95 protein-coding genes, 1 pseudogene and 1 riboswitch (2 of these 97 only partly in view) are annotated in these 115,343 nt (G+C 48.2%); of the genes and pseudogenes, 47 read left to right on the top strand and 49 right to left on the bottom strand.

All coding sequences use genetic code 11. The features are described from left to right. Positions 1 to 2,157, top strand: partial view of a P-loop domain-containing protein gene (locus tag AC3CIC_RS01820; RefSeq protein ID WP_488515211.1) — the 3' portion only. Its footprint begins 783 nt before the window's first position; only the last 2,157 of its 2,940 coding nucleotides appear in the window; its start codon lies off the left edge, out of view; its stop codon occupies positions 2,155 to 2,157. 6 nt (positions 2,158 to 2,163) lie between these two features. Here the strand turns inward: AC3CIC_RS01820 and AC3CIC_RS01815 are convergent, their stop codons facing one another. Further along, positions 2,164 to 3,399, bottom strand: a complete 1,236-nt coding sequence (locus tag AC3CIC_RS01815; RefSeq protein WP_488515210.1) for a site-specific integrase — start codon at positions 3,397 to 3,399, stop codon at positions 2,164 to 2,166. Positions 3,400 to 3,954: 555 nt separating this feature from the next. Between AC3CIC_RS01815 and AC3CIC_RS01810 the strand changes: the two genes are divergently transcribed. Next, the gene (locus tag AC3CIC_RS01810) at positions 3,955 to 5,664 is read left to right on the top strand and encodes a glycoside hydrolase family 30 protein (protein ID WP_488515209.1); all 1,710 of its coding nucleotides are present in this window, start codon (positions 3,955 to 3,957) and stop codon (positions 5,662 to 5,664) included. Positions 5,665 to 5,741: 77 nt separating this feature from the next. Here the strand turns inward: AC3CIC_RS01810 and AC3CIC_RS01805 are convergent, their stop codons facing one another. Both AC3CIC_RS01805 and AC3CIC_RS01800 read right to left on the bottom strand, forming a co-directional pair. Continuing rightward, positions 5,742 to 6,458, bottom strand: a complete 717-nt coding sequence (locus tag AC3CIC_RS01805) for a hypothetical protein (protein WP_488515208.1) — start codon at positions 6,456 to 6,458, stop codon at positions 5,742 to 5,744. Then, positions 6,455 to 6,895 carry a twin-arginine translocation signal domain-containing protein gene (locus AC3CIC_RS01800; protein ID WP_488515207.1) on the bottom strand — a complete coding sequence of 147 codons (441 nt, stop codon included), beginning with the start codon at positions 6,893 to 6,895 and terminating at the stop codon, positions 6,455 to 6,457. Before AC3CIC_RS01800 ends, AC3CIC_RS01805 begins: the two co-directional genes overlap by 4 nt. An 83-nt stretch (positions 6,896 to 6,978) precedes the next feature. Between AC3CIC_RS01800 and AC3CIC_RS01795 the strand changes: the two genes are divergently transcribed. Next, on the top strand, positions 6,979 to 7,443 hold the full coding sequence (locus AC3CIC_RS01795; RefSeq protein WP_488515206.1) for a MarR family winged helix-turn-helix transcriptional regulator: 465 nt from the start codon (positions 6,979 to 6,981) through the stop codon (positions 7,441 to 7,443). 158 nt (positions 7,444 to 7,601) lie between these two features. Next, on the top strand, positions 7,602 to 8,237 hold the full coding sequence (locus tag AC3CIC_RS01790; protein ID WP_016958989.1) for a 3'-5' exonuclease: 636 nt from the start codon (positions 7,602 to 7,604) through the stop codon (positions 8,235 to 8,237). A gap of 127 nt (positions 8,238 to 8,364) precedes the next feature. On the opposite strand, the gene AC3CIC_RS01785 is transcribed toward AC3CIC_RS01790, so the two are convergent. Both AC3CIC_RS01785 and cspE read right to left on the bottom strand, forming a co-directional pair. After that, on the bottom strand, positions 8,365 to 8,574 hold the full coding sequence (locus AC3CIC_RS01785; protein ID WP_016958990.1) for a hypothetical protein: 210 nt from the start codon (positions 8,572 to 8,574) through the stop codon (positions 8,365 to 8,367). A 242-nt stretch (positions 8,575 to 8,816) separates the two neighbouring features. Then, positions 8,817 to 9,029 carry a transcription antiterminator/RNA stability regulator CspE gene (gene cspE, locus AC3CIC_RS01780; protein WP_016958991.1) on the bottom strand — a complete coding sequence of 71 codons (213 nt, stop codon included), beginning with the start codon at positions 9,027 to 9,029 and terminating at the stop codon, positions 8,817 to 8,819. A 519-nt stretch (positions 9,030 to 9,548) separates the two neighbouring features. Here cspE and AC3CIC_RS01775 point away from each other — a divergent pair. Further along, positions 9,549 to 10,457, top strand: coding sequence for a sensor domain-containing diguanylate cyclase (locus AC3CIC_RS01775; protein ID WP_394212272.1), 909 nt, complete (start codon positions 9,549 to 9,551; stop codon positions 10,455 to 10,457). Between the two features lie 42 nt (positions 10,458 to 10,499). On the opposite strand, the gene AC3CIC_RS01770 is transcribed toward AC3CIC_RS01775, so the two are convergent. Beyond that, the gene (locus AC3CIC_RS01770) at positions 10,500 to 11,939 is read right to left on the bottom strand and encodes a sensor domain-containing diguanylate cyclase (RefSeq protein WP_488515205.1); all 1,440 of its coding nucleotides are present in this window, start codon (positions 11,937 to 11,939) and stop codon (positions 10,500 to 10,502) included. A gap of 644 nt (positions 11,940 to 12,583) precedes the next feature. Here AC3CIC_RS01770 and pykF point away from each other — a divergent pair. Then, positions 12,584 to 13,996, top strand: a complete 1,413-nt coding sequence (gene pykF / locus AC3CIC_RS01765; RefSeq protein ID WP_016958994.1) for a pyruvate kinase PykF — start codon at positions 12,584 to 12,586, stop codon at positions 13,994 to 13,996. Positions 13,997 to 14,180: 184 nt separating this feature from the next. Here the strand turns inward: pykF and ilvN are convergent, their stop codons facing one another. The 8 genes from ilvN to AC3CIC_RS01725 all read right to left on the bottom strand — a co-directional run bounded on the left by ilvN (position 14,181) and on the right by AC3CIC_RS01725 (position 26,709). After that, positions 14,181 to 14,678, bottom strand: coding sequence for an acetolactate synthase small subunit (ilvN, locus tag AC3CIC_RS01760; protein WP_016958995.1), 498 nt, complete (start codon positions 14,676 to 14,678; stop codon positions 14,181 to 14,183). After that, positions 14,678 to 16,396, bottom strand: coding sequence for an acetolactate synthase 3 large subunit (locus AC3CIC_RS01755; RefSeq protein ID WP_488515204.1), 1,719 nt, complete (start codon positions 16,394 to 16,396; stop codon positions 14,678 to 14,680). The genes ilvN and AC3CIC_RS01755 overlap by 1 nt, the downstream gene beginning before the upstream one ends. A gap of 538 nt (positions 16,397 to 16,934) precedes the next feature. Beyond that, complete coding sequence (locus tag AC3CIC_RS01750; RefSeq protein ID WP_488515203.1) at positions 16,935 to 18,731, bottom strand: AMP-dependent synthetase/ligase; 1,797 nt, start codon at positions 18,729 to 18,731, stop codon at positions 16,935 to 16,937. 319 nt (positions 18,732 to 19,050) lie between these two features. Next, positions 19,051 to 19,998, bottom strand: coding sequence for a transcriptional regulator LeuO (gene leuO / locus AC3CIC_RS01745; RefSeq protein WP_488515202.1), 948 nt, complete (start codon positions 19,996 to 19,998; stop codon positions 19,051 to 19,053). 378 nt (positions 19,999 to 20,376) lie between these two features. After that, positions 20,377 to 21,516: an MJ1255/VC2487 family glycosyltransferase gene (locus AC3CIC_RS01740; RefSeq protein WP_488515201.1), complete on the bottom strand. Its 1,140-nt coding sequence runs from the start codon at positions 21,514 to 21,516 to the stop codon at positions 20,377 to 20,379. A gap of 24 nt (positions 21,517 to 21,540) precedes the next feature. Continuing rightward, a complete protein-coding gene (locus AC3CIC_RS01735) occupies positions 21,541 to 22,071 on the bottom strand; it encodes a phosphatase PAP2 family protein (RefSeq protein WP_016959000.1) in 531 nt (176 codons plus the stop codon). 133 nt (positions 22,072 to 22,204) lie between these two features. Continuing rightward, positions 22,205 to 25,324, bottom strand: coding sequence for an efflux RND transporter permease subunit (locus AC3CIC_RS01730; protein WP_488515200.1), 3,120 nt, complete (start codon positions 25,322 to 25,324; stop codon positions 22,205 to 22,207). Further along, positions 25,321 to 26,709: an efflux RND transporter periplasmic adaptor subunit gene (locus tag AC3CIC_RS01725; protein ID WP_394212262.1), complete on the bottom strand. Its 1,389-nt coding sequence runs from the start codon at positions 26,707 to 26,709 to the stop codon at positions 25,321 to 25,323. Before AC3CIC_RS01725 ends, AC3CIC_RS01730 begins: the two co-directional genes overlap by 4 nt. A 639-nt stretch (positions 26,710 to 27,348) precedes the next feature. Here AC3CIC_RS01725 and leuA point away from each other — a divergent pair. The 10 genes from leuA (at position 27,349) to AC3CIC_RS01675 (ending at position 39,356) form a co-directional block, all read left to right on the top strand. Beyond that, positions 27,349 to 28,905 carry a 2-isopropylmalate synthase gene (leuA, locus tag AC3CIC_RS01720; RefSeq protein ID WP_016959003.1) on the top strand — a complete coding sequence of 519 codons (1,557 nt, stop codon included), beginning with the start codon at positions 27,349 to 27,351 and terminating at the stop codon, positions 28,903 to 28,905. 2 nt (positions 28,906 to 28,907) lie between these two features. Then, a complete protein-coding gene (leuB, locus tag AC3CIC_RS01715) occupies positions 28,908 to 29,996 on the top strand; it encodes a 3-isopropylmalate dehydrogenase (RefSeq protein ID WP_488515199.1) in 1,089 nt (362 codons plus the stop codon). 89 nt (positions 29,997 to 30,085) lie between these two features. Continuing rightward, positions 30,086 to 31,501, top strand: coding sequence for a 3-isopropylmalate dehydratase large subunit (leuC, locus tag AC3CIC_RS01710; protein ID WP_488515198.1), 1,416 nt, complete (start codon positions 30,086 to 30,088; stop codon positions 31,499 to 31,501). 9 nt (positions 31,502 to 31,510) lie between these two features. Continuing rightward, positions 31,511 to 32,113, top strand: coding sequence for a 3-isopropylmalate dehydratase small subunit (leuD, locus tag AC3CIC_RS01705; protein WP_016959006.1), 603 nt, complete (start codon positions 31,511 to 31,513; stop codon positions 32,111 to 32,113). A 256-nt stretch (positions 32,114 to 32,369) separates the two neighbouring features. Further along, positions 32,370 to 33,176, top strand: coding sequence for a DUF547 domain-containing protein (locus tag AC3CIC_RS01700; protein ID WP_488515197.1), 807 nt, complete (start codon positions 32,370 to 32,372; stop codon positions 33,174 to 33,176). 38 nt (positions 33,177 to 33,214) lie between these two features. After that, positions 33,215 to 33,319, top strand: a riboswitch (TPP riboswitch). Between the two features lie 50 nt (positions 33,320 to 33,369). After that, on the top strand, positions 33,370 to 34,365 hold the full coding sequence (gene thiB / locus AC3CIC_RS01695; RefSeq protein WP_488515196.1) for a thiamine ABC transporter substrate binding subunit: 996 nt from the start codon (positions 33,370 to 33,372) through the stop codon (positions 34,363 to 34,365). Between the two features lie 4 nt (positions 34,366 to 34,369). Beyond that, positions 34,370 to 35,971, top strand: coding sequence for a thiamine/thiamine pyrophosphate ABC transporter permease (thiP, locus tag AC3CIC_RS01690; RefSeq protein WP_488515195.1), 1,602 nt, complete (start codon positions 34,370 to 34,372; stop codon positions 35,969 to 35,971). Continuing rightward, positions 35,955 to 36,644, top strand: a complete 690-nt coding sequence (gene thiQ, locus AC3CIC_RS01685; protein ID WP_488515194.1) for a thiamine ABC transporter ATP-binding protein — start codon at positions 35,955 to 35,957, stop codon at positions 36,642 to 36,644. The genes thiP and thiQ overlap by 17 nt, the downstream gene beginning before the upstream one ends. Before the next feature lie 92 nt (positions 36,645 to 36,736). Then, on the top strand, positions 36,737 to 37,735 hold the full coding sequence (locus AC3CIC_RS01680; protein WP_488515193.1) for a GGDEF domain-containing protein: 999 nt from the start codon (positions 36,737 to 36,739) through the stop codon (positions 37,733 to 37,735). A 181-nt stretch (positions 37,736 to 37,916) separates the two neighbouring features. Next, positions 37,917 to 39,356 (top strand): transporter substrate-binding domain-containing diguanylate cyclase, encoded by a 1,440-nt coding sequence (locus AC3CIC_RS01675; RefSeq protein WP_488515192.1) that lies wholly within the window; start codon positions 37,917 to 37,919, stop codon positions 39,354 to 39,356. Positions 39,357 to 39,489: 133 nt separating this feature from the next. On the opposite strand, the gene AC3CIC_RS01670 is transcribed toward AC3CIC_RS01675, so the two are convergent. Continuing rightward, complete coding sequence (locus tag AC3CIC_RS01670; protein WP_394212246.1) at positions 39,490 to 40,863, bottom strand: PhoH family protein; 1,374 nt, start codon at positions 40,861 to 40,863, stop codon at positions 39,490 to 39,492. A gap of 323 nt (positions 40,864 to 41,186) precedes the next feature. Here AC3CIC_RS01670 and rapA point away from each other — a divergent pair, with 323 nt between their 5' ends. The 3 genes from rapA (at position 41,187) to AC3CIC_RS01655 (ending at position 45,952) form a co-directional block, all read left to right on the top strand. After that, positions 41,187 to 44,105, top strand: a complete 2,919-nt coding sequence (gene rapA, locus AC3CIC_RS01665) for an RNA polymerase-associated protein RapA (RefSeq protein WP_016959014.1) — start codon at positions 41,187 to 41,189, stop codon at positions 44,103 to 44,105. Between the two features lie 129 nt (positions 44,106 to 44,234). Continuing rightward, positions 44,235 to 44,957 (top strand): bifunctional tRNA pseudouridine(32) synthase/23S rRNA pseudouridine(746) synthase RluA, encoded by a 723-nt coding sequence (gene rluA / locus AC3CIC_RS01660; RefSeq protein ID WP_016959015.1) that lies wholly within the window; start codon positions 44,235 to 44,237, stop codon positions 44,955 to 44,957. A gap of 41 nt (positions 44,958 to 44,998) precedes the next feature. Further along, positions 44,999 to 45,952: a D-2-hydroxyacid dehydrogenase gene (locus AC3CIC_RS01655; protein ID WP_488515191.1), complete on the top strand. Its 954-nt coding sequence runs from the start codon at positions 44,999 to 45,001 to the stop codon at positions 45,950 to 45,952. Positions 45,953 to 45,980: 28 nt separating this feature from the next. Here AC3CIC_RS01655 and djlA read toward each other — a convergent pair whose 3' ends face one another. Then, positions 45,981 to 46,808: a co-chaperone DjlA gene (gene djlA, locus AC3CIC_RS01650; RefSeq protein WP_488515190.1), complete on the bottom strand. Its 828-nt coding sequence runs from the start codon at positions 46,806 to 46,808 to the stop codon at positions 45,981 to 45,983. Positions 46,809 to 47,016: 208 nt separating this feature from the next. Here djlA and lptD point away from each other — a divergent pair. The 6 genes and pseudogenes from lptD to AC3CIC_RS01620 all read left to right on the top strand — a co-directional run bounded on the left by lptD (position 47,017) and on the right by AC3CIC_RS01620 (position 53,726). Beyond that, positions 47,017 to 49,366, top strand: a pseudogene (gene lptD / locus AC3CIC_RS01645) (LPS assembly protein LptD). Between the two features lie 22 nt (positions 49,367 to 49,388). Next, on the top strand, positions 49,389 to 50,684 hold the full coding sequence (gene surA, locus AC3CIC_RS01640) for a peptidylprolyl isomerase SurA (protein WP_394212238.1): 1,296 nt from the start codon (positions 49,389 to 49,391) through the stop codon (positions 50,682 to 50,684). Continuing rightward, positions 50,674 to 51,666: a 4-hydroxythreonine-4-phosphate dehydrogenase PdxA gene (pdxA, locus tag AC3CIC_RS01635; RefSeq protein ID WP_488515189.1), complete on the top strand. Its 993-nt coding sequence runs from the start codon at positions 50,674 to 50,676 to the stop codon at positions 51,664 to 51,666. Before surA ends, pdxA begins: the two co-directional genes overlap by 11 nt. Continuing rightward, positions 51,663 to 52,475, top strand: a complete 813-nt coding sequence (rsmA, locus tag AC3CIC_RS01630) for a 16S rRNA (adenine(1518)-N(6)/adenine(1519)-N(6))-dimethyltransferase RsmA (RefSeq protein WP_016959021.1) — start codon at positions 51,663 to 51,665, stop codon at positions 52,473 to 52,475. The genes pdxA and rsmA overlap by 4 nt, the downstream gene beginning before the upstream one ends. A gap of 24 nt (positions 52,476 to 52,499) precedes the next feature. After that, positions 52,500 to 52,874, top strand: a complete 375-nt coding sequence (apaG, locus tag AC3CIC_RS01625) for a Co2+/Mg2+ efflux protein ApaG (protein WP_016959022.1) — start codon at positions 52,500 to 52,502, stop codon at positions 52,872 to 52,874. Between the two features lie 15 nt (positions 52,875 to 52,889). Beyond that, positions 52,890 to 53,726: a symmetrical bis(5'-nucleosyl)-tetraphosphatase gene (locus AC3CIC_RS01620; RefSeq protein ID WP_488515188.1), complete on the top strand. Its 837-nt coding sequence runs from the start codon at positions 52,890 to 52,892 to the stop codon at positions 53,724 to 53,726. Here AC3CIC_RS01620 and folA read toward each other — a convergent pair. From folA to rplU, 6 genes are all read right to left on the bottom strand, one after another. Then, the gene (gene folA, locus AC3CIC_RS01615) at positions 53,723 to 54,202 is read right to left on the bottom strand and encodes a type 3 dihydrofolate reductase (RefSeq protein WP_017005218.1); all 480 of its coding nucleotides are present in this window, start codon (positions 54,200 to 54,202) and stop codon (positions 53,723 to 53,725) included. The genes AC3CIC_RS01620 and folA overlap by 4 nt on opposite strands. 36 nt (positions 54,203 to 54,238) lie before the next feature. Then, positions 54,239 to 54,715 carry a threonine/serine exporter family protein gene (locus tag AC3CIC_RS01610; protein WP_198928374.1) on the bottom strand — a complete coding sequence of 159 codons (477 nt, stop codon included), beginning with the start codon at positions 54,713 to 54,715 and terminating at the stop codon, positions 54,239 to 54,241. Then, positions 54,700 to 55,467 (bottom strand): threonine/serine exporter family protein, encoded by a 768-nt coding sequence (locus tag AC3CIC_RS01605; RefSeq protein ID WP_488515862.1) that lies wholly within the window; start codon positions 55,465 to 55,467, stop codon positions 54,700 to 54,702. Before AC3CIC_RS01605 ends, AC3CIC_RS01610 begins: the two co-directional genes overlap by 16 nt. Positions 55,468 to 55,604: 137 nt before the next feature. Next, positions 55,605 to 56,789 (bottom strand): Obg family GTPase CgtA, encoded by a 1,185-nt coding sequence (cgtA, locus tag AC3CIC_RS01600; protein WP_016959027.1) that lies wholly within the window; start codon positions 56,787 to 56,789, stop codon positions 55,605 to 55,607. A gap of 383 nt (positions 56,790 to 57,172) precedes the next feature. After that, positions 57,173 to 57,430, bottom strand: coding sequence for a 50S ribosomal protein L27 (gene rpmA / locus AC3CIC_RS01595; protein ID WP_016959028.1), 258 nt, complete (start codon positions 57,428 to 57,430; stop codon positions 57,173 to 57,175). 17 nt (positions 57,431 to 57,447) lie between these two features. Then, complete coding sequence (gene rplU / locus AC3CIC_RS01590; RefSeq protein ID WP_016959029.1) at positions 57,448 to 57,759, bottom strand: 50S ribosomal protein L21; 312 nt, start codon at positions 57,757 to 57,759, stop codon at positions 57,448 to 57,450. Positions 57,760 to 58,028: 269 nt separating this feature from the next. On the opposite strand from rplU, the gene ispB reads away from it, so the two are divergent. Further along, entirely contained in the window at positions 58,029 to 59,000 is a 972-nt protein-coding gene (gene ispB / locus AC3CIC_RS01585; RefSeq protein ID WP_488515187.1) for an octaprenyl diphosphate synthase, read from the top strand. Positions 59,001 to 59,085: 85 nt separating this feature from the next. Here ispB and mdh read toward each other — a convergent pair whose 3' ends face one another. Further along, positions 59,086 to 60,021 (bottom strand): malate dehydrogenase, encoded by a 936-nt coding sequence (gene mdh, locus AC3CIC_RS01580; RefSeq protein ID WP_394212228.1) that lies wholly within the window; start codon positions 60,019 to 60,021, stop codon positions 59,086 to 59,088. A 301-nt stretch (positions 60,022 to 60,322) separates the two neighbouring features. Between mdh and argR the strand changes: the two genes are divergently transcribed. The 3 genes from argR (at position 60,323) to AC3CIC_RS01565 (ending at position 64,258) form a co-directional block, all read left to right on the top strand. Then, the gene (argR, locus tag AC3CIC_RS01575; protein ID WP_016959032.1) at positions 60,323 to 60,793 is read left to right on the top strand and encodes a transcriptional regulator ArgR; all 471 of its coding nucleotides are present in this window, start codon (positions 60,323 to 60,325) and stop codon (positions 60,791 to 60,793) included. 396 nt (positions 60,794 to 61,189) lie between these two features. Continuing rightward, positions 61,190 to 63,763 (top strand): TRAP transporter permease, encoded by a 2,574-nt coding sequence (locus tag AC3CIC_RS01570; protein ID WP_488515186.1) that lies wholly within the window; start codon positions 61,190 to 61,192, stop codon positions 63,761 to 63,763. Positions 63,764 to 63,820: 57 nt separating this feature from the next. Then, positions 63,821 to 64,258: a universal stress protein gene (locus AC3CIC_RS01565; RefSeq protein WP_016959034.1), complete on the top strand. Its 438-nt coding sequence runs from the start codon at positions 63,821 to 63,823 to the stop codon at positions 64,256 to 64,258. Between the two features lie 100 nt (positions 64,259 to 64,358). Here the strand turns inward: AC3CIC_RS01565 and AC3CIC_RS01560 are convergent, their stop codons facing one another. After that, positions 64,359 to 64,994: a flavin prenyltransferase UbiX gene (locus AC3CIC_RS01560; RefSeq protein ID WP_488515185.1), complete on the bottom strand. Its 636-nt coding sequence runs from the start codon at positions 64,992 to 64,994 to the stop codon at positions 64,359 to 64,361. Between the two features lie 98 nt (positions 64,995 to 65,092). Further along, positions 65,093 to 66,451: a UDP-N-acetylmuramate:L-alanyl-gamma-D-glutamyl-meso-diaminopimelate ligase gene (gene mpl, locus AC3CIC_RS01555; RefSeq protein WP_488515184.1), complete on the bottom strand. Its 1,359-nt coding sequence runs from the start codon at positions 66,449 to 66,451 to the stop codon at positions 65,093 to 65,095. A 305-nt stretch (positions 66,452 to 66,756) separates the two neighbouring features. Here mpl and fbp point away from each other — a divergent pair, with 305 nt between their 5' ends. Then, positions 66,757 to 67,773: a class 1 fructose-bisphosphatase gene (gene fbp / locus AC3CIC_RS01550; RefSeq protein WP_016959037.1), complete on the top strand. Its 1,017-nt coding sequence runs from the start codon at positions 66,757 to 66,759 to the stop codon at positions 67,771 to 67,773. Positions 67,774 to 67,875: 102 nt separating this feature from the next. Here the strand turns inward: fbp and tamB are convergent, their stop codons facing one another. Together tamB and tamA are read right to left on the bottom strand one after the other, a co-directional pair. Beyond that, entirely contained in the window at positions 67,876 to 71,628 is a 3,753-nt protein-coding gene (tamB, locus tag AC3CIC_RS01545) for an autotransporter assembly complex protein TamB (protein WP_488515183.1), read from the bottom strand. Beyond that, a complete protein-coding gene (gene tamA, locus AC3CIC_RS01540) occupies positions 71,628 to 73,352 on the bottom strand; it encodes an autotransporter assembly complex protein TamA (protein ID WP_488515182.1) in 1,725 nt (574 codons plus the stop codon). Before tamA ends, tamB begins: the two co-directional genes overlap by 1 nt. Positions 73,353 to 73,501: 149 nt before the next feature. Between tamA and msrA the strand changes: the two genes are divergently transcribed. Then, on the top strand, positions 73,502 to 74,143 hold the full coding sequence (gene msrA / locus AC3CIC_RS01535) for a peptide-methionine (S)-S-oxide reductase MsrA (protein WP_488515181.1): 642 nt from the start codon (positions 73,502 to 73,504) through the stop codon (positions 74,141 to 74,143). A 115-nt stretch (positions 74,144 to 74,258) separates the two neighbouring features. Here the strand turns inward: msrA and AC3CIC_RS01530 are convergent, their stop codons facing one another. Beyond that, positions 74,259 to 74,468 carry a DUF1107 domain-containing protein gene (locus AC3CIC_RS01530; RefSeq protein ID WP_016959041.1) on the bottom strand — a complete coding sequence of 70 codons (210 nt, stop codon included), beginning with the start codon at positions 74,466 to 74,468 and terminating at the stop codon, positions 74,259 to 74,261. Positions 74,469 to 74,862: 394 nt separating this feature from the next. Between AC3CIC_RS01530 and AC3CIC_RS01525 the strand changes: the two genes are divergently transcribed. Both AC3CIC_RS01525 and AC3CIC_RS01520 read left to right on the top strand, forming a co-directional pair. Continuing rightward, positions 74,863 to 75,417, top strand: a complete 555-nt coding sequence (locus AC3CIC_RS01525; RefSeq protein WP_488515180.1) for a YtfJ family protein — start codon at positions 74,863 to 74,865, stop codon at positions 75,415 to 75,417. A 293-nt stretch (positions 75,418 to 75,710) separates the two neighbouring features. Beyond that, entirely contained in the window at positions 75,711 to 76,628 is a 918-nt protein-coding gene (locus tag AC3CIC_RS01520; protein WP_488515179.1) for a TIGR03899 family protein, read from the top strand. A 30-nt stretch (positions 76,629 to 76,658) separates the two neighbouring features. Here AC3CIC_RS01520 and cysC read toward each other — a convergent pair whose 3' ends face one another. From cysC to cysG, 5 genes are read right to left on the bottom strand one after another with little or no spacing between them, the layout of a single operon-like run. Then, entirely contained in the window at positions 76,659 to 77,279 is a 621-nt protein-coding gene (gene cysC / locus AC3CIC_RS01515) for an adenylyl-sulfate kinase (RefSeq protein ID WP_371732899.1), read from the bottom strand. Between the two features lie 17 nt (positions 77,280 to 77,296). Continuing rightward, on the bottom strand, positions 77,297 to 79,024 hold the full coding sequence (locus tag AC3CIC_RS01510; RefSeq protein ID WP_488515178.1) for an SLC13 family permease: 1,728 nt from the start codon (positions 79,022 to 79,024) through the stop codon (positions 77,297 to 77,299). Positions 79,025 to 79,030: 6 nt separating this feature from the next. Further along, positions 79,031 to 80,464 (bottom strand): sulfate adenylyltransferase subunit CysN, encoded by a 1,434-nt coding sequence (gene cysN / locus AC3CIC_RS01505; protein WP_017006125.1) that lies wholly within the window; start codon positions 80,462 to 80,464, stop codon positions 79,031 to 79,033. Positions 80,465 to 80,474: 10 nt separating this feature from the next. Next, on the bottom strand, positions 80,475 to 81,383 hold the full coding sequence (cysD, locus tag AC3CIC_RS01500) for a sulfate adenylyltransferase subunit CysD (RefSeq protein ID WP_016959047.1): 909 nt from the start codon (positions 81,381 to 81,383) through the stop codon (positions 80,475 to 80,477). 14 nt (positions 81,384 to 81,397) lie between these two features. Beyond that, complete coding sequence (cysG, locus tag AC3CIC_RS01495; RefSeq protein WP_488515177.1) at positions 81,398 to 82,819, bottom strand: siroheme synthase CysG; 1,422 nt, start codon at positions 82,817 to 82,819, stop codon at positions 81,398 to 81,400. Positions 82,820 to 83,108: 289 nt separating this feature from the next. Between cysG and cpdB the strand changes: the two genes are divergently transcribed. After that, positions 83,109 to 85,061 (top strand): 2',3'-cyclic-nucleotide 2'-phosphodiesterase, encoded by a 1,953-nt coding sequence (cpdB, locus tag AC3CIC_RS01490; RefSeq protein WP_488515176.1) that lies wholly within the window; start codon positions 83,109 to 83,111, stop codon positions 85,059 to 85,061. A gap of 176 nt (positions 85,062 to 85,237) precedes the next feature. After that, positions 85,238 to 85,702 carry a GNAT family N-acetyltransferase gene (locus AC3CIC_RS01485; RefSeq protein WP_017005241.1) on the top strand — a complete coding sequence of 155 codons (465 nt, stop codon included), beginning with the start codon at positions 85,238 to 85,240 and terminating at the stop codon, positions 85,700 to 85,702. A 68-nt stretch (positions 85,703 to 85,770) separates the two neighbouring features. Here AC3CIC_RS01485 and AC3CIC_RS01480 read toward each other — a convergent pair whose 3' ends face one another. Continuing rightward, positions 85,771 to 86,418, bottom strand: a complete 648-nt coding sequence (locus tag AC3CIC_RS01480) for a LysM-like peptidoglycan-binding domain-containing protein (RefSeq protein ID WP_488515861.1) — start codon at positions 86,416 to 86,418, stop codon at positions 85,771 to 85,773. Between the two features lie 327 nt (positions 86,419 to 86,745). Here AC3CIC_RS01480 and bamJ point away from each other — a divergent pair, with 327 nt between their 5' ends. Then, positions 86,746 to 87,366: a BamJ family beta-barrel-assembly machinery protein gene (gene bamJ, locus AC3CIC_RS01475; RefSeq protein WP_016959052.1), complete on the top strand. Its 621-nt coding sequence runs from the start codon at positions 86,746 to 86,748 to the stop codon at positions 87,364 to 87,366. A 122-nt stretch (positions 87,367 to 87,488) separates the two neighbouring features. On the opposite strand, the gene AC3CIC_RS01470 is transcribed toward bamJ, so the two are convergent. After that, a complete protein-coding gene (locus tag AC3CIC_RS01470) occupies positions 87,489 to 88,436 on the bottom strand; it encodes a LysR family transcriptional regulator (RefSeq protein ID WP_488515175.1) in 948 nt (315 codons plus the stop codon). A 148-nt stretch (positions 88,437 to 88,584) separates the two neighbouring features. On the opposite strand from AC3CIC_RS01470, the gene AC3CIC_RS01465 reads away from it, so the two are divergent. From AC3CIC_RS01465 to AC3CIC_RS01430, 8 genes are all read left to right on the top strand, one after another. Next, positions 88,585 to 89,145, top strand: a complete 561-nt coding sequence (locus AC3CIC_RS01465) for a rhodanese-like domain-containing protein (RefSeq protein ID WP_488515174.1) — start codon at positions 88,585 to 88,587, stop codon at positions 89,143 to 89,145. Further along, positions 89,142 to 90,059, top strand: coding sequence for a quinoprotein relay system zinc metallohydrolase 2 (locus AC3CIC_RS01460; RefSeq protein WP_488515173.1), 918 nt, complete (start codon positions 89,142 to 89,144; stop codon positions 90,057 to 90,059). The genes AC3CIC_RS01465 and AC3CIC_RS01460 overlap by 4 nt, the downstream gene beginning before the upstream one ends. Positions 90,060 to 90,074: 15 nt before the next feature. Next, complete coding sequence (locus tag AC3CIC_RS01455; protein ID WP_488515172.1) at positions 90,075 to 90,857, top strand: quinoprotein dehydrogenase-associated SoxYZ-like carrier; 783 nt, start codon at positions 90,075 to 90,077, stop codon at positions 90,855 to 90,857. Between the two features lie 540 nt (positions 90,858 to 91,397). Beyond that, a complete protein-coding gene (locus AC3CIC_RS01450; RefSeq protein WP_488515171.1) occupies positions 91,398 to 93,200 on the top strand; it encodes a methanol/ethanol family PQQ-dependent dehydrogenase in 1,803 nt (600 codons plus the stop codon). A 118-nt stretch (positions 93,201 to 93,318) separates the two neighbouring features. Beyond that, the gene (locus tag AC3CIC_RS01445) at positions 93,319 to 93,768 is read left to right on the top strand and encodes a plastocyanin/azurin family copper-binding protein (RefSeq protein WP_016959058.1); all 450 of its coding nucleotides are present in this window, start codon (positions 93,319 to 93,321) and stop codon (positions 93,766 to 93,768) included. Between the two features lie 35 nt (positions 93,769 to 93,803). Beyond that, positions 93,804 to 94,184: a hypothetical protein gene (locus AC3CIC_RS01440; RefSeq protein ID WP_016959059.1), complete on the top strand. Its 381-nt coding sequence runs from the start codon at positions 93,804 to 93,806 to the stop codon at positions 94,182 to 94,184. Between the two features lie 9 nt (positions 94,185 to 94,193). Further along, entirely contained in the window at positions 94,194 to 95,072 is an 879-nt protein-coding gene (locus tag AC3CIC_RS01435; protein ID WP_394212201.1) for a quinoprotein dehydrogenase-associated putative ABC transporter substrate-binding protein, read from the top strand. Between the two features lie 2 nt (positions 95,073 to 95,074). After that, positions 95,075 to 95,728: a DUF2380 domain-containing protein gene (locus AC3CIC_RS01430; protein WP_488515170.1), complete on the top strand. Its 654-nt coding sequence runs from the start codon at positions 95,075 to 95,077 to the stop codon at positions 95,726 to 95,728. A gap of 87 nt (positions 95,729 to 95,815) precedes the next feature. Here AC3CIC_RS01430 and AC3CIC_RS01425 read toward each other — a convergent pair whose 3' ends face one another. After that, positions 95,816 to 96,622, bottom strand: a complete 807-nt coding sequence (locus AC3CIC_RS01425) for a hypothetical protein (RefSeq protein ID WP_488515169.1) — start codon at positions 96,620 to 96,622, stop codon at positions 95,816 to 95,818. Between the two features lie 129 nt (positions 96,623 to 96,751). On the opposite strand from AC3CIC_RS01425, the gene AC3CIC_RS01420 reads away from it, so the two are divergent. After that, a complete protein-coding gene (locus AC3CIC_RS01420) occupies positions 96,752 to 97,648 on the top strand; it encodes a LysR family transcriptional regulator (protein ID WP_488515168.1) in 897 nt (298 codons plus the stop codon). Positions 97,649 to 97,736: 88 nt separating this feature from the next. Next, positions 97,737 to 97,895 carry a hypothetical protein gene (locus AC3CIC_RS01415; RefSeq protein ID WP_488515167.1) on the top strand — a complete coding sequence of 53 codons (159 nt, stop codon included), beginning with the start codon at positions 97,737 to 97,739 and terminating at the stop codon, positions 97,893 to 97,895. 83 nt (positions 97,896 to 97,978) lie between these two features. Here AC3CIC_RS01415 and AC3CIC_RS01410 read toward each other — a convergent pair whose 3' ends face one another. The 6 genes from AC3CIC_RS01410 to nosP form a co-directional block, all read right to left on the bottom strand. Further along, positions 97,979 to 98,740: a phosphoadenylyl-sulfate reductase gene (locus tag AC3CIC_RS01410; protein ID WP_394212191.1), complete on the bottom strand. Its 762-nt coding sequence runs from the start codon at positions 98,738 to 98,740 to the stop codon at positions 97,979 to 97,981. Next, positions 98,733 to 100,451 (bottom strand): assimilatory sulfite reductase (NADPH) hemoprotein subunit, encoded by a 1,719-nt coding sequence (gene cysI / locus AC3CIC_RS01405; protein ID WP_488515166.1) that lies wholly within the window; start codon positions 100,449 to 100,451, stop codon positions 98,733 to 98,735. The genes AC3CIC_RS01410 and cysI overlap by 8 nt, the downstream gene beginning before the upstream one ends. Continuing rightward, positions 100,451 to 102,274 (bottom strand): assimilatory sulfite reductase (NADPH) flavoprotein subunit, encoded by a 1,824-nt coding sequence (locus tag AC3CIC_RS01400; RefSeq protein ID WP_488515165.1) that lies wholly within the window; start codon positions 102,272 to 102,274, stop codon positions 100,451 to 100,453. The genes cysI and AC3CIC_RS01400 overlap by 1 nt, the downstream gene beginning before the upstream one ends. A 251-nt stretch (positions 102,275 to 102,525) precedes the next feature. Further along, positions 102,526 to 102,756, bottom strand: a complete 231-nt coding sequence (locus tag AC3CIC_RS01395; protein ID WP_016959069.1) for a hypothetical protein — start codon at positions 102,754 to 102,756, stop codon at positions 102,526 to 102,528. A gap of 82 nt (positions 102,757 to 102,838) precedes the next feature. Further along, positions 102,839 to 105,478: a hybrid sensor histidine kinase/response regulator gene (locus tag AC3CIC_RS01390; protein ID WP_488515164.1), complete on the bottom strand. Its 2,640-nt coding sequence runs from the start codon at positions 105,476 to 105,478 to the stop codon at positions 102,839 to 102,841. Between the two features lies 1 nt (position 105,479). Continuing rightward, complete coding sequence (gene nosP, locus AC3CIC_RS01385; protein WP_488515163.1) at positions 105,480 to 106,697, bottom strand: nitric oxide-sensing protein NosP; 1,218 nt, start codon at positions 106,695 to 106,697, stop codon at positions 105,480 to 105,482. Positions 106,698 to 107,067: 370 nt separating this feature from the next. On the opposite strand from nosP, the gene AC3CIC_RS01380 reads away from it, so the two are divergent. Beyond that, complete coding sequence (locus AC3CIC_RS01380; protein ID WP_488515162.1) at positions 107,068 to 107,736, top strand: response regulator; 669 nt, start codon at positions 107,068 to 107,070, stop codon at positions 107,734 to 107,736. Between the two features lie 39 nt (positions 107,737 to 107,775). Here AC3CIC_RS01380 and AC3CIC_RS01375 read toward each other — a convergent pair whose 3' ends face one another. The 7 genes from AC3CIC_RS01375 to AC3CIC_RS01345 all read right to left on the bottom strand — a co-directional run. Next, on the bottom strand, positions 107,776 to 109,818 hold the full coding sequence (locus tag AC3CIC_RS01375; protein WP_488515161.1) for an insulinase family protein: 2,043 nt from the start codon (positions 109,816 to 109,818) through the stop codon (positions 107,776 to 107,778). Positions 109,819 to 109,839: 21 nt separating this feature from the next. Further along, complete coding sequence (gene pqqE / locus AC3CIC_RS01370) at positions 109,840 to 110,970, bottom strand: pyrroloquinoline quinone biosynthesis protein PqqE (protein WP_488515160.1); 1,131 nt, start codon at positions 110,968 to 110,970, stop codon at positions 109,840 to 109,842. Continuing rightward, complete coding sequence (gene pqqD, locus AC3CIC_RS01365) at positions 110,942 to 111,208, bottom strand: pyrroloquinoline quinone biosynthesis peptide chaperone PqqD (RefSeq protein WP_488515159.1); 267 nt, start codon at positions 111,206 to 111,208, stop codon at positions 110,942 to 110,944. Before pqqD ends, pqqE begins: the two co-directional genes overlap by 29 nt. A gap of 107 nt (positions 111,209 to 111,315) precedes the next feature. Continuing rightward, positions 111,316 to 112,092, bottom strand: coding sequence for a pyrroloquinoline-quinone synthase PqqC (pqqC, locus tag AC3CIC_RS01360; protein WP_488515860.1), 777 nt, complete (start codon positions 112,090 to 112,092; stop codon positions 111,316 to 111,318). 52 nt (positions 112,093 to 112,144) lie between these two features. Next, a complete protein-coding gene (gene pqqB, locus AC3CIC_RS01355; RefSeq protein ID WP_488515158.1) occupies positions 112,145 to 113,065 on the bottom strand; it encodes a pyrroloquinoline quinone biosynthesis protein PqqB in 921 nt (306 codons plus the stop codon). A 120-nt stretch (positions 113,066 to 113,185) separates the two neighbouring features. Next, on the bottom strand, positions 113,186 to 113,257 hold the full coding sequence (gene pqqA / locus AC3CIC_RS01350) for a pyrroloquinoline quinone precursor peptide PqqA (RefSeq protein WP_081796241.1): 72 nt from the start codon (positions 113,255 to 113,257) through the stop codon (positions 113,186 to 113,188). A gap of 171 nt (positions 113,258 to 113,428) precedes the next feature. Beyond that, on the bottom strand, positions 113,429 to 115,343 hold the 3' portion of the coding sequence (locus AC3CIC_RS01345; protein ID WP_488515157.1) for a 4Fe-4S binding protein. 209 nt of this gene lie beyond the right edge of the window; only the last 1,915 of its 2,124 coding nucleotides appear in the window; its start codon lies beyond the right edge, outside the window; its stop codon occupies positions 113,429 to 113,431.

Genomic DNA, 115,343 nt, shown 5'->3' with positions numbered 1-115,343 from the left:
ACCTTTGGCGAAATAAAACAAAGAGAAATAATATCAAATATGGCCGAATCTATTGTATTAATCGATAGACCAAAATCAACAGACTCGGCCAGAAGAAAAGCCAATATTTCGAAGCTATTTAATACAGACTTTGTTTTCTTTATTGATGAGTTTGGATATCAACATCTTTATAAAGATTGTATCCCTCCGTATGAAAAGTTTAATCTTCCTGTATATGTCGATGGGCTATATGATGGGGAAGATGAAAAGGACTTACAAGCGTTAAACCGATTAAATACTTGGTTCACCACCGAAAACGAACCCATCTTTGTAGTTAGTGGTCATGGTGGTATAGGTAAAACAACTTTAGCAAAACAGTTCTTAGACCATGTTAGCACTATTACAGATGAACCTGGAGTGCTATTTATAGATTCAAAAGAAATCATCAGTGATTTATCTAGAAACTTCTCAAAAGACAATAAGGTAAATGATGTTTTTGATTTTTATATCGCACAAATGAACACTGATAACACTGAGGATTCAAGATTCGATAAAGAGCTGCTAAAACTCTCAATAGATAACGGAAGTCTAATTGTTGTACTTGATGGTATTGATGAAGTAATAGCAAAGCTTGGTGAGAAATTTGATGTTGAGACATTCATAAAGTCTATTTTTGATGAGTATTCCTCAGGACTACACAAAACCAAAGTATTAATAACATGTCGAGACCACTTCTGGAGTGAGGTAGGAAAAAAAGTACTTCTCCCCGAAATAAAATTAAAAGCATTCAATGAAGAGCTAACAAAAGACTTTTTTAAGCAGAAACTAAACGATGAACGAAAATTAGAAAAAGCTATGGAAATGGCTGATGCATTAGCTATCGAACCAATAGAAAATGGGAAAATAGAAACAGGAAAGACATATATACCATTTCTGCTTGATATGATTGGGTACATAATAATAACAAATGGTACAAATGTAGCTAATCACAACAGCTTTGATAGTCGCTACCTGATGCCAGATGTCCATACAGATCAGTTAGTTGGTCAAATATGCAAACGAGAGATTAAGAAACTAGAAAGCCTTGGTGTTGATGAGCAAATTAAGCTCTTCATTAGAATGTCATCAAGTAAGAATAATGGAATAAGTATCTATGATATTAAAGATGAATTAAGGAAAATAACATCTAATGTGGATGACACTCTGATAGAGAAGATAAAAGGGCACCCTTTAATTCAATACGAAAATAAAAATATTTACTTTAGATATGATGTTTTTGACACTTATTTCAAATCATTGATGGTTTTTGATTTCTTCAATAGAAAGGACATTACCACCTTAAATGAAGAACTAGCGAGAATTATAAGTGGATACGTAAAATATGATAGCAGCTTCACAGATTCAATAGCAAAAAAAATCAACATAGATGATGAACTTATATTGTTTTGCATCGATATAATTGAAAAGACACAGAATATCAACAATGTAAATCGAGAGACTTTAATATCCTCAATTGTTTCCTTATTATTAATATCCCTTGAGAAAAGTTGTTCAACCCAATCTAATGTTGGCACTAGAACAGATCTGATAGAGAAATTATTTGAAAACAACGGTAAAATTGACGGTCTTTGTTTAGTGGATATTTTTGGCATACGAACAAACAAACCAACATTTGATTTCAAAGCAAAAGACCTCGACAACTGCTACTTCTACAACTATGAATATTTCTGGGAGTGTCGAATAGACGAGAATACTAAATTTTATAACTCTTTCTTTAAGGACATAGACCCTAGAGCTGGAGTGAATTACTCTATACCAAATAACATGTTCTCGAGTAATTGTGACTTATCTTTAATACAACATCTTTTGACCGAGAAAAAAGAAGAGAAAAAAGACTCAAGAGAATACGTTCTACATGAACTAATTAAAGTGTTTAAGTTATTTTATCAGCGCGGAAACTTTTACCCAAGAAAACAAGAGGAGGTTAGAAAAAAACTATCAGTGGTTAACTTCCTTCCAATGCTTATTAATAAGGGTGTAATTATAAATTATAAAGACCCTAAAAAACCAACCATGAAGCAATACAAAATTGACAACAAGTACAAAAGTGTTATTGAGTATATAGAGCAAGACACACCATCAGCCGAACTTCAATTGTTGGCTGATGAGCTAATTTAAATACAATTATCCAATTAAGCTAACGGCCGCCGCCTTATGCTCTGGCGCTAAGTGTGCATACCTTAGCGTCATCTTAAGGTCAGCATGGCCTAGCAGTTCACGTACCGTGTTCAAATCTACCCCCGCCATTACCAACTTACTCGCGAAGTGGTGGCGGAGGTCGTGAAAGTTGAAGCCTTGAATCTGCGCCAAATCCAACACCGTCGCCCATGGCTTTTTCACTTCTTTCAGTGGTACGCCATTTTTCCCTTCAAACACATACCGCGATGTTTGGTTTTGCTCTCGCCAGCTTGTTAGCGCGTTGTAAGCTTCGTTGTTCAGCGGAACAATTCTCCCCTTCTTTGATTTGGCATTGCCGCCGCGTACTTGCACATACCTTTCACTAAACGATATGTCTGACCATTCAAGGCTTAGCATTTCACCACGGCGAAAACCTGTGTTCATGGCAAGCAGGATTAACGGCTCAACGTAATCGACGAACGTGACATCATCCAAGCTTGGGTACTTTTCATAGTTGCGGGTTTCTCTGTGTGCATTGGCAGAACGGCGAGCAAGGCGGATATTCCAATCTCGCTCTTTAATGGCATGGCGTAACCGCTTTTCTTCGTTGTCGTTGAGGTAACGAACGCGGGTATTGTCGGCTTTGATGGTTTTTACTTTGCTCAGTTCGTGGGAATCAATCAGCCCCCACTCCACCGCGCGCGATAACGCGCCCTTGAGTGTGTTCACGGAATCGTTAATCGTGGCGGCGGCTTTTCCCTTTTGGCGGCGTTCGCTTCGCCACTTCTCAATCTCCCACGCAGTGATTTGATCGAGTTCTTTGTCCATCAAGAAAGCAAAGTGGCTTTTTAGGTGTTTAATGATGCGATGCGCGGTTTTGGGGTTTCTTGTCAGCAGAAACGGCAAATAGCGTTCATCAAGGTAGGTCGGCAATTTGATGTGTTTTCGGCGTTGGGCTTCTTGGCGCACTTTCTTCTTAATGTCTTGAACGTCGTTACCTTGTGCCACTTCACCCACTTTCGCTTTGGCGAGGTCTCGCGCTTGTGTTGGAGTGATGTCGTTCGCGTTCCCCAATTTATAATTGACCTGCTTCCCCTCGAAGCGATAAAACAGGTAATAGAAGATACGACCCGTTGAAGAAATCCGCGCATGAAAGCCGAGAATTTCGGTATCATTGATCCGCTTATCTTCGACTTTGAATTGCTTGATACTGGTCGTGGTGATCTTCTTTTTTATGGGCATATTAATCTGCTTCCTTGCACTTGGCCGCTCGCTCTGTGTAGCACATATGTAGCAGATTCATCATATTCCCATGAATTCCAGTGAACAACTAGATACACTGACTTTCTTTCAATTTATTGATATTAAACGGTTATTTTGTACTTTCTTGTTCATTGCGGTACATGCTAATACACCCCTAAAACCGTCTCATAATCGCATGGTCTTTAATTCAAAAATGTACCCTATATTCTGATAGCGGCATCTAAACAAAAGCGACAACTGACCTGTCTTTTCTATAAATGGCGTCTCTCATCACTTCTTCCATGGCTCACTACTGTCAGCGCCACATCTCCAACGTCCACTTGTATTGAATCCAAGAAAACAGAAAGAGTTCATCGGCGGTATTAGTTACAAATTGGAGTGAACAAGGTATATGTATGGGTTGAATTTAGTGTTGAGAGCCAGCCTTGCCAATCAAAAAGAAAGCGCTTTCATTGGCTCGCTAGTAGGTAAGGTTTCTCTTTTATAATTACTGAAATTCTGAGTAGGCACTTTTACGGAACACGGAGTAACGACATGGAAGTGAGAACGCTCTCTGCAGTTTTTATCGCATTGTCCTCAGCGATGATGTTTTCCTGCACATCTGAATATGACAAGGACAAACCATTGATTCAGAACAACAGTAAACATTTCGGATTATCCTCTACGACTGAAATCCTGCTTACCAGCGAAGCTGGTGACAAGATGTCGTTGATGGCGAACCAAGCCTTTACCACAGAGACTGCGAACGGCACGCAGATCGTGATCCAACCTGATGTTATTAAGCAGACCATTTCAGGTATTGGCACGTCGTTCACTGAGTCTTCAGCTTTTGTTCTGGCTCACCTTCCTGTCGATAAACGACAGGAAGTGATGGAAAAACTTTACGCTGACACCGGCGCTAACTTTTCTTTGACTCGAACCCCTATCGGTTCGACGGATTTTTCAGTGGAAGGAAAGCTTGGATATGCGGAAGTTGAAGGTGATAGCGAGCTAAAGCACTTCACTATCGCGCCGGACGGCGATGGTTTTTCTAAGGCGAAGTATCCCGGTATTCAAGATGAGTCGTTTGATGTACTGCCTATGATCCACGAGGCTATGGCCATCAAAGCAAAACAAGATGACAGCACATTAAGCATCATTGCTTCCGCATGGACTGCGCCGCCATGGATGAAAGACATCGAGACATGGTTTATTCCGGGATCGAAAGAGAACGACTGGCAAGGCACAGGCGGCTCGCTAAAGCCGGAATATGTGTCAACCTACGCCGATTATCTGTTGAAGTACCTTGAGCATTATAAAGAAGCAGGGGTTGATATCTGGGGCTTAACACCGGTGAATGAACCCCACGGTAACAGCGGCAACTGGGAAAGTATGCACTTCACCGCGGAAACCCAGAATACTTTCATTAAAGAGTTCCTTGGTCCGAAGTTAAAAGAAAGCGCTTTTGCTGATACTCGCGTTTTGATTTACGATCAAAACCGCGATCACTTAGAGCATTGGGCTGACGTTATCTTGGGTGATCCTGAAACCGCGCCTTTTGTTTACGGTTCTGCGGTTCACTGGTATTCAAGCACAGTGGATGTTTATGAAGGTGCGTTAGAGCGTGTTCATAGCAAATACCCGGGCTTTTCTATTATCCACACGGAAGGCACCATCGATGATCTTGGCAAACCCGCGCCAAAGGGCATTTTAGATCCAGAGAAGTTTCAGGAATCTGGCTGGTTAGATAATGATGAATTCTGGTGGAATGAAAACGCGACCGATTGGGCATATACGGCAACGTGGGCACCGAACCCAGAGAACCACCCTATCTATACGCCAGTTCATCGCTATGCGAGAAATATCATTGTCAGTCTTAACCACTGGATGGACGGTTGGATAGATTGGAATGCGGTGCTTGATCACAATGGTGGCCCGAATCACGCGGGTAACTTCTGCGGTGCGCCAATCATGATCGACGTAGAAAATGATTATGTTTACTACACGCCGATTTATGACGTACTGGCGCAATTTAGCCGAACGATTCGCCCTGGCGATAAAGCCGTACAGGCCGATAAGTTTTTGGACGGCCTAGAGCATGATGCCTTGCATGCGAGTGCGACGATTAACAGCGATAACCTGCTAAGTGTGCAATTGCTGAATACCACCAAGCAGCCCATCGAGTTTGATTTGGTCATTGGTGCGCAGAACGCGCAAATCAATATCCCAGCCAATTCCCTGCAAACCGTTCGCGTGCAACTGTAAGTAGACGCCGAACTGTCCCATCAAGCATTAGTAATAAAATGCTTGATGGGATTTAAAAGCAATACATCATGCCTTAATTAGGCATTGATGATCAGATCGTTAACTTCTCGCCTCGGCGATTCCGTGTTTTGTTTCGCTTTGCCAAGCCTGAATACCATCTGCACCGTTTCCGCTTCGGGCACACCAAAATACTGCTTAAATTCCACCTGCAATGGCAGCATGTCTTTGTATTCTTGCAAAATTTGGCTCATCGGGTGTTGGGCAATCCCCATCGCTGCTGTCAGCAGGTTAATGCGATTGTATAAGCGTCCGACTTCGACCTGCGTTTTACGCGTATTGTTTTTGCTAACGAGCAGTGCGAAGTGGTGTGTGCTGTTGGTAACGGCTTCCGTTAACTTGATACCTTCTTTACCAAAGCTGGCCGGATCGCTCTCCGCGGCGCTTCTGGTGACAAAAAATGTTTCTGCCATCCAACGTTTTACGCCTGTCACGCCACTTTGTGGAAGCCCAAAACCATCTCGATATTGGGCGTATTCTTTATCATTGAAACGGAACATGCCAATCGTCTCCATGCTTCTGTCTGCGTTCTGCTCTTCAATGAACATGGCTTGATTTAAGAAACCGCGCATTGCATCTTTAGCGTTGTCGTCTTGCACCAATTCGATACGGTAATCTCCATCTGTCGCGATGTTGACTATCTTGTTCAGCTCTACATCATTCAACATTTCATTGGTGTATTCGGTCTTGGTCGATTGCCGTGTGATCAAGTATGGGAACAGCGGATCTGGCGTCACGCTTTCATCGAGTTGAAGTGTGATTGCCGCAACGGGTTTGTTTTCGAGTTCTTCGTTGCTGTATTCACCAAGAGGAAAATATTGAACGTTCGCTCGAATACCAAAATGGCTGGCGGCAATGGCGAGGCTTTCAATAAATGTGCCTGGCCAATGTGAATTTGACGATGAATAGGATCAGTTTCAGGGAGAAGCCTGTCGCTATCGACGAAAAGTAATATCGTGTTCTTACCTTCAAAGGCAACTTTCCATGGCTGAATGTTGTGTGGATTAGGACATAACATCGCATAGCTGATCAGGGTTTTCCGAATATCTGAATAGGTATGAGTGGGTCTAAATGATGTAGACGTTGCACCCGACACTTGGCTTACAACAACAGGTCCTGCTGCTAGAACAACTGCCCCTGCCCCCATCACTTTAATGAATTTCCGTCTATTCACCGCTATCCCCTTTTTTTATGCTCTGTTAAACTACATTCCATGGAATAAATATACATTCCATGGAATATTTATCAAGAGGTTTGATGCATATGTTGACAGAAAAGCAGGGGTTATCCTTTAAGATAATGATTTCATTAGGGATCATAAATCAACTTTCCGATGCGTGGCTGAGTAAGGCTCTTGAGCCTTGCGGGTTAAACCAATCACAGTTCAATTTACTGAATCACTTTTCGCACCAGCCAGAGCGAGAGCAGACCATTAGTCAGCTTACTCAGGTGATGCAAATGAACCAGCCAGGGCTAACCAAAGTCGTCAATAAGCTCGCAGAGCAAGGGCTCGTTGATATTCGAAAAGATGATGCGGACGGCAGGAAGAAGTGGATCAAAATCAATGCGGATGGTCTTGCTCGTGTGCAATCTGCTTTCGCCAGTTTTCTTCCCGTGATTAATCAATGTTTTGACCAGTGGGAAAACGATGAAATGCGCCAAATGCTTCAACACACAGATAAACTAAAAGCGTGGCTGGACAATAACAGAGACGCATCATAATGCTCACTGCGACAACGCGATTCTTAACGTAGCGTGAGAGTACTTTCAAAACAGTGCTGCACTTGGCCGCCAAAAAATTCTCGCTGAACAAGCATCTTGAGCTTGCTTGGGTATATACTCCCACTGTTTTCCTTTCATGTATTAACAAGGTCATTTTCATGTCATCAACACTTGCACATACACCCGCGCACAGCGTTATCGTGCTCGATTTCGAGACCACTGGCTTATCACCCAATATGGGCGACAGAGCGATCGAGATTGGTGCGGTGAAGTTGGTTGACGGTGAAGTTGTTGATACGTTTCAGGCGCTCATGAACCCAGGCTTTCGGGTCAGTAGCTTTATTGAAGGGTATACCGGCATCACCAATAACATGCTGCGTACGGCACAGCCTTGCGCTGAAGTCATGGCACAGTTTGGGGAGTTTATTGCGGGAAGTAATCTTGTTGCACACAACGCGTCATTCGATAAACGCTTTTTGGATGCAGAGCTAGAGCCGCTTAATGTCGGCTATTCCGGCCAGTTCGCCTGTTCGATGCTGATTGCACGGCGTCTTATTCAGGATGCGCCCAGTCATAAACTTGGCGAGCTGGTTCGGTTTAAACGTATTGATCATGATGGCGTCTTTCACCGCGCATTAGCGGATGCTCAAATGACCGCAAAGCTATGGATGCTTATGCTCGACGAGTTGGATCAGCAGCACATTCGCAACCCTGAGTTTAGGTTGATGCAGACGATCAGTAAGACGAGTAAACAGGCGCTTGACGGTGTGTTTCGAAAAGTACGGGGAAGTTAGAGCGATACTTGGTGATTATCGATGGGTGTCAGTCTGACGACAAGATCGAATTTCTGTATAAGTCTCGCTCTCTATGCGTTTTTAGCGGGGCGTTTATTACGCGGTTATCGCTGAAATGCTTAAAGCATTAATGTACGGTAAAATCACCGACAACATTGCCACTCGGCTCAATGATTTTTCCTGAACATGTTTTGTCACAGTATTCGAAATCAATATTACGATTAGTCGATGTTATCTTTGGCAATATGTGCCTTTTTAAAACGTCACTGTTTAGCTGATGTATTTCTGCGTTCCAAGATGCGTTTTCTTGTTCTAAATGGAAATCAATTTTTAGCATTATTCACTCGTTGTTATTAATTGTTTTTTTTCACGTGACAATTGGTACCAGTGTCGTTGGCGTGTTGTTCTACGGGACATAATATTCCTTATTATTTTCTACAGGCTCGCTTCAGCACATACTGAGAGTATGTGACGCGTTTAGAAAATGATTTTATTGGGTTATTCGGGGATAACTGAAAGGTCTAATGACGCAACATGATCAATATTCGTTGTCACAGTGCGCCATTATGCATCGCTAAATTATAGCGCTGCTACTTCACTAGCTTGCAGGCCTTTAGGACCATCTTCTACGTTAAAGCTAACTTTTTGACCTTCGGCTAGGGTTTTAAAGCCATCAGAAACAATTGCATTGAAATGAACGAATACGTCCTTTCCGCCATTATCCTGAGTAAGAAAACCAAAACCTTTCGCTTCGTTGAACCATTTTACTGTACCAGTCGTTTTAGCAGACATAGTGACCTCTATTTTTTATATATGTATGAATTATTTAATGAAGGCTGATAATGAAAGCTATTGAATGTTCGATGAAGACAAATTTGACGCAGAATATTAAACGAAGGGTATCGAGAAGTAGCTGAGAAGAAACTTATACTAAATGTAGCATTAACAACTCTTTTCTAAGAGCCAGCCATCACTATACCGTGCAATTTAAAAATAGCGAGATTTATTTTCAATCACGTTCCCCCCCCCCTTCAACAAGCCGCCTAAGCAATGATGATAGGGTTTCCACATCGTTATAAAGGGCTTTTACATCTATCACGAACGGTCGCTAGCATTCACCCGACAACTTCATTGTCTCATTATCAATTCGATTCACTATATAATCAGCCGTTACATCTGTAGATATGCAACACATTCATCTCGACATCGAGAAAAACATGACAATAATCCCAACTTCTTGAAACACATCGCAGTTTACACATGGATAAATGATAAGTTTCACACTCTTTTGACTAATACCTTGCCCATGCGATGCCAGATTTCAAAGACATTTTAGATATTCATCCTAACCCTTGCGTGATCCACATCGATTTCGTACCTAAGTACGCGAACAATGCGTTTGCGAAATTTAGTGGCATGTCGAACGCCCAAGAGGTGCTGAATCTAGAAAGTATTCGAGTGTTATTTGAAGATGAACACTGGCCTGAGGCACAGCGTCGCTACAAGCATGCCATTGAAACAGGCACGCCGACCCCACCCGAAGTCATCAATCACACTGATTTGAAAGGCAATCCGATGATTGCGGAGATCACAGATAAAGTAATTGATTGGTTCGGTGAAAAAGCAATGTGCACCTTCGTGAGTGTGGTAACCGATCAGGTATTCCGCGAACGCACATTAAGAGACATGGCCAATCGGGATGATCTCACGAACCTTTATAATCGTCGTTACTTGCTCGATTTGTTCAATGAACGCAATGCCACGCCTCAGCGCCGCCAATACCTGGCGATGGTCGATATTGATCACTTTAAACGTATCAATGATAGCTTTGGTCACCCCGTTGGCGATCTTGTCTTGAAGCAACTCGCACGAATTATCGAGGAGTTCACCGAACCAGAAGAGTGTGCATTTCGTTTAGGTGGTGAGGAGTTTGCGCTACTTATTTGGGCTGATGATAGGCAAGACGTTTGCGCACGCCTCGAAATGTTACGCGGTCGAATTGAAGATTTAACTGTCCGTGTCAGTCATTTAAATAAGCAGCCACTGGCTATAAATGTCACCGTTTCCATCGGTGCCACTGAAATCAGCGATGCGGAAGGGTTTATTTCTGCCAGTTTACGCGCAGATAAGTCTCTCTATATTGCGAAGGAGTCTGGGCGTAACCAGGTCATCAACAATGACGCAGAGGATTCAGCGCCAACACCTTGCTTACCTGACTGATTTACACATTGGTGAGCTAACACACAGCAATCACTCGGCGCGTTAACTCAATACACCGAATGCATGGTGCTGCTTTCCCTCACTCGACAGCGATTTCGTTTTCACACTATTTCGCCCTGCTGCCTTTGCCAAATACATCAATTTATCCGCTTGGTGGATCAGTGAATCCAGCGATAAATGTCCTCGTTTTGTATCAACCAATACAGCACCTATCGATGCATTCACCTTCAACCCCAACTCGCGTTGCGAAGCGCTAGGGACAAGACGACAACGAATGTATTCGGTGACTGCGTCGAGATGATGCCGGTTTTTGACCTCCAATAATAAGCAGAATTCTTCGCCGCCTAAACGCGATAACGCGATGCCTTCTTTCAGTGTGGACTCAAATGCTTTACCTAGGCTAATCAGCACTTCGTCACCTTTTCTGTGACCGAAGTTGTCGTTAATTCTCTTAAAATAGTCAACATCTATCATTAACACCGCCAATTGTCGGCTTTTCATCAATGCCTTTACTTTTCGGCCTTCAAACATTTTTTCAAGCCCACGACGATTCAACAGCCCGGTCAGTGAGTCAGTGAATGCATACGCTTCCAACTTTTTGTTGAGTGCCTTCAGGTCGCGTGTTTTTCGCTGAACCGTTTGACGAAGCAGGACAATATAACTAAATGTCACCAAAGCGATCAAAACTAACCCTAAAGGCCAAACCCATCTAGGCACCGTAAACACATGGCTCGTGTTCAGCCATTTCTGCTCAATGCGCGTAATTTCTGTCTGTGGGATATTCTTCATTCCCGCGATGATTTCGTCTCGCAACGCTTCATTGCCTTCTGGCACCGCGGCGTAAATCATCTTGGTATAGAGGATATCAATAGGTATAAACTGATAAGGATCAGTCCGTTGTGATAAGTAGTAGGTCGCGACTTGAGTATCGAGCAACATACGATTTACTTGGCCGTTGAGTCCTGCCTCTATTAGTTTGGCGTTGTTATCAAAGCCCACCAACTTGACCAACGGATATCGCGACTTTAGGTACTCTTCTTCGTATCCACCTCGCACCACACCGATTTCCATTTCAGGCAGAATATTTGGCGTTTTCAGTTGCTCACTGTCGTTAACGATATAAAGGGAAGCCGATATTTCGAAAAGTGGTAGCGTGTAATCCAGAAAATGATCGCGAGATGATGAATACAGTAACCCCGCATGCACTTTCCTTCCCCCTTGAGCGACATGTTCTAAGGAGTCATTCCAATCAGAAAGTATAAATTCCACGGGCACCTGATTCACGTCTCCGTAAAGACGCCAATAGTCCACGAGCAACCCTTTAGGCTCACCATCTTCTACAAATGCAAATGGTTTCCAACTGTGTGAATTGGTCACGGTTAGGATATTTTCGCTAACCGTAGGCATCGCAACACTGGCCGACGTCCATAAAACTATGGCAGCGGTTAAAGCCAGCGTAACCAATTGATGATACAAATGCATTCCCTTGAAACGTGCCAGCCTGGCGAATAATTTGATAACATTGTCGCAAAGTTTAAGCGAGTCCCCCTACCCTGATTATCCTTTGAATGGCGATAACGAGAAGTGTCTCGGTTTTTGTGTGAAACTTTATGAGAAAACCGAATATCAACAAGAATAATGTAGTTAAGTTTCATGTAAATACTGGGAGAATAACGCGCTAAATGCCCATTCTTCACCGCATTCATCTCTTCAATCCTCAAGGTTTACGGCTCTTTACTGAATCGTTGCCAGTTAGTGATCTACCTCATTTTATGTGGTAAATTTACGGCCCTTGAGCGCGGCACTGTACCTGTATCATTTGAGTGGATGATGGAATGAAGGTAGGAAATACTCTTTATCCATTGCCTGCGATCAAATTTCCGCCACATAAACAATGTATACTGTGTCCGCTTTCATGAGTGAGTTGTGTTGTCCAAGCGATAAACACCGTTTGGACAACACAATTACTGTGTCATGAATCTGTATTAACGCTGTAAGAGCATAAGGGCAATCTTATTGCTCACTACGTATTAGCTTGTTGTTTTATTACAGACATCGAGCGTGAATAATCGTGATTACAGCAACAATTGTCCCTTGGTTAAAAGCTCGACCGGAGAGAACCCTACATGAAAAAGACCAAAATCGTTTGTACGATTGGACCAAAAACTGAATCAGTAGAAATGCTGACCAAGCTAGCTGATGCTGGCATGAACGTAATGCGTCTGAACTTCTCACACGGTAACTTCGACGAACACGGTACGCGTATCGCAAACCTTCGCGACGTGATGAAGAACACTGGTAAGCAGCTAGCAATCCTGCTGGATACCAAAGGTCCTGAAATCCGCACCATCAAACTAGAAGGCGGCAACGACGTTGCTCTAGTTGCAGGCCAAACGTTCACTTTCACTACTGACGCATCAGTAGTGGGTAATTCAGAGCGCGTTGCTGTGACTTACACGGGTCTTTCTCAAGACCTGAACGCTGGCAACATCATCCTTGTTGATGATGGTCTGATCGAAATGGAAGTACTGGAAACCACAGAAACTGACGTTATCTGTAAAGTACTGAACAATGGCGATCTGGGCGAAAACAAAGGCGTTAACCTGCCAGGTGTTTCAGTTAACCTTCCTGCATTGTCTGAAAAAGACAAGAGCGACCTAGTATTCGGTTGTGAGCAAGGCGTTGACTTCGTTGCGGCTTCTTTCATCCGTAAAGCATCTGACGTTAAAGAAATTCGCGAAATCCTTGCTGCTAACGGCGGCGAGAGCATCCAAATCATCTCGAAGATCGAAAACCAAGAAGGTGTAGATAACTTCGACGAGATCCTTGAACTGTCTGACGGCATCATGGTTGCTCGTGGTGACTTGGGCGTAGAAATCCCTGCTGAAGAAGTTATCTTCGCGCAGAAGATGATGATTGAGAAATGTAACCGTGCACGTAAAGTTGTAATCACTGCAACTCAAATGCTGGATTCAATGATCAAGAACCCACGTCCAACTCGCGCTGAAGCGGGCGACGTTGCGAACGCCATCATGGATGGTACTGATGCAGTCATGCTTTCTGGTGAAACCGCTAAAGGTAAATACCCAGTTGAAGCAGTAACCATCATGGCGCAAATCGCTAAGCGTACTGATTCAGTACTGAAAGCTGAGCTAGGTTCACGTCTAGACAGCGCTCGTCTACGCATCACTGAAGCAGTATGTAAAGGCGCAGTAGACACCGCTGAGAAGCTGGGTGCTCCATTGATCGTTGTTGCAACTGAAGCGGGTAAATCTGCACGTTCAGTTCGTAAGTACTTCCCAACTGCAAACATCATCGCAGTAACGACTAACGCGAAAACTGCTGCGCAACTTTGCTTGAGCAAAGGTATTACGCCAGTGGTTGTTGACCAGTACGAGAGCACTGATGAGTTTTACCGTCAAGGTAAAGAAATCGCTCTAGAATCAGGTCTTGGCGCGAAAGGCGACATCGTTGTTATGGTTTCTGGCGCACTGGTTGCTTCAGGTACGACTAACACTTCTTCTGTACACGTTCTGTAATAGACGTTTACTGAAGCTGAAAAAGGAGCCGATAGGCTCCTTTTTTTACGCATAAAGAAAAGTAACAAGATGAGAGATGCTTTTTGCTCTTACTCTTGAACTTTCCTCACAAAAAAAACCGACGGCGTTTCCACCCTCGGTTTTTCTTATTAAACAGCGCTTATCGAGCTTTGGCTATCAGCGATTACTGACGTAATGCTCGCTCACCGCGTGCAATACCAACAACACCACTTCGTGCGACTTCGATGATGTCAGTGACGTCTTTCATTGCTGAAATAAAAGCGTCAATCTTGTCGCTCGTACCCGCTAGCTGAACCGTATAAAGCGAATTGGTCACATCAACAATCTGACCGCGGAAAATGTCAGCGGTGCGTTTCACTTCTGCACGTGCAAAACCCGTTGCTTTCACTTTTACCATCGCCAGTTCACGTTCAATGTGATCAGACTCGGTCACGTTGCTGACTTTGAGTACATCAATGAGCTTATGCAGGTGCTTCTCAATTTGCTCTCGTTCAGAGTCTCTCACCACCGTCGTGGTAATGTTAAGACGAGACAGCGTTGGATCATCTGTCGGTGAAACCGTCAAAGATTCAATGTTATAACCGCGCTGAGAAAACAAACCAACAACACGGGACAATGCGCCTGGCTCGTTCTCCATCAAAACCGATAAAATACTGCGCATTATGTTCTCTCCGTCTTACTCAACCACATTTCATTCATCGCACCGCCTCGTACCAGCATTGGGTATACGTGCTCGGTTTCATCAACGCTGATGTCGAAAAAGACCAATTTGTCTTTCATCGCCAATCCACGCGCCAGCTCACTTTCCAGCTCAGCCGGATCGTTAATGCGAATACCTACATGACCATAGGCTTCTGCAATGGCCGCGAAATCAGGCACCGAATCCATGTACGATTGTGAGTGACGACCTTGATAAATCATGTCTTGCCACTGCTTCACCATACCGAGGAAGCGGTTGTTGAGGTTGATAATCTTGACGGGAATATCGTATTGCAATGCGGTCGACAGCTCCTGGATATTCATCTGGATACTGCCATCACCAGTGACACAAATCACTTCTGCATCAGGAAGCGCGAATTTCACGCCCATGGCTGCAGGCAGGCCAAAGCCCATGGTGCCAAGACCACCGGAATTGATCCAGCGACGTGGCTTGTCAAACGGGTAGTACAGCGCCGCAAACATTTGGTGCTGACCAACATCTGATGCCACGTAAGCATCACCATTCGTCAGCTTATAGACGGCTTCAACGGCCTGTTGCGGCTTAATGCGATCACTTTTGGTTTCATACGCCAGACACTTACGATCACGCCACACATTGATGTTGCTCCACCATGCCTCAAGCGCTGCAGCATCGTTCGTGCCGCCTTGCTCGGTCAGAAGTCTCAGCATGGTACTAAGTACCGCATCTGCCGAACCAACAATCGGGATATCCACCGAGATCGTTTTCGAAATACTCGATGGATCGATGTCGATATGCATGATCTTGGCATTCGGACAGTATTTTTCGACGTTGTTGGTCGTCCTGTCATCAAAACGCACACCGATACCGAAAATAAGATCGGAATTGTGCATTGCCATGTTGGCTTCGTATGTGCCGTGCATGCCAAGCATACCCAGCGATTTGTCACCCGTACTCGGATAAGCTCCCAAGCCCATCAGTGTACTGATAACCGGAATATTTAACGTATCTGCCAGCGTTTTAATTTGCTCGCCACACTCAGAGATAATGGCACCGCCACCCACATAAAGAACCGGCTTTTTCGCCTCAAGCAGGGCTTTTAAGCCACGCTTGATTTGTCCTTTGTGACCCGTGGTCGTTGGGTTGTAAGAACGCATGGACATGCTTTCCGGATATTCATACGGAAATTTATTGGCAGGGTTCAGCATATCTTTTGGCAGGTCAACAACCACTGGACCCGGACGGCCAGTCGATGCGAGATAAAAGGCTTTTTTGATGATTTTCGGAATGTCTTCCGCATTTTTCACTAGATAGCTGTGTTTTACGATAGGGCGTGAAATCCCCACCATGTCACATTCTTGGAAAGCGTCATTACCAATCAGGTTACTCATCACCTGACCGGAAAGCACGACCATAGGAACAGAGTCGTAATACGCGGTAGCGATACCTGTAATCGCGTTGGTTGCACCTGGCCCTGAGGTGACCAGCACCACACCCACTTCACCGGTTGCACGGGCATAACCATCAGCCATGTGCACTGCTGCTTGCTCGTGACGAACGAGCACGTGCTCTATATCGCTTTTTTCGTGTAGAGCATCATAGATATCCAGCACTGATCCGCCTGGATAACCAAAAATATGTTTTACGCCCTGGTCGATCATTGAACGAACGACCATATCGGCTCCGGATAACATTTCCACTATACGCCTCCATGTATGCATAGTATTAGGACTTATTTGTAGCCTATTGATGAGACTCGGCATTTACGACTTACTTGCCAATTTCTCATGCCAGCTATGCCTTTGATTCCGGTAGTAACAAGAATCAAAACAGCACTGCAACTTTAACGCTTTGTTAGCAAATCTGTCTATTGGTTAACCGAAATTCCCAGTAAAACTCTATCTGATTAACTTTTCATCAGCAAAGACTCTGTTACAGCCTATTTTGACAGCATCTACCGCTGAATTAAGACCCATTGACAACATTTAGTGTTCGAGAGTCAGCCTTTTGTTGACGAGCAAAACGCCATTTTTGGCAAGTTAGAACCAAAACCGGCTCAAGTCGTCCGTAAAGTGCCATTAATTGGCGATCGTATCATGAATAAGACAGCATGAAACACACGGACATTCCCTGTCATAAAGCCAGATAAAACAAAGCCCAGCGGAAATTCACGCTGGGCTTATTTGCTGTTTAGACTCAAGCAACATCAAGATGCTTGTTTGCCGTATGCAATCCGAATTACATGTGCTTCTTATACATGGCTTCGATTTGCTTTTTATAACGCTCAAGAATGACTTTACGGCGCAATTTAAGCGTGGGTGTTAATTCACCGTTTGTCATCGAGAATTCTGACGGCAACAAAGTGAATTTTTTCACCTGTTCAAACTTCGCCAACTCTTTTTGTAGCTCGGTGATCCGCTTTTCAAACATTTCGACCACGTCGCTGTGTTTAATCAGATCCATGCGATCGTGATACTTAATGTTGAGTTCTTTCGCCCAGCCTTCCAGTGTTTCAAAACACGGTACAACCAAGGCAGAAACAAAGTGACGCGCATCTGCAACCACGGCAATTTGCTCAATAAAGCGGTCTTTACCCAACTTACCTTCAATCACTTGCGGCGCAATGTATTTGCCACCAGAGGTTTTCATCAGCTCTTTGATGCGGTCGGTAATAAACAGATTACCCGCCGCATCGATATGTCCCGCATCCCCAGTTTTTAAATAACCGTCTTCCGTAAAGGTTTCGGCCGTTTCTTTTGGCTTGTTGAAATAGCCACGCATGACCATTGGACCACGAACCAGAATCTCATTGTTTTTGCCAATCTTCACTTGCGCGCCAGGCATCGCCAATCCGATAGAATCCGCGTCAAACGTCGCGCTGTCCCAGCATGAAACCGTCGCCGTGGTTTCGGTCATGCCATAACCCAGTTTGACGTTGATGCCAATAGCGTGGAAGAAACGACCAATGGTTGGTTCAAGTTTTGCGCCGCCACACGGCATCATCTTAATTTGACCACCCAGCAGTTGGCGCAGTTTGCTCAGTACCAGTTTGTCTGCCATGCGGTAGCTTGCTTGTAGCAAGGCTGACGGCTTTTTGCCCTGCTGAATGCTCGTTGCCATTTTATTACCAATGGCAACAGCGGCATGGAACATGCCTTTTTTTACTGGGTTCGCCGTTGCCACTTTTTCGTGGACTGCGCTATAGATTTTCTCGTAGAACCGCGGTACCGCACACATAACTGTCGGCTGTACTTCTTGCAGTGCTTCACGAACAGCATTGGTATTCGACAAGTAGCAGTTGGTTGCGCCGTTATGCAACACGAATAGCGTCCAACAACGCTCAAACACGTGGGACAATGGCAAAAAGGCCAATGACACTTCATTTTCAGAGATAGACAGTACTTTGTCGTGGCTTTCAAGCTGGGCAGCAAAGTTCGCGTAATCTAACATCACGCCTTTTGGCTCGCCTGTCGTGCCCGAGGTATAAATCAGCGTCGTCAAATCATCCATCGCAGCATCTGCAATGCGCGTTTGAAGTTCTTGCTCAACGTTATCGTTGCCAAGAGCCATGAATGCTTCCCAGCTCATCCCCATTGGGTGGCCAGCAAAATCCACGTTCTCATTAAAGCTAATAATGTGCTCAAGCGCCGGACATTGCTCTGCAATCGACATCGCGATATCTGCATGAGTTTGGTCACCCACAAACAACACTCGCGCACCCGCATCCTTTAGGATATAGGCCGTCTGATCTGGCGTGTTGGTTGGGTAGATAGGCACAGGCACACAACGAATTTGCAGGGCTGCCATGTCCGTGATGGTCCATTCTGGACAATTGTTCGCGAAAATAGCGATCTTGTCCTGCACAGCCAGTCCTGATACCAACATTGCACGCGATATATCGTCGATGCGCTGACCAAATTGACGCCAGCTGATATCGCCCCAACCTTTCGCTGTTTGGAAACGCAATGCGGTTTTATCTCCCTGCGCTTTTACCTGCTCACGGATACGATTAACGATATGAAATTTCAGCGCCATTCAATTCTCTCTCAGCACATCTTATGCCCCGCAAGCACACCTTGCGAAACATCAAAAATATGAGCTAACACTTGTAAGCTCAAACTAGACTTGCAGTGTAATGACTCCTACATCAATTACAAGAAAAAGCGCCGGAAACACGGTTAATAATCGACCATAAATGAATACGAACAGTGTTCATTTCAGAGTACACCTGTTCTCTCAAATTATAAGGAAGTTGTAACAATACGTATCAAGAATGCACGAAGGAAAAGCACATAAACAAAAAGCCGACGCAATGTCGGCTTTGGCGGGTCGTCCACAGATAATTATGTGGCTATTAACTCAACGAGTTACCACAAATCGACAGCAGTTGATCACGCATCCAGAGGTGACCTTTGTCTTTTTCAGCAGAGGCATGCCAACTTAAATAACCACTAATGCGATTGTTTTCTAACGGCAGTGGGAGTGTCTTAAGGTTGGTTTGATGTTGACCCGATTCCACCATCCAGCGCGGCGCAACCGCCACTAATTCAGATTGGCTCACGACATACAAAATATTGCTTAAACTTACGCCTTGGTATGCTTCACGGTATCGACCATCACGATAGAAGCCTTCGGCATAACTCAGCATTTCTCCGTTGTGTTTTAGCACTGCATGCGCTTCATTTAGCAAGGCTTTTGCTGTAATGCTATCTGCCAGTCGTGGGTGATTTTTATTGACCACCACAACCAGTTCGTCGTTAAACATTTCAGTACTAGAAAAACCGGTTTCGCCAAAACGCAGGTAATCAATCACAAAGTCGATTTCCTGATAACGAAGCTTGCGAGAAATATCGCGATCAAACTCGGTTTCTACCTGAACATTAATGGCCGGAGCGACGCGGCTGATAGAGTTCAGGATTTGCGGAACAAAACGCATGTCCGATGGGCTACAAATTGCCAGTCGGAACGTGCGGCTGCTCGTTTCAGGAACAAACACTGACGTTGGCAGTTCGTTCTTGATCAATTGTATGGCTTGACGAATAGGACCAAATAACTGGCGCGCACGCTGGGTAGGTTTAATGCCACGGCCATTACGTACAAACAGCTCGTCATTAAACATGACTTTCAAGCGAGCCACTGCGTTGCTCACTGCAGGTTGCGACATCCCTAAATTTTGTGCGGCACGAGTAATGTTCTGCTCTTGCATCACCGCATCAAACACTGTGATGAGATTAAGATCGACACTTCTCAGCGTCGTATCAGCGCGATTTTCAGAATTATTCGTCGACTCTATATGCGTCATACCTAAACCTTGAACAAGGGAGTAAATGTGTCAACGTTACCCATGTATACAAACTGCTATCACACCTAAAAAGGGCGATTACAAAGCGATTAGGTAGCTATGCCATTGAGCACAGCGGATCGAGTTTGGATAATGGAACGTCAAACACGCGTTCATGTCCTGACAGGTGATAAGTTTACTTAATGAAACTGAACACACCATGACTGGGACACAAACTTAGTAACATGACTGGCGAAAGATACCCCAGTAAATTGTTATAAAAACATGTTCATAGGCAGGAGGGTAAACCTAAAAATCAATTACTTTTTTCGATTATAAAACAACCATATAGACCTAAAAATCGCATGCGAAAGCCTCGATGCCAACCCATTCATGCAATCAATGCTGCTTGGCTTTTTTATTTGATCCCACAGGCAACTTCATGTTGAACATCGCCTGTTTACGGCGTTGACTTGGCCAAAAATCTGACAATAAATCGTTCACATGTTCGGGGAATTCCACCTGTGACCAAAGCTTTTCATGAAGCTCAGGCAAGGTGCTCGTATCCCCCACGGCTAACCATTGCGCAATGGCTTCTGCCACTTCAGGATATTTCACTCGCTGACTTTCTGAATGCGCTAACCATTGGCGGATCGCATTAATGTCCAAACTTTCCATGGTGCTTGTCAAACCAAGTATGTCTAACGTGGTGACATTGCTTTGCTGCTCAAACTGACCACTGAGAGGTTTAAGAAGTAATTTTTTGCCCAAAGATAAAGCTTCAGAGGGCAACTCAAAACCGCCGTTCGCAATCACGCCATCACAAGCGAATAAAGCCTGTTGAAATTCTGCTTTGCTTAATGGCCGAAGATCAACATTGCCATCTTGTGCCGCGTTCTGACAATCAGGATGGAAACAGATAAATGATGAAGAAAAGTGTCGCAAGGTGGTGAGAACACTGTCCAACCGTTCAAACGGTAAATACACCAATACCACGCCGCTTTTGGGATGTGAATCGTTCGGTTTCAAATCAATAATAGGCGGTAAAACGGGTTGGTTGAAGTGATACCAGTGAAGGCCGACATTGAGTTCAGTGGGCGCAAAAAAACGCATGATGGCTTTATCTATGAGGGTTTGCCCTTGCTTGGGCACGTCATAAAGAAACGCGGACTGATGGCTGATTGAAAGAGAAGGAACACCACGATGCTTGGCGGCATGCGCAGTGACAGGCTCGAAATCTGAAATCACCAAATCGTATTGCGTCACATCAAGCGAGCGCACTTCCTGCATAAACTGCCACAAATTATTGTTGAGCGCCGTTTTTACGTGATCAATTTTTCCGGCATGACTAAAGAAGGTGAATCCTCTTCGCACCATGTAATCACCAAACACTGCCATGTCGAAATACGCGGATTCGGCACGGCCAGAAAACAGAAACTGCACCTCGATGCTTGGCGTTTCAGCTAAGGCTTGTGCCATCGCCCGTGCACGGGAAATATGTCCATTGCCCGTTCCTTGTACGCCATAAAGAATTTTCATCACTGCTCTCTATTGTTATACGGGCTATCCCGCAAAATACACATACTCGGAAAAGCGCAATACCAATGACGCACACCCTAGCCCCAATAACGCGCCCACCAACACATCAGAAACGTAATGCACGCCAAGTAACACGCGTGAAGCACCGATACTGGCTGCCCATGTCCAATACACCGCGTTGTAATCAGGGTAAAAATGACTGAGAAGCGCTGCCATGAGAAACGCCGCTGACGTATGGCCTGATGGCATACTGTAAAGATCGGAAGGGATAATAAAAGCAGGGAGGTGCTGTGGCCTAGCTCGACGAAATAGACGCTTAAGCACCCTATAAACGGGTAACTCAATCGCAAATGCCTGCAAACCACAAACAAGAAACGAGACGCCTTTGTCGCCTGCTGTCAGTGCAAGCAAAGCACCGATAGCCAGATAAAGATGTCCGTCTCCACTTTTGGATACCCACCGAAACACACGTGCAATGTCGGCACTGAATCGGTGGCTTAAACAAAGGGTAGATACGGCCTGATCGACCCTTTGGAGGGTAACGAGACTGCGCATTCATCAACTCCATTTATTGACGTTACATAGTCAGCGTAGAGTTGCGCAGTGACAGTCCGGTTACGATTTGCAGACGACTGCGTGAATTTTATGCCATCACATTTATGTAGAAATGTGCGTATGCCGAAGCGAGTTATACCGAGCCGGGTGCATGTAATGGCTCATGCCGTTTCACTTTGCCAAAATCCGCCAAAATGGCGTAGGCCGCAGGGATCATAAACAACACCAGTAAGGTTGAGGTGAAAATACCGAACACAATCGAGATCACCAATGGCTTCACCACTTGTGCCTGCAAACTGGTTTCCAGCATTAAGGGTAACAGACCAGCCGCTGTCGTTAACGAGGTTAAGAACACCGCACGAAAACGCTCCTGACTGGCGCGAACCACGGCGCTGTAAACATCATCCCCTTCATCTAAATGATGACGAATGTATTGCACCAGCAAGATGGAGTCATTCACCACCACGCCAGCAAGAGACACAAAACCCATCATGCTTGGCATACTCAGAGGATGACCAAGCAACCAATGCCCCCAAAGCACACCAATCAGTGCCAGCGGAATCGCTATCAACACCACAAAAGGTTCAAGGTAACTGCGGAATTGGAAACTCAATATAACGAAGATGCCAAACAGACCAAGGGCAAAACCAATGCCCATTGAACGCCCTGTTTCTGCCGAGTCCTGACTTTGCCCTTCAAACAGCACGCGCAGCCCTGGATATTGGGTTTCCAAACCGGGCACAATTTCTTCTTTTAGGCGCGCTAATACATCACCAATGCTGACCTGACTTTGCACCACATCGCCAAACACACTCAAGGTGCGAAGCCCGTCAATACGCTGGATCCGCACATAATTGCGCTGATAATTCAGCTCTGCCACAGTCGATAAGGGGATCAAGCTGCCATCAGGCAAAACAATAGGAAAGTTAGTCAACCCTTGTAGACTGCTGGCATCGTCTTTGTCGAGTCGCACATCCACTTCAATCGACTCTGGCCCGACTTGAATTTCATCAGCGGTTTGTCCGAAGTACGCCGCGCGTAACTGCCGCGCAATCATTTGACCATTAATACCAAACGTTTCCGCGCCAGGGCGCAGCGTCACCTTCACTTCTTCTTTGCCTGGACGCATATCATCAAGCACACCGGACACGCCCTCAAACTGTCCGATAAATTGCTGGATTTGTACCGATGCTTGTTTCAATTCATCCAGATCGTCGTGTTGCAATCGAATATCAAAATCACGTCCTCCGGGACCCATGGCAGGTTGCTTGAACACCAAAGAAATCGGTGTGGTTAGCATGCCCGTCTCTTTTTCCCATTCCGCGGCGAAATCATCGATCAATGTTTCTCGCATTTCTGCGCTGAGCAAATCAATACGCACAGTGGCAATGTGCTGACCGCTTTCGTCGGCATCGGCGTTAAAATTGAACTGCTCGGTAATGTGTTCAATCAGCGGTTGTCCTTGCTCATTCTCTTCACTTAAGCGCTCACTCACCCGATTCGCAGATTCAATCAGCGTTGCCACAACCGATTCGGTTTGCGCCAAGGAAGACCCTGGCGGCAGGATCACTCGCGCTTCGGCAATATCACCATCCAGTTCGGGGAAACCCACAAAGCGCACGGCGCCGGAAGCCAGCAGGGCGAATGAAATCAATAGCATGGCAAGCACGCCACCGACAAATGCATAGCGCCATTCCACTGCTTTGGTGACAAGTACCGCTAATCTATTAGCACGAAAATGCTCGAATTTTTCTAAGAATTTTCGTTTGAACGCAAGATCAGGCTTAGGCTTGCCTGCCTTTGAGAGTGAATGTTGCAAGTGGTGCGGCAAGATAAGAAAGGCTTCAACAAGGCTGAGTGTTAAGACCAAGATCAGCACCATGGGCACGACGCGCAGCACAGCCCCCATTTCCCCTTGCAAGAAGATCAAGCTACCAAAGATACACACGGTGGTGAGATAGGAAGACACGACGCCGGGCAGCACCTTTTTCACCCCATTGACCACCGCATCTTCCAGCTTCTGCCCCCGATCAATATGGGATGCGATGGATTCGGAGATCACGATGGCGTCATCCATCATGATCCCTATCGCCATTAGCAACGCCACCAGCGACATGATGTTGATCGATAACCCAAGCTGCGCCATGAGAAAGAAGCTGCCAAGGAAGGCCACTGGAAGACCTGCCGCCACCCAAAATGAATAGCGAAACGAGAAGAACAGCCACATGACACCAAAGACCAAGATCACCCCTTGCCATGCGTTACGGGTCATCATGGTCAGACGATCCCAAAGCAGGGACGAGAAATCATTGGTGAGGTTTAAGGTGACACCCGCAGGCGCAATGGCTTGCTGATCGTCGACAAACTGCACCACTCTTTCTTTGATACGAAGGGCGTCATCGGCTTTGTTTTTGCTGATCTTAAGCAGTGCAGACGGCTTACCATCAAACCAGACTTTTTGTTCATCCAGTTCAAAACGTTCTGTTAGTGTGGCGATGTCTTGCAAGCGGATCACGCCACCCTCGCTGTCAGCCGCCACCACGATCTGACCGAGTGTTTCTGTAGCAATCCGTCGCTGATCAAAGCGGATCAACAAGCTTTTGTCGGCTAACTCAACATTGCCACTAGGGAGATTGATATTTTGAGCGCTGATCTGCGCGGCGATATCTTCCACACTCAAGCCCAGTTGGCGCATGGCACTTTCGCGTACTTCAATGCGTATTTGCTTGTCGGAAAACCCTGCCACGTTAACCAGTTGAACATCATATTGGTGCTTGAGTTTTTGCTTGAGATCTTCGGCATAGGCTTTTAGCCCGACCCAATCCGTTTCTGCCGCGATCGCAACATCAACAACAGGCTCATTCCAGTCCAACTCACGCACCACAGGTGGTTCAATATCACTGGGGAAGTTGTTCACGGCGTTGATCTGGGTTTGAATATCCACCAGCATGCGCGAGATATCAGCCTCGGCATTGAGTTTCACCACTAAACTCGCGGAGCCTTCCACCGCTTCACAGCGCGTTTCTTCGATATTGGAAAGCCCATCAACGGCTTCCTCCATCAACAGACAGATATTCTGCTCTACCTGCTCAGGGCTTGCTCCGGGATAAACCACATTGGCAAGAATGTAAGGCGGCGCAAATTCGGGGAAGGTTTCTCGTTTAAGTTTGGATAATGACGTCAGGCCCAACAAGATCAGCGTCAGCATCAGCAAATTGGCGGCTGTCGGATGTCGGGCGAAAAAACGAATCATACGTCGTCCTCTGTCGCTTTTTCACCGACACGGCTTTGCTCCATACTGTTTTCATCAACACGACTCTGTTCAATACCGCTTCGGTCAACGCTTTCGCCATCGACAGTGACGGCTTCCAGCGTCATTCCGGGCACAGCAGGCAGCAGATCGTTGATAACGATTTGCTGTCCTTGTTTCAGCGCGCCGTCGATCGCGACATGATTACCGCTGCGGAACACAATAGTCACAGGCAAGACGACAAGCTCGCCTTCTTCCATCACATAGATCTTATCGCCTCTGAGCGCTTGCTCGGGGATCACCCAATGGGAAACGGGTTGTCCTGAGATGCTGGCTTTAACAAACATGCCGTTGACCAGTGTCGGCATGGCAGCAATACCCGCATGCTTTTTATCACTCAGCGCGATTTCCAAAATCACACCTACAGTGGCCTGATTGAGGTTCACGGTATCGCTAATGCGCGCCACATTGGCGCCCCACTCACGGGTAAATGAGCCACTCGACAACGCCACACTGGCATCCAGTTGGTGGATCTTTTGTTCAAAACCGTTGCCGGTTGCATCAACCAAGGTGTCGAACACGGTTTGCATATCGTGAATAGAGACTTGTGCGTCCACTTCTACTGCTTCAAGGCCATGGGCAACCACCATCACTTGTTGAGGTGTCACCACTTGATCTTGCTCGATATTAACCTCCGCAATGCGGCTGTCGACCGGAAGTACGATTTGGGTTTTCTCCAAATTGCGCTCTGCCTGCTCAAGTGCCAATCGGCTAACATCCAATTCTGCCTGAGTGATCCGCTTTTCATCGGGCAGCACTTTTATCTGGCTTTGCAGATCTTGCACTCGCGCTTGTTGCGACAAGAAAGCTTGCTGCTCCGAATCCAGATCAGATTGGGACGTCAGCCCTTTCTTTCGCAGGTTTTTCTGGCGAGTGAGTTCATCTCGGCTCAAGGTAAGACGCCGAATTTCAATCGCGAGCGTGGCTTGCAAGTTGGTATCGTCGAGATCGAGCTTGGCGAGACGGGCTTCTTTTGCGCTCACATCAGCTTGTGCTTGCGCCACGGCAAGTTGGTAATCCGTCGGGTCAATACGAAGTAATTCCGTGCCAGCAGGCAGTACCTGCCCTTTTTGCAACGCCGGATTTCGGTAAATCACCTTACCATTCACTTCGGCGATAGCTTGCCACGTTAGTTTCGGTGTCACCCGACCAAACCCCGTCACTTTTGGGGCAATGTCTTGCTGTTTTAAGGTAATCACATCGACAGACCGCGCTTTAGATTGTGCGGGTTTCACGGGAATATCAGGACGCAAAGTAATGGCCATAAACAGCACCAACGCACCGATCGCCAAGGCGGGAAAGAAAAGCAGTTTTCGGCGCAGTGTCATGGTAAAAGACCTCCGTATCCAACAAAGTATCAGTACAAATCTCGTTATACCGATTCATGCACGAAGTAATACTACGTTGGAACATCCAGTATTTCTTTCAATTTACAAAACATTGCATTGCCAAATTATCAATTTGTGACAAGCCGAACTGTGGCAATCGTACCAGCGCCAACCGCGCTCCAAGCCAATGAGACGACGACAAACTCACGTCGTCGTATTCAACTAACGCTTTCGTCGTGAGATCACCCAAAACCCCAGTTAGTGAATAAAACCAATTTGACACATGAAAAGCAGTTTATTTCACCACAGTTAACAGTATGAATAACGCATTCTTGTTATTTTCTATTTTGATATTGACGCAATAGTAAATGGTTTGGTATTCATTTGTGCAGACCTTATTAGGAAGCTGTAAAAATGATGATGCGTATTTTCCTCCTAGACCTTCTACTCCTCGTGAGCTTTTCGCGCGGGTAGGTCATGGACTGAAGATAACATCCACCAAGACTTACGAAACCCGCGCCGAGTGCGCGGGTTTTTTTGTATTACCTGCCAGCGGTACGGATAACTAATATCACTATCAGTCAGTAGCTAAGAAACTGTCCACGATATGGGTATTCAACGGCAAGAGAGGGAACGACCATGAAAGACCGAGTCATCATATTTGACACTACCTTACGCGACGGCGAACAAGCGCTGTCAGCCAGCCTGACTGTAAAAGAGAAGTTGCAGATCGCACTGGCGCTCGAGCGTCTAGGTGTTGATGTGATTGAAGCTGGCTTTCCCGTTTCGAGTCCAGGCGATTTTGAATCGGTGCAGACCATTGCCAGAACGATCAAAAACAGCCGTATTTGTGGCTTGTCCCGTGCCGTGAATAAAGACATTGATGTCGCGGCAGAGTCGTTAAAAGCCGCTGAAGCGTTCCGCATCCATACGTTTCTTTCTACTTCTACCATTCACGTACAAGACAAATTGCGTCGCAGCTATGACCAAGTGGTCGAGATGGGTGTTAACGCCGTTAAACGTGCGCGTCGCTATACCGACGATGTCGAGTTCTCGTGTGAAGATGCAGGTCGCACCCCCATTGATAACTTGTGCCGCATGGTGGAAGAAGCCATCAAAGCAGGCGCAACCACGGTCAACATTCCTGACACTGTCGGCTACACCGTACCAGGTGAGTTTGGCGGTATTATCGAAACCCTGTTTAACCGCGTTCCTAACATCGACAAAGCCGTGATTTCAGTTCACTGCCATGACGACTTAGGCATGTCGGTTGCTAACTCAATTGCTGCAGTGCAAGCCGGTGCGCGTCAAATCGAAGGCACAATTAATGGTATTGGTGAGCGTGCAGGTAACTGCGCACTAGAAGAAATTGCCATGATCATCAAAACCCGCAGCGAATTGCTGGGCGTGGATACAGGCATCAACCATAGCGAGATTAGCCGTACCAGTAAGATGGTCAGCCAGCTTTGCAACATGCCGATTCAATCCAACAAAGCGATTGTGGGCACGAATGCCTTTAGCCACAGCTCAGGCATTCACCAAGATGGGATGATTAAAAACAAGAACACCTATGAAATCATGACCCCTCAGTCGATAGGTTTGGGCCAAAAAGCCTTGAACCTAACCAGTCGCTCTGGCCGCGCTGCCGTGAAGAACCACATGGACACCATGGGCTACAGCGATACTGAGTACGATTTGGATAATTTATATCAAGCATTTTTGAAGCTAGCCGACCGAAAAGGCCAAGTTTTCGATTATGACTTGGAAGCACTGATGTTCTTCAATAACCTGCAAGAAGAAGATGACTTCTACAAGTTGAAGTACCTGAGCGTGCAAAGTGGTAGTGTGAAAGCCACCGCGACCATCAGCTTGCAATGTGGCGACGAAGAAATTAGCGACGCTGCCATCGGCAACGGCCCAGTAGATTCTTTATATCAAGTTATCTACCGTATTACGGGTTACGAAATCGTGCTGGATAAGTTTGACCTGACCGCCAAAGGCGAAGGGGAAGATGGTTTAGGGCAAGCTGACATTATCGCCAATTATAAAGGCCGCAAGTATCACGGCACGGGCGTTTCAACAGATATTATTGAAGCATCGGGACAGGCGCTATTGCACGTCATCAACAGCATTTACCGCGCTAACCGCATTGCTCAAATTAAAGAACAAGCAACTTTGAAAACGGAGACAGTATAACCATGGCAGGTACGTATAAGATTGCCGTTCTACCGGGTGACGGTATTGGCCCAGAAGTGATGCAACAAGCCCATAAAGTGCTGGATGCTATCAGTGAAAAATTCGATATCACCTTTGATAAAAACGAGTTTGACGTCGGTGGCATTGCCATCGACAACCATGGTTCACCACTGCCAGATGCGACCTTAAAAGGCTGTGAAGCCGCAGACGCAGTACTGTTTGGTTCAGTCGGCGGCCCAAAATGGGAAAATCTGCCACCGAACGAGCAACCAGAGCGCGGCGCATTGCTGCCTTTGCGCAAGCATTTCCAACTGTTTTGTAATCTTCGCCCTGCGCAAATTCATGCAGGACTTGAAGCATTTTCTCCGCTGCGTGCTGATATCTCTGAGCGTGGTTTCGACATCGTGGTTGTACGTGAACTGACCGGTGGCATCTACTTTGGTCAGCCAAAAGGCCGCGAAGGCTCTGGCGCTGAAGAACGTGCATTTGATACAGAAGTTTACTATCGCTACGAAATCGAGCGTATTGCTCGCATCGCGTTTGAATCGGCGCGTCTTCGCCGCAAAAAAGTCATGTCTGTCGATAAGGCTAACGTCCTGCAAAGCTCGATTTTGTGGCGTGAAGTGGTCGAAGAAATCGCCAAAGACTACCCAGATGTTGAGCTGTCACACATCTACATCGACAACGCGACCATGCAGCTTATTAAAGACCCGTCGCAGTTTGATGTGATGCTTTGTTCGAACATCTTCGGTGACATCATTTCTGATGAGTGCGCGATGATCACCGGCTCCATGGGCATGTTGCCATCGGCCAGTCTCAACGACAGTCAGTTCGGCCTATTCGAACCAGCAGGCGGCAGCGCACCAGACATCGCCGGTAAAAACATTGCTAACCCTGTGGCACAGATTCTGTCTGCGGCATTGATGCTACGTTACAGCCTAGGTGAAGAAGACGCCGCGATTGCGATTGAAAACGCAGTGAGCAAGGCGCTAGAAGCGGGTGAATTGACCGCGGACCTGGCTGGTAACACAACTCCGCTGACGACGTCTGAAATGGGTGATAAAATCACCGCGTACGTCCGCGAAGCATAAAATAAGAAAGGATTCTTCCCGTCAGTCTTTGATCTCGTCGCCAACGCCGCGACGAGTCTCAAGACAACAGGGAAAATAAGGAAGAAGCAATGTCTGCAAAAACACTATACGAAAAAGTCTACGACGCCCATGTGGTGGTCGCAGCAGAAGGTGAAACCCCTTTGCTGTATATCGACCGCCACTTGGTGCATGAAGTCACCTCTCCGCAGGCATTTGATGGCTTGCGTGAAAAAGGCCGTCCGGTGCGTCAGGTGTCGAAAACTTTCGCCACCATGGACCACAACGTGTCTACCCAAACCAAAGACATCAATGCCTCTGGCGAAATGGCTAAGATCCAGATGGAAACCTTAGCGAAAAACTGCGAAGAGTTTGGCGTTACCCTTTACGATCTGAACCACCCGTATCAGGGCATCGTTCACGTGATCGGCCCTGAATTAGGTATTACCCTGCCAGGCACGACCATTGTTTGTGGCGACTCGCACACCGCGACCCATGGCGCATTTGGTTCATTGGCGTTTGGAATTGGCACCTCAGAAGTTGAGCATGTGCTGGCAACCCAAACCCTGAAGCAAGGCAGTGCCAAGACCATGAAAATCGAGGTCAAAGGCAAGGCCGCTGACGGCATAACGGCAAAAGACATCGTTCTCGCCATTATCGGCAAAGTCGGTCATGCCGGTGGTACGGGTTACGTGGTCGAATTCTGCGGTCAGGCAATTGAAGATTTGACCATGGAAGGCCGTATGACGGTCTGTAACATGGCGATTGAACTTGGCGCGAAAGCGGGTCTGGTTGCACCGGATCAAACGACCTTTGATTACCTGCAAGGTCGCAAGTTCTCCCCAACTGGCGAGAATTGGGATTCAGCGGTTGAATACTGGAAAACGCTGAAAACCGATGACGACGCCAAATTTGATGCCGTGGTGACACTCGATGCTGCCGACATCAACAACCAAGTAACGTGGGGCACGAACCCAGGCCAGGTCGTTGGTATCAATGGCGTAGTGCCAGCACCAGAAAGCTTCAACGATCCGATTGAGCGTCACTCTGCAGAGCGCGCGCTGAAATACATGGGCATTGAAGCCGGTCAGAAAATCACTGACATCACCATCGACAAAGTGTTTATCGGTTCTTGCACCAACTCACGCATTGAAGACATGCGCGCTGCTGCTGCTGTTGCCAAAGGCCGTCAGGTCGCACAAGGTGTTCAAGCATTAGTGGTTCCGGGTTCTGAGCAAGTGAAAGCGCAAGCAGAATCAGAAGGCTTGGATAAGATCTTTATCGAAGCAGGGTTTGAATGGCGTCTGCCAGGCTGCTCCATGTGTTTGGCGATGAACAACGACCGTTTAGGGCCAAAAGAGCGCTGCGCATCGACCAGCAACCGTAACTTCGAAGGCCGTCAGGGCCGCGAAGGTCGTACCCATCTGGTTAGCCCAGCCATGGCTGCTGCGGCTGCCGTTGCGGGTCACTTTGTTGACGTTAACAGCTTCGACATTACGAACGCATAAGGAATCACCATGTCAGGAATTAAACAACATACTGGTCTGGTGGCACCGCTGGACGCTGCTAACGTCGATACCGACGCTATCATTCCAAAACAGTTTTTGCAGAAAGTAAATCGTACCGGTTTTGGCAAACACCTGTTCCATGACTGGCGCTTTCTCGACGAAGCAGGCCTGCAAGACAACCCAGAATTTGTGCTGAATCAACCACGCTATAAAGGCGCAAGCGTGCTGTTAGCACGTGAAAACTTTGGCTGTGGCTCTTCCCGTGAGCACGCACCATGGGCTTTGGCCGACTTTGGCTTCCAAGTGATGATTTCTTCAAGCTTCGCGGATATTTTTTACGGTAACTCCATCAATAACCAAATGGTGCCCGTTACGCTGACAGAAGCAGAAGTCGATGAGCTGTTCGCGTTTGTAGCAGACAATGAAGGCGCAGAAATTTCGCTAGATTTGGAAGCGCAAACCGTCACAGCAGGCGATAAAGTCTATACGTTTGAAATCGACGATTTCCGCCGTCATTGCTTGCTGGAAGGACTAGATAGCATCGGTCTGACACTGCAGCACAGCGACAAAATCGCCGAATACGAAGCCAAGATCCCCGCTTTCTTAGTCTAAGATCTTATCGGTATAAATATGCTGCACTAAGAAACCGACCATGATAATGGTCGGTTTTTTTATGCGCTTCGTACTCATCAAAAAGAAAGAAAACTGCATTGACTCAGGTCTTTATACCTATCTGATTAAGTCAGCGGTCATCAATTTGCGCAGGAAAACCCCCTGACGCAGAGATTGCCGATGTTAACCAGCAAGAATGACGACACATTTATTCTCATTGGTATTACACACAACTATTTTGAGTTAGGGATAAAACATGCGTAAAACACTGTCTCTTGGCGTATCGCTATTCGCAATGTTGCTATTGCTTTCAAGTCAGGCATTTGCCGCCCCCCAAAGCGAGTTATGGCCAACTTGGGACAACAGTAACGAAAGCAATTCAGCCACGTTTGACCACAGTCAATGGCAACACCTCCTTGACCGCTATCTTACCGAGCAAGGCCAGCACACTTTGTTCAATTACGGCGCAGTGTCGTCGCAAGACAAAGCGGTACTGGAACAATACCTGACCGATTTAACCTCACTTGACCCGCGCAACTATCGTCAAAGCGAGCAATTTGCTTACTGGGTGAATCTGTATAATGCGCTGACAGTGAAAGTGATTCTCGATGAATATCCCATCAAATCCATCACCAAACTGGGTGGTTTCCTAAGCTTTGGCCCTTGGGATGACAAAGCCACCACTGTCGCAGGACAATCGCTGACGTTAAACGATATTGAGCACCGCATTCTTCGCCCTATTTGGAACGACTCCCGCATTCATTATGCCGTGAATTGCGCCAGCCTAGGTTGCCCAAACCTTGCCAAAACCGCCTTTACTGCAGAGAACACTGAGTCCTTACTTGATGCAGCGGCAACGCAATTCACCAACAGCGCAAAAGGCGCTAGCGTTGATGGCAACACCTTAACCTTGTCATCCATTTATGAATGGTATGGCGTTGATTTTGGTGACAATGAACAAGCCATTTTGAAGCAGATAGACGTGTATCGCGACGGGAAGCCACTAAAAGGCTGGTCGGGGAAAATCCAATACGATTACGACTGGTCGCTCAATAAGCCATAACAATGATTGGTAATCATCGCCTTGATGATTACAATATCAACCATCTCGTGGGGAGCTGACATGAAGTCGGCTGAGATTGCGAAAGCTAAACCCATAAACCTGAACCAGATAATGCTGGCGTAGGAATGAGATGTCGCGGAGTGCAACTCAACTCAATGACCCTCAGCCTCGCCAAACATGATGTGAGGCAACCATGAAACTTCCAATTTCTACCCTGATGTTAACCATGACCATGGCCGGTCCTGTGTTAGCAAGCTCTTCAGACACGCTAACGGTTTACACCTACGATTCTTTTGCTGCTGATTGGGGCCCAGGTCCTGCCGTGAAAAAGGCGTTTGAAGCGCAGTGCGATTGCACTTTGAATATTGTGGCATTGGAAGATGGCGTCACCATTCTTAACCGACTGCGTCTTGAGGGCAAAAACAGCAAAGCTGACGTGCTGTTGGGTCTAGATACCAACTTGATGGCGGAAGCCGAAAAGACAGGTTTGCTTGCATCACACAAAGTGGACGTGAAAAGTGTCACGCTTCCCGATGGCTGGGACAACACCACATTCGTCCCTTATGACTACGGCTACTTTGCTTTCGTGTATGACAAAACCAAACTCGCTAATCCACCAAAAAGCTTAAAAGAGCTGGTCGAAACGCGCGACGATATTTCCGTTATCTATCAAGACCCGCGCACGTCAACGCCTGGACAAGGTTTAATGCTATGGATGAAATCCATCTATGGCGATGATGTCGCTGCTGCATGGCAGCAATTGGCGACCAAAACCGTCACTGTCACCAAAGGCTGGTCTGAGGCGTACAACATGTTCTTAAGCGGCGAGTCAGACATGGTACTGTCTTACACCACGTCACCCGCTTATCATTTGATTGCCGAAGAAAACCCAAACTTCACGAGTGCTAATTTCGAAGAGGGTCACTACATGCAAGTGGAAGTGGCGGCAAAAGTGAAAAGCTCAAACAACTCGGCGCTCGCAGACGCGTTCATGCAGTTTATTCTAAGTGACGGTTTCCAGAACGCGATTCCAACGGGTAACTGGATGTATCCGGTCACAGGCGTTGAACTGCCAACAGGTTTTGATACCTTGTCGGTTCCAAACAAAAGCTTGCAGTTCACGCCAGAGAAAGTGGCGGATAATCGCCGCACTTGGATCCGTGAATGGCAATCAGCCTTGGTGAAGTAACATTGTGCTAAACCCTTCAAGAACGTGGCCGGGCATCCTCTCGGCTTCGTTAATTGCGGTGCTGATCAGCGCCGCTTTATTTTCTTTGCTTTCTCAAGCGCCGTCTTTAGACGTCGCATCGCTATGGCATGACCCTTACCTTCAACACGTCACATTTTTCAGTTTCAAACAGGCGCTGCTTTCTACCTTCCTCTCAGTTGGCTTAGCGATCCCTGTTGCCCACGCGCTGTCACGGCGTCAATTCAAAGGCAAAGCACTGCTGCTTAAACTCTTTTCCATGACGCTCGTCCTACCCGTGCTGGTAGGCGTGTTTGGCCTATTAGCCATTTATGGGAAGAGCGGTCTTCTGGCCGACGCCCTGTCCTTAGTTGGCATGAAATGGGATGTGAGCATCTACGGCTTGTCCGGCATATTGCTCGCACACGTTTTCTTTAACTTGCCCTTTTCTGCTCAATTGCTGGTTCAAGCTCTAGATCAAATCCCGTCAGATCAACGCCGTTTGGCGCAGCAACTCGGGATACGAGGATGGCGTCAGTTTCGCTTACTTGAATGGCCGTATTTACGCCAGCAATTACCCCATGCCATTGGTCTGGTGTTTATGCTGTGCTTTACCAGCTTTGCCACAGTGATGGCACTCGGTGGTGGGCCTAGTGCCACTACCATTGAGCTGGCGATTTATCAGGCTATCCGTTTTGACTTTGATCTTCAAACGGGTGCCTTGCTTGCGCTATGGCAACTGCTGCTGTGCGGCTTTTTCCACATTGTGGTACAGCGCATGACCAAGCCCCTTTCACTGCAAGGCAAAGACAGCAACATTCTGCTCGCCAAACGCAGTGACACTCGCTTTGAACAGTGTTGGGACTACGTATGGATTGGTTTCGCAGCCCTACTGGTACTGCCACCGTTGGTGATGGTGGTGGTGAGCGGCATCAACCCAAGTGCGCTTTCGGTGCTAACACAAGCAGCGCTTTGGCAGGCCACCGCCAATTCACTTTCGTTGGCGTTTGGCAGTGCGCTATGTGCCTTTATGTTGGGTGCAACCATTGTGCTAACCAGTCGATTTTGGCGCTTAACAGGGCATCCTAGACGCGCCGATGGCATCGAAATGACCGCATCTTTGATACTGGTGGTGCCAAGTGTCGTATTAGGCACGGGGTTGTTTTTGATGCTGCGTGAGCATATGGACGTATTCAGTTCACCGTATTGGTTAATACTCGCGGTGAACACTTTAATGGCTTTACCCTATGTCGTGAAAATTCTCAGCCAGCCCGCTTATCAGTTGTCACAGCAATACCACGGATTGTGCAGCTGTCTTGGCATCAAAGGCATCAACAGACTGCGACTGATTGAGTGGCGCGCACTCAGCACACCCATCGCGCGAGCCTTTGCTGTTAGCTTTGTTCTTTCTACGGGAGATTTAGGCGCGATTGCTTTAGTTGGTAGTCAGGATTTTCAAACGCTCCCTCTCTATTTGTTCCATTTAATGGGTAGCTACCAAATGGATGCAGCAGCGGCGGCATCGCTTGTTTTGTTTGCATTAAGTCTTGGCAGTTATGCCCTTATCGAAACATTGATCACGAGGAAACGTCATGCTGAAAGTCAGTGAATTGTCGTATCACTATCAGGCACAAACGCTGTCTTTTTCGTTTACTTCTAAGCCGGGCTCTATCACGGCGATCCTCGGCCCTAGTGGCGCAGGAAAAAGTACGCTGTTATCACTGCTTTGTGGGCTATTGCCGCCAAGCGGCGGTAATGTGCTATTCGATGATAATGCGTTTACCCAAGCCCCAGCACATGAGCGCCCACTTTCTATTTTGTTTCAGGAGCACAATCTTTTTGGCCACTTAACTGTGTTCGACAATATTGCGCTCGGTATTAGCCCGCGTTTAGCGCTCAGTGCTGACGACAAAAAATCCATTGGGCAAGCAGCAGAACAGGTTGGATTAGAAAGCTACCTCGAACGATTGCCAGGGCAGCTTTCTGGTGGCCAGAAGCAACGAGTCGCACTCGCGCGATGTCTCGTACGCAATCGCCCACTGCTATTGCTCGATGAGCCCTTCTCTGCGCTTGACCCGTCATTGCGTAAGGATATGCTTCAGCAGGTTAAGCAACTCGCTCGCCAATTCAACACCACTATTTTGATGGTCACTCATCACCCTGAAGATGCCATGGCTATCGCTGATAACGTCTTGTTTATTGATGATGGAAACGTGGTATATCACGCAGAAATCTCAGAACTCAGCGCACCAAATGAAATCATAAAACAATATCTTTCATAAATTTAGCATTGAAGTACTGGCAGACATTGCGCATCAATCAACCGCATCTATACTTATTTTTAAGACAACGAACTCATAAGAGAGATGCGATTGTGACTGTTACCAGTATTGATGTGCTGGACTCGGTGGTCGATATTACGGCCCAAACGGAGTCCGACACCATTTCTGAAAGCCTCATCACGACAATTTTGCAATTAACCCCGGCAAATCAGGTTCTGGTGTTGGATTATAATCCTGAGACAAATCCAGAGTTTATGGTCGTTGCATGTTCAGACATCTTTCTCTATGAAGAGGAAAAAGATGCGATTGAACGAGTGCTTCATAATTGCGTGACCATTGGTGACAATGTGGTGGAATTTAGCACCGCCGACAATCAATCACTGCTTGCTGTGCCTATCAAGGGCGAAAATGATGACATTAATGCGGTGGTTTTTTGCAAGTGCGATCAACTCAAAGGCGATGAAGTTCAGCTGGTGGAGGGGTTAGCAAAAATCTATGAAAACTACCAAAAAATCATTTCTGCCAGTGAGCGAGACGGCCTAACAGGGCTATACAATCGCAAGCTACTCACCACCAAAATCGATTTACTGCTTGACCGTTTTCTCATACAGGGCAACAGCATCACGGATGACCCATCCCACCACCACTGGGTTTGCATTTTTGACATCGACCACTTCAAGAAGGTCAATGATGCACTGGGTCATGTGTTTGGCGATGAGGTTATCTTGTTAATCACTGCGATGATGAAAAAAGCGTTTGGTGATGAGGATCTCCTGTTCCGCTATGGTGGTGACGAATTCGTTGTCATCATGCACCCCCAATCTCGAGAGGACATGGAAGTCACGATTCGCAGCTTTATCAAAACCGTCAACGAACGTGATTATGGTCAAGCAAAAGACGTGTCTATCTCTATGGGAGCTGCCGCCATCAGCGATCAAGAGCTCAATGCTATTACCGTGCTGGGTTTTGCTGACCAAGCTCTTTATAAAGCCAAACAAAATGGGCGCAACCAAGTCGCATTTTATGAAGATTTGATTGCCTGTGGCGAATTGCAGTCTTTGGTACCTGAAGACGACGTAGAGCTGTTCTAGCAGCCATACCCGCTATAATGTAAGCCGCCACAAAGGCGGCTTTTGTTTTTGTGACGATATATACAAATTAACAATGACACATCCATTGACAAAAACATCACATATCAATTCCCTAAATGCAGAGGGTTGCGTATAATCAACGCCAGAAAATCTAGACAGGTTGGTTATTTCGAGTTCATTTATGCCCTGCATTCGTCAGTTCACAGTTACCGCACTCACATTCTTTCTCTCTTTGCTATCGCCTGTTTCATTTGCCGATACCAAGCAACTGATCGTCACTGGCTCATCAACCTGGCAACCTTTCTCATTCATTAATCGCGACGGACAACCTGATGGGATCATGGTCGACTATTGGCGTTTATATGCAAAAGCCAACAATGTTGACGTGCATTTTCAACTCTTGCCGTGGAGTGAGTCTCTGCAGTATGCAGCGAACAACGAAGGCGTCGTTCATGGTGGGTTAGGCTATACAGGCGATCGGGCGGACAATTTAGCCTTCTCTAGAGAGCTGCCGCTCAATCACTACAATGTGAACCTGTTCGTGCAAAAAGATTTGCCTTTCGAAGATTTTGACGCCCTTGGCTCAGCGAAAGTGGGATCAGTCAAAGACAGCGCCAAACATGCCTTTCTTTTGTCACACCTTTCTGAAGAAAATATTACCTTGTACCCCACTTTTGGTTCATTAAATGAAGCGGCCTATCGAGGCGAGATTGATGTATTCATTGATGACCTGAGTACGGCGCTTTACGATATGCGCCATTCTGGGAATACTGGCCAGTTCACCTCTCGAAGCAAGCTCTACTCTTTTCCGCTCCATTTTGCGGTCGCTAAAGGTATACAAGATGACATTGCCCAAATTGAGCGCGGATTAAGTAAAATAGACGTGGCTGACATTGATGCCATTTATAACAAATGGATCCCAGCCAGTAGGCTCAATGCCACCTTACCTTGGCTGAACAAAACAGCACACTACATCATTCTTATCTCTTCCTTGGTGCTATTGATTGGTGGGCTAACGCTCTACCATCGCTTGTTGAAGTCTCGCACCAATGAGCTAAAAAATGCCGTTGAGGCACTGAAAGATTCGAATAATCGTCTTGAGAGTGCTGTTCAAAACGACGTACTGACAGGTGCAAAATCTCGACATCAATTTTTCACACAACTCGCAGACAAGCGCTTTTCGCCTTCACCTTTTGTGGTTGCAGTGCTAGACATAGATGGCCTAAAACACATCAATGAAAATCATGGTCAATATATTGGTGATATGGCACTGAAACACCTTGCGACTCAGCTACGTCTTCAGCTTTCAAATCAAACCATGTTTGCACGCCTTGGCGGCGGAGAATTTGCGATATTATTTGATTTGAGTGACAACAGTCAGGCGATGCGAAAAATTAATCAGATACAAAAAGCCCTACAACTAAGTTCACTCTATTTTGACCAACAAGTGGTGCCGGTGAAATTCAGCGCTGGGATTGGCTGTTACCCTTATGATGGTGAGCATGGCGAAGCACTGGTGCGTATCGCATCTAAGCGTATGCGGGCAAACAAACCCAGCTATGGCAATTTTAGTGCTAATGACCATGAACCAGAAAGCATGGCAGAGCGTCATTGGGCTTAATCGCAATAACGCAAAAAATCGCGACTACACAGTAGCGAAATTGGTAACCAAAACAACAAAGGCTGCCCTCGGGCAGCCTTTTCGTTATCTCGTTGCTCTATCAACTGTCTAATCGTGATTATCCATCAAGTTGCTATAGGTTCTCTTCAGCAAACTCGGCCAGACGGCTTCGCACCACGCCATTCAAATAGACGCACGCACTGCCTTCAAAGTTCTTAAATCGCTCTACGATATAGGTCAACCCTGATGTCACAGGGGTTAGATAAGGACTGTCAATCTGCGCTAAGTTACCTGAGCAGACAATTTTTGTGCCTTCACCACAGCGCGTGATAATGGTTTTAAGTTGTGATGCGGTGAGGTTTTGGCACTCATCCAGAATCACAAAAGCGTTCTGTATTGAGCGACCGCGCATAAAGTTAACCGATTTAAACTGGATGTTGGCTTTATCCATGATGTAACGCATGGAGCCATCAGTGCATTCATCGTTTTTGTGCAGCGCTTCCAGAGTATCGGTGACCGCACCAAGCCAAGGGAGCATTTTCTCTTCCTCGGTTCCGGGTAGAAAACCAATAGACTCAGCAATTTCTGGCGTATTTCGGGTGACAATAATCTTGTCATACATCCCTTTTTCCACCACCTGCTCAAGCGCAGCGGCCATGGCGAGAATGGTTTTACCACAACCTGCAGGCCCAGTGAGTATCACCAGATCGATGCTCGGGTCGAGCAAGGCATCTACAGCCATGCCTTGATAAATATTTTTCGGGCGAACCCCCCATGCTTCGCGATGCATTAAACGTTCACGACTGATGTCTTTGAGTTGGAGTTCGTTGTCATTCAACCCAACAACTCGCCCAGCAAAGTCATCACTTTCATCAAGGACATATTGGTTCATGTAGGTGTTGTCGACCATTTCACGCGGCACAGTATGCAGCGTGGTTCTGCCACTATTTTGCGTATCACACTGCCCTACTCGGTCCCAGAAACTGCCTTCGAAAACCTGAAAGCCCTTAGTAAGCAGGCTAACATCGTCGATTAACTGGTCGGTACGGTAATCTTCAACATACAGCACCCCAGCACCTTTGGCGCGAAGTCGCATGTTGATGTCTTTGGTGACCAAGACCACCTTGCGGGGCGTACGTTTGGCTTGCAGAAATAGGACGGCGTTAAGGATCCGGTTGTCACCGGCTTTATCCGCAAAGGCTTGTACTGTTTCCTTGATTTCAAAGTCTACCAAGATTGAAACCGTACCTGTTGCACCTTCATTACCGACCACTATCCCTTCAGAGATTTGATCCGGCGTTGCGTCTTTAAATATACCTTCAAGGGCCCGAATCGCTACCCGTGCATCACGGGACACATCCCGCTTGCTGTCTTTGATTCGGTCAAGTTCTTCGAGGACGGTCATAGGAATGACCACATCATGTTCTTGAAATGAATAGATGGCGAATGGTTCATGAAGCAGGATATTAGTATCCAGCACAAAGAATTTGCGTTCGGCATCGCCCATAGACACCTCCTTGGTAACATAGGCAAGTGAGACAACCCACATATTCCCCAATGACGATGACTTCGTTTAGAAAGACACTCGCATCGGGGTATATTCTTAATCGTAAGACAAATTCAAATCCTTACACGTCGATTACTCCACATTTTCACGAATTTGTTGCCTATTTGTTACACACGCCAAATTTCCTACATTGACCGTGACCATGCTCACAACTTCAAGTACCATAAGCAGCCATTTTCTCGGTGCTCATCATGGCCTACACTGTAGTTCTCGAAAAAGCACGCTCCAATTTGTGTCAGCTTTAACCAGAGGTTTCTTCACTTATGCCCTACGCCCTCGGACAACGTTGGATCAGCGATACTGAAAGTGACCTAGGTCTTGGTACTGTGGTTGCTATCGACGCACGTACCGTTACCCTAATGTTCCCCGCCAGCGAAGAAAATCGTTTATACGCCCGCAGCGATGCGCCTATCACCCGTGTGATGTTCAATGTGGGTGACAGCATTGAAAGCCACGAAGGCTGGTTTTTACAAGTCGAACGCGTTGACGAAGAAAAGGGTGTACTGACCTACACAGGACAGCGCTCGGACACCGGTGAAGACGACGTCCAGCTTCGTGAGATTTTACTGAGTCACCACATTCGCTTTAACAAACCACAAGACAAACTGTTCGCTGGTCAAATAGACCGGATGGATCGCTTTGCGCTTCGCTATCGCGCACTGAAAAACCAATATGAACAACATAAAAGTCCAATGCGTGGCCTGTGCGGCATGCGTGCTGGCCTGATCCCGCACCAGTTGTTCATCGCTCACGAAGTGGGTCAGCGCCACGCGCCACGCGTTTTGTTAGCCGATGAAGTCGGCCTGGGTAAAACCATTGAAGCGGGTATGATTATCCACCAGCAAGTGCTGTCGGGTCGCGCATCTCGCGTATTAATCGTGGTACCTGAAACGCTTCAACACCAATGGCTGGTAGAAATGCTTCGCCGTTTCAATCTTCATTTTTCTGTTTTCGATGAAGAACGCTGTGTGGAAGCCTTCGCTGATTCCGATAACCCGTTCGATACCGCGCAACTGGTGCTTTGCTCGCTGGATTTCCTTCGTAAAAGCCGCAAGCGTGCTGAACAGGCAGCAGAAGGCGAATGGGATTTAATGGTCGTGGATGAAGCGCACCACCTTGAGTGGAGTGAAGATAAACCAAGCCGTGAATATCAGGTGGTTGAAGCGATTGCAGAAAACACGCCGGGCGTACTGCTTCTGACCGCAACCCCAGAGCAACTAGGCCATGAAAGCCATTTCGCTCGCTTGCGCCTGCTGGATCCTGATCGCTTCTATGATTACCAAGCGTTTGTTAAAGAAGAACAACAATACGCACCAGTCGCGGATGCTGTCAGCCAATTGCTGTCTAACGAAACGCTAAGCAACGAAGCGAAAAACAGCATCACGGAGCTATTGTCCGAACAAGATGTTGAACCGATACTGCGTATTGTCGAAGCCAATGATGTGGATGACATTCAACGTCGTGATGCACGTAACGAGCTGATTGATAATCTGATGGATCGCCACGGCACTGGTCGTGTTTTGTTCCGTAATACCCGAGCCGCTATCCAAGGCTTCCCTCAGCGCCACCTAAACCTTTATCCATTAGCGTTACCATCACAGTATCAAACGTCCATGCGCGTGGCTGGCATCATGAGTAGTGCCAGTCAAAGCCTTGAGCAAAAAGCGATTCAGTGGTTATACCCTGAAGATATCTACCAGCAGTTTGAAGGCGAAAACGCCACCTGGTGGGGCTTTGACCCGCGCATTGATTGGCTGCTGGATTTATTAAAATCTAACCGCCAAGAAAAAGTGCTGGTGATCTGTTCGCGCGCGCAAACTGCGCTGTCATTAGAACAAGCACTGCGTGAGCGCGAAGGTATTCGTGGCACCGTATTCCACGAAGGCATGTCGATTCTTGAGCGTGACAAGGCGGCAGCTTATTTCGCCCAAGATGAAGCTGGCGCGCAGGTGCTTATCTGTTCTGAAATTGGCTCAGAAGGTCGTAACTTCCAGTTTGCAAACCAACTGGTGATGTTCGATTTGCCCATGAACCCAGACTTGCTTGAGCAGCGTATTGGTCGCTTGGATCGTATCGGTCAACAACGCGATATTGAAATCCATGTTCCTTTCATGATCGGCACCTCACAAGCATTGCTGGCGCGCTGGTACAACGAAGGCCTTAATGCCTTTGAAGAGACCTGCCCAACCGGTCGTGCCGTGTTTGAGCACGTTCAAGATGACCTGCTTCAGCTTCTGGCAAAAGGCAGCATTGATGAGTCTCTCGATGCACTGGTCGAAACCAGTGCCGAGATGCATTATCGCTTGAAAGGTGAAATGGAAAAAGGCCGCGACCGTCTGCTGGAAATGCACTCTAACGGTGGTGAGCAAGCCAAAGCGTTGGCAGAAAAAATTGCCTCACTTGATGGCGACACCAATCTAGTGACATTCGCATTGGGTCTATTTGATACGGTTGGCCTGAACCAAGACGACAAAGGCGAAAACGCCATTGTGGTGACGCCATCAGAGCACATGCTGGTATCAAGCTATCCGGGACTACCCGAAGAAGGCTGCACGATAACGTTTGATCGCGAAACGGCACTCTCACGTGAAGACATGCGCTTTATCAGTTGGGAACACCCAATGATCCAAGGCGGCATCGACTTGCTGTTGTCAGAAGAAGTGGGTTCTACGGCGGTTTCGCTACTGAAAAACAAAGCCTTGCCTGTTGGCACTTTGTTTCTTGAACTGCTGTATGTTGCCGACGCGCAAGCGCCGAAAAATTCAGGCATTCATCAGTTCCTTCCGGCTGCACCAATTCGCGTGCTTCTGGACGCCAAAGGCAATGACTTAGCTGCCCAAGTGGAATTTGAAGGCTTCAACCGTCAATTAAGCCCAGTCAACCGCCACCTCGGCAGCAAGCTGGTCTCTTCGGTTCAAACGCAGATCCATGGCTTGATTGAAATGGGAACCCCGATTGCACAAACTCATCTAGTATCGGTAAAAGAAAGTGCCGAAGCTGAGATGACCACTAAGTTGCGCTCGGAATTGGATCGTTTGCAGGCGTTAAAAGCGGTGAACCCGAACATTCGTGACGACGAGTTGGAAAGCTTGGAAACACAAATGGCGGCTCTGCGCACCTACATCAGCCAAGCACAAGTTCGTCTTGATGCGTTACGTGTGATTGTGGTTAGCCACCAGTAACCCGTTACCGGTCAACATTTGCTAAACACCCAATCAAGGCACTGCTTCGGCGGTGCCTTTGTTTTTCACTCTCTTCTTTTTCAAGCCTGTCGTGCTACACTTCCGGCCGTTTAATTTTCGAGCGAACTCATGAGCGACTTTATCTACAACCCACCAAAGGAGCCTTGGCTGGACGTTATTTATCAGGACGATGACATTATCGCCCTGAATAAACCCAGCGGCCTCTTGACCAATCCGGGCCGCGATCCGGCGCACTACGACAGCGCTTGGTCACGCATCAAACAAGAGTATCCGAAGGCAGAATTGGTGCATCGCCTTGATATGTCGACCTCTGGTTTAATTGTGTTCGCGATGCACAAAGATGCCGAACGCCACTTGAAAGCGCAATTTCGCGAGCGCGTGACTCACAAGCTTTATTACGCGCGGGTTTGGGGAAGTGTTGAGCTTGATGAAGGTCGCGTGGATTTACCGCTAATTTGTGACTGGCCGAATCGTCCGAAACAAATGGTGTGCTTCGAAACTGGCAAGCCCTCCGTCACGGACTATGAAGTGATCAAGCGCGAGAAGAAAACGACCTTAATGCGCCTGTTGCCCATCACGGGACGATCTCATCAACTTCGCGTACACATGTTGGCGCTCGAGCACCCGATTGTTGGTGATGAATTCTATGCGTATCCGCAAGCGTATAAGTATTCACCTCGTCTTCAACTGCATGCTGGCGAGTTATGTTTTCTTCACCCTGGCACAGGTGAACCCATGCATTTGTCGGCACCCTGTGATTTCTACGCCAATGCCCCTACTGATACATTGGTCAAACGTGGCATTAAAGCCGATGCAAGTTTATTGAAATAGCGGAGTCAACGTTTTACAGTGGCGGAAAAAGGAAGTCCGCCATGGAAAAGATAGTCTTTCTCGACAGCGCCACCATCCCCGCTCACATTCGCATTCCTGCGCCTTCATTTCCCCATCACTGGGAAAGCTTCGAAACCACCTTACCGGAACAAGTTCTTGAGCGTCTCGCAGATGCCACTATTGTCATCGCTAACAAAGTGATGTTAAACGCAGAGACGCTTTCTAAGCTGCCATCGCTCAAGCTCATTGCGGTATCAGCGACAGGCTACAACAATGTCGATGTCGACTGGTGCCACGCTAATGGCTTGCCTGTGTGCAATATCCGCGGCTACGCCACTCGGTCCGTGCCCGAGCATGTGATGGCGCTGGCATTTGCACTGCGCCGCAATCTCAATGCTTATCATCGCGACATCGAAAACGGTGTGTGGAAAGAGAAAAACCAATTTTGCTTCTTCACGCACCCCATCGGCGACATTGCTGACGCCACCCTTGGCATTATTGGATCGGGTAACCTTGGAGAGGGCGTCGCGACACTCGCAAAAGCGGTGGGCATGACGGTAATACGTTCAGAGAGAAAAGGCGCTGCGCACACCCGAGAAGGCTACGTGCCGTTTGAAACCATGCTCGCGCAAGCCGATGTTGTGACGCTTCACTGCCCACTTAACGAAAACACGACAAATTTGATGAGCACCAGCGAGTTCGCTCAGATGAAGTCGTCAGCAATCTTAATTAACGCGGGTCGTGGCGGCTTAGTTGATGAGCAGGCGCTCGTTGAGGCACTGAAGAAAGGTGTGATTGCGGGTGCGGGTGTCGATGTGTTCACGCAAGAGCCAGCAACCATGTCGAACCCGTTACTGGCTCATGCGGGTATGCCGAATCTTATTCTCACGCCACACGTTGCATGGGGATCAGATTCCAGCATTCAGGCCCTGGCAAACCAATTAACAGAGAACATGGACGCCTTTATCAAAGGCGCCCCTAAGAACCTGGTTTAGATAAGCCGCCGGCAAGTTTAGAAAAGGGCTACTTGAAGCCCTTTTGTTTCTTAATTAAATCGTAAGCACCTTGAATTTCTTGTGCTTTTTGCTTGGCGATTTCCATCATTTCCGGAGGTAAGCCTTTCGCGGCTAACTTATCTGGATGGTGCTCGTTCATCAACTTGCGGTGCGCACGCTTAATGGTTTGCCCATCGGCATCCTCGTCAACACCCAAGATTTGATACGCCCCTTTTAGACGCTGACCCGTATCCGGCTGCCATTGCTGATGATGCCCGCCACCACTTTGACCTTGCTGTTGATAGAAATGGAACGCGGCTTCTTGCATAGCAAGGCGCTTTTCAAGCTGCTGGCGTGAAAAACCCAGCATATCAGCAATGGTATACAGTACCTGACGTTCGCTTGGCTGCACGGTGCCATCGGCATACGCGGCTTGGATCTGCACTTCCAAGAAGAATTGCAGCAAGTCAAAACGACCACCGGTGGTTCGCCTCACATCTTGCAGTACGTCTTCAAGCGGGAAGTTGCTTTCTTTGCCTTCCCGAAATGCATCTTGAGCATGGCGGCGTGCTTCACCTTGCAGTCCCATTCGATCCATCAAGACCGACGCTAAACGGATTTCATTTTGCGTAACCTGCCCTTTAGCCTTAGCCACGTGTCCCATCACCGAAAAGGTGGCATGAAAATAGGCCTGCTGACGCACTTGTTGATCCGCACCTCGAAATCCACCACCAAAGGCGGTATTTCGTCTCGCTTTATCGAACTTATACCCTAAAAATAGACCTAACAGTAATCCGAATGGACCACCAAGCAGGTAGCCAAAGAATGCCCCTAGAACTTTTCCCCAAACTGCCATGTTTATTTCTCTTTTTGATTAATCTATTTCGTTTGCAATAACGCATCTTTAACACATACCCAAGCTACCTTCAAAAACATGATTACAGAGGTAGTTTGGGTATATGAGTAATTTGCATTATCATAACCCACATTTTACAGCACAAATTTGCTAGAGTGCCGCGCGACAGTATACCAGCGCTGTATGCCAACAACAGGATTGAGTTTTAATGTCACTGACTGCCAAAAGTTTTTTATCCTCCATGATTTGGCTCGCGCTACATGGTCAGGCTGTGGCGGAGCAGGCAAATATCGACCAAGGCAGCACAAAACCCTTGGTGATCCCCAAAGAAACCTGCCTCGCACCAGAGTATCGCTGTCTCGCCAAAAATGAGAAAGCTGACGACATTAACAATCTTCCGGTCACTATCGTTGCAGACCACGCCGAAGCAAAAGCGAACGAGAAGGCTATCTATCGTGGCGATGTGATCGTCACACAAGGTAACCGAACCGTGAAGTCGGATACCGCGACCCTGCGTCAGCCAGAAAATATCGTGACCGCACAAGGAAACGTGTATTTCCATGATGGTGAAATTTCAGTCAAAGGCAAAACACTGCAGAGTAATCTCGACAACGAAGACACCACGTTAACCGACGCAGAATACAAAATGATGTGTACACCGGGCCGTGGTCAAGCAAAACGGGTGTTTAAGAATGGCACCACGTTTTATGAGCTCGATGACGGCACATACACGACGTGTCCGGATGAAGATAACAGCTGGCGTTTCAGCGCGGGGAAAATTGAAAAAGAAGACGCAGATATTTTCGCGGACCTCTACCATGCCCGATTTGAAGTGCTCGATACACCTATATTCTACCTTCCTTACCTTCGCGTGCCCGTTGAAGATGGCCGCCTGACGGGTTTTCTCTACCCATCAATAACTTGGAATGACAGTGACGGCTTCGAGCTGGAAACGCCATTTTATTGGAATATCCACCCTCAAGCTGACATGTTGATCACACCAAAATACATGTCCAACCGTGGTCTATTTATGACCATGGAGCCGCGTTACCTCACCGAGGCTGGCAGTGGCAGCATGGTGTTTGAATACATGGGTACCGATGAGCTCTATCCAGAGTTTGACAAAAGCTGGGGTCAACTGGCGCCATTCTGGCATTCAAAATCACTGGAAATATGATATTGATTACAGCAAGGTCAGCGATATTGGCTATTTCGGGCGCCATACTGACTCACGTGTCGGTAGCCGTGAAGACAATACCTTGCTGCAAACGGGTGATGTGTCTTATCGCGATCTTAACTGGGATACCACGCTCAGTGTCCGCAGCTTCCAATCACTGAGCCCAAACACCTCAGTCTATAAGCTACTGCCACAGCTAGCCATGAACTACTATCGCCCTGAATTGGCTTATGGAATGGATTTTTCACTGCCATCGCAGATCAGCAAGTTTGCCACCGATAACGACACAAAACCCGATGCACTGCGCGTTAACCTAGAACCCACCATTACTCTGCCTTACAACCTGCCATGGCTCAGCGCTTCGGCCGAAGGCAAGGTTTATTACACCTACTACGATCAGTCTAATGTCAAAGGCGTGACGGGCTACAACGGTGAAACATTGGAAGAAAGCGTCTCTCGCGTTGTTCCTATGGCAAAGCTGCATGCAACAATGACTTTAGAGCGTGATGGCTCATTCTGGGACAGTAATTACACCCAGACCTTAGAGCCGCAAGTTCAGTACCTGTATATCAAAGACGTCGATCAAAGCGATATATACAACCCGGTCAACTATGCTGGCGGTGGCTATGATACCGCCCGCCTACAAACCGACTACTACGGCTTATTCCGTGCTAACCAATTCAGCAGCGTCGATTACATTAACCCTGCGAACCAATTTACCCTTGGTGCAGCATCACGCTTTTTTGATGATGCCTACAAGGAACGTTTTAACATCGCATTTGGCCAAATTTACTATTTGGATCGCCAGCGAGATGAATCAGACACGCCAATCAACTACTCAGCATGGGCGGTTGAAAGTGAATTGAACCTGAGTGACAAACTGTTTGTGCGCGGTTCAGTGGAATATGACAGCAACTTGAGCAACCTGCAGTTTGGTAACGCCACACTGGAATACCGCGATGGTAGCTTCTTCGCACAAACCAGTTACCGTTATGTCTCAAAGGACTATATTTCCAGTACCATAGGTGCTGACAACCTAGATCGAATCACCGAAGATGGCATTTCCCAAGCAGGTCTGGTGACAGGCTTTCCCATCACCGACAACGTGAACTTCCAAGGGCAGTATTTCCACGATCTAACCCAAGATTTAATGCTGGAAAACCAACTTGGCATCACCTACACCTCGGCTTGCTGGGTGATAGGATTGAACTACAACGAATACCTATTAGCCAGAAGCAACATCAATAACCCTGCAGTCTATGACAACAGTATTTCTTTGTCCTTCAGCTTATTGGGACTGGGTACAAACGCAGGCTTTGGCTACAGCACAGGCAGTGGCAACGCATTGGGATACCGCAACCCATTTGGCCTGAAGAATTAATAGTGAGATTTTGGAACAGCTAATGAATAAATGGACGAAAGCTTTACTGGCCGCAACAATCTCAGCCAGTTCGTTGTCAGTCTCTGCCTCACCGGCAGAGCTAGATCGCGTGATCACTGTCGTGAATGAAGGCGTGATCTTATCAAGTGATATTGAGGCATTGAAGAAAACGGTAGCGCTTAACGCGAACGCAGAATCACTGCCACCCGCCGATGTCTTAGAGCGACAGATCCTTGATCAACTGATCTTAGAAGAATTACAGCTTCAAGAAGCAAACCGCCTAGGTATCCGCATTGATGATACTCGCCTAGAGCAAGCTATCGACGCGATTGCGGACGAAAAGAAAACATCAGTGGCAACGTTAAGAGAGTCTCTTAAACGCAGTGGCATTTCTTGGTCAGAGTATCGTGACCAGATCCGCCGTGAAATGACCATTAGCGAAGCGCGCAATGCGCAAGTTCGTCGTCGTATCAATATTTTGCCACAGGAAGTGGATTCACTTGCTTCACAACTTAATGCTAAAAATTTAGAAAAAGTCGAATATCGAATCAGCCATATTCAGCTGCGCTTAGACGAGGATGCTGAAAAAGCGGAGAGAGATGCCGTTGCGTCTAATGCTGAAGCACTGACAAAGCAACTGCAGCAAGGCAAAGACTTTGCCAGCTTAGCATTGGCCAATTCAAAAGGACCCAAAGCGCTAGATGGTGGGGATTGGGGCTGGTTGCGCCTTGAAGAGATGCCAACGATTTTCGCTGACCAGATCGGCAACAATGGCAAGGGTTCCGTTCTTGGTCCTTTCCGCAGCGGCGTGGGCTATCACATTCTGAAAATCACCGACGTGAAAGGGCTCGAATCTATCGCCGTCACGGAAGTGAAAGCACGACACATTCTGATCAAAACCTCGATCGTTCTTAGCGATGAAGGTGCACAGCGCCAACTGCAGCTGATGGTCAAGCAAATCGAGAATGGTGATAAAACCTTTGATGATTTAGCGAAACAATACAGCGCAGACCCTGGTTCAGCGGTAAAAGGTGGCGATCTCGGTTGGCAGACCACTGAAATTTACGTGCCTGAATTTAAAGATAAAGTTGATGCACTCACAAAAGGGGATATCAGCGAGCCGTTTAAAACTGTGCACGGCTGGCACATTGTTGAGGTCCTTGATCGCCGTCAGGCAGATCGTACCGACGCTGCCATGCAAAACCGTGCCTACCGTATGCTGATGAATCGTAAGTTCAACGAAGAAGCTCAGGCTTGGTTGCAAGAGCTTCGCGCGGGCGCTTACGTGGAACAAATTGGTGATGCGGATGAAAGCTAATCCTCAACGTATCGCTATCACACCGGGTGAACCTGCTGGCATTGGCCCAGACTTAGTGCTGGCGCTTGCGCATGACAATTGGGATCACCAACTGGTGATTTGTGGCAACAAAACCATGCTGGCCGAGCGCGCTAACGTACTTGGTATCGATGTGGAATTTGAAGACTACGATGCCTCTCAACCAGCGAAAGCGCACAAGCCTGGCGTGTTAGTGGTGTGTGACGAACCTCTTGATACAGACGTCATTCCCGGTCAACTAAATGAAGCCAACGGCCGCTACGTACTCAATACGCTAACGCGCGCAGCCGAAGGTAATATGCAAGGCGAATTTGCCGCTGTCGTCACTGGACCCGTTCACAAAGGCGTGATCAATCGTTCTGGCGTGTCTTTTAGTGGCCACACTGAATATTTCCAACATCACGCCAATGTACCGCAAGTGGTCATGATGTTGGCGACTGAAGGGCTGCGCGTGGCACTGGTGACCACTCACATCCCTTTGGCCTATGTATCAAAAGCGATTACGGAAGAGCGTCTGTTTCAAGTCATTGACATTCTAAATGACGATCTCAAAACCAAGTTTGGTATTGCCGAGCCAAAGATTTACGTCTGTGGCCTCAATCCCCATGCAGGTGAAGACGGCTGCCTTGGCCGAGAAGAAATCGAAGTCATTGAGCCAGCGCTCGACAAATTGCGTGAACAAGGCATGAATCTGATTGGACCGTTACCCGCAGACACCCTCTTTCAAGACAAATACCTGAAAGACGCCGATGCCGTGCTAGCGATGTATCACGATCAGGGCTTGCCTGTGTTAAAATTCAAAGGATTTGGAAAGTCGGTCAACATCACCCTTGGCCTACCTTTCATCCGAACTTCTGTAGATCATGGTACCGCATTGGATTTAGCGGGTACCGGTACGGCGGATACTGGAAGCCTGCGGACAGCGCTCTCCCACGCCCTCGAATTAGTAGATAAGAAAGCATGAGCGATAAAGTCCACCTAGGCCACCGTGCCCGTAAGCGTTTTGGTCAAAACTTCTTGAACGACCCGTACATCATTGACGGCATTGTGTCTGCCATTAACCCATTACCAGGCGAAAACTTGGTTGAGATTGGTCCTGGCCTTGGCGCACTGACTGAGCCAGTTGCACGTGAAATCGACAAAATGAGCGTGGTTGAGCTTGACCGCGATCTGGCAGAGCGTCTTCGTAACCATCCTGAGTTGTCAAAAAAACTGACAATTTATCAAGGTGATGCGATGAAGTTCGATTTTGCTGCTTTGTCGTCACCAGAAAATCCTCTAAGGATTTTCGGTAATTTGCCATACAACGTGTCTACCCCACTGATGTTCCACCTGTTTACCTTTACAGGCGCAGTGAAAGACATGCACTTTATGCTGCAAAAAGAAGTAGTTAACCGTTTAGCGGCTGGCCCAAACAGCAAAGCGTATGGCCGTTTGACCGTCATGGCGCAATACTACTGTAAGGTTGTTCCTGTGCTAGAAGTGCCACCAACGGCCTTCACGCCTGCACCTAAAGTAGATTCAGCCGTTGTGCGCCTTATCCCGCACAAAGAATTACCGCACCCAGCGACCAGCTTGAAGTGGCTAGAGCGCGTGTGCCGAGAAGGTTTCAACCAACGTCGTAAGACCGTGCGTAACTGCTTTAAAGCGCTGGTTGAAGTGGAGACACTTGAGCTTCTTGGTATTAACCCTACGTGTCGTCCAGAGAGTTTAACATTGGGACAATTTGTCGCACTGGCGAACTGGCTGGATGCAAACCACCAACAGCAATAAAAACAACAAGGAAGCGCGACAGGGATGGTTAATCACAAATTTATGGTTCGGGTTGTCACTCATTTTGTTGAAGAGCAATCCGACCCAGATAACAAACGTTATGTGTTCTCTTACACCATCACCATTGAAAACAACGGTGATCACGACGCACAACTCCTTCGTAGAAAATGGTTAGTGACCGATGCGAATGGCAAAAAATTAGTGATTGAAGGTGATGGGGTTGTGGGTGAGCAACCGCTCATCGAAGCTGGCGAACAATACACCTACACCAGTGGCACCGTGATCGAAACACCCGTCGGGGCGATGCAAGGTTTTTACTCCATGGTCGATATGGATGACAAAGAGTTTGATATCGAAGTCATGCCATTTCGCCTCGCCTTACCCAATATCCTTCACTAGTTTTCGGGAGCTTTTGTGGCCACTTACCTTGTCGGCGACATTCAAGGTTGCTTTGACGATCTGAAAACACTGCTAGACACTGTCAGCTTCGATGAAAACCATGATCATCTGTATCTTGCCGGGGATCTGGTTGCACGGGGTCCTGATTCTCTGTCTGTACTGCGTTTTATAAAGTCTCTCGGTGCGCACGGACATGCGGTATTGGGCAATCACGACCTTCATTTACTGGCGGTAGCGGAAGGGTTTAAAAAGCCCAAGGCCAAAGATAAAACCCAGGCAATCCTCTATGCACCCGATCGTGCCGAACTCTTGTCTTGGCTTCGACAACAACCCCTGCTGATCCATTGTGATTCGAGAACTGACAAGGCTCCTGGCTTTGTCATGACTCACGCCGGCATTCCTCCCGATTGGGATCTTGATAGCGCAAAGCGTCATGCCGATGCCGTAGAAAGCATCTTGCGAAGCGACCGCTATTCTTGGCTACTCGAAAATATGTATGCCAACAAACCCGCTAAGTGGTCAGAAAAATTAGAAGGGATCGAGCGTTACTGTTACACCATCAATGCGTTTACTCGTATGCGTTTTTGCAAACCTGATGGCAGCTTAGATATGGCCTGCAAACTACCACCAGAGGAAGTGACCGATGGCCATTTAGTACCTTGGTTTGAGGTCAAAAAACGCCAGCCCATTGAAGAAACATTGGTTTTTGGTCACTGGGCGGCATTAGGTGGCGTCGTTAATCACCAGTTAATGGGACTCGACACAGGTTGTGTTTGGGGAGGCGCATTGACCATGGTGCGTTGGGAAGATAGACAAATATTTAGCCTTCCTTGCCCTGTTCATGCCCATTAGCGATCGAGTACGACAAACTCCATGTTATAGCGGTTTTTGTCATCGGCCATATATGTCTCTGAATGATTGGTTTGCCAGCCATTTCCCCAATCAGGAAAACACGTATCACCGTCAATATCGGCATCAATAAAGGTCAAGTACAAGCGATCGGCGAGCGGTAAACATGCCGTATAAATAGCACCACCACCAATAATAACCGCCTCATCTACGCCATCTACCAGCGCAAACGCTTGATCAATACTAGAAACCGCTTCTACACCTTCTGCTGACCATGTGCTATTTCGGCTGATCACTATGTTGCGCCTTCCCGGCAAAGGGCGACCGATAGACTCATAGGTTTTGCGTCCCATAATCACGGGCTTCCCCAATGTATTTCGCTTAAACCAGCCAAAATCCGCAGGGAGATGCCACGGCATCGTATTGTCCTTGCCTATCACTCTTCCTTTTGCCATGGCGGCAATCATACTGACTTTCATGCTGTATTGATCCTTTCTAATGAACGCTGCAACATGCTACACCACGGACTTACGACGGTAAAATAACAATCCTGGCATCGCCAATCCAATTGCCAGTGCTGCGATAATGAAAAGGGATTTAATAGCGTTGTTCATCATGGTTGCCCAAAGAGCTTCGCTATAACCTAAGCTGTTTATTTCCACCAAGGCAATCATCGCTTTAAACGCGAACACCCCCGGAACCATGGGAATAATTGCGGCTACCGTGAATACCTTAGGGTGCGCCAATAAGCGCTGAGACCAATACACCCCAACCATACCAACCAAAGTGGCCGCTCCCAGCGTCGCCCATTCAATTGGCACGCCAAAGTGCATCAATAGAAAACGGCTTCCATGACCTAAAGCGCCACACATCGCGCAATACTTCAATGCCTTAACGGGCACATTGAACACCAATGCAAAACCAACAGCAGGGATAGCGGCAAACAACATGTCATGGAGTAGAGCCAGCAACAGGTTCATAACCACCCCCATACGCCAGTCATATTCATCGCACCAACAATACCAAGGCTAGTGGCAAGTGTTAGCAAACTTGCAAATACCCAGCGTGCAATACCCATGTTGACGTAACCTTTGACCATGTCTGACACCGCATTGATAAGGGGAAATCCGGGTACCAGCATCAGCACAGAAGAAGCCATTGCAAGATAGGGCTGATTACCTATCTGCTGCATTGCACCTAGGCTGGAAATCAATGTCGTTACGAATGCGGTGACACCAAAATTAAGCAGAGGATTGAACTGACGGTGCCCGATTTCCTGTCGAACCAGCATGCCAACAAAAGAGGCGAGAAAAGTGATGATAAACACCGCGATGTCACCGCCGGAAAGACGACTGAAACTGGCACAGGAAAGCCCAACCATCACAGCAACTAACCAACGGTTATAGCGCTCGGGAGACAGCCTTGCTAAGCGCTTATTCACACCATCTCTTTCGATCAGGCCTTTTTCTGCCATGATCAGAATTCGTTGGATCTCGGTAATTATCCGCATATTGATCCCACGATCCGGGCAACGCCTGGCCGTAGTGATGCAATGTTGATGCGTGATCGTCGTGATCACCATTGAACTCGCCGATAGCGATATTTCAACACTGTCCAGACCCAGCGCTTCGCCAAGTCGACAGCATATATCACTCACCAACTTACTTTCAGCACCATGCTGCAACAACATTTGTCCTGCGTGGCTCACTAACCGTGAAACCTCTCGCTGAACGGGTTCGCTCATCTCTGGCACGTCGTGCACCTTTATCACTCCCACTCTTCCTTGATAGGGCTATGTTTGTACGCTAATTAAACATGTTTTACTTTGATTTGGATGAAAAAAAACCGCCTCTATAAGGCGGTTTTCTCTATGACCGATAATTATGGACGGTAAATGATTTCGACGTCGTAGTCGTCCTCGTTCCAGTCGTCCCAATCATCCTCATCATCATCGTCGTCATCAGCGCTTTCTTGCTGCTTCTTAAGCTGCTGCTCGTGGTAATCATCCCACTTGAATTCAACTTTACTTTCTTCTGCAACTTCCTGAGTCAACTCAGCAGGCAGAGTCTGGATGAATTCCATCAGATCAAACGTCAGTTGTTGAGTGTTGCCTTTATTGATCGCAGAAATCGCGTAATAAGGTTCATCCCAACCAAGCGCTTCTAAAACGCGCTCAATCTGAGCTTCTGCTTCTTCTTCCGAGATCAGATCCATCTTATTGAAGACGATCCAACGCGGCTTATCCGCCAGCTTTTCGCTGTAGCGCTGAAGCTCTTCAATGATAGTAAAGGCGTTATCGACAGGATCCGAGCCATCAACAGGCATCAAATCAATCATGTGCAGTAGGACACGGCAACGCTCTAGGTGCTTCAAGAAGCGAATACCCAGACCCGCGCCTTCCGCAGCACCTTCGATCAAACCTGGGATATCGGCAACAACAAAGCTCTTATCCTGCGCGACACGCACAACACCAAGACTTGGCACCAAAGTAGTAAACGGGTAATCCGCCACTTTTGGTTTTGCTGCGGATACCGCACGAATAAAGGTCGATTTACCTGCGTTAGGCAAGCCAAGCATACCAACATCAGCCAGCAACAAGAGTTCTAGGCGTAGGTGACGTAATTCACCTTTAGTGCCCATACTCTTCTGGCGAGGTGCGCGGTTTACTGATGACTTGAATCGAGTGTTACCCAATCCATGCCAGCCACCTTTCGCAACCATGATCTTCATTTCATGCTGGGTGAGATCGGCAATGATTTCGCCAGTATCTTCATCAACCGCACGTGTACCCACTGGTACTTTCAATATCAGATCATCACCGCGCTTGCCGGTGCAGTTACCCGCACGACCATTTTCACCACGTAGCGCTGCATGGAAACGCTCAAAACGGAAATCGATCAACGTATTGAGGTTTTCATCGGCTAGCAGGTAAACATCGCCACCATCGCCACCGTCGCCGCCGTCAGGTCCACCACGAGGAACATATTTTTCACGACGGAAGCTAACGGTACCATTGCCGCCATCTCCCGCTTCAACGCGGATCACCGCTTCGTCTACAAATTTCATTTTTTTCTCCATACCCAGCACAACCTAAACTACGTTAGGTATTACGTGACTGCGGGTTAACATTGGCGATTTAGCAGCACCCTGATGGAGCACTTTGGGCTGATGATCATAATGATCTTAGGATCAAATGCCGCACTTCGTTTGATATCGTCATTCATTGTGTTCGAACAAACTTATTCGTAACACCTGTGACGTTTGCGTGACGAGAATCCCTACACTTCGACAGAGCGAAGTTCACGCAAATATATAGCTGCTTAGTCGCCTTTAAACGCTATATATCCAAGTCACGTCAAAGTGGCAGTAGCGCCCTTCTTAAAAGTCACTTGGATATACAACAAAAAGCCCCGCCGTAAGGCAGGGCTTCAGAATAAGTTCGAGTGCTATTATTCAGCTTCGATACTAATGAACTTACGGTTCTTAGGACCTTTAACTTCGAACTTCACTTTGCCATCAGTCAAAGCGAATAGAGTGTGGTCTTTACCGCAACCTACATTAGTGCCAGCGTGGAATTTAGTACCACGTTGACGAACGATGATGTTACCTGCAAGAACAGATTGACCACCGAAGCGCTTAACACCTAGACGTTTGCTTTCTGAATCACGGCCGTTACGAGTAGAACCGCCTGCTTTTTTATGTGCCATTTTTCTCTTCTCCTAAATTAAGCGCTGATGCCAGTAATTTTGACTTCAGTGAACCACTGACGGTGGCCCATTTGCTTACGAGAATGCTTACGACGACGGAATTTAACGACTTTAACTTTGTCGCCACGACCGTGGGTAACTACTTCAGCAGTTACTTTGCCGCCAGCCAGGAACGGTGCACCAACAGTGACTTCTTCACCGTTAGCAACCAGCAGAACTGAATCAAACTCAACTGATGAGCCAGTTTCAATGTCTAGCTTTTCCAAGCGAATAGTTTGGCCTTCGCTTACACGGTGTTGTTTACCACCACTTTGGAAAACTGCGTACATGGGTTTCTCCGCATTTCCGCACAGCCTACTGCGTTTAAAAAGTATACAGTGAGGGGTGCGCATTTAATTCATCAATAGGGCGCGAATTCTACGGCAAGATTTGTCGACTGGCAAGAGGGCAATGAAAGAAAATTGGTGAAAACCTGTCCACTGTTGCTAACCCTTGTTTTTCTCACCAAAGACCCTGTGTAGAGGCTGAAAATTTAGTGTACTATCATCGAAAAAATGACAGTTTCAGACTGCATTCATCCCTTGGACCGGACGCATCAATGGACTTTAACACCATCCAAGCACTCATTGCCGATGACATGGCAAAAGTGGATAAAAAAATCCTTGCGCAACTTGATTCTGATGTCGCATTAATCAACCAACTGGGCTTTTACATTGTCAGTGGTGGTGGCAAGCGTCTACGACCTATGCTGGCATTGCTCGCAGCTAAATCACTCAATTATCAAGGTGAAGGCCATGTGACGGCCGCGGCGTTTGTCGAGTTTATCCATACTGCAACCTTGCTCCATGATGATGTCGTGGACGAGTCCGATCTTCGTCGTGGTAAAGCGACCGCAAATGCCATGTTTGGCAATGCTGCCAGCGTGCTTGTTGGCGATTTTATATACACGCGCTCGTTTCAAATGATGACACAACTTCGATCCTTAAGGATCCTTGATGTCATGAGTGAGTCGACAAACGTCATCGCGGAAGGTGAAGTGCTGCAGTTAATGAACTGCAACGATCCCGACACGACCGAAGAAAGCTACATGCAGGTGATCTATTCGAAAACTGCACGTTTGTTTGAGGCCGCCACACAGATTGGTGCAATCCTTGCTGACGCGCCGCAAAACATCGAATCGGCCATGCAAGATTATGGTCGCTATCTAGGCACCGCATTCCAACTGATCGACGACGTGATGGATTACACCTCACAAGGCGACGAAATGGGTAAGAACACGGGCGATGATTTGGCGGAAGGTAAGCCAACGCTGCCCCTACTTCATGCGATGGCTAATGGTAATGAACAGCAAGCTGCGATGATCCACGAAGCCATTGAGCAAGGCAACGGCCTCGATAAGCTCGATGCTATCTTAGCTTGTATGGAGCAAGTCGGATCGTTGGAATACACCCGTCAACGCGCTGAGCAAGAAGCGGCAAAAGCCATCGATGCGCTTACCCCCTTGCCGGAGTCTGATTACAAAGAAGCATTAAAAGCGCTGGCACACATCGCTGTACGTCGTCGCACCTAACTTTATTGCACTCTCTCTGTTCTATCATCGATCAGACATAAAAAAAGCGGCTTGATAAGCCGCTTTTTTCGTTTCAGGCTTGTGATTACTTCACAAACTCTTCACCCAAGGTGATGTCTTTACGTAGCGTGTCTAGCATGCTGTCGAGTGCTTCTTGCTCAAATGCACTCAATGGGCCGTGATCCAGAATTTCTTCTACACCGTCTTTACCCAAACGAATAGGTTGTGCAAAAAAGCGTGCGTATTTACCGTCGCCTTCTACATATGCACACTCAACCACGTCTTTCTCGCCTTGCGCAGCACGAACCAGCGCAAGACCAAAGCGACATGCCGCTTGACCCATAGACAGTGTTGCAGAACCGCCACCCGCTTTCGCCTCGACCACTTCGGTGCCCGCGTTTTGGATACGTGGCGTCAATGCAGCCACTTCTTCTTCGGTAAACTCAACACCTTCTACTTGAGAAAGCAGCGGCAGAATCGTCACACCAGAGTGACCACCGATAACCGGTACACACACGTTGCTTGGATCTTTACCTTTCAGCTCCGCCACAAAGGTCTCTGAACGGATGATGTCCAGTGTCGTGATACCAAACAGACGCTTCTTATCGTAAACACCTTTGGCTTTCAGCACTTCTGCCGCAATAGCCACTGTGGTGTTCACAGGGTTAGTGATAATACCGATCAACGCTTTTGGGCAAACATCAGCAATTTTTTCACTGAGAGAACGAACGATGCCAGCATTTACGTTGAACAGATCAGAACGATCCATACCAGGCTTACGAGCAACACCCGCAGAGATCAACACCACATCTGCACCTTCGAGTGCAGGGGTTGGATCTTCACCGCAGTAGCCTTTGATCGTTACAGGTGTCGGGATGTGGCTAAGATCAACAGCAACACCAGGTGTCACAGGGGCAATGTCATACAATGCCAGATCTGAGCCCGCAGGCAGACGGTTTTTCAAAAGCAGGGCTAAAGCTTGACCAATGCCTCCAGCGGCGCCAATCACAGCAACTTTCATCTCGTTCTCCTTATTTACGATTATTTTTATATCAGACCTTTGGGATGTAGTTGTCTTTGAGGTTTACAAAATAGCCGACACCTACTCCCTTGTTTTAGACCTAATCGCATCATACGTGGCTTCAGTTAGTGTCGACAACCCTATCAAGGTAAGGATAAGCCGCGCTTCTCATTTTTCTTTTTAATGGTCTCTCCCGCTGTTGAAAGGTGATAGGTGCGTCACTTTACTGCGGATTTTATTGCCCGCGACTGAATCACTATGCAAAAATACGCCATCGTGACACGGGTAAGAAAGAAGAAATATGCGCAATTCAGATAAACAAGACCAGTTAGTGAAAGCCTTCAAAGCAATCCTGAAAGAAGAAAAATTCAGCTCTCAGGGTGAAATCGTTGATGCGCTTAAAGGGCAAGGCTACGAAAACATTAACCAATCAAAAGTTTCTCGTATGCTGACTAAGTTTGGCGCGGTGCGTACTCGCAACGCGAAAATGGAAATGGTGTATTGCCTGCCAGTAGAACTAGGTGTGCCAACCACTAGCAGCCCACTCAAAGAGTTGGTCATGGATATCGACTACAACGATGCATTGGTTGTGATTCACACGGGTCCTGGTGCTGCACAGCTTATCGCCCGTTTACTCGACTCGTTGGGTAAAGCAGAAGGCATTCTTGGCGTTGTCGCTGGTGATGACACCATCTTTATTACCCCAACTCGCGCAACCACGACCGAAGGCCTTTTTAACTCGGTATGCAGTTTGTTTGATTACAGTCGTTAATACGGTAAAAACCTTAAATTAAGGCAGGATGTTTTTCTTAAGCTTCTGCCTATTTCCCTGCTCATATATTCACTAATTCCCGTCAAATAACCTCTCATTTTTAAGACTTTCGAATTTTCTTTCTCCCAAAGCCACACTTCGATGTGAAATATCATGACAAAAGATTTCTTCGGTTTTAAATTCTCGATACAAGTTTGTTATCATCTACTGTTATATATAGTGATTTCCACTTAGCAAACCGAGCCTTAACCACACTATGCGTTACAGCTGACATCATTGGATGAAAAAGAAATAGCCGTATTAAACGTGCTGAGGAGATAACCCGCTTCGATGCGGGTTATCCACATCTGATGTCAGATGTTTTTACACTTTACTTGCCGAAAAAGGGACAATGGCATGACGAAGACGACCGAGACACCGCTTGATGCTCAAGACATTGTTGCGCAAGCGGACACCGGGACCAGAGCTCCATTAGGAATACCGGGGCGAATTCTATGGTTCGTTCCACTATGCTGGTCTCTATTCCAGCTTTGGTATGCTTCACCACTTCCATTCATTTTTGGAGTGGGCCTAATCAACGACACGGAAGCGCGATCTATACATCTCGCTTTCGCCATCTTCTTGGCATTTACCGCATATCCTGCGTTTAAATCATCCCCTCGTGACCGTATTCCCGCTATTGATTGGGTCTTTGCTGCACTAGGGAGTTTTGCAGCAGGTTATTTATTCCTGTTCTATAACGAACTCGCTTCTCGATCCGGTGCCCCCACCCAAATGGACATCGTTGTGTCTGTGATGGGCATGGTGTTGTTGCTTGAAGCAACACGCCGCGCACTGGGTCCTCCGTTAATGGTCGTGGCAGGTTTCTTCTTGCTTTACACCTTTGCTGGCCCTCATATGCCAGATGTCATCGCCCACAAAGGCGCCAGCATCAACAAAGCCATGTCACATCTATGGCTGACCACTGAAGGCGTATTTGGTGTTGCCCTTGGGGTGTCAACCTCGTTCGTATTCTTGTTCGTACTATTTGGTGCGTTATTAGATAGAGCAGGCGCAGGTGGCTACTTCATTAAAGTCGCATTCTCATTGCTCGGTCACATGCGTGGCGGCCCGGCAAAAGCAGCGGTTGTAGCATCAGGACTTTCAGGTCTGGTATCTGGCTCATCTATCGCGAACGTTGTTACCACGGGTACGTTTACTATTCCTCTGATGAAGCGCGTTGGCTTTTCCGGTGTCAAAGCCGGTGCTGTTGAAGTGGCGGCTTCAACCAATGGTCAGCTAACACCACCTATCATGGGTGCTGCTGCTTTTCTCATGGTCGAATACGTCGGCATTTCCTATGTGGAAGTCATCAAAGCGGCCGTATTACCCGCACTGATTTCCTACATCGCGCTGATTTATATTGTCCACCTAGAGGCCTGTAAAGCGGGCATGGAAGGACTACCTCGCCGCCATAAACCGACGTTCCTTGAGAGCTTGTTCTCTTACATGACAGTGATTGTCGGCATGATTGTGCTAAGCCTTGCTGTCTATTACGGCATCGGTTGGACCAAAGAAGCCTTCGGCTCAGTGGCAACCGTGATAATCGGTATTGTTGTGATGGTCGCATACGTAGCACTGGTTCGTTACTCATCGCGCTACAAATCAGACGCAGTTGAAGACCCTGCCGCGGCAGATTTATCAGAAGTACCAGACCCAGGTCCAACCGCACGCGCAGGCCTTTACTACCTACTGCCTATTTTTGTACTGGTTTGGTGTTTAACGGTTGAACGTTTTTCACCGGGTTTGTCTGCATTCTGGGCCACAGTGTTCATGATGTTTATCGTTGTGACGCACCGTCCACTGCTCGCGTTTTTCAACAAAAAGAACCCAATGGATACAGAAACCAAAGCGGGCTTTGTTGATCTGACGGAAGCGTTTGTAACAGGCGCGCGCAACATGATCGGTATCGGTGTTGCTACAGCTGCCGCGGGTATCGTGGTTGGCGTTGTGACACTAACCGGTATCGGCATAGTGATGACCGACTTTGTCGAATTTGTCTCTGGCGGCAATATCATACTCATGCTTCTGTTCACTGCAGTGATCAGCTTGCTGCTTGGTATGGGCTTGCCAACCACAGCGAACTACATCGTCGTATCGACTCTGATGGCACCGGTTATTGTTACCTTAGGCGCACAATCTGGCCTGATCATTCCATTGATTGCGGTTCACTTATTCGTGTTCTATTTCGGTATTCTTGCCGATGACACGCCACCAGTGGGCTTGGCTGCTTTTGCTGCTGCTGCGATTGCCAAATCCGACCCAATAAAAACGGGTATTCAGGGTTTTACCTACGATATTCGTACTGCTATTTTGCCGTTTATGTTTGTCTTCAACACCCAGTTGTTGTTGCTCGATATTGATGGTCCTGTGCACCTGATCCTAACCATTGTTTCAGCAACCGTAGCAATGCTCGTGTTTGCCGCTGCAACCCAAGGATGGTGGCTAACGCGTAATAAATGGTGGGAAACCATCTTAATGCTTCTCATCACATTTGCATTGTTCCGTCCCGGCTTTTTCTGGGATGAGGTATACGCACCAACGAATGACTTTGAAGGCTCTGCTATTATTGAAGTGGCTGAAAAACTGCCTGATGGTCAAACGCTTAACTTGCAAGTTCGTGGTGAAAATATCGATGGCGACATCATCACTAAGCACGTTCATCTGCCCATAGATACCGCGCAAGCCGAAGGTTTAGCTCGCGTCTTGTCGACAGGGTTGGAACTTCGTGATGAAGACGGCGCGAAATTTGTCGATATGATCCAATTCGGCAGCCCAGCAGAGAAAGCGGGCATCGACTTTGATTGGGAAATCGTTCAAGTCAGCACTCCGGCTGATCGACCAATGAAAGAGTGGGTATTCATTCCAACCTTCCTGTTGTTGGGTGTATTGGCATGGAATCAGCGTCGTCGCATAAAGCTAGCGGCTTAATTTCGGCTGGGGCGATAACGCCCCTTCTGATCACTAACGAATAAGAGAGTGTCACTCATGTATAAACACATTCTGGTCCCCGTTGATTTGAATGATGAGAGTTTTGCCGATAACGCCGTTGAACATGCTGTCTGGTTAGCCGCTCAAACTGGCGCGACCTTGCATCTTTTGACGGCACTACCAGGAATACACAATTCCATGGTGGCGTCTTATTTCCCAGAAGACGCAGCGCGTAAAATGAAGCAAGATGTGAAACTGAACCTCAAAGCATTTGCAGAGCGTATGGTGCCTGATGGCGTGGCGTATGATATTTCCGTTGCCGAAGGAAAGCCTTACAAAGCGATCGTGAAAACGGCGGACGCTCTGAGCTGTGATTTGATTGTTATGCCAAGCCATAAGCGCTCAAAAGCCAACAAGCTATTGATCGGCTCAGTGGCATCAAAAGTGTTGGAACAATCGAAAGTTAACGTGCTGATTTTAAAGCCACAAGGCTGATAATCTTCAGACATAAAAAAGGGCGGTCATTGCGAACCGCCCTTTTTTCATTTCATCTCATCGTGTTATTGCAATACCATCTTGCTTGAGCTTCACCCTATCATTCGCTGCGGTGATCATAACCCCAACGAGGCACCAACACCTGCTCAATACCTAAATGATCAAGAATTCTCGCCACCATGAAATCCACCAAATCGTCGATAGATTGAGGCTGATGATAAAACCCTGGTGCAGCAGGCATGATGGTGACACCCATTTTGGAAAGCTTGAGCATATTTTCCAAATGAAGCGTTGAAAATGGCGTTTCACGAACCACCAGCAATAACTGCCCTCGCTCTTTCAACACCACATCAGCGGCTCGTTCAGCAAGGTTATCCGACATACCATGAGCTATCGCCGCCAGCGATCCTGCCGAGCACGGACACACCACCATTTTCTTTGGCGCTGCAGAGCCTGACGCAACCGGAGAGAACCAGTCTTCTTTACCGCATACCACTAGCTTGTCTGTCGGCACACTCAAGTGTTTAACGAGTGCTTCTTTAGCCGCATCGGGACCTGAAGGTAACTTCAAACCATGTTCCGTCGCTAACACCACGCGAGCGGCCGATGACACCAGCAAAAACACCTCGTAATCTGCCGCTAACAAGCACTCTAACAAACGAAGGCCATAAGGAGCCCCTGACGCCCCACTCCACACTAGTGTAATGCGCTTGTCGCTCTCTGAAGCTTTAATCATGGTCTGACGCCTTAGTCATGGTTTCCCTTTGCATGCTTTGCTTATTTGCTTTGATTTGCCATTCATTCACGTAATTGCCTAACACCTGGCTGCATAACTTAGCCACCCTGTGCCAATACCTGTTGCAGCTTATCGTGAATGCCGCCAAATCCGCCGTTACTCATCACCAGTATAACGTCTCCCGCTTGGGCTTCTTGTGCAATGCCTTCTACCAAAAGATCAATATCATCGAATGTCTGCGCCGGCGCTTTACATGCCTTAGCAATGTCTTTGACTGACCATTTAATGTGATCGGGTTGGAACAAGATGACGGCATCTGCGCTGTCTAAAGAAGGGGCAATCTCATCTTTATGTACGCCAAGCTTCATGGTGTTGGATCTCGGCTCAAGCACAGCAAGAATACGTTTTTCACCGACTTTCGCTCTCAGCCCTTCCAGCGTGGTCTTGATGGCTGTGGGATGGTGAGCAAAATCGTCATACACAGTAACACCTGCAAATTCTCCCTTGTGCTCAAGGCGACGCTTGGTGTTAATAAAGCTTCCCAGTGCTTCACACGCTAAATCAGGCGTGACACCAACGTGACGCGCCGCGGCAATCGTCATCAAAGCATTGTTGACGTTGTGGTCGCCAATCAAATCCCAGCGCACTGCGCCCACACATTGGCCATCGAACCAGACATCAAATTCGCCACCATCGGCTTGTCTTTTTTCAGCGCGCCAGAGACCACCTTCACCTGCAAACTCCAGCTCGCTCCAACATCCCATGTCTAAGGTGTCTTTGACATTCAGATCTTCCGATGGCGCAATAATGCGTCCGATCCCCGGAACCGTGCGAACAAGATGATGGAATTGACGTTTTATCGCGGCCAGATCATCGAAGATGTCCGCATGATCGAACTCAAGATTATTAAGGATCAATGTACGAGGATGGTAGTGAACAAACTTGGAGCGCTTATCGAAAAAGGCACTGTCATATTCATCGGCTTCAACCACAAAAAACATGCTTTCGCCTAGACGCGCAGACACACCAAAGTTGCCCGGTACACCGCCAATCAAAAAGCCCGGCTGATAACCGCATGAATCCAACACCCACGCCAACATGCTCGCAGTCGTGGTTTTGCCATGGGTGCCTGCTACCGCCAGCACCCAGCGATCTTTAAGAAGAAAATCCAGCAACCATTGCGGGCCTGATGTGTAATTCAGGTTTTTGTTCAGCACATATTCCACGCAAGGATTGCCACGACTCATCGCATTCCCTACCACCACCAGATCGGGAGCCGGATCCAGCTGAGAAGGATCGTAACCTTGGATGATCTCGATCCCTTGTGATTCAAGTAATGTGCTCATTGGCGGATACACGTTGGCATCACACCCCGTCACTTTATGACCCAACTGTCTTGCCAGAATGGCTGCGCCACCCATAAAAGTGCCGCAAATTCCCAAAATATGTATATGCATACGCTTCCGCCAGCCTAGTTACCCGTTCTGTATCGCAGGGCGATCACAGTTCCGGACACGTCCAAATTACTTCGGTACGAATAAAAAGTTCTACACTATAAACTTTGTAACAAGTTGATTTTTTGCCCAGTCATGGCATGACAATGTGCGCATTGTTGCGTACAGCCGAGATAGCGTGACTCAGTTTAGTATGGAATCAACTTGGAAAATAAGGCGCAGTTTTCGCCTAACGCTTGCGGCGTGCACCTCTTTGTTTTCAAGCATCTTACCCAAGAATTTAGTTACAGACATCAAAAGGATCTGAAATGTCCGATATGCGTACACTCGGCGAGTTCATCATTGAAAAGCAGCATGAGTACCCTCATGCCAGCGGTGAATTGAGCTCACTGCTATCTTCTATCCGACTCGCTGCAAAAATCGTCCACCGTGAAATCAACAAAGCTGGCTTGGTTGATATTACAGGGGCATTTGGTAGCGAAAATGTGCAAGGCGAACAACAACAAAAACTCGACGTCTATGCCAATGAGAAGTTTAAGTCAGCCATGGCAGCAAGGGATCAAGTGTGTGGCGTTGCCAGTGAAGAGGAAGATGACGCGGTCATTTTCGACAACGCGCAAGGACACAATGCAAAATACGTCATTTTGATGGATCCACTCGACGGTTCCTCCAACATTGACGTCAACGTCTCCGTCGGTACCATTTTCTCGATTTACCGTCGCGTCTCTCCCATTGGTAGCTCGGCGACCATGGAAGATTTCCTACAACCAGGGAATCAACAAGTGGCAGCTGGCTATATCATTTATGGCTCTTCCACCATGTTGGTGTACACCACAGGGAATGGCGTTCATGGCTTCACTTATGACCCATCGATCGGTGTGTTCTGCCTGTCGCATGAAAACATGCGAATTCCAGAGGAAGGAACGATTTATTCGATCAACGAAGGGAATTACATTAAATTCCCGCAAGGGGTGAAGAAGTACCTGAAATTCTGCCAAGAGAATGAACCCGAAGACAATCGTCCATATACCTCACGTTATATCGGCTCTTTAGTTTCAGATTTTCACCGTAACATGCTCAAAGGGGGTATCTACTTGTACCCGAGCACGGCAGCCTACCCAAGCGGCAAACTTCGCCTACTGTATGAGTGCAACCCAATGTCATTCATCATGGAACAGGCGGGCGGTAAAGCGTCTGACGGCGAAAAACGTATCCTTGATATTAAACCCACCGAGCTTCACCAGCGTGTGCCCTATTTTGTCGGTTCAACGCACATGGTAGATAAAGTGGAAGAGTTCTTGAGAGATAACCCTGATCTTGAATAAACGCACAACGTAAATGCGCAGAAGTATCAAGACAGAAAGAAGCCCGCAAATGCGGGCTTCTTTCTTCACAATATCGGCAATGTTATCTAGATAACCCGTGCGCTATTTAATACTGAATTGATATAGCAAATCCACCGCGTTATCAGCACCGGATACCGCTTCAACATACAAATCTGACAGCAGTCGATATCGCACCGTAAACTCTGGCAGGCTGGTAAATATCCCCACACCGTATTTGACTTGAAGACCCGGAAGAATGTAGCCCGATACTTCGACTTTCTCGTCGTTACCACTGCCTGATGTATCTAGACTTAGATCCTGCACACCAAACGCCTCACCTAGTTTCCCGACCAATTTTCCGCTTTGCGAAAGGCCTAGCCCAATAAGCATTGATGTCATGGCATTGCCATCCGATTCGGCGTCTAGATTCTGCCCTCTTGTGAGGTAAGAAAGCGCGTTTGCTTGTGGCATGGCAGGTTCCGAGAACACACTCACCTCAGGAGCATCGGCAGGGCCAGTTACGCGAATACCCGCTTCGACATTATCATCAATCGCATCAGGGTTACGGATCGCCTCAACTTGAAGATACGGTTGCGCTGGCGGCCCATTAAACAGAATCTGACCTTTTTGGATCAGCAAGTCCTGACCAAACGATCGATATGTCCCATCCTCTAAATTGATTTCTCCACTAACGCTTGGGCCTTTATTATTACTGCTGACATCGAGTTTCCCAACCAAGTTTGTGACTAAACCAAAAGCCTCTAGTCGCACATCGTCACCGATATTCACACCAATTTTTGCATTGATTGATATTGAGGAGGATTCGTTCTCGCTAATCGGTTTAAGATCATCATTCAAAATGACCACATCACTGGAAACCTGCACCGCAGAGGCCGGCAAGGATTCAACCACAATGCGCCCCCAAGGCACAGAAACATTGCCGGTTACGTCTATTTGTTTAGGTGTTGCTTTCAAGGTCATGTCAGGGCTGACTTCAAGTGCCACAATCGGTGGAACAACCACTTTCAAGCGCTGACCTTTGACGTTGAGAGTCGCCAGCCAAGCATTGAGATCACGCCAGTCCGCATTACCGGATAACACAAGATCGCCATCCGGTGTTTTGATGTCACCATTGATGTTGCCTTGGTGACCTGTCAGCGCAATTGTCACATTACCTTGCCGCACTTCCACGGGTGCAGAAAGGCTTTGTAGCTTCAACCCTGTCAGCTTGATGCTGCCGTTCGCCGTTGGTGCATTGATATCGCCATTCATCACAACGTTGCCATTGAGCATGCCATCAAATTGCGTGTCTTCGCCAAACAACGGCGCGAGCAGATCAAGATTGATGGCGTTAATGTCGAAGGTGCTCTGCAATGTGCGCTTCTTATCAGATAAGTTGGTCATTAAGGCATTAAGCGAAATTGATCCGTTGTTGGCCACATCAATCAAGATATCGGCATTGAGCTTGTCATCTTTCAGCGTCGCGTTCACTGAACTCTTATTCCAACCCAAAGTAAATGGCTGATCGAGTTGCTCGACCAGTTGCCCTTTACCTAAAGTGATCGAGGCTTTCACTGTCGGCAGTGCGTCCGGTTTCCACGCCACATCGGCGTTGGCGTTAAGCGCCCCCGATAAGGTCGTCGTGACGGGCAAAAACGATTGAATAATATCGAGATTAAAGTCGACGATAGATACCTGTGCAGCGCCACTGTCAGAGACCGAAATTGGTTTATCCAAACAGATCCGGCTTTGACTTTGCGTCCAACAAAATGCGCCAACATCGACCTTGCCTGTTTTAAGTTCAAAGCCTAACGGCACCTCATTCGCGAGTTTCCATGGCCCTACTGGCGTAGTGAGCTTGGATTCATACAAGGTGCCTTTCCAGCCTTTTTCGCGATCCAAACTGCCACGTAGCGCCAGATCAGCACCCACTGGCTTGCCCTTCACGGACACTGTCAGGGTTTGATCTTTCTCATCGCCCGAGGCACGTAGCGATAACTGAGACACATCCACGCCTTCGGCTTTCAACCCTGTGACATCAACAATCAAACCGCCGCCAATAATCGGGAGCGGTGTCACCGAGCCACGAACATTGACACTTTGCACTGTCACTAACTCTTCCCAGCGCAATGTCTTGGCATTTAGCGTCATCGACGCCGTTGGCTTTTTCAACGTACCCGACAGAGCCACATCACCTTGAATACTGCCGCCAGCTTGTGGCAAAGACGCCGACAACTTGGGTAAGTTCAGCTTCAAATTTAAATCTAAGGTGTTGTCTACGCGTCCAGTGACAGCCACTTGGTTCGGCCCATGGCGCAGTGACAAACCTTGGGTTTCTACCTTAATATCGCCTTTGCCTTTCACATCAGAGGCATTCACCTGCCCCACGATGGTCAAGGCTTGATCGCGAACAACACCTTGAATATCCAGCTCGGGAACATTGACTTTCCAACCCCCTTGAGAGGTCAGTTCACCGTCATTTTTAAATTGTCCAGAGAGCTTACCTTCCGCCTCTGGCCACTGGAGACCAGGTTGAATGTCATTAAAATCGAGCGCCGTTTTCCATTTCACCTTACCCACCCAACCAACATTTGCCGTTCCTGCAATATCGCCGCCTAACGTCGCAAGCTTAAAATCACTTAAGGTGATTTCAGACAAATCGCCGCTCAGTTTGGTTGAAAGTGCCATATCAGGAATCACATCGCCTGAGGCGGAAGTTTTCAATGTTGCGTTATAGCGCTTCAGGCTGCCACGGGCATTGAGTGCCGTTGAAGTCAGCCGATATTCTGCAGCCGTATCAATAGGCCATTGCAGATTCTTACTATTTAACAACAAATCAAACGGTATATTCGGATCAAGTACGTTCACCTTTCCGGAAAGATTCGCTCGCAAGGTGCCTGTTAAGCGCGCGCCTAGCGCCAAGGCGCTGAGATCGCCTTTCGCATCTAAGCTCAGCGAATGTCCAGCCAATGGCGCCATGCGAATATTGGCATCGGCTTCTACGGTCAGCGGGTAATTGCCTTTCAAGGCAATATCGCCGTTTAGAGAAACTTTGCCTTGTTCAGCGTCCAGCACCACTTGCGACAGCGTAATATCATTTCCAGCGGCTTTTCCGACCAATAAAAACTGATTGATCACCTGTTTTTCTGGCAACAATAAGGTGGCATCTTTTAGCTCGAAACGTTCGATGACTACATTCAGCGGAAGCGAAACCTCGGGCAGCACAATAGCCTCTGCGGAATTGTTTTTATCACTGCTTCCTACCTTGCTCTTAGCATCATCCGCACGATCACTTTTCACCTCACTATCACTGGTCGTTGCAAGCGACACATTGATCCCTTGCCACGTGGTCGGTTTTAACGTCAGCGTGTCACGTTGCATTTGCGCTGCCGCAGTGAAGCTGTCCCAATGCACTTTCGTACCGAGAATATCAAGGGATATGTCACTCAAAGACACGCCGCTTAAGAACACAGGAATAGGCGTCGAGATCCGAGATATGGGCGCGGAAGGCTCTTCTGGTGATGGTTCTGTTTCACGGACGGTAACCGTCAACCCGTCAGCCGTCAGCCTTTCAACACACAAAGCAGGCCCAGACAGACATTTGCTTTCAATATCGAGCGACAGAGATTTCCCCGTCAACGAGAAGGCCGGGCTTTGGTAGGAAATACCACTTAGCGTAAAGCCGTTGAGCAGAGCGCCTTGGCTTTTCTCAATCGTCAGTTCAGGTACTGCTTCTTGAGCCCCCCACACTGCAATTCTTACCCCAGCAGGCGTCAGCAACAATGCCCCGACAACCAGCACAATGAGAACCAACAACAGAATGATGGCAATGACAAAACGTTTCAGCCAGCGCATTACAATTCCGGTCCTAAACTAAAGTGGATCATAAAATTATCATCGGTATTTTCAAACCCGTGTGCGACATCCAAACTGATGGGACCGACTGGGGATTGCCAACGCACACCAACGCCAACCGAGGTATTCCATTCTGGTGTACTGGATGTCCAAGCATCACCTGCATCGGTAAATAAAGCGGCCCACCAATTGCCTGTCACACGGTAATTGTATTCAAGCGATCCCGTCGCCAAATAGCTGCCGCCCTCGAGTTGTCCTTCCGCATCTTTGGGTGAAATCGACTCATAACTGTAACCACGAATACTGTTATCACCACCGGCGAAAAAGCGCAGTGACGGCGGCACACGTTCGAATTCATCAGTAAACACACCACCGCCATTGGCGCGGAAAATGAACCGATTATTATCGTTAAGGCTTCGAATCCACGTGGTTTGTCCAACCACACGATAAAGATTAATGTCGGCTCCCCAGATGGGATCGGCCATTTCAAATGTGATCGACTGTTTGTCCCCCCAATACGGCATAGCCCCACCACGGCTGCGGACACGTAAAAAGTTAATACCGGGCAGTATGAGGTTAGATATGTCTGAAACACTGGCCTGGGTATAGTCCGAATACAACCAACGTAGATACAGCGAACGCTGCCAGCCCGTGTCGTATTTCCAGTGACGAGAAACAGAAGACGTCAGTTCTAAGCTTTTTGTGTCGTTGTTATCAATATTTTCAACACCCACCTGAACCTGATAATACTCACGCTGCACATCTTCAAGGGGGATTTTGTAGGTCGACTCAAGGGTTTGCTTGGGTTTTGACACATAGAGATCGGTGTTCAAGCTATGCCCACGGCTGTTGAACCACGGCTTTTTCCAACCGATTTTCACGCGAGGCCCGACATCCGTCGAATAGCCAATACCCGTCTCAAACTGGTTTCGCGGCGCAGGTTCGAGGCTCACCGAAATCGGTACTCTGTCTTGACGCAAATCGTCTAGGCCAGCCTCGACCAATACAGACGAAAACCAACCTGTATTCGCCAACGCTTGATTAAAAGCACCGAGATCGCTAACGAGATAAGGCTGACCTTCTTTAAACGTCAGCATGCTACTTAAACGATCTTCGTTAATTTGACTGTTGTGATAGTACACATTGCCGAAGTGGAAACGCATACCGCTGCTGAAATGAAGCCGTATAAATGCCTCATAAAGGCCTGGCGCCACTTCCAAGCGAGAAAGGGTATAATCTGCATCGAAGTAGCCGCGACGAATAGCGAGGCTTTGAATGGCCGATTTAAGCGAATCATATTTTCCCTGATCCAGGATGTCGCCTTTTTTCGGTGCCGTTTCCAATAGCTTAGTGAAAGCGTCATCTTTGGTGGCGTCACCGTCGATCTGAATATCGACCTCTGAAATGAGAACCGGCTTACCCGGGTCTATGTTCAGTACGATCGTGGCATCCGTGTCTGACGTTTTGTCTTCAACCTTGAAACCAATGACGGGAGAGTAGTAACCCAATGCCTGAAGCGCCTTTTTGGTTTCATCTGCCACACGGGCTTGAAGGCGAAAATTCAGTCGTCGTTCACTTTCAGGGATGGCGTCAATGTAAATACTGACATTGTCCTTGAGCGCATCATCTAAACCTTTGATGTCGAAATCCACGCTGGCAATGGCCATTTCTGGCACCAACACGAATCCACTCAGTACCCAAGGTATTAATCGTTTTCTTATCATCAACCGTACGTCTTTCTCTCACCCTGAGAGCCAATTTGATTCTTACTGAACAGTATGACCCTCCATATGATCAGATGTCTTGTTGCAAAAGTGCACCAAACCACGATAAATATGGAATCATAAAAATACAGACGACAAGGAGTCGCGGCATGCTTAACAATAAACAAACCACGATCACTGCAGAACAAGCACTTCCTAACCGCTCCGCTGAAATTATTCCGGCTGACCCTCATGCCGTCAATGGCACGTCACTCAGCAAAAGCCCATCAGATGGTCATGCGCAGATTTTACTGGCAATGGGCTGCTTCTGGGGCGCTGAACGCCTGTTTTGGAAGCTAGATGGCGTAATTTCAACGTCCGTTGGCTACAGCGGTGGCTTTACAGTCAACCCAACTTATCAGGACGTGTGTACTGCACAAACGGGGCATACCGAAATAGTACAAGTCGTGTATGACCCAGATAACATTTCTCTGGCGGCTATTTTGACACACTTTTGGCAAAGTCATGATCCCACTCAAGGGATGCGTCAAGGAAATGATGTTGGAACTCAATATCGTTCGGCTATCTATTATTTTGACGACGAACAAAAAGAGGCGGCACTCAGCAGCAAAGAGGCTTATCAACAAGCACTGACAAACGCAGGGAAATCATCTGATATCACGACAGAGATTGATGTTGCGGGGCCTTACTATTTCGCCGAAACATACCATCAGCAGTATCTGCATAAAAACCCGAATGGTTATTGCGGCATTGGTGGTACAGGCGTGTGCTTGCCCCCTTGGGAGCGATGAACGCGTTGATCTTTTTACGTTGCGAATAGGCTCAGATTCACCGCTAAAACGCAGAAACACAAACGCCCGTCATCGACGGGCGCTTTTCAATGTAGAGTAGCGAGAGAGCAGCGTGTTATGCAGCGGCAGCTGTCATTGCTCGGATCTCATTATTCACTTCAGTCATCACAGTCAGCGCGCGCTTATCTTTTTTCGTTGGGGGGAGCAATCTCCCGCCATCAAATTCAAATGCTCCAACGCCATCGATATAAAGCCTACCGCGAAAAAAACCCTTCACGTAACGAGCAACCTGACGCGGACGGTACTGATTAAAAATACGAAACATTGATGAACTCCTTCCATGCCAATGTAAAAGACCTGTATCGCACACCATTAGTTTCACCAATGGCTGACATTTCTGCGATGCAATCTGAATGCCAAAAGTTCAGGGATTATCTCAATAACAACTTGGACATTAGATATGGGCGGGTTATCCCTATTTCCTGCCACACCGAGTAAGCGTAGCCAAAAATATCCAGATGGCAAAAATATGACACAATGATTCAGAAATGATTCAAATTGGTGCCAAGGATTTTTCTGATTTTGAGTGGTTGGATCTGTTATTGATACGGGCGGTCACCCTGTATCGGCTATAGTCAAATACCGAAACACCCTAAAGATGAAGGACTTCAGTGGTTGTTTCGTACTATCACACACTAATAAATGGGGACATCACCTCTATGCGTTGTATTAAAACACTAGCCTTAGCAACCGCTCTCATTTCAGGTTTCGCTTCGGCACACATCATTTCTAATGGCCAACCTGTACCCTCCGCCACTGTCGAAAAACATGGCGAACTCACGCTGAATGGCGACACGGTTGGTTATCAAACCTGGAACAGCACCGATCTCACTGGCAAGGTTCGTATTATTCAAGCTATCGCGGGACGCAGTAGCGCCAAAGAAATGAATGCACCTTTGGTAGAAGCGATCAAAGCGGCTGATTTTCCAAATGATCAATACCAAACCACCACCATCATCAATCAAGATGATGCTATTTGGGGCACGGGCGGTTTCGTTAAATCATCCGCAGAAGACAGTAAGCAAGAGTTCAGTTGGTCATCCATTGTCTTGGACAAAAACGGCGCGGTCGCAAAGGCTTGGCACCTTAAAGATGAAAGCTCAGCCATCATGGTGATTGACCCACAAGGCGAGGTTCGCTTTGTAAAAGAAGGCGCACTAAGTCACGCAGAAATCACGCAAGTCATTGATTTAGTCAACAAGCTAATGCAGTGATCTTGATCACTGCTTGAACCAAAAAAACCCGCCAATGGCGGGTTTTTTTAATGTTTTCGATCAATTAGCCGATAAACTGAGACAGATATAGCAAGGTAGCAATGTAAAAAACGACAAGCAGGATATTCACAGAATTCACTTTGAACTTTTTCACTGCGATGACTCCTCCTTGTTTGTTCGGCATTTGATTAAATGTTAACAAATTTAAATTAATTTTAACATAGTTGATTAGTTGCCTGTCTTGCTAAACCATTGCTAAAACATTCATTTATTGCATGCAGGCGGATGAAAATATGGCTGAACCAAAGAAAACAGTGGTGATTGAAGCCGTCATCGTAGATGACAGCAACAAGAAACACGCAGGCAGCACCCAGAGCGGCCAAGAGAATCACGTTAAGTCTAGTCAACAAAAGTTGTCTGCCATTGCAACGGCTCACCATATTGATGCAAAGCTGCACGACATTGAGCACGACAGCCTGACCACTCGCGCTGGATATCGACAATTACAAATAAAACAGCAGCAGCAAGCCAACCTAGAGGAGATCATTAAGATCACGCACGATCTGTGCCGAGATGAAACCTCTCGCTCTCCAGACCCCGATTGGCTGTATCGCTTTTTCGAAATGGCGAAAACCATTTACGGCGAAAGTATGCAGAATCTATGGGCACGAATTCTAAAACAAGAGATCCTCAAACCCGGCAGTACCTCTCTGAAAGCGCTGGCGTTATTAGAAACCATCACGCAGCGAGAGGCACAAGCATTGCAGCGAGCATGTTCGCTCGCCTGCACCTTTGGAAGCGACGGTTCAAACAAGCTGATCACGGGGTTTCGCCAACCAGAAAATGGTATGCGTCGGTATTTTAAACCGGACCTTGCGGAGAGATTGGCACTGGGAAGCTTCAAACTGCCCTTTACCGATTTGATGCTTTTGATGGATCTGGGACTCATTTTGAGAACCGAATTGGAATCAGGTCTGCTCGATCCCGCCTCTTCCCTTCCTCTGAGCGGACAAGGACAAACGTTTATGCTAACGCCACTTCGCAAAGGCGCGCGCATTTACTATTATCGTTTCAGCCCAACGGGCAATGAATTGGCAAAACTGGTAGGGCAAAAGTCGCACCCAGAGTATTTGGATGCGTTAATTGCACTTCTGTCGCGCGCGTTTTCTATCAACAGTGACGTGGGATCAACGGTCAACGAAAAAGCGTAACTGCGCGACAAAAGCACTGAGCAAGTGTGATCAGGCGATCACACCTTGCTCTCGCAATACACTCAGGCACTGCGCAACAATCGCATCGATCGTGTGTTGATCGGTATGCAAATGAATTTCTGGCTGCTCTGGCGCTTCATAGGCTGAGCTAATACCGGTGAATGCTTTAATTTCCCCCGCTCGTGCTTTCTTATAAAGCCCTTTCGGATCGCGTGATTCACATACGTCGAGCGGCGTATCAACAAACACTTCTAAAAAATCGCCTTTTGGCAGCAGCTCTCGAACCAGATCGCGCTCTTCACGAAACGGCGAAATAAACGCTGACAAAACGATAAGGCCAGCATCGGTCATCAGCTTTGCTACTTCACCAACACGGCGAATGTTTTCGCGACGATCATGATCCGAAAAGCCCAAATCACGGCAAAGCCCATGGCGCACGTTATCGCCATCAAGCAAATAGGTGTGATACCCCAATTGAGCAAGCTTGTTTTCCAGCGCACCTGCCACTGTTGATTTACCCGAACCTGACAGGCCAGTAAACCAAAGCAATGCCGGACGTTGCTTTTTCTGCTCGGCACGGAAATTCTTATCAATAGCATGGCTATGCCACACGACGTTTTCATCCGTATGCTTCGAGTCCAAAGCACTCATAACTCTATCCTTGTTAATTAAAATGGAAAAAACACCGGTATCAGTCCCAGCACCAATGCCGAATACACCAGCGACAACGGTAATCCGATGCGCAAGTAATCCGTCAACTGGTAGTTACCCACACTGTAGACCAGTAAATTGGTTTGGTAACCATAGGGCGAGATGAAGCTCGCACTCGCACCGAACAAGACTGCCATAATAAATGGCATCGGATCTACTCCATATCCGAGAGCGAGGCTATATCCTATCGGAAATGCCAGTGCTGCGGCGGCATTGTTGGTCACTAATTCGGTCAATATCAAGGTAAGCAGGTAGGTAGCAATCAATGCCCCATACACCCCCCAACCATTAAACCAAAAGATAAAAAGCTCACCCATTTGCGCGGAGAGTCCTGAAGTGATCATCAATTGCGCCAAACTCAACGCACTGCCGACAATCACAACAATTTCGGCGGGGAAGCGGCGCTTCAATTCCACCAAATTAACCACTCCCGTCAGCAACAGAACGGTCAGGTACGCTGCTAATCCGTTAAGCAGCGGAATCCAATCCATCAATGCCGCGCCAATCACAGAGGCAAAACCAGCGAGTACCCACGCACTCATGGCCGAATCCAAACGTGCGCTTGAATCTAGCCCATTGACCAGCACAAACTCACGTTGCATTCGCTGCTGTGCCTTAGCAAAACCTTTGCCTGGCACAATGACCAAGGTGTCACCGGCCTGCAAAGCGATGTTACCTAAGCCACCTTCGAGCTTTTCATGTCCACGACGAATAGCGACCACTACCGCATCAAAATTTTCACGAAATTTAGCTTCTTTGAGTGATTTACCTAGAATTGACGCGCTATGGCTCACCACCAGTTCGAGTAAGTTCTGACCGTTAATATGATGCTGACCAAACAGCGCCAGACCTTCAATTTCTTGCAAGGTTGCTACGCTTTCCACATCCCCACAAAATTGTAATTTGTCACCTTCACGTAATTTAGTATCCGGGCAAACAGGCGCAATCAATTCACCATCCCGCACGATTTCTGCCAGAAACAGTCTACGTAATGCGCGTAAATCGTTTTCGACCACGGTTTTGCCAACAAGTGGTGAGCCTTTGGTGACAACGGCTTCTAATACATAAGGCAGATCGTCGTCGCTTTGATCGTCGTGATTCGGCAGCAGATAACAGAAAGGGATCAACACCAACAAGCCGCCAGCCAATACGGCAAGGCCTATCATTGATGGCGCAAAGAAACTCAGTGAAGGCAAGCCCGCGTTTTCGACGAAGCTGTTAATGATGAGGTTAGTCGAGGTGCCGATCAGCGTCAGCGTTCCCCCCAAGATCGCCGCATAAGAAAGCGGGATCAACAAACGCGATGGGGCATGACGACGGTTGCGTTTTACCGCACCAATCAAAGAAACCACCACCGCAGTATTGTTAGTAAAGGAGCTAAGAATCGCGGTGGATAGTCCAAGCTTGGCCACCACGGTACCTAACCGACCCGTTGATAACTGACCACTGACCCAGCTCACCAATCGGGTTTTTTCTAACGCTGCAGACGCCAGAATCAACATCACAAGGGTTAGCAAGGAACTGTTGGTGAAGTTCCCTGCCAGTGCCTCGACAGAAATCAGTCCAGATTGAAACGCGATGAATGCCACCGCTGCAAACAAAATGGCCGGCTTGATCTTGGACAGTACCAAGCCTGCAACCACTGCCAGCAGCAGAGCCATCACCAGAGACTGATCCCAGTTCATAATGGATTACCCAAGTAACTTACTGATGTCACGTGCATTCCAATGTGGGAAGTGCTTGCGAACCAGTGCGTTGAGTTCCACTTCAAACGCAGAAATATCTGTCGCTTGGGTTTGTGTTGCTGTGTCTTCCAGAAGCTCGCTGATCATCCCTGCACCAACCGTCACATTAGTCAGGCGGTCAATCACGATGAAGCCACCGGTATCAGCGCAGTCTTGATAAAGATCCAATGACACAGACTCGGTTAATTCCACTTCACACTCAGCAATGCCGTTCAATGGCAGGCTGTCTGCATCAAATGTATCGAGCGAGTTAATGTCAACTTGATGGCGAATTTTGCTCACAGCGCCAACCGTTTTTTTGCCAGCGACTTTGATATCGTATTGACGACCAATCTCTAGTGGAGATTCATCCATCCACACAATGCTTGCTGCCAGCTTGCTGGTCGCTTTGTGCTGCTCCGCGACAGGGACAATCAAATCACCGCGACTGCAATCAATCTCATCGGTCAGTGTCAACGTCACCGCTTGCCCAGCATGTGCAAACTCGAGATCACCATCAAACGTGACGATGCGTTCAACCGTTGACGTTTTGCCTGATGGCAACACTTTCACTTCATCGCCAGGACGTACAACACCGCTTGAAATGGTGCCAGAGAAACCACGGAAGTCGAGATTCGGACGGTTCACGTACTGAACAGGGAAGCGGAATGCACCCTTGTCTTTATCGCTGTTTACATCAACGGTTTCTAGCATCGTCAGCAGCGTTTCACCTTGATACCAAGGTGTATGCACACTGCGTTCAACCACGTTGTCGCCTTCCAGTGCCGATAGTGGTACCAGTTGGATATCAATCTGACGGTTCAACTTCTTGGCAAAATCCAGATACTGCGCTTTGATTTCTTCATAACGAGATTCTTCAAAGCCAACCAAGTCCATCTTGTTCACCGCAACCACAAAGTGGCGAATACCAAGCTGGCTTGCAATGAATGAATGACGACGCGTCTGATCCAATACGCCTTTACGCGCATCAATCAAGATCACGGCCACATCACACGTCGACGCGCCTGTCGCCATATTGCGGGTGTACTGCTCATGTCCTGGCGTATCAGCAATAATGAATTTACGTGGGCGCGTCGAAAAGTAACGATACGCAACGTCGATCGTGATCCCTTGCTCGCGCTCGGCTTGCAAACCATCAACCAATAGTGCCAAATCCGGCTTTTCACCCGTTGTACCGACCTTTTGGCTATCGGTGTGAATCGCGGCTAGCTGATCTTCATAAATCTGATGAGAGTCATGCAGTAAGCGACCGATGAGGGTGCTTTTACCATCATCCACAGAACCACAGGTCAGAAAACGCAGCATCGATTTATTCTGGTGCTGATCCAGATAGGCCTCGATACCTAACTCGGCCACTTGTTGTTCAATTAAGCTGTTCATGCTAAATCCCTTAGAAATATCCCTGACGTTTCTTCATTTCCATTGAACCAGATTGGTCATGGTCAATGGCGCGTCCTTGACGCTCACTCGATGTCGCCACCAGCATTTCTTCAATGATGCCTGTCAAGGTGTCTGCCGTTGATTCAACCGCACCCGTCAGTGGGTAACAACCGAGTGTTCTAAAACGTACACTCTTGTATTCCACTTTCTCGCCTTCACGCAGTTCCATGCGATCGTCGTCAACCATGATCAGCATGCCGTCGCGGTCAACCACAGGGCGAATTTCTGACAGGTACAACGGCACAATATCGATGCCTTCGAGGTAGATGTATTGCCAGATATCCAGCTCAGTCCAGTTCGACAGCGGGAAAACACGGATGCTTTCGCCTTTGTTAACCTGACCGTTATAAGTGTGCCAAAGCTCAGGACGCTGATTTTTTGGATCCCAGCGGTGGTGTTTATCACGGAAGCTATAAACACGTTCCTTAGCGCGGCTTTTCTCTTCATCACGACGTGCGCCGCCAAATGCCGCATCAAAGCCATATTTGTCCAGCGCTTGCTTCAAGCCTTGCGTTTTCATGATGTCAGTGTGCTTAGAAGAGCCATGAACGAATGGGCTACAGCCCATTGCAATACCTTCTGGATTCTTGTGCACCAGCAGCTCAAAGCCATACTTTTCCGCCGCACTGTCACGAAATTCAATCATTTCTCTGAATTTCCAATCCGTGTCGACGTGAAGCAGTGGAAACGGGATCTTGCCCGGATAAAAAGCTTTACGTGCGAGGTGGAGCATGACGGAACTGTCTTTCCCGATGGAATACATCATCACGGGATTGTCGAATTCTGCCGCCACTTCACGAATGATATGGATACTTTCTGCCTCAAGTTGCTTGAGGTGGGTAAGGGTCTTGGCTTCCATTCTTTGATATTTCCTTAGCCTAAATTAACCACGGAAGGTGCGTGAATATCACCCTCTGTATTGAAGGATTGCTTTCCAAACCAGCTCAATTGATCGGCGAGTTGAACCACTTCACCGACCACGATAAGTGCAGGCGAGCCCACACCTTCAGCCAGTGACTCCAATTCGCTCAATGTGCCTTTGTAGATTTTCTGATTGATGCGGGTGCCATTTTCTATGATGGCTACCGGCGTTTGCGGGTCACGCCCATGTTGAATTAGTTGTTCTTGAATATGCGCGCTTTTCATCAGGCCCATATAAATGACCAAGGTTTGACGACCACGAGCAAGCGTTGCCCAGCGGAAACTGTCATCTTCTTTTTTGAGATGACCCGTCACAAACATCGCGGTTTGCGCGTGATCGCGATGCGTCAGCGGAATGCCGGCATACGCCGTTGCGCCTGCGGCAGCGGTAATTCCTGGCACGACCTGAAACGGCACGCCAGATTCTTGCAGCACTTGCAGCTCTTCACCGCCACGACCAAACATAAACGGGTCACCGCCTTTCAAACGCACCACACGTCGACCTTCTTGCGCATGCTTAACCAGCAAGGCATTGGTCTCTTCTTGTGACACGCTGTGATAAGAGGCGCGCTTACCCACACAAATCAGCTCTGCATCGCGTCGGCACAGCTCCATAATTTCATCCGACACCAAGTAGTCATACAAAACCACATCCGCTTGCTGCATCAATTGCAGCGCGCGTAGGGTCAGCAAGCCCGGGTCGCCTGGGCCAGCACCAATCAATGACACTTCACCTTGCAGTGACACGCCCGTGGTGAGCTTTTCAAGTTCAGCTTTTGCGCCCTCTTCATCGCCCGCTGCAACCAGTGAACTAAAACGACCATCAAACGCCGTCTCCCAGAACTTTCTTCGTCCGTTCAGCGTGGTCACTTTTTTCTTCAAGGTGTCACGAAATTCGCCAGCCAGTTTAGCCATGCGACCAATGTGAGAAGGAACAAGGGTTTCGAGTTTCTCGCGCAGTAAACGCGCCAGCACAGGGGATTTACCGCCAGAGGAAATCGCAATCACAATCGGGCTGCGATCAACAATAGAGGGAACGATAAAGCTGCATTTTGGGGTGTCATCCACCACGTTTGCCAAAATATGGCGCGCATTGGCGGCTTGTGAAACCAGCTCATTCACGAGTGGGTTATCTGTCGCCGCGATAACCAGAACAACGGCCTTGAGATGCTGAGGTGTAAACGCTTCTTTGACCCACACCAATTCGCCACGCTCAGCCGCTTCAACAATCTCTGCGTCAGCATGTGGCGCAACAACAGTCACCGCAGCGCCTGCTTTCATCAGCATACGTGTTTTGCGCCAAGCCACTTCACCACCACCCACAACTAAACAAGGGCGGTTTTCAAGCTTCGCAAAAATCGGCAAATAATCCATAGTGTGAGTCCTTTCTATCTAATGACTGCCACTATAGAGAGTTACTGATATTACTTGAAATTCTAAAATTTCATTTTTTATAACTTTTTGGCTATTTCATTTTTACATACATAGCCAAAACGTCATATCGAACCGCTCTCTCATCGCAGCACGACATCAGACTCCGCTTGCTATGCATCCCGTCACATTTATCGCGCTAAAGATCACACTACACAATGAAATGTAACCTTTTCATGATTCTAGTATGCAAAATACATCCACTTTTAGTCCTGAAGTTTCGGAGACATTTATGACACTCACAGCCCGACCTCTGTCCATCGCCGTCCTTACTGGCATGCTCGCCATGGCAAGCCCAGCAATGGCAGAAACCATCAAACTGCGCATCATAGAAACCACCGACATCCACACCAATGTGATGGATTACGACTATTACAAAGACAAACCCAGCGAAAAAATTGGCTTAGTACGCACCGCAACCTTAGTTAAAGCAGCGCAAGGTGAAGCGACCAACAGCGTGCTGGTTGATAACGGAGACCTTATTCAAGGCAGCCCAATGGGCGATTACATGGCGGCGAAAGGCCTGAAAGACGGCGATGTTCATCCTGTTTACAAAGCCATGAACCTGTTGGATTACGACGCAGGTAACTTAGGTAATCATGAATTTAACTATGGCCTCGATTTTCTTGCACGCAGCTTAGATGGCGCTGCGTTCCCTTATGTATCGGCGAATGTGTTTGATGCAAACACCGGCGAACCACTCATCGCACCTTACATCATTAAAGAACACACCATGACTGACACCGATGGCAAAACCCATCTGGTGAAGGTGGGTTATATCGGTTTTGTGCCGCCGCAAATCTTGGTGTGGGACAAGAAAAATCTCGAAGGCAAAGTGATTGCCAAAGACATCAAAGCCACCGCAGAAAAACGCGTACCTGAGATGAAAGCCAAAGGCGCAGACGTGATTGTCGCTATTCCGCACTCTGGTTTGTCGCAAGACGAATATAAGGCCATGGCGGAAAACTCGGTCTACTACCTTGCCGACGTGGAAGGCATCGATGCCATTGCCTTTGGCCACTCTCACGCCGTGTTCCCGGGCAAAGGCTTTGAGAATATCAAAGGCGTCGATAACGAAAAAGGCACCATCAAAGGCGTTGCGGCAGTCATGCCCGGCCGCTGGGGTAGCCATGTCGGCATCATGGATCTGCAACTCGACAAACAAGATGATGATTGGGTCGTAACGCCTATTCAGAGCGAATCACGCCCGATCTTTGATGGTGAGTCTCTTGCCGATGCCGATCCTGCGATGCTAAAAGCGCTTGAGCATGATCATCATGCTACCCGTGAGTTTGTTAATCAGCCTATCGGTAAAGCCAATGACGTGATGTACAGCTTCCTGTCGCTGGTGCAAGACGACCCGACCGTGCAGATCGTTAATCTGGCGCAGAAAGATTACGTCGAGCGCTTCATTCAAGGGGATCCGGATCTGGATGGCATTCCCGTTTTGTCTGCCGCCGCACCATTTAAAGCAGGTGGTCGTAAAAACGATCCGTCTAACTTCACCGAAGTGGAATCTGGCGAACTGACTTTCCGTAATGCTGCAGACCTTTACTTGTATCCAAACACCCTCGTCACCCTCAAGGTGACGGGCAATGAAGTGAAAGAATGGCTGGAATGCAGCGCGGGTCAATTCAAGCACATCGACCCGGCTTCAAGCGCACAGCAATCACTGATTGATTGGGACGGCTTCCGCACCTACAACTTTGATGTCATCGACGGCGTAAATTACCAAATTGACGTGACTCAAGCGGCGCGGTATGACGGTGATTGCAACCTGATCAACCCAGGCTCACAGCGCATTCAGAACCTGACCTTCAACGGTAAACCGGTTGATATGGCGCAGCCATTTTTGATTGCGACCAACAACTACCGCGCGTACTTGGGCAAGTTCCCAGGCACAGGTAATGATTTCATTGCGTTTGCATCGCCCGATGAAAACCGCACCGTCGTTGCAAATTACATCAGCAGCGTTACCAAAGAGAAAGGCGAGGTGACACCAACGGCGGATAACAACTGGTCATTTGCCCCAATTGCCACCGACATCGATCTCAATGTGGTGTTTGAAACGTCACCCAGTGACAAAGCCGCTGAGTTCATTGGCGCGAAAGGCCAATATCCTATGGAAAAGATTGGCACTGACGATGTGGGCTTCGCGCAGTACCGTATTGATTTAAAGAAATAATTAACAGCCTGTTAACGGCATGTTTAATTATTGAAAAAGACCATCTTTGATACAAAAAAACCGCGGCCTTGGTCGCGGTTTTTTATTATCTTGGCGAGTAGAAAGACGTTATCTGAACTACAAACAAATATATGCCCGAGAAAAACCAAGAATTTTATAACTATTAGGAACAACCCATGCAATGGATAACCTTGACCTTTGGTCAGTTGTCTACAAGGCAACTTTATGACCTGCTCCGCCTGCGCACCGACGTGTTCGTGGTTGAGCAAAACTGCCCTTACCCTGAACTGGATGGGCACGACCTTCACCCCGACACACGCCACGTGTTGGGCTATCGCGATGACAAGATGACGGCATACGCCCGTATTCTGCCCGCTGGCCTCACTTACCCGGAGATCAGCATTGGTCGCGTGGTCACCGCCAATACGGAGCGTGGCAATGGCTGCGGCAATGCGTTAGTGCACTACGCGATTCTTGAAGCGCACAACACATGGCCACAAGCACCGATCACCATCGGCGCGCAGTATCATCTGCGTGAGTTTTACCGTCGACATGGCTTTAAAGAGATCTCAGAGCAATACCTAGAAGATGGTATTCCACACATTGATATGCGAAAAGCAGACGCAAAAACGGCTGCATGATTCATGCAGCCGTCGCTAGGTAATGTCGAGTCAATCTTTGCTATTGGCGATGTTGTTCTAGCTTCTCGCTATTTGCGTCGCGCAAAGCTGCCATCTGACAACCTGAAAAAGATCACTGACTGATTGCCAGCGCTCTCGATCTGGATAATATCCAGATCGCCCTGTGTATTGCGTTTAAAGCGCAATAGCTGACCCGGCTGAATGCGGCTTAGCGGTTTGTCCGCGCCTTCAATAGCCGAGATCGCATACAAATCTTTTAGCGGCACATTTTGCGTACGGAAGATATTCGACAGCGTATCACCACGGGACACTTCATAGTTCACCCAATCCGTGTCAATGGTTTGCGGCGCGACCACAGGGGCAGACGTGCGATCAAAACCCGTATCTTCTGATGCTGAATCATTGGCAGATGCAGGATTGCTTTCTGATGCTTGGTTGGCATCAATGTTCAATGGCACAGCCACCCTTTGACCCTCTGTGGGCTCAGTTAATGGTGACGGTTCACTCGATGGCCACAACAGCAGTAACACCAAAAGCACCGCAAGCGCTGACACGCCGATACGATGTGGCTTTGGTAATGCTTGCCAATAAGGCATCACTCGGGCAATGGCGGGGGCCAGTAACCCTTTTAGTTTCTCTTGCGCTTGTTTCAACACCTCGCCCAGAGGCGGCGTGGCAGAAGCTTTTCCCTTCTCGCGCTTTCCTTTCAAGGTCATCACCTCTCCCAATTTCTTCATCGGGTCTCATCAAGTATGCAAAGAATACGGTAACGCATAGTAGACGCGTAATATCAGAAAAATGTCAGCGTCACCGCGTTGAATTCGCAGAATAAAGCTGAATTGACACAAACTCTTATGTTTGAACAAACACATCAGTTTGGCTGACAATCGTACTGTCCGGCATTTTTCGTCCAGATTCAAGTAACACGATTTGTCCCGAGCTACCTGCACCTGTTATCCTTTCCCACTTTAAACCTAAACGCGGTGAGGATGTAACATTTCGCCCGTGGTTTGGGTGTAAACCCACAAACAAAGAGAGACGACATGTCTGAAGTAAAACTAGAGACCGTAGAACAAAAAGCAAGCTATGGCATTGGCCTTCAAATGGGTCAGCAACTGGCTGGTAGCGGTCTAGAAGGTCTGAACGTTGACGCAATCGCAAAAGGTATCGCAACGGCACTAGCAGGCGACATGCCAGCAATCGAAGTTGACGAAATCAACAACGCACTGCGTGAACTGCACACGAAAGCAGACGCAATCCGTCAAGAAGCAGCAAAAGCAGCAGCCGCTGACGGCGAAGCATTCCTTGCTGAAAATGCAAAGCGTGACGAAGTGACTGTGACTGATTCAGGTCTTCAGTTTGAAGTTCTGGTTGAAGGTAACGGCGAAATCCCTACCAGCGACAAGCAAGTACGTGTTCACTACCACGGTATGCTGACTGACGGCACTGTGTTTGACAGCTCTGTAGAGCGCGGTCAACCTGCTGAGTTCCCAGTCACTGGCGTAATCCAAGGTTGGGTTGAAGCACTGCAAATGATGCCTGTTGGCTCTAAGTGGAAACTGTCTATCCCACAAGATCTTGCTTACGGTGAGCGCGGCGCTGGCGCTGCTATCCCACCATTCGCAGCACTAGTATTCGAAGTAGAGCTGCTGGACATCCTGTAATTTCAGGGCTCCAGTCATGCAAAAGCCAGCGATTCTCTCGCTGGCTTTTTTGTTTCCGCTATGTCATTTGGTCATGTGATGATTAACACTGAATCCATGAACAACCTTCTCTCGTACGGAAGCTAATTCGCCGCCTGCCGCTCATCATCGTTATGATCATCGCCACTGTCATCGACCGCTTCATCAGCCCAAGGCAGATGTGTGGAAAAGTGATCAGACAAGAAATCCACAAACAAGCGTACTTTGGCTGACAAATTTCGATTGAACGGATACACCGCCCATACCGCCGAGTCTGGCGCCCGATATTCCACCAATATTTCCACCAACTCACCGGAACGAAGCTTCTGATTCACGTAATAATCCGGCAATTGTGCCAACCCCAATCCGCGCAGGGTGGCATCTAACACCGCACTTCCACTGTTACCGTGCCAGCGCCCTTTGGGTTTGAATTGGATCATGACGCCATTGTCTTGAAACGCCCATGAATCAGCCAACCCGACCAAGCAATTGTGCTGATGCAATTCCTCAAGATCGTTCGGAAGACCAAACTCCTTGATATACGCAGGTGACGCACAGACATGCAGTTTACGTGGCGCGAGTTTCTTCGCCATCAAGGTGCTGTCTTTAAGATCACCGGTTCGTATCGCCAAATCGTACCCATCATGCACCATATCGATCACGTCATTGGTGAAGTGAAACTCGACACTCAGCTTAGGGTAAACCTTGATAAAGTCATTGGTCAGAGGCGCGATATATTTCTCACCAAACACCGAAGGTGACGTAATTTTTAACGTGCCGACGGGCTCAGTTTGCATTTGCGTGACGAGCGCTTCCGCCTCACCGAATGCTTCGATAAGGTCATTACAATGCTCAAAATAGGTTTTGCCGACCTCGGTCAGCGTGATCTGTCTGGTTGTACGATAAAGCAATCGTGTACTCAACCGACTCTCTAACGCGTCAATACGTCGACTGACATGAGAGGTTGAAACACCTAACTTTCGTGCGGCGGCGGTAAAACTGCCACTGTTAACAACTTCAACAAATTCTTCAACACCACTCCAACGGTTCATCTTTGCTCCACTGAAAAGAAGTTTATTGATTGCTGCAACAATAAAACCCGCCCTTTGACGGTCTGATTGTTATCCTAATGTTACTCCATAATGGATAGCTCTCCGCCCATCTCCTACTAAGGTAGGAGAGTTATCGGAAGAAAGTAGTATGAACAGCCAGATCAAAGGAATGCAAAAGTGTGTTAAGTCTGCGATTTTGCTTTGTTTTTGCGCATTAAGTGTCAATGCAGAAACAAGCAAGGTGCCAGTGTCAGAGCCAGATAACTATCGTACCGAGAATTATCGGGCATCGGTTCCATACTCGCTCATTGGCGCCACCGTGATTGAAACGCCCCAAGCGCTCAAACAATTTATGACCCTTCATGATCCCCTCTTGATTGACGTTTACCCTGCGCCAAACAAACCCGATAATTTGCTCAAAACCACCCTATGGATTGAACCAAGGCGAGAAACACTGCCCAATGCGCTTTGGCTCGCCAATGTGGGGCACGGCATCATGCCGGATTCGCTAATCAATCTGCTAAAGCAGAATCTGCCGAGTGACCAAGCTGTCGTGATATTTTGTGAGCCCAACTGCTGGCATTCTTGGAATGCAGCCAAGCGCGCCCTTGAATTAGGTGCGCAAGACGTAGTTTGGTATCGCGCAGGCGTGACGGGTTGGAAGGAGGCGGGGTTTACACTCGAAACACACACGCCGATCCGCCCATGAAAAGCCTCCAAACACGCCTACTGTTACCGAGCATCTGGCTATCCATTTTCATGGCCTTGTCACCACTGGCTCAGACTGTCTCTCTACAAGAAGTCGCACCCGGCGTGTTTTACCATCAAGGGAAAATTGACGACCTATTCACCACAGATTCTGGCCCAGTCGCCAATATCACCGTCGTTATGGGCGATGAATCGGTGGCCGTGATCGACACAGGAGGCAGTCGTCGTGCGGGCGAAGCTATCTACCAAGCCATTCGCGATATCACACCGCTGCCCATTCGTTACGTTATCAATACCCATGTCCATCCAGACCATAACTTCGGTAATCAGGCATTTGTCGCTGAGAAGCCAGAATTCATTGCTCATACGCGCTATCCGGGCGATTTTAGCGCCAAAACAGGGTATTACCTGCAACGCCTTACCTCGCCATGGTTTGAAGGAACGAAACCCATCGCCGCTACCCGTCTTATCGAATCGCAGGTGGAGATAGAATTAGGCAATCGCATATTAGTGCTCACGGCCCATGAACGTGCGCACACTCGCCATGATTTGAGCGTGTTTGACCCAGCCACAGGTACACTCATTACAGGCGACCTACTGTTTATCGACCACGTCCCCACGTTAGATGGCAGCCTTACAGGTTGGCTCAACGTGATCGCCACCTTGGAGGCACTGCCGTATCAGCGAGTGATCCCCGGCCACGGGTCTATTCAAGTTGGCAAAAATGCGTTTGCAAAACAGACGCACTATCTCTTCTCGCTGGCACAAGAAGTTCGTGCCGCCATCAATCAACCTATTGATATCAACACTGCCAGCCTTACGGTGATGACATCGCATGCCAAGGATTGGAAACTGTTTGAACAGTTTCATTCACGCAATGTGATTCAGGCTTACAAAGAGCTGGAGTGGGAATGATGTGAGGAAATCGAAATGAAAAAGATCGCTCTATTGCTATCCGCCGTGCTGGCGCTTCTCCCCATGCTTTCTTTCGCACAAAGTGAACAAGAAAGCATGAATTGGCCGCTGATCCGCGACAGCCTCTTTCCTGGTTCGCCAGAGATTATTGAAGATGATGTTGTCACACTTATCTCGCCAGTCCGTGCGCTCGATGCTGCGCTGGTGCCGCTAGAAATAAAAGTGAATGTGCGTCAAGACGACCCCAATCCCATAGAAACCATTCACCTTATTGTCGACAACAACCCCTCCCCCATTGTCGGCACCTTTGATATGAGCCCAAACAACGGTATCGCCAATATCTCAACCCGTGTGCGCGTCAACGCTTACAGTCCAGTACGAGTCATCGCAAAAACAGCGGATGGCAAGCTGCACATGGCGAGTAACTTTGTCAAAGCTTCAGGTGGTTGCTCTGCCCCAGCAGGTGCCGATGATCTACTCGCGCGACAGAGAATGGGAAAAATGAAGCTCAAAGATCTTGGTAACACTGACACGCGCATGCTGCAATTGCTGATCAGTCATCCTAACTACAGTGGCCTGCAAATCGATCAGGTCACGCGCCATTGGATCCCATCTGATTATGTGAGTGATGTACAAATCACGCTTGAAGGTGAACCTGTGATGCAATTTAACGGTGGGATCTCTATCAGCGAGAACCCTACCTTCACGTTTCATGTCGATGCAGAAAAGCGCGGAAAGCTCAAAGCGGATGTGAAAGATTCAGCCGGACGAGAATTTTCCAGCGAATGGGACATTTGATATTAATCCGAAAAATCCCAACAAAAAACAAGGTTATCCAGATGTCGTATCTTACTGAAAAGACAGTAATGACATCTGGCTCTTTCTGAGTTGATCTGAATAAATCCTTTCGTTAACACCGCCATCAATCACATTATTATCAATGCATTAAGGAACCCACTCCGCTTAATGCACATTGTTGCCTTGCAACAAAAGTGTTGTGCTCCTTTGCTCCTCACACAACCTCAAAAGCTGCCATAAACTCAATTCACCAACGTTTTGATGACGACACTTCGTTATCAATGGGCGGCAGCATTGTCGCATCATCCGATGTTGGAACGAATTGGCATTCGGGGTCAATGCTGAAACGCGAGACCGCATGTTGTAGATCGCCAACAAGCCACAAGCACAACCTTATGTTCTTTCATACGTTGCGTGCTGGCCAAAATAGCGTCCCTCACAACCCGCGGATTGCGCCCATCAAAAATTGAGACAATTAAGGCTGATGTGCCTTTGAGCACCAAACGCTCAATAGCACTCGCTGTCACGGAGGAAGTAAACATGATAGGTGTAAAAAGGTTGCGAAGCAGTTTGCTCGCAGTAGCAACTGTTTCCCTAACTCTGCTGTTTCCAGCAGCGTCTCAGGCAAACGACGAGCTATTAAAATTACAGCAAGATCCGGATCAGTGGGTGATGTGGGGCGGTAACTATTCCGGCAACCGCTATAGTCCGCTGGATCAGATCAACGCAAAGAATGCGAAAGATCTTCAGGTGGCATGGACATTTTCAACCGGCGTGTTGCGCGGGCATGAAGGTGGACCACTCGTATTGGGCGACACCATGTACATCCACACCCCTTTTCCCAATAAAGTGTTTGCCATCGATTTGAAAACCAAAGCCTTGGTTTGGGAATACGAACCAAAACAAGACGCTTCCGTCATCGCGGTCATGTGCTGTGACACCGTCAACCGCGGCTTAGCATACGCCGACGGCAAAATATTCTTGCAACAAGCCGATACCACATTGGTCGCACTCGATCAGAAAACCGGTGAAGTGATTTGGAAAATCGTCAATGGCGATCCTAAATCAGGCGGCACCAACACCAACGCGCCGCTCGTGGTGAAAGACAAAATCATCACAGGCATCAGTGGCGGTGAATTTGGCGTACGCGGTTACCTCACGGCTTACAACATCAAAGACGGCAGCCTAGCTTGGCGTGCATACAGCACAGGCCCTGACGAGGAAATGCTTGTCGATCCTGAAAAAACCACCGCCATGCTCAAACCCATAGGTAAAGATTCGAGCCTCGAGTCTTGGGAAGGGGATCAGTGGGAAATTGGTGGCGGTACCACGTGGGGTTGGTTCACTTACGATCCTGACCTGAATCTTATCTACTACGGCACAGGTAACCCAAGTACATGGAACCCTTCACAGCGCCCAGGTGACAACAAATACTCGATGACCATCATGGCGCGTGATGCTGACACGGGCATGGCCAAATGGCTGTACCAAATGACGCCACACGATGAGTGGGATTATGACGGCGTCAACGAGATGATCCTTGTCGATAAGAAATTCAACGGCAAAGACAGAAAGCTGCTGGTGCATTTCGACCGTAACGGCTTTGGTTACACCCTTGACCGTATCAGCGGTGAACTGCTAGTGGCAGAGAAATTTGATCCTGCGGTTAACTGGGCAACCCATGTCGATATGGAAACGGGCGTACCACAAGTTGTGGCGAAATACTCTACCAGCGAAGAAGATGTGGATACCAAGGGCATTTGCCCTGCCGCATTGGGCTCGAAAGACCAACAACCTGCATCGTACAGCCCGCGTACTGGTTTGTTCTATGTCCCTACCAACCATGTGTGCATGAACTACGAACCATTTGAAGTCGCTTACACCGCAGGTCAACCCTACGTGGGCGCGACCCTTTCCATGTTCCCAGCGCCAGGAAGCCATGGCGGCTTGGGCAACTTCATTGCTTGGGATGCAGAAAAAGGTGAAATCGTTTGGTCAATCCCAGAGCCGTTCTCCGTATGGAGTGGCGCACTGGCAACAGGCGGCGGCGTGGTATTTTACGGCACCCTTGAGGGCTACCTCAAAGCGGTGGACGAAAAAACGGGTGAGGAGCTTTATCGCTTTAAAACGCCATCCGGCATCATCGGTAACGTCAACACTTATGTCCATGACGGCAAGCAATACATCGCTATTCTGTCTGGCGTAGGTGGTTGGGCTGGTATCGGCATGGCCGCAGGTCTTGAAGGTGATACAGACGGTCTGGGTGCAGTAGGCGCCTACCGTAAACTGTCTGATTACACCCAATTGGGTGGTGTGCTGACGGTCTTCGCTTTACCTAACTAATCAAAACAATAACCCGGGGAGTTTAACTCCCCTTTTTTCTCAACATTGAATCAATGCAACCAATTGAATTAAGCGGTTGCCTTCTAAACTCAATGTTATTGCTGAGAAGGGAATTTATATGGCTAAACGTTTTTTGTGGTCAATTTGTTTGTTATTGGGCTTAACAAGCCAGGGATATGCAGAAGAATATGAAGTAAAGGCGGTTGGGGTGAAATTCGCGCCGATGGTCGTGGTTTTACAGCCAGGCGATAGAGTCTCATGGACCAATATGCCAGCACACCTGATTGAAACCATTGATGTGATGGTGCCAGAAGGCACAGAGAAAATACAAACTGAAATGGGAATGAACGTTAGCTTCGTGTTCGAAAACGAAGGTGTTTACGTTTACAAATGCACCCCACACTGGGGCGCTCGAATGGGCGGCGTTTTACTGGTCGGTAACCCGAGTGACATTGAAGGCATTATCGACGGCTACATGGCAGAAATAGAAAAAGATAAATCACTGCTGCCCGCCAAAGGGCTATTAAAGAAATTCAAGAAACAGATGCAACAGCAAGGTTTGTTATAACGCCCGATTCGCGGATAAATTGCAGGAGGCAACTTATGATGAAAGCAGTTAAAACGGTAAGTTCACTCTTTGTCTTGGCATTGCTGGCTCTCTCCCAGCCAGCCAGTGCCAATGACTTCCCCACACTAGAAAGGGTGAAATTCGTCCAAGAGTGCATGGCACTCAAAGGCGGCCCTAGCTACGTCAACATGTACGGTTGCAGTTGCGTCATAGACAAGATTTCCGAACAACTCGCCTTCGATGATTATGTTCATGCTGATGCCTTCTTGCGCCTGCGCAACATGCGTGGCGAGCGCGGTGGCTATTTCCGTTCGTCCAAAGACAGCCGCACTGCCAGAGGTGAGCTTCTCGCGATTCGTGAAGAAGCCGACCAACAGTGCTTCTCGGCGCAGCAAATCACTCGTATCCAGCAGTAGGAGGCAAAGATGAAGTCATTTTGTTATCGCAGTATTGCCTTATTGTCCTTGTTATTCACCCTCATCTTGCAACCAACGGTAGCGGTGGAGAAATCCTTCCCTTCACCACTGCCAGACAAACTGAGAGTGTGCGCAGACCCTAACAACCTTCCTTATTCCAACAAGGATCAGCAAGGCTTTGAGAACAAAATCGCCGATCAGCTGGGTGAATATTTTGGGCTAGATGTTGAATATGTGTGGTTCCCCCAACGTATGGGATTTATCCGCAATACATTGAAAAATTGGTCAGACAACACAGGGCGCTTCGCCTGTGATCTTGTCATTGGTGTCCCCACTCAATTTGATATTGCCGCCACCACCAAGCCCTATTACCGCTCATCTTATTCGATCATCTTCAAAAAAGACGGACCACTGGGTGCGGCGTTGACACAACAAGACGTTGCCACTGTGCCGGACAGCGTAAAACAGTCTCTAAGTATCGCCGCATTCGCCCCCTCTCCCGCGGTGACTTGGCTGAGAGATAACGGCTTTAAAGACAACACATCATTTTTCCGCATCATGAATGGCGATGGCGAAGATTACCCAGGAAAAATGGTGAAGCGCGTTGCTGACGGTGAATTCGATATGTTGGTGATATGGGGGCCAATTGCAGGGTACTTTGTAAAGTCTCACCCTGAACTTTCTGTGATATCCATGACATCAGAAGGCAGCAATGTGTTTGATTTCCCCATGTCGATGGGCGTCCGATATGGCGAGCGACCATGGAAAGAAACCGTAGAAATGGCCATGGATGCCAATGCACCGCAAATCGCCATGATCTTGCAAGACTATGGCATCCCCGTTGTGGAAGCGTCATCAAAACCCCGACCAGATGACGACGATGATTAATCATGCCCGCCAATAAATCGCAACGCGGCAGAGAAGCACCTTCTCGTTTACCTGCCGCGTCAGAACCTTCCACGCCGCCAGTGATTAAAAAGCGGGCTCGCAGCTTCCTCCCCTTCATCATCATGCTGTTCATTTCTTTGCTGCTGGCTTGGATACCTATCGCGTTTGCTTCCGTCGCTGTGCTGGATTTTGAACTCAACGATCTGACATTGGCAGAAAGCGACCGTGCAACGCAATACAGCGAAAATGCACCAAACGCCCCAGAAATTGCCCGTACCGCCTTACTCGCACCTCTTCTGAGAGAAGCCCTAAATACGCAATACGATTTTTCGATAACACCTGTACCTACGGCACTTTACGCCGAGGCCGATCAGGGCTTTGGTTATTTGTTCTCTCACCCCAGAGCGGTTACAGATTTGGGGAGGGTGTTAAACACTGACTGGGTGGTGGTGAGTCGCCTTCATAAGCCCAGCTTTTTGTTTGCCTATTTGATCACCCATGTTGTCCACGTACCGACGGGCAAGCAACTACCTGAAATTATTGTGGAAATAAAAGGGCAACAACAGAAACTAAATCAGCGAGGGGTGAATACGTTAGCGAGGCAAATCAATGAGGCGATAAATACGGTTGAGCAACAGCGGAAAGAGGAAAAATAACGAGCGTTGATGGAGGTACATCCTTGTATCCTAAGTGTCCATTCGCTTTAGTCTCTTGATGCGAGACCGAGAGACTGATCAGAATCCTCAAAATTGATTGTTAAATTCCAAACGCCAATCCACACTGCTACTTGAGCCTGAACTGTCAGCGTAATTGGCAAAAAGGCGTACGTTCTGACGCGAGTTCAATTGGTAACTCGCCGCCACTTCATGGTGCCATCCATCCATCAAATCTGACATATAGTGATTGCTGTTCAGGGTGTTGATATACATGGGGTTGTAGTTGAGCCAAATATTTTCATTTATGGTGTATTTTGCGTAAGTCCCCACCACCATATAGGTCGATGGAATCGCATAACCCACGCTACCCAATTCATGTTCAACCCCACGAATTTCAGCGGTGTCGGTCACGGTTAACCCTACGCCAGCCAAGGGGTATAATTGCAAATCCCCCATCGCAGGCAACGCTTGAATAAAGCTGTAAGACGCACTACCAAGGTCGTTGTCAAAGTCCCAATTCACATCAAGCTGAGAACCGCGTCCAGTAGTGGTATCTAAACTGAAATGGCGATAACGAAGCGAATCAAAACTGTCATCACCGTCCAGATGCAAGAAATCACCCGCAAAGCCTTTCAGCTCCAAAATGTTCATGGCCATGGTATCGGGATTACCCGTGTCATACGCCATACCCAGTTTGAAATTCAAACCTTGGTCTGTCACTCCCATGCCACCTTGGGTATAGACCGCCAGAGGATCTGACATATCTTGCAAGGTCTCGTCGCCATCTGATGCCAGCAAGGAAGGGCTTACCAGAGCGAAAGAAAGCAGTGTCAGCGAGCGAGAATGACGGAAAAAATGAATGCGCTGACTGGGTGTTTTTTTGAACGTAGCCATGATTGCCTCTCTTAACAGAAATAGGGGCTTTTGTTTTGATGAGAGAATCGTAGCGAGTTGACACATAAGCATAAATAAATGTAATTTTACTTTAAACATCACCATTCATTATGTGTTGACTCGTTCTCTATGGATACAAAACTCGACCTTAACTTGCTCTCTGTGTTTTTAGAGGTCTATCGACTTCGTTCGATTACCTTAGCGGCAGACGCGCTCCACATGACTCAGCCTGGTGTCAGCGGTGTTCTCAAGCGCTTGCAACAACAAGTGGGGGTAGAATTGTTTGTCCGAGAAGGCAGAGGGATCAGCCCAACCTATGCCGCGGTGCAGCTCGCCAGTGACATCACCCCAGCATTTGAACAAATGGACAAGGCGATGGGGAACATCAACCAATTCACCCCGCAGAGCCATCGCACGTTTAACGTGTTAGCCAATGAAGTGGCGGTGCAAATCCTACAACCCATCGTGGAACGCTCTTCCGCACTTGGAAACTGCAATATTCAGTTCAATCCAACGCCCGTCCAAGAAGATCAAATGTTGGAGTTACTGAGCATGCAAAAAGCAGATTTGGCGATTGATATCGGGAAAGTAGATGGACAGTCTTATGCTTCGGTTCCGCTGTTTGAAGAGTCGATGAAACTCATATGCGCCAATCAACACCCGCGTATTCATCAAACCATCAGCCAAGCGCAATACTACGCAGAGAAGCATGTCACTTTGCGGGTTCGCCGTTCAAATTTGTATGCCGCTGATTTTTTTACCACGGAAATCCTCAAAGAGCGGAAGATCAGCGCTGAATGTGAATCTGTTTTATCCATGATGGCGCTGGTGAGTGAAAGTGAATGCCTTGCGATGACGAGCGAAAAGCTCGCCAGTAAATACGCCAAACGCTTTGACGTACAAGTGTTATCGCCACCGTTCAAAACACAAAAGGTGGTACATCAGATGGTGTGGCATAAACGCAATCAGAACAGCCCAGCCAATCAATGGCTCAGAGAAACCCTGACCACGCTAATCAATGCCTGAGAGTGCGAACTGAACGATTAAATGTGAAAAGTCGAACCGTCAGTGACGCCCACGACACGACAATGAACACCAAACGGAGAAAGCTGCCATGAAGAAGATTCTACCGCTTGTTATACCGTTCATCTTAAGCGCCTGCAGTGCTGAGATTGGCCGTTCATGGGCGGAAAATGATTGCTCAAAAATGCGTAACAACGCCGACAGAGAGCAGTGCTACAAAGACGTCGATCGCACCTTTCGTGATTACTAAGCACCAAAATGATGCATAAAAAAAGTGACGCTTATAGCGTCACTTTTTCCTATGTCAGTTCTGATGGCGAGATGAGTTGATGTTTAAATCCCCTCGCCGTCACCGCTGACATCGTCCTCGTGCAAACCACACTCTCGCTTCAGGCCAAAGAAACGCGTTTCTTCTTCTGTCATGCCTTCTTCAAGTTTACGCGTAGTGTGCACATCACCGACTGAGACATAGCCTTGATCCCACAATGGGTGGTACGGCAAATTGTGCTCTTGCAGGTAGTAATGCACGTCTTTGTTGGTCCAATCAATCACGGGCAAGAACTTGAACACGCCATTTTGAATACCAAGAATAGGCAAGGTTTGGCGCGAGCTTGATTGGTCACGGCGAAGACCCGAGAACCAAGTGCCCACGTTCAGTTCATCCAGCGCACGACGCATTGGCTCAACTTTGTTGATGCGGTTGTATTGTTGAATGCCGTCAACACCTTGCTCCCACAGCTTGCCATATTGCGCTTCTTGCCAAGCAGAGCTTTGCTCAGCGCGATAAACTCGCAAGTCCAATGACAACTGCTTGGTGAGATCATCAATAAATTGATACGTCTCTGCGAACAAGTAGCCTGTGTCCGTCAAGATCACGGGGGTATCTGGTTTTTCTTGGACCACCAAGTGCAGCATCACTGCCGCTTGAATGCCAAAGCTTGATGACAAAGCGAACTCGCCCTGCAGATTTTCCAACGCCCACTGAACCCGCTCCTGTGCTGACAGGGTTTCCAGTTCAGCGTTAATTGGCGCCAGTTCCAAGATTTGCTGAGCTTTGTTGCGGCTTAGCAAATCGGACAGTTGAAATTTAGGCATAGAAATCCCTCTTGGAGACAATCACTTCTGCAACCACGCCAACACGAATGACGAAATCACCGAAGCCTTCACCGTCGTTACGCTCTGTCGCCCAACGACCAACTAAAGTGTCGATCTCTTCGAGGATTTGCGCATCGGTGATGTTCTCTTTATACATTTTAGGCACACGGGTACCTTCACGGTTACCGCCTAAGTGCAGGTTATAACGGCCCGGCGCTTTACCGACCAACCCAATTTCAGCCAACATTGCGCGGCCACAGCCGTTCGGGCAACCCGTGACACGCAAGATGATATGCTCATCTTCCAAGTCGTGTTTTTCCAAAATGTCTTCAACGTCAGTGACGAACTGCGGCAAGAAACGCTCGGCTTCAGCCATCGCCAATGGACAAGTTGGGAACGCCACACACGCCATGGAGTTCTTGCGCTGCTCGCTCACACCATCGTCAATCAAACCGTATTCACGCGCAATCTTGTCGATCTTCGCTTTGTTCGCTTTCGACACGCCGGCAATGATCAAATTCTGGTTGGCGGTCATGCGGAAATCACCTTTGTGGATCTTGGCAATTTCAGCAACGCCGGATTTCAGTGGCTTGCCTGGATAATCCAGTAAGCGACCGTTTTCGATGAACAGCGCCAAGTGGTGTTTACCGTCAATGCCTTCTGCCCAACCGATGCGATCGCCGCGGTCAGTGAATTCATACGGGCGAACCGCTTCAAATTGAATGCCTGCGCGTTTTTCCACTTCTGCTTTAAATACATCCGTACCGACGCGATCCAAGGTGTATTTGGTTTTCGCGTTTTTACGGTTTGAACGGTTACCCCAATCGCGCTGCGTGGTGACTACCGCGGTTGCCACATCTAGCGTTTTATCGAGTGGCACAAAGCCAAAATCGTCAGCTTTACGCGGGTACGTTGCATTGTCGCCGTGGGTCATTGCCAGACCACCGCCGACCAATACGTTGAAACCCACTAGTTTGCCGTTGTCAGCAATGGCCACGAAGTTAAGATCGTTCGCGTGGACATCCACGTCGTTTTGCGGCGGAATAACAACCGTGGTTTTAAATTTACGTGGCAGATAGTTAGAACCCAGAATCGGCTCTTCGTCTTGATGCCCTTCAACCTTTTCACCGTCTAACCAAATCTCCGCATACGCACGGGTTTTCGGCAGCAAGTGCTCACTGATTTTCTTCGCCCACTCATACGCTTCTTGGTGAAGCTCTGATTCTACTGGGTTGGTGGTACACAGCACGTTACGGTTCACATCACCCGCTGTTGCGATGGAATCAATACCAATTTTGTTCAGCGTTTGGTGCATCAACTTGATGTTCGGCTTTAGTACGCCATGGAACTGAAACGTCTGACGTGTGGTCAGGCGAATACTGCCGTACATAGTGTGTTCAGTCGCGAATTGATCAATCGCCAGCCACTGAGTTGGCGTGATGATGCCACCCGGCATACGGGCACGCAGCATGACATTTTGCAGCGGCTCAAGTTTTTGCTTTTGACGCTCCGCACGAATGTCGCGGTCATCTTGCTGATACATGCCATGGAAACGGATCAGCTGGAAGTTATCTGCTGTAAATCCACCCGTGACGCGATCACCCAAGTCTTTTTCAATCGTACCGCGCAGGAAGTTACTTTCTCTTTTCAGGCGCTCGTTATCAGCCAATGGGCCAAGTTCTTCACCCAATACAACTTGTTTGTCACTCATTAATACACATCCTTTTGATAGCGCTTCGCCTTACGCAGATCATTCAAATAACCTTCTGCGTCTTCTCGGCTCTTGCCGCCTTGCTGCTCGACAACGTTAATCAATGCTTCATGGACATCTTTCGCCATGTGGGTCGCGTCGCCACAGATGTAAAGGTATGCACCTTCTTGTAGCCACTGCCAAACCGCTTCAGCTTGCTCAAGGATTTTATGCTGAACGTACTCTTTCTCGGCTTGATCTCGGCTAAAGGCGAGGTCAATTTTGGTCAATAAGCCATCTTTGAGGAACTTCTGCCACTCGACTTGGTAAAGGAAATCTTGGGTGAAGGTACGATCACCAAAGAACAGCCAGTTTTTACCTTCTGCGCCACGCACATCTCGCTCTTGCATGAAGGCGCGGAAAGGTGCGATACCGGTACCCGGCCCGACCATGATCACAGGGGCGTTATCGTCAGCAGGTAACTTGAAGTTGTTGTTGTGTTCAATAAACACTTTCACGGACTCTGCATCTTCTGCACGCTGCGCCAAGAAACCTGATGCGCCGCCAATACGGGTATTGTCACCGTGTTGGAATTCCACCAAAGCCACCGTCAAATGCACCTCTTCACCCACGTCTTCTTGGCTTGAAGCAATAGAATACAAACGCGGGGTGAGTTTGCGAAGCAAGCCAGCCAGTTGCTCGGCAGACAGCTTGGTTTTCTTCTCACCCAGCACATCGACAACTTGAGTGTTGTTGGCGTATTGGCGAAGCTTGTCTTTGTCTTCCGCCAGCTTCTGAAGCTTTTTGCTACCAGACAGTTCTGCATATGCCGCCACTTGTTGTGGGTTAGCGGCAGTGATTTCAAACTTGTCCGTCAGTGCTTTACGCAGCGACAAAGACTCGCCGCCTACTTCAACACTTTCATCGCCAGTCAGGCTGACTTTCGCCAAGATCTCGTCAACAAGTTCAGGGCTGTTACTGTAATAAATACCCAGCGCGTCACCCGGCTGATACGTTAAGCCGGACTCGCCCAAATCAATCTCAATGTGGCGAACATCTTTGCCTGAATCACGGCCTGTAATTTTTTGGTTGGTGACCAATTCCGCCGCATACGGGTTTTGCTTATTGTACGCCGATGCTGCGCCGGCTGTGGTTGCAGCATGCAGTGGCACCACCACCTCATCAGCGCCACCACCAATCGTTTCTTTGACTTTACCCAGCACATCTGCACGCCAAGTATCGGCATCTGCGTCGTAGTCCACATCGCAATCAAGGCGAGGAATAATGGCTTTTGCGCCAAGCTTTGACAGGAATGCATCGAAGTCTTTACCGGTTTGGCAGAAAAATTCGTAGCTTGAATCGCCTAAGCCCAACACCGCATATTGCAGGTTATCCAGCTTTGGTGCCTTCTTCGATTGAAGAAACTCATGCAGTGAAATCGCGTTATCAGGCGCTTCGCCTTCACCGTTCGTGGATGCGACGATGATCAGGTGTGTTTCTTTGGCCAGATCACGGGGTTTGTAATCATCGGCTGAAAACAGTGCAACCTCGACACCATCAGCATGCGCGCTCGCTTTCAATGCTTCAGCAACACCTTTCGCGTTACCGGTTTGCGATGCATAGATGATGGTGAGCTTGCCCGCAGGCTTCGCTGCTGTGGCAACCGCCTGCGCAAGGGGTTGAGGGTTGCTGCCTGCTGTTGCAGGCGTCTGGCTTAAGCCCCAAAAGTAGCCGCTGATCCAGGCCAGCTGTTGTGGCGATAATTCTGCCACGGTCTGCTGCAGTTGGCCGATCTGCTGATCGTTAAGCGGACTTGCCAGCGCAGAAAGTTCCTTGAGTAACATGTCACGACATTCCTTTATTATTTCGTGATCATAGAATATCCATTCGGCGTAATAACTAGAAAGAATAGAAATGCATGTTTTATAACCATGGGTATTAGCCATGCCTGTGGTGGACAGCAAGCACAAGGATGAGTGAGGAAGGGAATCAAGACGTTCTGATGCAAGAGTAGAAGCAGGATTAAAGGGGTTAGAGAGTCAGCGCCATGCAGCGCAGTGAACGCAACGCGATAACTTACAGAGAGAAAACGAGGTTACATGTCGACGATGCGCACTTGGTGAAAACCAATATCCAACGCATTTTCAGTGGCAAGATCAACGTCGCCGAAACACTGCTCTAAGCCATTGCCATCGGTGAGTGGTACAAGGCCGCCTCTGGCATGGCGAAACTCAACAATCCATCCATCGCTAGATAAAGAAGGTTCGACGACGGCTTCCACCAGCATCTGCTGGCTATAGAGGGAACGAAGTTCTGATTTTGTCATTAAGCCTTCCTGTTCACGTACCAAAACAGAGGAGAATACTCAAAAGCATAGTCGCCCCGACTTGGATGTGCCACAGGCCGTGCTATCGATTTCGAGACGATGTTGACGCCGACTTCAACGAAAGACCGTCGCCATTATCGCCGTTGATAAGATGCACCATGGTCATTTTCAAGCGCATTGGTGAAATGGGCTTATGCAGCACCAAGTAGCCACAGTCGCGCGCGTGGTGCTGTAATTCTTCACTTCGATTGGCCGTCACAATGACGGTCGGCACGGGCTGCAGTCGTTGAGCATTGATCGATTTTGCTAATGCCAACCCTGTCAGTTGGTTATCAAGGTGATAATCGGCGATCAACAATTCCACGGGCGATTGCACCGTATCACAACTGATTTGCAGCGCTTGCAATGAACCTGCCGTAGTCACTTCACAGCCCCAGCGTTGCAATAACTCTTCCATCGCACTACAAATGTTTTGATCGTTATCTACCACCCACACTCGCGCCCCTTGCAGCGCCACAACGCCATCCGCCACCAAAGCTTCAATATTGCGCGGGCTTTGTGTTTCGGCTGCGCCATAGGGCACAAGAACAGAAAAACGCGAGCCGACGCTGGGGATGGAATCCACTGTCACTGTGTGCCCCAGTACGCTGGAAATTTTATCCACGATGGCAAGGCCAAGTCCTAGTTGGGTATGAAGGTGATCATGATCAGACGTTAAGCGCTTAAATTCTTGAAATATTTCTTTTTTCTTATCTTCCGGAATGCCTACACCTGTATCGAGCACTTCAATGCGTAGCCCATCGCGACAACGACGACTGCCCAATAGAATTTTACCCGACGAAGTATAACGAAGCGCATTGGTCATCAGATTGCGAAGAATACGGGCGAGCAGTTGGGAATCAGAGTACACACAGGCAGAGCTTGGCACGTAACGCACCTCAACACGGCTACCTTCTGCAGCATGAGCAAAGTCATGGGCGATATTGTCCAGTAGATCGCTAACTGGGAATGACTGTTTATCTGCCCTGACCACGCCCGCATCAAGCTTGGAAATTTCCACCAATGTGGTGATCAATGATTCCACATCATCCAAAGAATGGGTCAGCGAGTTGACCAGCTTGCGTGCAGAGGGCGACATTCGGTGACTGAGCAAAGAGCCAAGATACAATTGCGCCGCATTGAGTGGCTGCAGCAGATCATGGCTAATTGCGGCAAGGAATTTGGTTTTAGACAAGTTAGCGCGTTCTGCTTCTTTTTTGGTTTCCAGCAAGCGCTCTTGAATCACCCGACGCTCTTCCACTTCACCCTGAAGCTGGGTGTTAAGTTCCTGCAACTGTGCGGTACGCTCTTGCACCCGTACTTCCAGCGTCTGGTACGCCAACTCTAACTGTTGCGCACTTTGTCTACGTTCCGTGATATCCCAATTGAGAACAAACAATCCGGTGATAGTGCCGTTCGATGACTGGTTCGGCACATAGCTTTTTACCACGTAGCGAGCCTCTCCACTGGCGTTGTATTCTTCAATTTCAAACACCACTGACTCGCCAGACAGTGCGCGATCAACATAGGGTTTCAGTGCGGCAAATTTGGATTGGCTGCGTGAAATGGAAATATGCTGCCCAAGCAATTCTCCGCTTGGGAAGCCATACCATTGGTCATAGGCGCGGTTTGTAAATTGATAGCGTAAATCGTCTCCAACATAGGCGATAAGGGCTGGCACATTATCGGTGATCAGTCTCAGCCATTGTTCGGTTTCACGAAGCTCTTTGGCATCAAGGTAGCGCTGCGTAATGTCGGTGTAGGTATTCACATAGCCATCATCTTCCATCGCATGGCTGCGCACTTCAATCACGCGTCCGTCCGGCAAGGTTTGTACGCGTATTCCTTCGGGCGGATGCATCCCTCCGCGCCCAATACGCCACAACGTCATTGGCGAAGCCGCCGTTAACGCCTCAATGTGCGCGCCGTTAAGTTGGGTTTGAGTAAACCCTGTCATGGCAAGAAAGCGTTGGTTAAAAACCTCGATACCGCCTTGCTTGCTCACCATCAGCACGCCTTGCGACAGGTTATCGACCATGTTTTGCAGCACGCGGCTTTTTTCCGCCATCGCGGCTTCAAAGCGGGCCGTTTCCGCCAACTTGAGTTGAGTAATATCGGAATACAACATCACCATGCCGCCATCACTGGTTTCGCGTTCTTTGATTTGTAACCAGCGATTGTCGTGCAGTTTTATCGTATGCCCGTTATGATTTTCATCCACTTCGCGCACAATCAAACCGTGATCTTCCGCCAGCTGACGAATTTTTTCTGGCGTCAATGCTGGGGTATTGAGTGAGATAGCGTTATCACGCCAGTAACGTTGGAAATGGCTGTTGGAATAGACAAGCTCGCGATTAGGATCATACAAGGCAAAACCATCAGAGATAGATTCTATGGCGTCGATAAAACGCTGATGCGCTTGCTCGGCTTGGGATTTTGCCTGCGATAATTGGCGATTTGCCGACTCAATCGATTGCAGCGCATGATTAAGCTCATCAGTTTTTTCACGAACCTGATCTGCCAACACAACAGAATGTTGAAACGCGCCCCAAGCATCTAGCTGCGCGCCACCTCCGCCCTGTTCAACACGGCGAACCAACGCATCAATCATCTTCTTTTGACGTGCGTTTTCGGCTTTTAGGGCAGCCAGTTGTTGTTCCAATGTCTGTTGTTCGTCGCTCAATTTAGCCTACCTTTCGCTCTGTATTTTCCGTATAAGGTTCGCCTGATTTTGGCGGCTTCCCAATCATCACCCCTGTGAGCGTCTGGTTCATGTGGATACCATTGAGCTGCTCGCCATAAGTGTTAAAACCAATGAGACGAAAACGGGCAAACATGGCTTTGGCTTTATCGCGCATCTGCGCCTGTTCGATCTCCAACCGCCGCAAGAAACAGTCACAACCTAAGGTCATTTCAAGCTCGCCAATGCGCGCTTCAATCGCGCTCAGTTTGGTTTGTGTATCGGCAAACAGATCGCCCGGTCGCATCGCGGTGACCACAATGCCGTCGTCCACCGCACAATAGAAATCGAGGCTCAGATCTTCATTCACTTTCTGGATCGAGCGGACGTAATACTGATCGCCAATCAACACCGCCAGCGGGTGCAAGGCATAGATCTCGGGGCGCAGATCTTCCAGAGCGATCCCCACTTCCCTTGCGTATACCTCTGCAGCCGGTTCGGCATTAAATTCATACACGCGACGCGCCGTGCAATCGGCTTCGGTTACCACCAGCTTACTGTCGAGGCTTTCAATATGGTGAGTGGTGAACACTTCAAAGGGGCAATGGGTGTTGAACATCACCACAATGGCAGATTCAGTATGAAACGCCCCTTCACTGTAAACATGAGTATTGGCAAGGTTGATGTCATCGCCTGCCGAGCCACCAAAATGCGGCAAACGACCCAGCGCGGTATCGAGCGTGACCAAAAAGCGCTCTTCGTTGGGCGAGAGGCCATCAATTAACGTCAGTACGAAAGTATTGCTGCTGATCGGCGCTTTTTGATCGTGCTGGCAAGCTTCAATGAGCGAGCTGACACAAAGCTGCGCCGCATGAAGATCAAACTCTTCTAACGGCACGCGCATCCCAGACACTTTAAAATCTCGGCGTGAAAAGCCCAGCGCACTGATACTGCTTTTGGCATACCCCGACTCGGTAATTTCCCCCGCCGACGTGCAGCCCATCACCTCGCAATGCGAGAACACATGGTTCATCTCTTTGCCCAGCGCCTCCAAATCGTAAGCCGAGGAGCAAAAGAACAGCACAAAGCCAATCTCTTCGTTATCAAGCTGAAGGGCGAGCTCATGCGCCGCCTTGGTCGCATCAAGCTGATAAGTCGCTGCACTGAATATTGCCTGTTTCTGCACTGACGATTGCTGCACTGATGGTTGAAGCGCTGCCATGTCGGCCTCCTAGTCGCGTTCAGAATTGAATCACGATCAAATTAGGTGTCTCGATACCCGAGTAACCTCGAGATACAAGGTATACATCACTTATTAGTTTACGCGTTGTATTGGTATTGAAACCTCATACTTACGAAGGATATTTACAATTTTGCAAACTGTGCGAGTCAAAAATTTCAAGAATGTGACAGGTCATGGGTCACAAATGGAATCAGGGTCTCTACACTAAAAGACAGGCGTATCGTTGCCTATGACGTGACGATGGCTTCGCTTTTTTTAACCTGCAGAATCTGGCGTTTTAAACTTGCAGATACACAGTTGTAAGCCCTATCGGGAAGATGGTGGTGCGACTACTTGAAGGGATTGTGTTATGTACAAATTTCTCGTTGCTGACGATCATCCTCTCTTTCGTGATGCGCTGATCTCGGTGATCCGCGGGCGCTATGAAGAGTGTGAGATCCTTCAGTCAGAAGATATCGAACGCACGCTGGTGCTGGCGGATGAGCATTCTGAGCTGGATCTTATCTTGCTTGATCTCAACATGCCTGGCATGGCCGGCCTTAAAGGTTTGCTCGAGCTTCGCAATCAACACCCCACCATCCCTATCGCGATTATTTCAGCGGAAACCAACAAACAAATTATCTTGCAGACCATTGCGTATGGTGCCGTAGGTTTCATCGCCAAAAGCGCCTCTCGCGAGAAAATGCGCGAGGCCTTCGAGCAAATCCTTGATGGCCATGTGTATTTACCGGCTGACATCATTCGCGCAGAGAGCGATAAAGACGGCTCTCCGCGTCGCAAAGACGACCCGCAGTTTTCTCCTGAAATGCTCCACACCCTGACGCGCCGCCAATTGTTGGTATTAAAATCGATGGCACAAGGCTCCGCCAACAAGCAAATCGCTTACGAGCTGAGTATTTCCGAAACCACGGTTAAATCTCACGTGTCAGCGATCTTAAAGAAATTGGGCGTGCACAATCGGATCCAAGCGGTTGTTGGCGTCACCAATATCGACTTTGATAGCTACCTCAAACGGTGATCTATCGGCAAGGCGCTCTGATCACCGGACGAACCCGCTTCAATGCAACGTTGGGTGCTTTAACGCATAAAGCACTTTGGTTGCCAGTTGGGCGAGATTTGTTGGGGTCACCACAGAAAAGTCCAGCGCGACGCTTCGCCCTACTGTGTTAAGCAAAGCCCGATGAAATCGGGCATGAGATTTGTTGTAACGCGCCGATACCAGACCTAATCCACCGCGGCATGCTTGTTCAAAACCAATTTCACCTAAGGGTAAAGAAAGGGTTTCAAACGCATTTAGCAGCGCAATGAAACTGACACTCGGATCGCTATCGGCCACGGTATCAAAGGTCAATTCGTAGCTCATTAAATCCAGCGATACCGCAACGCTGTAACAACGCCCACCTAATCGACGCTTTTGCACCAATGAGGATGCCATTACCGCTTGCCCAAGCGCTGCCATGGCGCCTGCTTCGGTCGTATGAGGGAAAGACAACGTCACATGCATCGCCGTCTCGTCATCTCGGTGACTGGCCATGATAGCCCCTGTGCGAACCACAGGAACACTGCCCGCACAGCAAAACACAATGCCTTGCGGCGTATGCTGCCACTCGCCATCGACGGCACTGATCTCATCTGCACTCAGTGTTTGATGCCAGAAATGGCGCAGTGCGACGACGTCTCTTTCAGGCAAATCCACGGTATAGCCCAGCACCAACGCATTGGCACAATGCCACTCCCTCATCGAGCCAAGCATGGGCTTACCTTTCATCCATGCCCATCTGAGCGTGCGCTGCTGACAAAGCACAAGCCAGCGTTCCAAGCTGCTACGCGTTTCTGCATCACGCACATTGCTGCGACACAAAATCGCCATGCGAGTCAGCGGCGGGCAAGGAGAAAGCCATTCGCCATGACGATGCGGTGTATTCTCTTTTAGGTCTTGTTGCAGCAAAGAATCGCAGACGTCTGCTTGTAAACACGATGGTGCAAATGGGGTTTCTGAAAATTCGTGATACAAACGCTGCAACCCATTCCCCCATCGATTCACCATGTTTCTGCCCTGTTGCAGCGTGAAACAACCGGTTTTCCACATCGCACGACGTGAAGAAAGACGAATGCAGCAATCATCAATATGACGTTCAAGGGCATGCTTGTCACATTGCGCCGACACGCAACATCGCAGCGCGGGCACAGGTTGAAAATCACTGGTCAACGGCAGCAGTTCCGCCCCTAAGGCTTTCAACTGTTTCTGGCTCTTAAGCGCATTCAGCGTCGGATATAGCGCCGCCGCCCAATGTGAAGAAAACGGCAAGGTTTCAATTCGATCGCCGTCTTTCTCAAGTGGAATGTCCGCGAATATATTCGGGATTTCCATTGATACTGGCAAAGGCTCTCCCACATTGTTAAGCGCTTTGGACATTTGCCGCCATAACGCCACCATCGGCCAAGAACCTGAGGTCAGTAGCAGCATGTTGTCAGGACGATAATAATGGCTGTGATAGCGACGAAGCATGCCGATGTCTAATTGAGGAATGGTATCGGGCATCCCACCATAAAGCGCCGCTCGCAGGTCACTATTCACCGCTTGCACCGTAGACGCTCGAAAGCTTTGATGACGCATGTATTCGCCAATTTCACGATACATCGCGCCGTCGTACCCACTGTCATGCTGACGAACGATTTCCTGATCAAAATCTTCTTGCGTCAGCTGCGGCGACAAAATGCTGTCCGCAAAAAAGCCTATGCCGCGCAGTACTGAATTCGGGTCATACCCTGACAGGTGAAAACGGGTGGTCTCTTTTTGGGTGCTGGCATTGAATTCGAGCAAAGCCAGCTCACTGCGAAGGGAAAGAAAGGTTTCGGGTTCGGGATAGCGCATGGAACCACGCAACACCATGTGTTCTAACGCATGGGTGATCCCACTGTCATCATTAACGGGCGTGGGGAGAACAATCGCCGCACTTAAGCGTGATTCTTCCGACGAGGCATGATGCCAGTGCAGCGCTCCACTCACATGGCGATAACCCACCCACCCTGTTTCCAATTGCTGCTCGTTGGGCGGCAACAATAGCCAATCCGGCGCGGCAGGATGTGATTTCGCCATAGACTTCCCTCATCAAGATGCTCAAGGTTTGACAGACAAAATCAGTTGGCTATTTTTAATGGTTCTCGCCAATGCTGTGCTGTGACAGCCTTGATTTGCCTTTGCCACCGCCTCTTCGATCACATGGTGATCGGGAGACTTGCTGCAAACTGGATCGGCTTTGGCAGGGTCCCCTGTCAGCAACATCGCCTGACATCGACAACCACCAAAATCCTTTTCCTTCTCATTACAGCTTCGGCAAGGTTCCTGCATCCAGTCAAATCCGCGGAAGTGATTAAAGCTTTCTGAGTCATGCCAAATGTGCGAAAGCGAGTGATCTTTCACGTTTGGATGAGGTAAATCGAGCATAGCCGCGCTGTGGCACGGCAGAGCCAAACCATCCGGGGCAATGTTCATGAATATGTTCCCCCAGCCACTCATACAAGGCTTGGGGCGGCTCTCGTGATAATCCGGCGTGACGAAAATAAACTTGGGTCCGACCCCTTGTTGCGTGTCACGCAGTGCGTTTACTTGGGCTTCAGCTTGTTCGATTTGAGTGCGTGAGGGCAGCAAGGCATCGCGATTGTGCAGCGCCCAGCCATAGTATTGGGAGGTCGCCAGTTCAACAAAATCTGCGTTGAGTTCAATCGCCAACGCCATAATGGCTTCAATCGACTCGATATTTTGCCTTGTGATCACCACGTTCATCACCATAGGAAAGCCGTGTGCCTTCACGGAATTGAACATGGCTTTTTTGTGGGCGAAAGCATGACGTTTGCCTGCAATGGCATCACTCAGATCGGGATCGGCAGATTGAAAACTGATCTGAATATGATCCAACCCTGCCATCTTCAGCGCCTCAATGCGTTTTTCGTTGAGGCCAACGGCTGAGGTAATGAGGTTGGTGTAATAACCTAACTGATGGGCATGCGCGACCAGCAATTCGAGATCTTTGCGCAGCAAAGGCTCGCCACCGGAGAACCCAAGTTGCACCGCCCCCAGCTCGCGCCCTTGATCTAAAACGCGATACCACTCTTCGGTGGAAAGCTCATCAGCGGCGTCACCAAGATTCAGCGGGTTAGAACAATACGCGCAGTGAAGCGGACAGCGATAGGTCAGCTCTGCCAATAGCCAAAGCGGGGGATTAACAGTTCTCGAGCCATTTTTTGTCACAAGCGACCTCCACAAACTCATTCACATCTTGCGCCAGATCCACGCCGGGAAACTTTTCTTCCAGCTGCGCAATCACCTCCAAGACAGAGCGTGGCAAATCAAACTGCGTCAAAATTTCTGCGGCACTGTCGCTCAATTTCACCATACCCTCAGGAAACAGCAGCACATAGCAGTCTTGAGCTTTTTCAAACTGCATACGAAACATGGCATTTCGCTGGTACTTCGGATCATCACTCACGTGCTGTCACTCCTTGATGTTAGGTCGTCTTCGGCTTTTACGAACGCTTTGTTTATGAACAATCCCGCTATTATCTGCTTAGCTCTTATCTGCTCCGATCCGCTTAGCTATGAACGATCCAGTGCATGATGCCAAACAGGTTTATCGGTAATGCCCGTATAAGGCGGTCGTTCAAATTCATACGCCATGCTGATGGCATCGAGCAAAGACCACAGAATATCAAGCTTAAACTGGAGGATATTCAGCGCCTTGCCTTGCTGTTCTGCGGTTTGAAAATGATCAAGCGTGATGGATAAGCCATGCGCCACATCGCGACGTGCCTGACTCAAACGCTGACGAAAATAAGTCAGCCCCTCGGGATCAATCCACGCATAATGGGTAGGCCAAGAATCCAATCGTGATTGATGAATTTCCGGTGCAAACAACTCGGTCAGTGAAGAGCAGGCGGCTTCTTGCCATGTTGCTCGACGCGCAAAATTGACATAGGCATCCACGGCAAAACGCACACCCGGTAGCACCCATTTCTCATCAATCACATCTTGGCGATCCAAGCCGACAGATTCAGCCAGTCGTAACCACGCTTCAATGCCGCCCCATTCGCAATCTAAGCTCGGATGACCATCATGATCGAGAATACGCTGTACCCATTCGCGTCGAATATCAGGGTCGCGGCAATTGGCCATAATGGCGGCATCTTTAATAGGAATGGAGGTTTGATAATAAAAACGGTTCGCCACCCAAGCGCGAATTTGCGCTTTGGTGCAATTGCCGCTGTACATGGCTTTATGAAAAGGATGATGAATATGGTAGTACTGCCCTTTACTGAGCAGTGCTTCCTGAAATGCTTCTCGGCTCATCGCTGTTGTCATGGCAGTGTTCGTCATCATCCCTCCTTGGGGTCGCATACTGCGTGGCGAGTTTCTGGTGTTTTAACGCCTAAACGGTAATTTCCATGCCATCAAATGCGATGTCGACACCGGCATCCAACACCGCTTGATGCTCGCTAGAATCAGGGTCGAGAATAGGGTTCGTGTTGTTAATATGGATCAACACTTTGCGCGGCTTCTCGTATTCAGCAAGCAGCGCCAACATGCCGTTCTCACCGGACACAGATAAGTGTCCCATGTCGCTGCCAAGGGATTCCCCTAGCCCTTCACGGATCATTTCATCATCCGTCCACAAGGTGCCATCTATCATCACGCAATCGGCATCGGCTAGCGCTGAAAGCACAGCTGGATCATCTTTCACCCCTAACCCCGGCGCATAGAACAACGATTTCCCGCTGCGTGTATCGGTTATTTTTAGACCGATGTTGTCACCGGGACGCGGTCGATTACGAAAAGGAGAAAATGGCGGTGCATTCGACGTTAACGTGATCGGGGTAAAACGTAACGCAGGCACCGCCGGAATATGCCAGCCATCAGCAGATTGCGCATCGATCGTGTGGGTTCGATAACCGCCTTCCCAATGTTTCATCATCGACAAAATGGGATAGCTAGAGCTGAGTTCTTGTTCCACTTCCGGTGTGCAGTACAAATCGAGCGGTAAGCCTTCACGCAAGATGAGTAGCCCTGTTGTGTGATCAATTTGCGCATCCGTCACGATCACCGCGCGAATGGCTGACCCCCTTGAACCGTCGGCTTTGGCAAGCTGCGGCGTGGCATTAATTTGCTGGCGAATATCGGGCGATGCGTTAATCACTACCCAGTTTTCACCGTCATCACTGACAGCAATGGAAGATTGCGTGCGAGGCAAGGCGCGGCTGGTGCCGTTACGCACCGACTGACACATACGGCAATGACAATTCCATTGAGGAAAACCGCCTCCTGCGGCAGAACCCAGAACCACAATCTGCATCAACGCACTCCTTTGCTGTCTGTATTTTATTATCAGTATTTTTCGAACCGTCTTTTACGAACGCTTTACGAACATAAAAAAAGGGATGCATCCCGAAGGCGGCATCCCATTTCGACTCTCTCAACGATTGCTGATATAGAGGGTGACTTCAAAGCCGAGTCGTAGTTCTGTGTAACTAGGTTTTTTCCACATAGTGCTTACTCCTTGTACCAGATACTCAAGTGACAAAAATACTCGCCACCGTTTCTAGCCTAATAAGAAGTCCTAAAACTACCAATCCTACTTTGTGATGATTTCTCTCGTACGAGACACAATAGACTTTTGCCTAATCAGGGAAAGCCAATACTGACTACCCTCTCACCACTAATAAATATGTGGTGAAACAACCACTACCACGCTTTCATCTGATGACTGAGTCGCCCTTTTCGATTTTCGGTTCTTACCGTATTTGTTTGCCACGCAGCGATTTTCATCACTGATGATCGCCACGCACTCTAAACACTGCACACACTCGTTGTAATCAATGCTGCCGTCTTTGTGGATGGCATTGATACCGCAATTTTTTTCACATAGACGACATGGGCTACCACATTCGCTGCGACGATTCAGCCAACTGAAAAGCCGAAAACGTCCCAATACCGCCAACCCCGCTCCGAGTGGGCAAAGGTAGCGACAATAGGCTTTGTGAACGCGCGCGCTGATCAGCAGCAGAGCCAAGGCATAAATCACGAAAGGCAGGCTGCGATCAAACACCAAGGTGACGGCCGTTTTGAACGGTTCGACCTCTGCCATGGTTTCGGCCAGCGACAAACGGTTAAACGCCATACCCACCAGCAACACGAAAACGAAGTATTTGAGATAAATCAGGCGCTGATGCCACGCCTCGTTGATTTTCCATTGCCGAACACGATACTTTTCTGCCACTGCGGCGATAAGTTCCTGCATGGCACCAAACGGGCAAAGCCAACCGCAGAACAGCCCTCGCCCCCATAAAAACAGGCTAATAAACACATACGTCCACAGCACAAACAAAATGGGATCGAGTAAGAACACCCGAATATCAAAGCCATTCCAGAGTGATAGCAACAAGGTGTAGATATTCACCACCGACAACTGCCCTTGGGCATAAAAGCCAATGAAGCCAATCACAAACACCAAAGAAACCAGACGCGCAGGCGTCAAATAACGATTGAACCGCGCTAGCCGACGCTGAAACACAAACACGCCCGTGAGCAGCACCAAATACATCACCATCACCGCGATCTCCGCTTGCCTGTCAATCCAAATTCGTTGCCAAAGCGGCAAGGGTTTTTCTGCTGGCGGCACTGCCACCAACAAGGTCGACGGCAATGCATATAGGCTTTCGACAAACACATGCTCAGATTCCAAATGGTTTTTCACCAGTTGCACTGTCATGCCAACCGACAGCGGCACGGCGGGATCAAACCCGCTCTGATCGGAGAACGTGAAGATATTGAGCCGCTCAAACGGCGCAAGTGGCAAAGCAAAGTCGGCTTGTTGGAGATGAAACAAATCCGCATCACGCAGCGCCAACGGGCTACCTTGCTGACGCAGTGAAAAACGAGCGGGCGTGGTGCCGCGAACAAAATCGTCCGCCACAAAATGATAGCCTCCGCGTGATCCCACCAGCAACGCGATTTCACCGGGCGCGAGCGTGTTCATCACGCGCTGGTATTCCGTTTCACCGAGCAGGTTTTTTCCAACCATTGGCGGATTTAACACCGCCAACGTGAGATCGATAAACGACCTATTGTCGGGTTGGTCCGAATCGCGCGCATCGGCAAGGCGCGAGGCATTGACCCCCAACGCGGCGGCAGCCTCTTCCTCGCTCAGTTGCCAGTGATAGAGGTAGTTGTCATCGTTCAATGCGCTCAGTGATTTGGGCGAAAAGGTGTCGGTATTCAATTTGGTTTGCACTGACGAACCAAAGCCTGTCAGCCGTGCCTGCGCCACTTTTCTCGCCGCCGAAATAATGGTGTCATGCACCACCATCACCGACACCGTCGCTTTGGTCACGCCATCAAAATAGACAATGTCATCACTGGCGATACGCTGTTGCGCGCTGCCGACTAACACTTGTTGTTTGAGTGATAAACCACCGTACTGATTAATAAAATCCACCAGCGGCTTTTCACCCAGACCGTGAAGAAAAATAGGCTCATGATGACCGAGTAAGGCAATGCCAAGAATGCGCCCGTCGGTGTCGAGGCCAACACGCAGATTAATGCTGTCACCAGAAAAGCCGGGGAAATCGGTC

It is taken from the genome of Enterovibrio sp. QJM3NY_24 (assembly GCF_057786035.1).
Note: the sequence above shows the minus strand (reverse complement) of the source record. Positions and strands in the feature narration are given on the sequence as shown.

Excerpts from the sequence above, each read along its gene's own strand:
- AC3CIC_RS01815 (WP_488515210.1), bottom strand. The coding sequence starts at position 3,399 with ATGCCCATAAAAAAGAAGATCACCACGACCAGTATCAAGCAATTCAAA.
- AC3CIC_RS01810 (WP_488515209.1), top strand. The coding sequence starts at position 3,955 with ATGGAAGTGAGAACGCTCTCTGCAGTTTTTATCGCATTGTCCTCAGCG.
- AC3CIC_RS01795 (WP_488515206.1), top strand. The coding sequence starts at position 6,979 with ATGCATATGTTGACAGAAAAGCAGGGGTTATCCTTTAAGATAATGATT.
- AC3CIC_RS01790 (WP_016958989.1), top strand. The coding sequence starts at position 7,602 with ATGTCATCAACACTTGCACATACACCCGCGCACAGCGTTATCGTGCTC.
- AC3CIC_RS01785 (WP_016958990.1), bottom strand. The coding sequence starts at position 8,574 with ATGCTAAAAATTGATTTCCATTTAGAACAAGAAAACGCATCTTGGAAC.
- cspE (WP_016958991.1), bottom strand. The coding sequence starts at position 9,029 with ATGTCTGCTAAAACGACTGGTACAGTAAAATGGTTCAACGAAGCGAAA.
- AC3CIC_RS01775 (WP_394212272.1), top strand. The coding sequence starts at position 9,549 with ATGCCAGATTTCAAAGACATTTTAGATATTCATCCTAACCCTTGCGTG.
- AC3CIC_RS01770 (WP_488515205.1), bottom strand. The coding sequence starts at position 11,939 with ATGCATTTGTATCATCAATTGGTTACGCTGGCTTTAACCGCTGCCATA.
- pykF (WP_016958994.1), top strand. The coding sequence starts at position 12,584 with ATGAAAAAGACCAAAATCGTTTGTACGATTGGACCAAAAACTGAATCA.
- ilvN (WP_016958995.1), bottom strand. The coding sequence starts at position 14,678 with ATGCGCAGTATTTTATCGGTTTTGATGGAGAACGAGCCAGGCGCATTG.
- AC3CIC_RS01750 (WP_488515203.1), bottom strand. The coding sequence starts at position 18,731 with ATGGCGCTGAAATTTCATATCGTTAATCGTATCCGTGAGCAGGTAAAA.
- leuO (WP_488515202.1), bottom strand. The coding sequence starts at position 19,998 with ATGACGCATATAGAGTCGACGAATAATTCTGAAAATCGCGCTGATACG.
- AC3CIC_RS01740 (WP_488515201.1), bottom strand. The coding sequence starts at position 21,516 with ATGAAAATTCTTTATGGCGTACAAGGAACGGGCAATGGACATATTTCC.
- AC3CIC_RS01735 (WP_016959000.1), bottom strand. The coding sequence starts at position 22,071 with ATGCGCAGTCTCGTTACCCTCCAAAGGGTCGATCAGGCCGTATCTACC.
- AC3CIC_RS01730 (WP_488515200.1), bottom strand. The coding sequence starts at position 25,324 with ATGATTCGTTTTTTCGCCCGACATCCGACAGCCGCCAATTTGCTGATG.
- AC3CIC_RS01725 (WP_394212262.1), bottom strand. The coding sequence starts at position 26,709 with ATGACACTGCGCCGAAAACTGCTTTTCTTTCCCGCCTTGGCGATCGGT.
- leuA (WP_016959003.1), top strand. The coding sequence starts at position 27,349 with ATGAAAGACCGAGTCATCATATTTGACACTACCTTACGCGACGGCGAA.
- leuB (WP_488515199.1), top strand. The coding sequence starts at position 28,908 with ATGGCAGGTACGTATAAGATTGCCGTTCTACCGGGTGACGGTATTGGC.
- leuC (WP_488515198.1), top strand. The coding sequence starts at position 30,086 with ATGTCTGCAAAAACACTATACGAAAAAGTCTACGACGCCCATGTGGTG.
- leuD (WP_016959006.1), top strand. The coding sequence starts at position 31,511 with ATGTCAGGAATTAAACAACATACTGGTCTGGTGGCACCGCTGGACGCT.
- AC3CIC_RS01700 (WP_488515197.1), top strand. The coding sequence starts at position 32,370 with ATGCGTAAAACACTGTCTCTTGGCGTATCGCTATTCGCAATGTTGCTA.
- thiB (WP_488515196.1), top strand. The coding sequence starts at position 33,370 with ATGAAACTTCCAATTTCTACCCTGATGTTAACCATGACCATGGCCGGT.
- thiQ (WP_488515194.1), top strand. The coding sequence starts at position 35,955 with ATGCTGAAAGTCAGTGAATTGTCGTATCACTATCAGGCACAAACGCTG.
- AC3CIC_RS01675 (WP_488515192.1), top strand. The coding sequence starts at position 37,917 with ATGCCCTGCATTCGTCAGTTCACAGTTACCGCACTCACATTCTTTCTC.
- AC3CIC_RS01670 (WP_394212246.1), bottom strand. The coding sequence starts at position 40,863 with ATGGGCGATGCCGAACGCAAATTCTTTGTGCTGGATACTAATATCCTG.
- rapA (WP_016959014.1), top strand. The coding sequence starts at position 41,187 with ATGCCCTACGCCCTCGGACAACGTTGGATCAGCGATACTGAAAGTGAC.
- rluA (WP_016959015.1), top strand. The coding sequence starts at position 44,235 with ATGAGCGACTTTATCTACAACCCACCAAAGGAGCCTTGGCTGGACGTT.
- AC3CIC_RS01655 (WP_488515191.1), top strand. The coding sequence starts at position 44,999 with ATGGAAAAGATAGTCTTTCTCGACAGCGCCACCATCCCCGCTCACATT.
- djlA (WP_488515190.1), bottom strand. The coding sequence starts at position 46,808 with ATGGCAGTTTGGGGAAAAGTTCTAGGGGCATTCTTTGGCTACCTGCTT.
- surA (WP_394212238.1), top strand. The coding sequence starts at position 49,389 with ATGAATAAATGGACGAAAGCTTTACTGGCCGCAACAATCTCAGCCAGT.
- pdxA (WP_488515189.1), top strand. The coding sequence starts at position 50,674 with ATGAAAGCTAATCCTCAACGTATCGCTATCACACCGGGTGAACCTGCT.
- rsmA (WP_016959021.1), top strand. The coding sequence starts at position 51,663 with ATGAGCGATAAAGTCCACCTAGGCCACCGTGCCCGTAAGCGTTTTGGT.
- apaG (WP_016959022.1), top strand. The coding sequence starts at position 52,500 with ATGGTTAATCACAAATTTATGGTTCGGGTTGTCACTCATTTTGTTGAA.
- folA (WP_017005218.1), bottom strand. The coding sequence starts at position 54,202 with ATGAAAGTCAGTATGATTGCCGCCATGGCAAAAGGAAGAGTGATAGGC.
- AC3CIC_RS01610 (WP_198928374.1), bottom strand. The coding sequence starts at position 54,715 with ATGGGGGTGGTTATGAACCTGTTGCTGGCTCTACTCCATGACATGTTG.
- AC3CIC_RS01605 (WP_488515862.1), bottom strand. The coding sequence starts at position 55,467 with ATGAGCGAACCCGTTCAGCGAGAGGTTTCACGGTTAGTGAGCCACGCA.
- cgtA (WP_016959027.1), bottom strand. The coding sequence starts at position 56,789 with ATGAAATTTGTAGACGAAGCGGTGATCCGCGTTGAAGCGGGAGATGGC.
- rpmA (WP_016959028.1), bottom strand. The coding sequence starts at position 57,430 with ATGGCACATAAAAAAGCAGGCGGTTCTACTCGTAACGGCCGTGATTCA.
- rplU (WP_016959029.1), bottom strand. The coding sequence starts at position 57,759 with ATGTACGCAGTTTTCCAAAGTGGTGGTAAACAACACCGTGTAAGCGAA.
- ispB (WP_488515187.1), top strand. The coding sequence starts at position 58,029 with ATGGACTTTAACACCATCCAAGCACTCATTGCCGATGACATGGCAAAA.
- mdh (WP_394212228.1), bottom strand. The coding sequence starts at position 60,021 with ATGAAAGTTGCTGTGATTGGCGCCGCTGGAGGCATTGGTCAAGCTTTA.
- argR (WP_016959032.1), top strand. The coding sequence starts at position 60,323 with ATGCGCAATTCAGATAAACAAGACCAGTTAGTGAAAGCCTTCAAAGCA.
- AC3CIC_RS01570 (WP_488515186.1), top strand. The coding sequence starts at position 61,190 with ATGACGAAGACGACCGAGACACCGCTTGATGCTCAAGACATTGTTGCG.
- AC3CIC_RS01565 (WP_016959034.1), top strand. The coding sequence starts at position 63,821 with ATGTATAAACACATTCTGGTCCCCGTTGATTTGAATGATGAGAGTTTT.
- AC3CIC_RS01560 (WP_488515185.1), bottom strand. The coding sequence starts at position 64,994 with ATGATTAAAGCTTCAGAGAGCGACAAGCGCATTACACTAGTGTGGAGT.
- mpl (WP_488515184.1), bottom strand. The coding sequence starts at position 66,451 with ATGCATATACATATTTTGGGAATTTGCGGCACTTTTATGGGTGGCGCA.
- fbp (WP_016959037.1), top strand. The coding sequence starts at position 66,757 with ATGTCCGATATGCGTACACTCGGCGAGTTCATCATTGAAAAGCAGCAT.
- tamB (WP_488515183.1), bottom strand. The coding sequence starts at position 71,628 with ATGCGCTGGCTGAAACGTTTTGTCATTGCCATCATTCTGTTGTTGGTT.
- tamA (WP_488515182.1), bottom strand. The coding sequence starts at position 73,352 with ATGATAAGAAAACGATTAATACCTTGGGTACTGAGTGGATTCGTGTTG.
- msrA (WP_488515181.1), top strand. The coding sequence starts at position 73,502 with ATGCTTAACAATAAACAAACCACGATCACTGCAGAACAAGCACTTCCT.
- AC3CIC_RS01530 (WP_016959041.1), bottom strand. The coding sequence starts at position 74,468 with ATGTTTCGTATTTTTAATCAGTACCGTCCGCGTCAGGTTGCTCGTTAC.
- AC3CIC_RS01525 (WP_488515180.1), top strand. The coding sequence starts at position 74,863 with ATGCGTTGTATTAAAACACTAGCCTTAGCAACCGCTCTCATTTCAGGT.
- AC3CIC_RS01520 (WP_488515179.1), top strand. The coding sequence starts at position 75,711 with ATGGCTGAACCAAAGAAAACAGTGGTGATTGAAGCCGTCATCGTAGAT.
- cysC (WP_371732899.1), bottom strand. The coding sequence starts at position 77,279 with ATGAGTGCTTTGGACTCGAAGCATACGGATGAAAACGTCGTGTGGCAT.
- AC3CIC_RS01510 (WP_488515178.1), bottom strand. The coding sequence starts at position 79,024 with ATGAACTGGGATCAGTCTCTGGTGATGGCTCTGCTGCTGGCAGTGGTT.
- cysN (WP_017006125.1), bottom strand. The coding sequence starts at position 80,464 with ATGAACAGCTTAATTGAACAACAAGTGGCCGAGTTAGGTATCGAGGCC.
- cysD (WP_016959047.1), bottom strand. The coding sequence starts at position 81,383 with ATGGAAGCCAAGACCCTTACCCACCTCAAGCAACTTGAGGCAGAAAGT.
- cysG (WP_488515177.1), bottom strand. The coding sequence starts at position 82,819 with ATGGATTATTTGCCGATTTTTGCGAAGCTTGAAAACCGCCCTTGTTTA.
- cpdB (WP_488515176.1), top strand. The coding sequence starts at position 83,109 with ATGACACTCACAGCCCGACCTCTGTCCATCGCCGTCCTTACTGGCATG.
- AC3CIC_RS01485 (WP_017005241.1), top strand. The coding sequence starts at position 85,238 with ATGCAATGGATAACCTTGACCTTTGGTCAGTTGTCTACAAGGCAACTT.
- AC3CIC_RS01480 (WP_488515861.1), bottom strand. The coding sequence starts at position 86,418 with ATGACCTTGAAAGGAAAGCGCGAGAAGGGAAAAGCTTCTGCCACGCCG.
- bamJ (WP_016959052.1), top strand. The coding sequence starts at position 86,746 with ATGTCTGAAGTAAAACTAGAGACCGTAGAACAAAAAGCAAGCTATGGC.
- AC3CIC_RS01470 (WP_488515175.1), bottom strand. The coding sequence starts at position 88,436 with ATGAACCGTTGGAGTGGTGTTGAAGAATTTGTTGAAGTTGTTAACAGT.
- AC3CIC_RS01465 (WP_488515174.1), top strand. The coding sequence starts at position 88,585 with ATGAACAGCCAGATCAAAGGAATGCAAAAGTGTGTTAAGTCTGCGATT.
- AC3CIC_RS01460 (WP_488515173.1), top strand. The coding sequence starts at position 89,142 with ATGAAAAGCCTCCAAACACGCCTACTGTTACCGAGCATCTGGCTATCC.
- AC3CIC_RS01455 (WP_488515172.1), top strand. The coding sequence starts at position 90,075 with ATGAAAAAGATCGCTCTATTGCTATCCGCCGTGCTGGCGCTTCTCCCC.
- AC3CIC_RS01450 (WP_488515171.1), top strand. The coding sequence starts at position 91,398 with ATGATAGGTGTAAAAAGGTTGCGAAGCAGTTTGCTCGCAGTAGCAACT.
- AC3CIC_RS01445 (WP_016959058.1), top strand. The coding sequence starts at position 93,319 with ATGGCTAAACGTTTTTTGTGGTCAATTTGTTTGTTATTGGGCTTAACA.
- AC3CIC_RS01440 (WP_016959059.1), top strand. The coding sequence starts at position 93,804 with ATGATGAAAGCAGTTAAAACGGTAAGTTCACTCTTTGTCTTGGCATTG.
- AC3CIC_RS01435 (WP_394212201.1), top strand. The coding sequence starts at position 94,194 with ATGAAGTCATTTTGTTATCGCAGTATTGCCTTATTGTCCTTGTTATTC.
- AC3CIC_RS01430 (WP_488515170.1), top strand. The coding sequence starts at position 95,075 with ATGCCCGCCAATAAATCGCAACGCGGCAGAGAAGCACCTTCTCGTTTA.
- AC3CIC_RS01425 (WP_488515169.1), bottom strand. The coding sequence starts at position 96,622 with ATGGCTACGTTCAAAAAAACACCCAGTCAGCGCATTCATTTTTTCCGT.
- AC3CIC_RS01420 (WP_488515168.1), top strand. The coding sequence starts at position 96,752 with ATGGATACAAAACTCGACCTTAACTTGCTCTCTGTGTTTTTAGAGGTC.
- AC3CIC_RS01415 (WP_488515167.1), top strand. The coding sequence starts at position 97,737 with ATGAAGAAGATTCTACCGCTTGTTATACCGTTCATCTTAAGCGCCTGC.
- AC3CIC_RS01410 (WP_394212191.1), bottom strand. The coding sequence starts at position 98,740 with ATGCCTAAATTTCAACTGTCCGATTTGCTAAGCCGCAACAAAGCTCAG.
- cysI (WP_488515166.1), bottom strand. The coding sequence starts at position 100,451 with ATGAGTGACAAACAAGTTGTATTGGGTGAAGAACTTGGCCCATTGGCT.
- AC3CIC_RS01400 (WP_488515165.1), bottom strand. The coding sequence starts at position 102,274 with ATGTTACTCAAGGAACTTTCTGCGCTGGCAAGTCCGCTTAACGATCAG.
- AC3CIC_RS01395 (WP_016959069.1), bottom strand. The coding sequence starts at position 102,756 with ATGACAAAATCAGAACTTCGTTCCCTCTATAGCCAGCAGATGCTGGTG.
- nosP (WP_488515163.1), bottom strand. The coding sequence starts at position 106,697 with ATGGCAGCGCTTCAACCATCAGTGCAGCAATCGTCAGTGCAGAAACAG.
- AC3CIC_RS01380 (WP_488515162.1), top strand. The coding sequence starts at position 107,068 with ATGTACAAATTTCTCGTTGCTGACGATCATCCTCTCTTTCGTGATGCG.
- AC3CIC_RS01375 (WP_488515161.1), bottom strand. The coding sequence starts at position 109,818 with ATGGCGAAATCACATCCTGCCGCGCCGGATTGGCTATTGTTGCCGCCC.
- pqqC (WP_488515860.1), bottom strand. The coding sequence starts at position 112,092 with ATGACGAACACTGCCATGACAACAGCGATGAGCCGAGAAGCATTTCAG.
- pqqB (WP_488515158.1), bottom strand. The coding sequence starts at position 113,065 with ATGCAGATTGTGGTTCTGGGTTCTGCCGCAGGAGGCGGTTTTCCTCAA.